Origin of the sequence: Bifidobacterium sp. B4111, from assembly GCF_026537235.1 — a bacterium.
In the GTDB taxonomy this organism is placed as follows: domain Bacteria; phylum Actinomycetota; class Actinomycetes; order Actinomycetales; family Bifidobacteriaceae; genus Bombiscardovia.
The window spans coordinates 115,344-228,786 of record NZ_JAFNMO010000001.1; the positions used below are offsets into that span (position 1 = coordinate 115,344).

At 60.0% G+C, this 113,443-nt stretch carries 110 protein-coding genes, 6 tRNA genes and 2 pseudogenes (2 of these 118 only partly in view); 90 read left to right on the forward strand and 28 right to left on the reverse strand.

The window, feature by feature from the left end; translation table 11 throughout:
• From J3T93_RS00485 to J3T93_RS00625, 29 genes are all read left to right on the forward strand, one after another.
• Positions 1-563, forward strand: partial view of an AbrB family transcriptional regulator gene (locus J3T93_RS00485; protein WP_220236268.1) — the 3' portion only. 70 nt of this gene lie to the left of the window's left edge; the window shows 563 of its 633 coding nt (coding positions 71-633); its start codon lies off the left edge, out of view; its stop codon occupies positions 561-563.
• 203 nt (positions 564-766) lie between these two features.
• On the forward strand, positions 767-1,216 hold the full coding sequence (rplM, locus tag J3T93_RS00490; RefSeq protein WP_024626794.1) for a 50S ribosomal protein L13: 450 nt from the start codon (positions 767-769) through the stop codon (positions 1,214-1,216).
• Between the two features lie 20 nt (positions 1,217-1,236).
• On the forward strand, positions 1,237-1,728 hold the full coding sequence (gene rpsI / locus J3T93_RS00495) for a 30S ribosomal protein S9 (protein ID WP_015022361.1): 492 nt from the start codon (positions 1,237-1,239) through the stop codon (positions 1,726-1,728).
• A gap of 328 nt (positions 1,729-2,056) precedes the next feature.
• Entirely contained in the window at positions 2,057-4,822 is a 2,766-nt protein-coding gene (gene adhE, locus J3T93_RS00500) for a bifunctional acetaldehyde-CoA/alcohol dehydrogenase (RefSeq protein WP_267430136.1), read from the forward strand.
• Positions 4,823-5,107: 285 nt separating this feature from the next.
• Positions 5,108-5,416, forward strand: a complete 309-nt coding sequence (gene rpsJ, locus J3T93_RS00505) for a 30S ribosomal protein S10 (RefSeq protein WP_006295278.1) — start codon at positions 5,108-5,110, stop codon at positions 5,414-5,416.
• Positions 5,417-5,432: 16 nt separating this feature from the next.
• A complete protein-coding gene (gene rplC, locus J3T93_RS00510; protein ID WP_267430137.1) occupies positions 5,433-6,086 on the forward strand; it encodes a 50S ribosomal protein L3 in 654 nt (217 codons plus the stop codon).
• Positions 6,087-6,090: 4 nt separating this feature from the next.
• A complete protein-coding gene (gene rplD, locus J3T93_RS00515) occupies positions 6,091-6,765 on the forward strand; it encodes a 50S ribosomal protein L4 (protein WP_267430138.1) in 675 nt (224 codons plus the stop codon).
• Between the two features lie 5 nt (positions 6,766-6,770).
• Complete coding sequence (gene rplW / locus J3T93_RS00520) at positions 6,771-7,073, forward strand: 50S ribosomal protein L23 (protein WP_015022357.1); 303 nt, start codon at positions 6,771-6,773, stop codon at positions 7,071-7,073.
• A 35-nt stretch (positions 7,074-7,108) separates the two neighbouring features.
• On the forward strand, positions 7,109-7,939 hold the full coding sequence (gene rplB, locus J3T93_RS00525; RefSeq protein ID WP_015022356.1) for a 50S ribosomal protein L2: 831 nt from the start codon (positions 7,109-7,111) through the stop codon (positions 7,937-7,939).
• A 15-nt stretch (positions 7,940-7,954) separates the two neighbouring features.
• Positions 7,955-8,233 (forward strand): 30S ribosomal protein S19, encoded by a 279-nt coding sequence (gene rpsS, locus J3T93_RS00530; RefSeq protein ID WP_015022355.1) that lies wholly within the window; start codon positions 7,955-7,957, stop codon positions 8,231-8,233.
• Between the two features lie 21 nt (positions 8,234-8,254).
• Positions 8,255-8,614 carry a 50S ribosomal protein L22 gene (gene rplV / locus J3T93_RS00535; protein ID WP_024626790.1) on the forward strand — a complete coding sequence of 120 codons (360 nt, stop codon included), beginning with the start codon at positions 8,255-8,257 and terminating at the stop codon, positions 8,612-8,614.
• A complete protein-coding gene (rpsC, locus tag J3T93_RS00540; protein ID WP_024626789.1) occupies positions 8,614-9,459 on the forward strand; it encodes a 30S ribosomal protein S3 in 846 nt (281 codons plus the stop codon). Before rplV ends, rpsC begins: the two co-directional genes overlap by 1 nt.
• 3 nt (positions 9,460-9,462) lie before the next feature.
• A complete protein-coding gene (gene rplP / locus J3T93_RS00545; RefSeq protein WP_015022352.1) occupies positions 9,463-9,882 on the forward strand; it encodes a 50S ribosomal protein L16 in 420 nt (139 codons plus the stop codon).
• A complete protein-coding gene (gene rpmC / locus J3T93_RS00550; RefSeq protein ID WP_015022351.1) occupies positions 9,882-10,145 on the forward strand; it encodes a 50S ribosomal protein L29 in 264 nt (87 codons plus the stop codon). The genes rplP and rpmC overlap by 1 nt, the downstream gene beginning before the upstream one ends.
• 2 nt (positions 10,146-10,147) lie before the next feature.
• Positions 10,148-10,414 carry a 30S ribosomal protein S17 gene (gene rpsQ, locus J3T93_RS00555; protein WP_015022350.1) on the forward strand — a complete coding sequence of 89 codons (267 nt, stop codon included), beginning with the start codon at positions 10,148-10,150 and terminating at the stop codon, positions 10,412-10,414.
• Between the two features lie 79 nt (positions 10,415-10,493).
• Positions 10,494-10,862 (forward strand): 50S ribosomal protein L14, encoded by a 369-nt coding sequence (rplN, locus tag J3T93_RS00560; RefSeq protein ID WP_015022349.1) that lies wholly within the window; start codon positions 10,494-10,496, stop codon positions 10,860-10,862.
• 1 nt (position 10,863) lies between these two features.
• On the forward strand, positions 10,864-11,199 hold the full coding sequence (gene rplX, locus J3T93_RS00565) for a 50S ribosomal protein L24 (protein WP_015022348.1): 336 nt from the start codon (positions 10,864-10,866) through the stop codon (positions 11,197-11,199).
• The gene (gene rplE / locus J3T93_RS00570) at positions 11,196-11,768 is read left to right on the forward strand and encodes a 50S ribosomal protein L5 (protein ID WP_024626788.1); all 573 of its coding nucleotides are present in this window, start codon (positions 11,196-11,198) and stop codon (positions 11,766-11,768) included. Before rplX ends, rplE begins: the two co-directional genes overlap by 4 nt.
• A gap of 1 nt (position 11,769) precedes the next feature.
• Complete coding sequence (locus J3T93_RS00575) at positions 11,770-11,955, forward strand: type Z 30S ribosomal protein S14 (RefSeq protein ID WP_015022346.1); 186 nt, start codon at positions 11,770-11,772, stop codon at positions 11,953-11,955.
• Positions 11,956-12,035: 80 nt separating this feature from the next.
• Complete coding sequence (gene rpsH, locus J3T93_RS00580; protein WP_024626787.1) at positions 12,036-12,434, forward strand: 30S ribosomal protein S8; 399 nt, start codon at positions 12,036-12,038, stop codon at positions 12,432-12,434.
• Between the two features lie 16 nt (positions 12,435-12,450).
• Entirely contained in the window at positions 12,451-12,990 is a 540-nt protein-coding gene (gene rplF, locus J3T93_RS00585) for a 50S ribosomal protein L6 (RefSeq protein WP_267430139.1), read from the forward strand.
• A 1-nt stretch (position 12,991) separates the two neighbouring features.
• Positions 12,992-13,363, forward strand: a complete 372-nt coding sequence (gene rplR / locus J3T93_RS00590; protein WP_267430140.1) for a 50S ribosomal protein L18 — start codon at positions 12,992-12,994, stop codon at positions 13,361-13,363.
• Positions 13,360-14,121: a 30S ribosomal protein S5 gene (gene rpsE / locus J3T93_RS00595; RefSeq protein ID WP_267430141.1), complete on the forward strand. Its 762-nt coding sequence runs from the start codon at positions 13,360-13,362 to the stop codon at positions 14,119-14,121. Before rplR ends, rpsE begins: the two co-directional genes overlap by 4 nt.
• Positions 14,121-14,306 (forward strand): 50S ribosomal protein L30, encoded by a 186-nt coding sequence (rpmD, locus tag J3T93_RS00600; protein WP_024626784.1) that lies wholly within the window; start codon positions 14,121-14,123, stop codon positions 14,304-14,306. Before rpsE ends, rpmD begins: the two co-directional genes overlap by 1 nt.
• Positions 14,307-14,308: 2 nt before the next feature.
• Positions 14,309-14,773 (forward strand): 50S ribosomal protein L15, encoded by a 465-nt coding sequence (rplO, locus tag J3T93_RS00605; protein WP_267430142.1) that lies wholly within the window; start codon positions 14,309-14,311, stop codon positions 14,771-14,773.
• 188 nt (positions 14,774-14,961) lie between these two features.
• On the forward strand, positions 14,962-16,290 hold the full coding sequence (gene secY, locus J3T93_RS00610) for a preprotein translocase subunit SecY (protein ID WP_024626782.1): 1,329 nt from the start codon (positions 14,962-14,964) through the stop codon (positions 16,288-16,290).
• Positions 16,291-16,532: 242 nt separating this feature from the next.
• Complete coding sequence (locus J3T93_RS00615) at positions 16,533-17,105, forward strand: adenylate kinase (protein WP_267430143.1); 573 nt, start codon at positions 16,533-16,535, stop codon at positions 17,103-17,105.
• A gap of 242 nt (positions 17,106-17,347) precedes the next feature.
• Entirely contained in the window at positions 17,348-19,231 is a 1,884-nt protein-coding gene (locus J3T93_RS00620) for an ABC transporter ATP-binding protein (RefSeq protein WP_267430144.1), read from the forward strand.
• Entirely contained in the window at positions 19,221-21,236 is a 2,016-nt protein-coding gene (locus J3T93_RS00625) for an ABC transporter ATP-binding protein (protein WP_267430588.1), read from the forward strand. Before J3T93_RS00620 ends, J3T93_RS00625 begins: the two co-directional genes overlap by 11 nt.
• Positions 21,237-21,468: 232 nt before the next feature.
• Here J3T93_RS00625 and gdhA read toward each other — a convergent pair whose 3' ends face one another.
• A complete protein-coding gene (gene gdhA / locus J3T93_RS00630) occupies positions 21,469-22,815 on the reverse strand; it encodes an NADP-specific glutamate dehydrogenase (protein ID WP_024626778.1) in 1,347 nt (448 codons plus the stop codon).
• Between the two features lie 383 nt (positions 22,816-23,198).
• Between gdhA and J3T93_RS00635 the strand changes: the two genes are divergently transcribed.
• From J3T93_RS00635 to yicI, 14 genes are all read left to right on the forward strand, one after another.
• Positions 23,199-23,660 (forward strand): Hsp20/alpha crystallin family protein, encoded by a 462-nt coding sequence (locus J3T93_RS00635; protein WP_029678055.1) that lies wholly within the window; start codon positions 23,199-23,201, stop codon positions 23,658-23,660.
• Between the two features lie 184 nt (positions 23,661-23,844).
• Positions 23,845-24,063, forward strand: a complete 219-nt coding sequence (infA, locus tag J3T93_RS00640; protein ID WP_015022331.1) for a translation initiation factor IF-1 — start codon at positions 23,845-23,847, stop codon at positions 24,061-24,063.
• Between the two features lie 25 nt (positions 24,064-24,088).
• A complete protein-coding gene (gene rpmJ / locus J3T93_RS00645) occupies positions 24,089-24,202 on the forward strand; it encodes a 50S ribosomal protein L36 (protein ID WP_015022330.1) in 114 nt (37 codons plus the stop codon).
• A 133-nt stretch (positions 24,203-24,335) separates the two neighbouring features.
• Positions 24,336-24,713: a 30S ribosomal protein S13 gene (gene rpsM / locus J3T93_RS00650; protein ID WP_015022329.1), complete on the forward strand. Its 378-nt coding sequence runs from the start codon at positions 24,336-24,338 to the stop codon at positions 24,711-24,713.
• Between the two features lie 80 nt (positions 24,714-24,793).
• Complete coding sequence (rpsK, locus tag J3T93_RS00655; protein WP_015022328.1) at positions 24,794-25,192, forward strand: 30S ribosomal protein S11; 399 nt, start codon at positions 24,794-24,796, stop codon at positions 25,190-25,192.
• 75 nt (positions 25,193-25,267) lie between these two features.
• A complete protein-coding gene (locus J3T93_RS00660; RefSeq protein WP_015022327.1) occupies positions 25,268-26,263 on the forward strand; it encodes a DNA-directed RNA polymerase subunit alpha in 996 nt (331 codons plus the stop codon).
• 125 nt (positions 26,264-26,388) lie between these two features.
• Complete coding sequence (gene rplQ / locus J3T93_RS00665) at positions 26,389-27,033, forward strand: 50S ribosomal protein L17 (protein ID WP_024626776.1); 645 nt, start codon at positions 26,389-26,391, stop codon at positions 27,031-27,033.
• A gap of 78 nt (positions 27,034-27,111) precedes the next feature.
• The gene (locus J3T93_RS00670; RefSeq protein WP_267430145.1) at positions 27,112-28,074 is read left to right on the forward strand and encodes a tRNA pseudouridine synthase A; all 963 of its coding nucleotides are present in this window, start codon (positions 27,112-27,114) and stop codon (positions 28,072-28,074) included.
• Positions 28,075-28,182: 108 nt separating this feature from the next.
• Positions 28,183-28,268 (forward strand) — tRNA-Ser (locus J3T93_RS00675).
• 135 nt (positions 28,269-28,403) lie between these two features.
• Complete coding sequence (locus tag J3T93_RS00680; protein WP_267399406.1) at positions 28,404-29,432, forward strand: LacI family DNA-binding transcriptional regulator; 1,029 nt, start codon at positions 28,404-28,406, stop codon at positions 29,430-29,432.
• A 200-nt stretch (positions 29,433-29,632) separates the two neighbouring features.
• On the forward strand, positions 29,633-30,925 hold the full coding sequence (locus J3T93_RS00685) for an ABC transporter substrate-binding protein (RefSeq protein WP_267430146.1): 1,293 nt from the start codon (positions 29,633-29,635) through the stop codon (positions 30,923-30,925).
• A gap of 112 nt (positions 30,926-31,037) precedes the next feature.
• Positions 31,038-32,006, forward strand: coding sequence for a carbohydrate ABC transporter permease (locus J3T93_RS00690; RefSeq protein ID WP_024626773.1), 969 nt, complete (start codon positions 31,038-31,040; stop codon positions 32,004-32,006).
• Between the two features lie 4 nt (positions 32,007-32,010).
• Positions 32,011-32,868, forward strand: a complete 858-nt coding sequence (locus J3T93_RS00695; protein WP_267399409.1) for a carbohydrate ABC transporter permease — start codon at positions 32,011-32,013, stop codon at positions 32,866-32,868.
• 1 nt (position 32,869) lies between these two features.
• A complete protein-coding gene (gene yicI, locus J3T93_RS00700; protein WP_267430147.1) occupies positions 32,870-35,290 on the forward strand; it encodes an alpha-xylosidase in 2,421 nt (806 codons plus the stop codon).
• 432 nt (positions 35,291-35,722) lie between these two features.
• On the opposite strand, the gene J3T93_RS00705 is transcribed toward yicI, so the two are convergent.
• Complete coding sequence (locus J3T93_RS00705; protein ID WP_267430148.1) at positions 35,723-36,607, reverse strand: hypothetical protein; 885 nt, start codon at positions 36,605-36,607, stop codon at positions 35,723-35,725.
• 71 nt (positions 36,608-36,678) lie between these two features.
• Between J3T93_RS00705 and nusA the strand changes: the two genes are divergently transcribed.
• The 5 genes from nusA (at position 36,679) to ribF (ending at position 43,615) form a co-directional block, all read left to right on the forward strand.
• Entirely contained in the window at positions 36,679-37,737 is a 1,059-nt protein-coding gene (gene nusA, locus J3T93_RS00710) for a transcription termination factor NusA (RefSeq protein ID WP_267430149.1), read from the forward strand.
• 183 nt (positions 37,738-37,920) lie between these two features.
• Positions 37,921-40,689 carry a translation initiation factor IF-2 gene (infB, locus tag J3T93_RS00715; RefSeq protein WP_267430150.1) on the forward strand — a complete coding sequence of 923 codons (2,769 nt, stop codon included), beginning with the start codon at positions 37,921-37,923 and terminating at the stop codon, positions 40,687-40,689.
• A 128-nt stretch (positions 40,690-40,817) separates the two neighbouring features.
• Complete coding sequence (gene rbfA / locus J3T93_RS00720) at positions 40,818-41,321, forward strand: 30S ribosome-binding factor RbfA (RefSeq protein WP_267430151.1); 504 nt, start codon at positions 40,818-40,820, stop codon at positions 41,319-41,321.
• Complete coding sequence (gene truB, locus J3T93_RS00725) at positions 41,305-42,363, forward strand: tRNA pseudouridine(55) synthase TruB (RefSeq protein WP_267430152.1); 1,059 nt, start codon at positions 41,305-41,307, stop codon at positions 42,361-42,363. The genes rbfA and truB overlap by 17 nt, the downstream gene beginning before the upstream one ends.
• Positions 42,364-42,481: 118 nt before the next feature.
• Positions 42,482-43,615, forward strand: coding sequence for a bifunctional riboflavin kinase/FMN adenylyltransferase (gene ribF / locus J3T93_RS00730; protein WP_267430153.1), 1,134 nt, complete (start codon positions 42,482-42,484; stop codon positions 43,613-43,615).
• A gap of 21 nt (positions 43,616-43,636) precedes the next feature.
• Here ribF and J3T93_RS00735 read toward each other — a convergent pair whose 3' ends face one another.
• From J3T93_RS00735 to radA, 4 genes are all read right to left on the reverse strand, one after another.
• Positions 43,637-44,404, reverse strand: a complete 768-nt coding sequence (locus J3T93_RS00735; protein ID WP_267430154.1) for an amino acid ABC transporter ATP-binding protein — start codon at positions 44,402-44,404, stop codon at positions 43,637-43,639.
• Entirely contained in the window at positions 44,401-45,258 is an 858-nt protein-coding gene (locus tag J3T93_RS00740) for an amino acid ABC transporter permease (protein ID WP_024626763.1), read from the reverse strand. Before J3T93_RS00740 ends, J3T93_RS00735 begins: the two co-directional genes overlap by 4 nt.
• A 25-nt stretch (positions 45,259-45,283) precedes the next feature.
• Positions 45,284-46,147: an ABC transporter substrate-binding protein gene (locus J3T93_RS00745; protein ID WP_267430155.1), complete on the reverse strand. Its 864-nt coding sequence runs from the start codon at positions 46,145-46,147 to the stop codon at positions 45,284-45,286.
• Positions 46,148-46,269: 122 nt separating this feature from the next.
• A complete protein-coding gene (radA, locus tag J3T93_RS00750) occupies positions 46,270-47,679 on the reverse strand; it encodes a DNA repair protein RadA (RefSeq protein ID WP_267430156.1) in 1,410 nt (469 codons plus the stop codon).
• Between the two features lie 90 nt (positions 47,680-47,769).
• On the opposite strand from radA, the gene J3T93_RS00755 reads away from it, so the two are divergent.
• Together J3T93_RS00755 and J3T93_RS00760 are read left to right on the forward strand one after the other, a co-directional pair.
• Complete coding sequence (locus J3T93_RS00755; RefSeq protein ID WP_267430157.1) at positions 47,770-48,423, forward strand: hypothetical protein; 654 nt, start codon at positions 47,770-47,772, stop codon at positions 48,421-48,423.
• Positions 48,424-48,490: 67 nt separating this feature from the next.
• Positions 48,491-48,580 carry a 30S ribosomal protein bS22 gene (locus tag J3T93_RS00760; protein ID WP_004268639.1) on the forward strand — a complete coding sequence of 30 codons (90 nt, stop codon included), beginning with the start codon at positions 48,491-48,493 and terminating at the stop codon, positions 48,578-48,580.
• Positions 48,581-48,713: 133 nt separating this feature from the next.
• Here the strand turns inward: J3T93_RS00760 and rpiA are convergent, their stop codons facing one another.
• From rpiA to J3T93_RS00780, 4 genes are all read right to left on the reverse strand, one after another.
• Entirely contained in the window at positions 48,714-49,412 is a 699-nt protein-coding gene (rpiA, locus tag J3T93_RS00765; RefSeq protein WP_267430158.1) for a ribose-5-phosphate isomerase RpiA, read from the reverse strand.
• A gap of 106 nt (positions 49,413-49,518) precedes the next feature.
• Complete coding sequence (locus J3T93_RS00770; RefSeq protein ID WP_267430159.1) at positions 49,519-50,538, reverse strand: ribonuclease H family protein; 1,020 nt, start codon at positions 50,536-50,538, stop codon at positions 49,519-49,521.
• Between the two features lie 82 nt (positions 50,539-50,620).
• Positions 50,621-52,294, reverse strand: coding sequence for a phosphoglucomutase (alpha-D-glucose-1,6-bisphosphate-dependent) (gene pgm, locus J3T93_RS00775; RefSeq protein ID WP_267430160.1), 1,674 nt, complete (start codon positions 52,292-52,294; stop codon positions 50,621-50,623).
• Positions 52,295-52,356: 62 nt separating this feature from the next.
• Positions 52,357-53,451 carry a diacylglycerol/lipid kinase family protein gene (locus tag J3T93_RS00780; RefSeq protein ID WP_267430161.1) on the reverse strand — a complete coding sequence of 365 codons (1,095 nt, stop codon included), beginning with the start codon at positions 53,449-53,451 and terminating at the stop codon, positions 52,357-52,359.
• 220 nt (positions 53,452-53,671) lie between these two features.
• Here J3T93_RS00780 and J3T93_RS00785 point away from each other — a divergent pair, with 220 nt between their 5' ends.
• From J3T93_RS00785 to J3T93_RS00815, 7 genes are all read left to right on the forward strand, one after another.
• Positions 53,672-54,349 carry a serine dehydratase beta chain gene (locus J3T93_RS00785; protein WP_267399420.1) on the forward strand — a complete coding sequence of 226 codons (678 nt, stop codon included), beginning with the start codon at positions 53,672-53,674 and terminating at the stop codon, positions 54,347-54,349.
• Between the two features lie 12 nt (positions 54,350-54,361).
• Entirely contained in the window at positions 54,362-55,237 is an 876-nt protein-coding gene (gene sdaAA, locus J3T93_RS00790) for an L-serine ammonia-lyase, iron-sulfur-dependent, subunit alpha (protein ID WP_267399422.1), read from the forward strand.
• A 162-nt stretch (positions 55,238-55,399) separates the two neighbouring features.
• Complete coding sequence (serS, locus tag J3T93_RS00795) at positions 55,400-56,686, forward strand: serine--tRNA ligase (protein WP_267399423.1); 1,287 nt, start codon at positions 55,400-55,402, stop codon at positions 56,684-56,686.
• A 92-nt stretch (positions 56,687-56,778) separates the two neighbouring features.
• Positions 56,779-56,863, forward strand: a tRNA-Ser gene (locus J3T93_RS00800).
• A 60-nt stretch (positions 56,864-56,923) separates the two neighbouring features.
• Positions 56,924-57,553 (forward strand): hypothetical protein, encoded by a 630-nt coding sequence (locus tag J3T93_RS00805; RefSeq protein ID WP_267430162.1) that lies wholly within the window; start codon positions 56,924-56,926, stop codon positions 57,551-57,553.
• A gap of 148 nt (positions 57,554-57,701) precedes the next feature.
• Entirely contained in the window at positions 57,702-58,145 is a 444-nt protein-coding gene (locus J3T93_RS00810; RefSeq protein WP_267430163.1) for a YbaK/EbsC family protein, read from the forward strand.
• A gap of 141 nt (positions 58,146-58,286) precedes the next feature.
• Positions 58,287-59,819, forward strand: coding sequence for a ClC family H(+)/Cl(-) exchange transporter (locus J3T93_RS00815; RefSeq protein ID WP_416378817.1), 1,533 nt, complete (start codon positions 58,287-58,289; stop codon positions 59,817-59,819).
• 12 nt (positions 59,820-59,831) lie between these two features.
• Here J3T93_RS00815 and J3T93_RS00820 read toward each other — a convergent pair whose 3' ends face one another.
• Positions 59,832-60,443, reverse strand: coding sequence for a Type 1 glutamine amidotransferase-like domain-containing protein (locus J3T93_RS00820; RefSeq protein WP_267430165.1), 612 nt, complete (start codon positions 60,441-60,443; stop codon positions 59,832-59,834).
• A 172-nt stretch (positions 60,444-60,615) separates the two neighbouring features.
• Between J3T93_RS00820 and J3T93_RS00825 the strand changes: the two genes are divergently transcribed.
• Positions 60,616-61,335 (forward strand): hypothetical protein, encoded by a 720-nt coding sequence (locus J3T93_RS00825; protein WP_267430166.1) that lies wholly within the window; start codon positions 60,616-60,618, stop codon positions 61,333-61,335.
• Positions 61,336-61,343: 8 nt separating this feature from the next.
• Here J3T93_RS00825 and J3T93_RS00830 read toward each other — a convergent pair whose 3' ends face one another.
• Together J3T93_RS00830 and J3T93_RS00835 are read right to left on the reverse strand one after the other, a co-directional pair.
• Entirely contained in the window at positions 61,344-62,045 is a 702-nt protein-coding gene (locus J3T93_RS00830; protein WP_267430167.1) for a LuxR C-terminal-related transcriptional regulator, read from the reverse strand.
• 98 nt (positions 62,046-62,143) lie between these two features.
• Positions 62,144-63,394, reverse strand: coding sequence for a PspC domain-containing protein (locus J3T93_RS00835; protein WP_416378818.1), 1,251 nt, complete (start codon positions 63,392-63,394; stop codon positions 62,144-62,146).
• 176 nt (positions 63,395-63,570) lie between these two features.
• Here J3T93_RS00835 and J3T93_RS00840 point away from each other — a divergent pair, with 176 nt between their 5' ends.
• Complete coding sequence (locus J3T93_RS00840) at positions 63,571-65,475, forward strand: PspC domain-containing protein (RefSeq protein WP_267430169.1); 1,905 nt, start codon at positions 63,571-63,573, stop codon at positions 65,473-65,475.
• Positions 65,468-65,902: a hypothetical protein gene (locus J3T93_RS00845; RefSeq protein WP_267430170.1), complete on the forward strand. Its 435-nt coding sequence runs from the start codon at positions 65,468-65,470 to the stop codon at positions 65,900-65,902. The genes J3T93_RS00840 and J3T93_RS00845 overlap by 8 nt, the downstream gene beginning before the upstream one ends.
• On the opposite strand, the gene J3T93_RS00850 is transcribed toward J3T93_RS00845, so the two are convergent.
• Genes J3T93_RS00850 through J3T93_RS00860 form a run of 3 tightly spaced genes read right to left on the reverse strand, consistent with a single transcriptional unit; the run spans position 65,852 to position 70,164 of the window.
• Positions 65,852-67,408, reverse strand: a complete 1,557-nt coding sequence (locus J3T93_RS00850; protein WP_267430171.1) for an alpha/beta hydrolase family protein — start codon at positions 67,406-67,408, stop codon at positions 65,852-65,854. The two genes, J3T93_RS00845 and J3T93_RS00850, sit on opposite strands and share 51 nt — an antisense overlap.
• A gap of 44 nt (positions 67,409-67,452) precedes the next feature.
• Positions 67,453-68,109: a DUF4125 family protein gene (locus J3T93_RS00855; protein ID WP_267430172.1), complete on the reverse strand. Its 657-nt coding sequence runs from the start codon at positions 68,107-68,109 to the stop codon at positions 67,453-67,455.
• A gap of 12 nt (positions 68,110-68,121) precedes the next feature.
• Complete coding sequence (locus J3T93_RS00860) at positions 68,122-70,164, reverse strand: DUF4037 domain-containing protein (protein WP_267430173.1); 2,043 nt, start codon at positions 70,162-70,164, stop codon at positions 68,122-68,124.
• Between the two features lie 292 nt (positions 70,165-70,456).
• Between J3T93_RS00860 and J3T93_RS00865 the strand changes: the two genes are divergently transcribed.
• Positions 70,457-71,362 carry a zinc-binding dehydrogenase gene (locus J3T93_RS00865; RefSeq protein ID WP_267430174.1) on the forward strand — a complete coding sequence of 302 codons (906 nt, stop codon included), beginning with the start codon at positions 70,457-70,459 and terminating at the stop codon, positions 71,360-71,362.
• Positions 71,363-71,415: 53 nt separating this feature from the next.
• Here the strand turns inward: J3T93_RS00865 and J3T93_RS00870 are convergent.
• Positions 71,416-71,489 (reverse strand) — tRNA-Pro (locus J3T93_RS00870).
• 190 nt (positions 71,490-71,679) lie between these two features.
• Here J3T93_RS00870 and lysS point away from each other — a divergent pair.
• The 4 genes from lysS (at position 71,680) to J3T93_RS00890 (ending at position 76,089) form a co-directional block, all read left to right on the forward strand.
• Positions 71,680-73,254 carry a lysine--tRNA ligase gene (gene lysS / locus J3T93_RS00875; RefSeq protein WP_416378819.1) on the forward strand — a complete coding sequence of 525 codons (1,575 nt, stop codon included), beginning with the start codon at positions 71,680-71,682 and terminating at the stop codon, positions 73,252-73,254.
• A gap of 34 nt (positions 73,255-73,288) precedes the next feature.
• Positions 73,289-74,269, forward strand: coding sequence for a 1,4-dihydroxy-2-naphthoate octaprenyltransferase (gene menA / locus J3T93_RS00880; protein WP_267430176.1), 981 nt, complete (start codon positions 73,289-73,291; stop codon positions 74,267-74,269).
• A gap of 65 nt (positions 74,270-74,334) precedes the next feature.
• Entirely contained in the window at positions 74,335-75,282 is a 948-nt protein-coding gene (menA, locus tag J3T93_RS00885) for a 1,4-dihydroxy-2-naphthoate octaprenyltransferase (RefSeq protein WP_267399438.1), read from the forward strand.
• 66 nt (positions 75,283-75,348) lie between these two features.
• The gene (locus J3T93_RS00890; protein ID WP_267399439.1) at positions 75,349-76,089 is read left to right on the forward strand and encodes a phosphoglyceromutase; all 741 of its coding nucleotides are present in this window, start codon (positions 75,349-75,351) and stop codon (positions 76,087-76,089) included.
• 173 nt (positions 76,090-76,262) lie between these two features.
• On the opposite strand, the gene J3T93_RS00895 is transcribed toward J3T93_RS00890, so the two are convergent.
• Positions 76,263-77,723, reverse strand: coding sequence for a hypothetical protein (locus J3T93_RS00895; RefSeq protein WP_267430177.1), 1,461 nt, complete (start codon positions 77,721-77,723; stop codon positions 76,263-76,265).
• Positions 77,724-78,134: 411 nt separating this feature from the next.
• On the opposite strand from J3T93_RS00895, the gene J3T93_RS00900 reads away from it, so the two are divergent.
• On the forward strand, positions 78,135-78,542 hold the full coding sequence (locus J3T93_RS00900) for a hypothetical protein (protein WP_267399443.1): 408 nt from the start codon (positions 78,135-78,137) through the stop codon (positions 78,540-78,542).
• A gap of 189 nt (positions 78,543-78,731) precedes the next feature.
• On the opposite strand, the gene J3T93_RS00905 is transcribed toward J3T93_RS00900, so the two are convergent.
• Complete coding sequence (locus tag J3T93_RS00905; RefSeq protein WP_267430178.1) at positions 78,732-79,745, reverse strand: LacI family DNA-binding transcriptional regulator; 1,014 nt, start codon at positions 79,743-79,745, stop codon at positions 78,732-78,734.
• Between the two features lie 334 nt (positions 79,746-80,079).
• Here J3T93_RS00905 and J3T93_RS00910 point away from each other — a divergent pair, with 334 nt between their 5' ends.
• The 3 genes from J3T93_RS00910 to J3T93_RS00920 are packed head-to-tail and all read left to right on the forward strand — an operon-like array spanning position 80,080 to position 83,173.
• A complete protein-coding gene (locus tag J3T93_RS00910) occupies positions 80,080-81,354 on the forward strand; it encodes an ABC transporter substrate-binding protein (protein ID WP_267430179.1) in 1,275 nt (424 codons plus the stop codon).
• Positions 81,351-82,265, forward strand: a complete 915-nt coding sequence (locus tag J3T93_RS00915) for a carbohydrate ABC transporter permease (protein ID WP_267430180.1) — start codon at positions 81,351-81,353, stop codon at positions 82,263-82,265. The genes J3T93_RS00910 and J3T93_RS00915 overlap by 4 nt, the downstream gene beginning before the upstream one ends.
• Before the next feature lie 53 nt (positions 82,266-82,318).
• Positions 82,319-83,173, forward strand: a complete 855-nt coding sequence (locus J3T93_RS00920) for a carbohydrate ABC transporter permease (RefSeq protein ID WP_416378820.1) — start codon at positions 82,319-82,321, stop codon at positions 83,171-83,173.
• Positions 83,174-83,270: 97 nt separating this feature from the next.
• Here the strand turns inward: J3T93_RS00920 and phoU are convergent, their stop codons facing one another.
• Positions 83,271-83,948 carry a phosphate signaling complex protein PhoU gene (gene phoU / locus J3T93_RS00925; RefSeq protein WP_267430182.1) on the reverse strand — a complete coding sequence of 226 codons (678 nt, stop codon included), beginning with the start codon at positions 83,946-83,948 and terminating at the stop codon, positions 83,271-83,273.
• A gap of 735 nt (positions 83,949-84,683) precedes the next feature.
• Here phoU and J3T93_RS00930 point away from each other — a divergent pair.
• Positions 84,684-85,295 (forward strand): annotated as a pseudogene (locus J3T93_RS00930) (sensor histidine kinase); the annotation flags it as partial.
• A gap of 37 nt (positions 85,296-85,332) precedes the next feature.
• Here J3T93_RS00930 and J3T93_RS00935 read toward each other — a convergent pair.
• Entirely contained in the window at positions 85,333-85,620 is a 288-nt protein-coding gene (locus J3T93_RS00935; RefSeq protein ID WP_267430183.1) for a DUF2530 domain-containing protein, read from the reverse strand.
• 139 nt (positions 85,621-85,759) lie between these two features.
• Here J3T93_RS00935 and manA point away from each other — a divergent pair, with 139 nt between their 5' ends.
• The 4 genes from manA (at position 85,760) to J3T93_RS00955 (ending at position 90,351) form a co-directional block, all read left to right on the forward strand.
• Positions 85,760-87,145, forward strand: a complete 1,386-nt coding sequence (manA, locus tag J3T93_RS00940) for a mannose-6-phosphate isomerase, class I (protein ID WP_267430184.1) — start codon at positions 85,760-85,762, stop codon at positions 87,143-87,145.
• 293 nt (positions 87,146-87,438) lie between these two features.
• Entirely contained in the window at positions 87,439-88,350 is a 912-nt protein-coding gene (locus J3T93_RS00945) for a CHAP domain-containing protein (RefSeq protein ID WP_267430185.1), read from the forward strand.
• Positions 88,351-88,419: 69 nt separating this feature from the next.
• Positions 88,420-89,133, forward strand: coding sequence for a C40 family peptidase (locus tag J3T93_RS00950; RefSeq protein WP_267430186.1), 714 nt, complete (start codon positions 88,420-88,422; stop codon positions 89,131-89,133).
• A 171-nt stretch (positions 89,134-89,304) separates the two neighbouring features.
• Positions 89,305-90,351 carry a universal stress protein gene (locus J3T93_RS00955; protein WP_267430187.1) on the forward strand — a complete coding sequence of 349 codons (1,047 nt, stop codon included), beginning with the start codon at positions 89,305-89,307 and terminating at the stop codon, positions 90,349-90,351.
• 92 nt (positions 90,352-90,443) lie between these two features.
• Here the strand turns inward: J3T93_RS00955 and J3T93_RS00960 are convergent, their stop codons facing one another.
• On the reverse strand, positions 90,444-90,857 hold the full coding sequence (locus J3T93_RS00960) for an OsmC family protein (protein WP_267430188.1): 414 nt from the start codon (positions 90,855-90,857) through the stop codon (positions 90,444-90,446).
• 143 nt (positions 90,858-91,000) lie between these two features.
• Between J3T93_RS00960 and J3T93_RS00965 the strand changes: the two genes are divergently transcribed.
• The 3 genes from J3T93_RS00965 to J3T93_RS00975 all read left to right on the forward strand — a co-directional run bounded on the left by J3T93_RS00965 (position 91,001) and on the right by J3T93_RS00975 (position 93,173).
• Positions 91,001-91,876, forward strand: coding sequence for a thymidylate synthase (locus J3T93_RS00965; protein WP_267430189.1), 876 nt, complete (start codon positions 91,001-91,003; stop codon positions 91,874-91,876).
• 89 nt (positions 91,877-91,965) lie between these two features.
• Complete coding sequence (locus J3T93_RS00970) at positions 91,966-92,634, forward strand: dihydrofolate reductase (protein ID WP_267430190.1); 669 nt, start codon at positions 91,966-91,968, stop codon at positions 92,632-92,634.
• Entirely contained in the window at positions 92,634-93,173 is a 540-nt protein-coding gene (locus J3T93_RS00975) for a low molecular weight protein-tyrosine-phosphatase (protein ID WP_267430191.1), read from the forward strand. Before J3T93_RS00970 ends, J3T93_RS00975 begins: the two co-directional genes overlap by 1 nt.
• A 79-nt stretch (positions 93,174-93,252) precedes the next feature.
• Here J3T93_RS00975 and J3T93_RS00980 read toward each other — a convergent pair.
• The 4 genes and pseudogenes from J3T93_RS00980 to galE form a co-directional block, all read right to left on the reverse strand.
• Positions 93,253-94,416: pseudogene (locus J3T93_RS00980) on the reverse strand (IS1249 family transposase).
• A gap of 187 nt (positions 94,417-94,603) precedes the next feature.
• Positions 94,604-94,679: transfer RNA gene (locus tag J3T93_RS00985), tRNA-Phe, on the reverse strand.
• A gap of 47 nt (positions 94,680-94,726) precedes the next feature.
• Positions 94,727-94,800, reverse strand: a tRNA-Asp gene (locus tag J3T93_RS00990).
• Positions 94,801-94,872: 72 nt separating this feature from the next.
• The gene (gene galE / locus J3T93_RS00995) at positions 94,873-95,883 is read right to left on the reverse strand and encodes a UDP-glucose 4-epimerase GalE (protein WP_267430192.1); all 1,011 of its coding nucleotides are present in this window, start codon (positions 95,881-95,883) and stop codon (positions 94,873-94,875) included.
• A gap of 149 nt (positions 95,884-96,032) precedes the next feature.
• Here galE and trmB point away from each other — a divergent pair, with 149 nt between their 5' ends.
• The 4 genes from trmB (at position 96,033) to J3T93_RS01015 (ending at position 101,020) form a co-directional block, all read left to right on the forward strand.
• Positions 96,033-96,845 (forward strand): tRNA (guanosine(46)-N7)-methyltransferase TrmB, encoded by an 813-nt coding sequence (gene trmB, locus J3T93_RS01000; RefSeq protein WP_267430193.1) that lies wholly within the window; start codon positions 96,033-96,035, stop codon positions 96,843-96,845.
• A 66-nt stretch (positions 96,846-96,911) separates the two neighbouring features.
• The gene (locus J3T93_RS01005; protein WP_267430194.1) at positions 96,912-98,933 is read left to right on the forward strand and encodes an elongation factor G; all 2,022 of its coding nucleotides are present in this window, start codon (positions 96,912-96,914) and stop codon (positions 98,931-98,933) included.
• 110 nt (positions 98,934-99,043) lie between these two features.
• Positions 99,044-99,430 carry a VOC family protein gene (locus J3T93_RS01010; protein ID WP_267430195.1) on the forward strand — a complete coding sequence of 129 codons (387 nt, stop codon included), beginning with the start codon at positions 99,044-99,046 and terminating at the stop codon, positions 99,428-99,430.
• 57 nt (positions 99,431-99,487) lie between these two features.
• The gene (locus tag J3T93_RS01015) at positions 99,488-101,020 is read left to right on the forward strand and encodes a xylulokinase (protein ID WP_267430196.1); all 1,533 of its coding nucleotides are present in this window, start codon (positions 99,488-99,490) and stop codon (positions 101,018-101,020) included.
• Between the two features lie 307 nt (positions 101,021-101,327).
• On the opposite strand, the gene J3T93_RS01020 is transcribed toward J3T93_RS01015, so the two are convergent.
• A tRNA-Glu gene (locus J3T93_RS01020) sits at positions 101,328-101,399 on the reverse strand.
• Positions 101,400-101,461: 62 nt separating this feature from the next.
• Positions 101,462-102,355 (reverse strand): glycosyltransferase, encoded by an 894-nt coding sequence (locus J3T93_RS01025; RefSeq protein WP_267430197.1) that lies wholly within the window; start codon positions 102,353-102,355, stop codon positions 101,462-101,464.
• Positions 102,356-102,445: 90 nt separating this feature from the next.
• Between J3T93_RS01025 and J3T93_RS01030 the strand changes: the two genes are divergently transcribed.
• From J3T93_RS01030 to J3T93_RS01070, 9 genes are all read left to right on the forward strand, one after another.
• Positions 102,446-103,885 (forward strand): AI-2E family transporter, encoded by a 1,440-nt coding sequence (locus tag J3T93_RS01030; RefSeq protein WP_267430198.1) that lies wholly within the window; start codon positions 102,446-102,448, stop codon positions 103,883-103,885.
• On the forward strand, positions 103,885-105,111 hold the full coding sequence (locus tag J3T93_RS01035) for a glycosyltransferase family 2 protein (protein ID WP_267430199.1): 1,227 nt from the start codon (positions 103,885-103,887) through the stop codon (positions 105,109-105,111). The genes J3T93_RS01030 and J3T93_RS01035 overlap by 1 nt, the downstream gene beginning before the upstream one ends.
• 53 nt (positions 105,112-105,164) lie before the next feature.
• A complete protein-coding gene (locus tag J3T93_RS01040; RefSeq protein WP_267430200.1) occupies positions 105,165-106,010 on the forward strand; it encodes an ABC transporter ATP-binding protein in 846 nt (281 codons plus the stop codon).
• Positions 106,007-107,638, forward strand: a complete 1,632-nt coding sequence (locus tag J3T93_RS01045) for a hypothetical protein (RefSeq protein WP_267430201.1) — start codon at positions 106,007-106,009, stop codon at positions 107,636-107,638. Before J3T93_RS01040 ends, J3T93_RS01045 begins: the two co-directional genes overlap by 4 nt.
• A gap of 110 nt (positions 107,639-107,748) precedes the next feature.
• The gene (locus J3T93_RS01050) at positions 107,749-109,173 is read left to right on the forward strand and encodes a D-alanyl-D-alanine carboxypeptidase/D-alanyl-D-alanine-endopeptidase (protein ID WP_267430202.1); all 1,425 of its coding nucleotides are present in this window, start codon (positions 107,749-107,751) and stop codon (positions 109,171-109,173) included.
• Between the two features lie 19 nt (positions 109,174-109,192).
• Positions 109,193-110,302, forward strand: a complete 1,110-nt coding sequence (gene tilS / locus J3T93_RS01055) for a tRNA lysidine(34) synthetase TilS (protein WP_267430203.1) — start codon at positions 109,193-109,195, stop codon at positions 110,300-110,302.
• Positions 110,289-110,891, forward strand: coding sequence for a hypoxanthine phosphoribosyltransferase (gene hpt, locus J3T93_RS01060; RefSeq protein ID WP_267430204.1), 603 nt, complete (start codon positions 110,289-110,291; stop codon positions 110,889-110,891). Before tilS ends, hpt begins: the two co-directional genes overlap by 14 nt.
• A complete protein-coding gene (ftsH, locus tag J3T93_RS01065) occupies positions 110,888-113,002 on the forward strand; it encodes an ATP-dependent zinc metalloprotease FtsH (protein ID WP_267430205.1) in 2,115 nt (704 codons plus the stop codon). Before hpt ends, ftsH begins: the two co-directional genes overlap by 4 nt.
• An 83-nt stretch (positions 113,003-113,085) precedes the next feature.
• A protein-coding gene (locus J3T93_RS01070; RefSeq protein WP_267430206.1) for a dihydroneopterin aldolase crosses the window boundary here: on the forward strand, positions 113,086-113,443 show its 5' portion. It continues 725 nt past the right edge of the window; only the first 358 of its 1,083 coding nucleotides appear in the window; the start codon lies at positions 113,086-113,088; the stop codon falls past the right edge of the window.

Sequence of the window (113,443 nt, forward strand, 5' to 3'; positions counted from 1 at the left end):
TTTTCTATGAACGGCTCAGGCACTCTACGGATACAGCTGAGCTGCACGAATTCGCCCGCAGCCCCCTGCCCGACAGGTCCGACCAGGCCGCCTTCTCCCGCTTTACGGCACTGCTGGAGGCTGTGGCCGGTAACGAGCACACGCCGGTGGAGGACAGGGTCTACCTGGCGCAGACCATGCCCTTCCCCAATATTTTGGTTAAGCTCTCCCAGGATTCCAACGCAGAGGTCCGTCGGGCGGTGGCCGCCAACAAGGACGACAAAAACTGGCTGGCCGGTCTGCTCACCAAGGACGAGGACGCCGGAGTCAGGGCTGCAGCGCTGACCAACCCCATGACATCCTGGAAGATGCGCCTGGAAGGTGCACAGGACGAGCGCACCGACGCTGACACCCTGGACTTTCTAGGAGCTCTCGGCACTCGCGATGAGCAGGATGCCCCACATGTGCTGGCCGCCATGGTGCGCCGAGCCGTGGCCCTGAATCCCAACACCGGGCAGGCCACCCTTGATGCCCTGCGCAAGGACCTGGACGGTCAGGTGGCACGGGCAGCGGCCTCCCGATGAGACTGGGGCCGACGCGAATTTTGACGAACGGCACTCAGGCGTTACAATAATGGATTGTTGTGTTTCCCTAAGGGGTCCTCAAAGCGCTTTTCCCACTCGCCGTCTAGGACTTTAAGGGAGCCCACGGAATACATGGCTTTCGGCCAGCATGGCAGCATGCGGTGCGGAGAGCCTGAAACACAATGCAAGGAAAAGGTTGAATCGTGAAGACTTTCACCCCGAAACCAGCCGATCTGACACATGACTGGTATATCGTCGACGCCTCCGGTGTGGTGCTGGGGCGTCTGGCAGCCCAGGTGGCCGATCTGCTGCGCGGCAAGAACAAGCCCACCTATGCGCCCTACGCCGACTCCGGCAACAACGTCATCGTCATCAATGCGTCCAAGATGGTGCTGACGGGCAACAAGAACGACAAGGTGCTCTACACTCACTCCGGCCGTCCTGGCGGCCTGCGTCGCGACTCCTATGGGCAGTTGATGGAGCACAACCCCGAGCGCATCATCACGACGGCGGTCAAGGGCATGCTGCCCAAGAACAAGCTGGCCAAGGTCCAGCTGACCAGGCTGCGGGTCTTCGCAGGCGAGGAACATCCTCACACCTCTCAGCAGCCCATTGAGTACAAGATCCATCAGGTCGCCCAGCAGGCCAAGTAGGACCAGAGGAGATAATCACCATGGCTGACAACAACAACAGCTCCGCGGTTCTTGAGGCCGAGGAGACCAGCGCTTCCTACACTTCCGAGACCAACGCCGGTGCAGGTACCGGCACCTCCGCCATCGAGCCGGGCTACGGCACCGGCCGCCGCAAGGAGGCAGTCGCCCGCGTTCGTCTGATTCCGGGCTCTGGCAAGTGGAGCATCAACGGACACACCCTGGAGGAGTACTTCCCCAGCAAGCTGCACCAGCGCGAGGTCAACTCACCCATTGTGCTGCTCAAGCTCGAGAACAAGTTCGATGTGGTTGTGCGCGTCGAGGGCGGCGGCGTGACCGGCCAGGCCGGCGCAGTCCGTCTGGGCGTCGCACGTGCCCTGAACGCCATCGATAGGGACGCCAACCGTCCTGCCCTGAAGAAGGCAGGGTTCCTGACCCGTGACGCCCGTGTGGTGGAGCGCAAGAAGGCCGGTCTGCACAAGGCCCGTCGCGCCCCGCAGTTCTCCAAGCGCTGACGTCCGCAGTTTCTTCCATCCCCGAGGGTTCCCCCGGACCTTGGGGATTTTTCATGCCTGGATTCACGCCTGGACGGCCCAGTCTGAAGTGAACGGCAAAGTGCACGTTCGGGTGCGGAAAATGATCAGAAAAACCACGAATTCCCACACGACACGCTTCAAGCGAACGTTCGCTCATCCTGGGGCTCAATGGTGCCCCCTCTGGTCTATATTGTGACTTTCGTCACGTTATGACGGATGCCTTTCGTGGACAGGCACGGTCTGAGACCGCCTCAGACTTTCTGCTGGCCCTCATCGGTATTCGCGGAACATGAGGAGGGCCAATATCTTGGCTGGAACGCAGAAACAGAAGCATGACCATCAACTGAAGGAGCCAGAAGCCGGCAGGGAAGGCGCCCGGGCCGACAGCACTGAGCTGGCCCGCAGGGAGGTGGATGCCCTGGTCGTCCGAGCGCAGTCGGCTTTGCACGCCTTTGAGGAGCTCGACCAGGAACAGGTGGATCGGATCGTGGCCAAGGCCTCGATCGCGGCCCTGAACCAGCACCTGCCCCTGGCACAGATGGCCGTCGAGGAGACCGGACGAGGCCTGGTGGAAGACAAGGCCACCAAGAACATCTTCGCCTGCGAGCATGTGACCAACTACCTGGCCAGGCAGCGCACTGTGGGCATCATCAGTGAGAACGATGTGGACGGCATCATCGAGGTGGCCGAGCCGGTGGGAGTCGTGGCTGGCGTGACCCCGGTGACCAACCCCACCTCGACAGCCATCTTCAAATCGCTGCTGGCCCTGAAGACCCGCTGTCCCATCGTCTTCGGATTCCACCCCTACGCCCAGCGCTGCTCGGTGGAGGCGGCAAGGATCGTCCGCGATGCCGCCATCGAGGCAGGCGCACCGCAGGATTGCATCCAGTGGATCGAACACCCCTCGGTCGAGGCCACCGGCGCGCTCATGCAGCACCCCGGAGTGGCCACCATTCTGGCCACCGGCGGTACCGGTATGGTCAAGGCTGCCTACTCCTCGGGCAAACCGGCCTTGGGCGTAGGTGCAGGCAATGCCCCAGCCTATGTGGATCGCAGGGTCAACGTCCCACGGGCCGTCAACGACCTGATCCTGTCCAAGCATTTCGATTACGGCATGATCTGCGCCACAGAGCAGGCCATCATCGCCCATCAGGATGTGCATGACCGGGTGATCGAGGAGATGAAGCGGCGCAAGGCCTACTTCGTCAACCCTGAGGAGAAGGCCAAGCTGGAGGAGTACATGTTCGGCGTGCGGGCTCATGCCGGTGCTGATGCTCCCGCTCCCAGGCTCAACTCCGAGGTTCCGGGCAAGTCCCCCCAGTTCATTGCCCGCCAGGCCGGCTTCGAGATCCCCGAGGATGCGACCATCCTGGCAGCCCAATGCGACCAGGTCGGCCCCATGGAACCCCTGACCCTGGAGAAGCTGGCTCCGGTGCAGGCCGTGCTCAAGGCCAGCAATAAGGAGGAGGGCTTCACCCTCTGCGAGCAGATGCTGCGCTACGGCGCCGGGCACACGGCGGCCATCCATACCGATGACGAGAGGCTGGTGCGCGAGTACGGCCAGCGCATGCACGCCTGTCGGATTGTCTGGAACCAGCCCAGCTCCCTGGGCGGCATCGGCGACATCTACAACGCCATCGCCCCGTCCCTGACCCTGGGCTGCGGGTCCTACGGCGGCAACTCGGTCTCGGGGAACGTCCAGGCGGTCAATCTGATTAACATCAAGCGGATTGCTCGGAGGAACAACAACATGCAGTGGTTCAAGGTGCCGGCCAAGACCTACTTCGAGCCCAACTCCGTCCGCTACCTGCGCGACATGTTCGGCATTCGACGGGCCGTCATCGTCTGCGACAGGGTCATGGAGCAGCTGGGAATCGTCGACAAGATCATCGATCAGCTGCGGGCCCGGCCTGAGCAGGTCACCTTCCGCATCATTGACTACGTAGAGCCGGAGCCCAGCGTCGAGACGGTGGAGCGCGGCGCGACTATGATGCGTGATGAGTTCGGCCCCGACACCATCATCGCCGTGGGCGGCGGCAGTCCCATGGACGCGGCCAAGATCATGTGGCTGCTCTATGAGCATCCGGAGATCTCCTTTGCCGATGTCCGCGAGAAGTTCTTTGACATCCGCAAGCGGGCCTTCAAGATTCCGCCCCTGGGTACCAAGGCCAAGCTGGTCTGCATTCCCACCTCCTCGGGCACGGGTTCGGAGGTCACCCCATTCGCGGTCATCACCGACCATAAGACCGGATACAAGTACCCCATCACCGATTACGCCCTGACCCCCAGCGTGGCCATCGTGGATCCGGTCCTGGCCCGTACCCAGCCCAAGAGGCTGGCCTGCGACTCGGGCTTCGATGCCCTGACCCACTGCATGGAGGCTTTTGTCTCGGTCTATGCCAATGACTACACCGACGCCATGGCCCTGCATGCGGCCAAACTGATCTGGGACAACCTGGAGCCTGCTGTGAGCACTGCCGGCGGTGAGGCCAAGGTATGCGCCCAGGAGAAGATGCACAATGCGGCGACCATGGCAGGCATGGCCTTCGGCTCGGCCTTCCTGGGCATGTGCCACGGCATGGCGCATACCATCGGAGCCCTCTGCCATGTGGCCCATGGGCGTGCCAATTCCATCCTTTTGCCCTATGTGATCCGCTACAACGGATGCATCCCGGACGAGCCGACCAGCTGGCCCAAATACAGCGAGTATGTGGCCCCGGAGCGCTACAGGCAGATGGCCCATGTGCTGGGCATCGAATCCGCTACTGCCGAGGAGGGCGTGGAGCTCTTGGCCCGTGCTGTGGAATCCTACAGGGACGAGCGCCTGGGCATGGATGCCTCCTTCCAGGCTGCCGGAGTGGATGAAGACCACTACTGGCAGTCCTTGGACCAGATCGGCATGCGGGCCTATGAGGACCAGTGCACGCCCGCCAACCCCCGCATTCCGTTGATTGAGGACATGAAGGACATCGCCGTGGCCGCCTATTATGGGGTCAGCCAGGAGGAGGGCCACCGGATGAGGGCGGCCCGCCAGGGCGAGGATGTGGTCCAGGAGGCCTCCCAGCGGGCCTGACAGGGCCGGAATTGAGTCGAGGGTTCCCCTGGAAGTGGTGCGACACGCCCGGATTCTTCTAGGGGAACCCTCGTGCTTTAATAAGAAAGTTGCCTGTTTTGGGCTCGCATTTTGTCAATCACAATAGCGGGTGCAGCGAGGAGTCCCATCCCCACGGGATTCTCCACGGCTGCGCATGGATCCGGCTGAGGCCTGTCGGGAGGAATGTCTCCTGTGGCTGCCGTTCCGTGCCCTCGAAACAGACTGGGTAATCAGTTCATAGATCGCTAGAAAGGGCGGACGGCAATGGCGGGACAGAAAATCCGCATCAGGCTAAAGTCCTATGACCACGAGGTCATCGACCAATCGGCGAAGAAGATCGTCGAGACGGTGACGAACGCGGGCGCAACTGTGGTTGGCCCCGTTCCGCTGCCGACTGAGAAGAACGTGTATGTCGTCATCCGTTCTCCTCATAAGTACAAGGACTCCCGCGAGCACTTCGAGATGCGCACCCACAAGCGCTTGATCGACATCGTGGATCCCACGCCCAAGGCTGTGGATTCGCTGATGCACATCGATCTGCCGGCGGACGTCAACATTGAGATCAAGCTGTAGGGGAGGAGGAAACCGCATGGCTGAAGAGCAGAGGAACCGCAAGGCTCTCCTGGGCCGCAAGCTGGGCATGTCCCAGGTCTGGGACGAGAACGGCTTCTTCGTCCCGGTGACCCTGGTGGACGTGTCCACCAACGTGGTGACCGCGGTCAAGAATGAGGAAAAGGACGGCTACCAGGCCATCCAGATCGGCTACGGACAGATCGACCCCACCAAGGTGACCAAGCCACTGGCTGGACACTTCGCCAAGGCCGGAGTGACCCCGCGTCGCCACCTGGTCGAGGTCCGCACCGCCGATGCCGACAGCTATCAGCCCGGCCAGGAGCTGGGCCTGGATCTGCTGCCCGAGGGCAGCGAGGTCGATGTGACCGGCACCACCAAGGGCAAGGGCTTTGCCGGCACCATCAAGCGTTGGGGCTTCAAGTCCTACCGCCGCACCCACGGCTCGCATAAGAACGAGCGCCGTCCCGGTTCAGTGGGCGCCTGCGCCACGCCCAGCCGCATCCTCAAGGGCAAGCGGATGGCCGGCCGTATGGGTCATGACACCTCGACCGTCCAGAACCTGACCATCGTCTCCGCAGATGCCGAGAAGGGCGTCATCGCCATCAAGGGTGCCCTGCCCGGGCCCCGCGGCGCCATCGTCCTGGTTCGTTCGGCAGTGAAGGGAGCCTGAAACCATGACTAAGTTGACTCTGAACATCACCGACGCCCAGGGCAAGAACACCGGGACCGTGGATGCACCCGAGCAGATCTTCGGCATCGCCGAGGAGGATGTCCGCTCGCATGTGCCGCTGATCCACCAGGTGGTCGTGGCCCAGCTGGCTGCGGCCCGCCAGGGCACACACTCGGTCAAGACCCGGTCCACCGTCTCCGGCGGCGGCCGCAAGCCTTGGAAGCAGAAGGGCACCGGTCGTGCTCGTCAGGGCTCCATCCGTGCTCCCCAGTGGACCGGTGGCGCCATTGTCCACGGCCCGCAGCCGCGTGACTACTCCCAGCGCACCCCTAAGAAGATGAAGGCCGCAGCCCTGCGCTACGTCCTGTCCGACCGGGTCAACGCCGGACGCGTGCACGTGGTCGACTTCGGCATTGGCGAGACCCCGTCCACCAAGGCCGCCAAGGCAGCACTGCTGCCCCTGGTCGACAACCGATTCACCACCGTCGTGCTGTCCCGCGAGAACATCAACGAGTGGCTCTCCGTCAGGAACCTGCCCACCGTCCATGTCCTCTTCGCCGATCAGCTCAACACCTACGATGTGGTCACGGCCGAGGATGTCGTCTTCAGCAAGGATGGCTTCGATGCCTTCCTAGCTGTCAAGGGCGGCGCCAAGTCCGAGACCGTCAAGGAGGCCTGATTTTCATGGCAGCTATTCACAAGCCAGCGCACGACATCATTCTGCGCCCGGTCGTCTCCGAGAAGAGCTACGCCAACTCGGACCGCGGCCAGTACACATTCGTGGTGGACCCTGATGCCAACAAGGTCGCCATCAAGCAGGCCATCGAGCAGATCTTCAATGTGAAGGTCACATCGGTCAACACCCTCAATCGGCAGGGCAAGCGGACCCGGACCCGTACGGGCTGGGGTCGTCGCGCCGCTGAGAAGCGCGCCATCGTCAAGGTGGCCGAGGGCCAGTCGATCGATGTCTTCGGTACCAACAACTGAAGGCTAGCCGAGAAAAGTTAAGGAAGAACTAGATTATGGCTATCCGTACATACAAGCCGACGACCGCGGGCCGTCGCAACGCCTCGGTTTCGGACTTCGCCGAAATCACGCGCTCCAAGCCCGAGAAGTCGCTGGTTCGCAAGCTGAGCAAGACCGGCGGACGTAACTCCTATGGTCGCGTCACCAGCCGCCACCGTGGCGGCGGGCACAAGCGCCAGTACCGTCTCATCGACTTCCGTCGTTGGGACAAGGACGGCGTGCCCGCCAAGGTGGCTGAGATCGAATATGATCCCAACCGCTCGGCCCGCATTGCCCTTCTGCACTTTGCAGACGGCGAGAAGCGCTACATCATCGCCCCGCAGGGCATCAAGCAGGGCGACGTCATCGAGACTGGCCCCCAGGCCGACATCAAGCCCGGCAACAACCTGCCTCTGCGCAACATCCCCACCGGCACCATCGTCCACGCCATTGAGCTGCGGCCCCTGGGCGGTGCCAAGATCGCCCGCTCGGCCGGTGCTGCCGTCCAGCTGGTGGCCAAGGACGGGGCCTACGCCCAGTTGCGTATGCCCTCCGGCGAGATTCGCAACGTCGACTCCCGCTGCCGTGCAACAGTGGGCGAAGTCGGCAACAACGACCACGCCAACGTCCAGCTCGGCAAGGCAGGACGTGCCCGCTGGATGGGACGCAGGCCTATCACCCGTGGTGAATCCATGAACCCGGTCGACCACCCGCATGGCGGACGCACCCGTGGCGGCAAGCCGCCAGTGTCTCCCTGGGGCAAGGGCGAGGTTCGCACCCGCAGGCCCAAGAAGGCCTCCAACAAGATGATCGTGCGTCGTCGTCCAAATGGTAAGAACCGCAAGTAAGGGAGTGTCGGAAAGATGACTCGTAGCATCAAGAAGGGCCCATTCGTCGACGCCCACTTGCAGAAGAAAGTCGACGAGCAGAACGAGAAGGGCACCAAGAACGTCATCAAGACCTGGTCCCGTCGTTCCATGATCACCCCGGACTTCATCGGGCACACTTTCGCTGTGCACGATGGCCGCAAGCATGTCCCGGTCTTCGTCACCGAGGCAATGGTCGGCCACAAGCTCGGCGAGTTCGCCCCCACCCGGACCTTCAGGGGTCACGTGAAGGACGACAAGAAAGCACGCCGCTGAGGCGAGGGAGAGTAGAGACACATGGAAGCTAAGGCAATTGCACGTCACGTTCGCGTGACGCCTCGCAAGGCTCGCCGCGTCGTCGACCTCATCCGAGGCAAGCAGGCGACCGAGGCCGTGACCATTCTGAAGTTTGCCCCCCAGGACGCGGCCGTTCCGGTCCGCAAGTGCCTGGAGAGCGCCATCGCCAACGCTCGTGTCAAGGCGGACAAGGCCAATCAGCCCTTCCGCGAGAACGAGCTGATGGTTCGTGAGACCTACGTGGACGAGGGAACCACTCTGAAGCGGTTCCGTGCCCGCGCCCAGGGTCGTGCGGCCCGCATCAACAAGCGGACCAGCCACATCACCGTCGTGGTGGCCGACAAGGAAGGAGCCCGATAATGGGGCAGAAGATCAACCCGTTTGGGTACCGACTCGGCATCACCGAGGAGCACCGCAGCAAGTGGTACTCCGACTCCAACAAGGCGGGGGAGCGTTACAGCGACTTCGTGCTTGAGGACGACAAGATCCGCAAGGAGATGAACAAGGACCTGGAGCGCGCAGGCGTCTCCAAGATCGTCATCGAGCGGACCCGTGACCGTGTGCGCGTCGACATCCACACCGCCCGGCCGGGCATTGTCATCGGCCGTCGCGGCGCCGAAGCGGAGCGTGTTCGCGCCAAGCTGGAGAAGATCACCGGCAAGCAGGTCCAGCTGAACATCTTCGAGGTCAAGAACGCCTCCATTGATGCCCAGCTGGTGGCTCAGGGCATCGCTGAGCAGCTGACCAACCGCGTCACCTTCCGCCGGGCCATGCGCAAGGCTCAGCAGGATGCCATGCGGGCAGGCGCCAAGGGCATCAGGATCAAGCTGTCCGGCCGCCTGGGTGGAGCCGAAATGAGCCGCTCGGAGTTCTACCGCGAGGGTCGTGTGCCCCTGCAGACTCTGCGCGCCCTGATCGACTATGGCTTCTTCGAGGCCAGGACCACCTACGGTCGCATCGGCGTCAAGGTCTGGATCTACAAGGGCGATATGACCGAGCGTCAGTTCGAGGAGCAGCAGGCTCAGCAGAACAACCGCCCCGGTCGGCGCGGCGATCGTCGTCCTCGTCGTGGCGTCCGTCCCTCCGAGGGGCGTACCCGCCGCGAGCAGGATGCAGCCAAGCAGAACAGCGGTGTGGCCACGCCGCCGGCGGCGACTCAGGAGCAGACCGCCTCGGCACCCGTCGCAACCGAAGCAAAGGAGTGAGCCGTGCTTATCCCAAAGAGGACTAAATACCGCAAGCAGCATCGTCCGGGTCGTTCGGGCATGTCCAAGGGCGGCAACGAGATCGCTTTCGGCGATTACGGCATCCAGGCCCTGGCTCCGGCTTACCTGACCAATCGGCAGATCGAGGCGGCCCGTATCGCCATGACTCGGTACATCAAGCGTGGTGGCCGAGTCTGGATCACGGTCTTCCCGGATCGCCCCCTGACCAAGCACGCTCTGGGATCCCGAATGGGTTCCGGCAAGGGTGCGCCCGAGTTCTGGGTGGCCAACGTCCGTCCCGGCCGGGTGCTCTTCGAGATTGGCGGCGTGAGCGAGGATGTGGCCCGCGAGGCCCTTCGCCGCGCTACTGACAAGCTTCCCATGAAGTGCCGGATTATTGCACGTGAAGGCGGTGACATCTGATGTCAGTCGGAACAGCCGAGTATTCCATCAAGAATCTGAATGAAAAGACCAATGCGGAGATCGAGGATTTCCTGAAGAAGTCCAAGGAAGAGCTGTTCAACCTGCGCTTCCAGTCGGCCACCGGTCAGCTGGAGAACACCTCCCGCCTCAAGGCCGTCAAGCACGACATCGCCAGGATGTACACCGTTCTGCGTGAGCGCGAGCTGGGCATCAGCCAGGAGCCCGCCGAAGCAAAGGCCGAGAGCAAAGCTGAGGAGAAGTAAGCATGGCTGACAAGCAGGAGCGCAACTTCCGCAAGGTTCGCAGCGGCTACGTCGTGTCCGACAAGATGGACAAGACCATCACCGTAGAGCTGGAGCAGCGTTCGACCCACCCCCTGTACGGCAAGGTCGTCCGCAGCAACCGCAAGGTCAAGGCCCATGATGAGAAGAACGAGGCCCATGTGGGCGACTTCGTGAGTATCATGGAGACCCGTCCTCTGAGCAAGACCAAGCGCTGGCGTCTCGACTCCATCGTCGAGCGCGCCAAGTAACAAGTTCGGCCAGGCTCCGCATTTCATCCCGCCCTGGTGCGGGGTGTCTGCGGAGAACCAGCGCGGCTAAGGAGAATCAATGATTCAGCAGGAATCGCGGCTTCAGGTCGCCGACAACACGGGTGCCAAGGAGATTCTGGCCATCCGCGTGCTCGGCGGGTCGAAGCGACGCTATGCCGGCATTGGCGACGTGATTGTCGCCACCGTCAAGGATGCCATTCCCGGCGGGTCGGTCAAGAAGGGCGAGGTCGTCAAGGCGGTCGTCGTCCGTACGGTCAAGGAGCATCGTCGTCATGACGGCTCCTACATCAAGTTCGACGAGAACGCGGCGGTCATTCTCGGTACCGGCCGTGAACCCCGCGGTACTCGTATCTTCGGACCGGTTGGTCGTGAACTGCGCGACAAGCGCTTCATGAAGATCGTGTCCCTGGCACCGGAGGTGATCTGAAGTGGTAGCCAAGATCAAGACAGGCGACCAGGTCAAGGTCATCCGCGGCAAGGATCGCGGCAAGGAGGGCAAGGTTCTGCGGATTCTGCCCAATGACCGTCTGATCGTCGAGGGTATTCAGATCGTCAAGAAGCATGTGCGGGCTACCCAGCAGGGTCAGGAGTCGGGCATCGTCCCGACCGAGGCGCCCATCCATCGCTCCAACGTGATGGTCATTGACCCGGAGACCAAGAAGCCGACTCGCATCGGCGTGAACATCAAGGAGGAGGCGCGTGACGGCAAGGTCAAGGTCGTGCGCACCCGCTTCGCCAAGAAGTCAGGCAAGGAGCTGTCATGAGCGATACCACCGTTGAAGCACCGGCAGTCCCTCGTTTGCTGCAGCAGTACCGCGAGAGCATCGTGCCCGAGCTGGAGAAGGAGTTCAAGTTCTCCAACCCCATGCAGGTGCCCAGGATCGAGAAGGTTGTAGTCTCCATGGGCGTGGGGGCCGCGGCACGCGACTCAAAGCTGATTGAGGGCGCGGTCAAGGACCTGACGGCCATCACCGGCCAGAAGCCCAAGATCACCAAGGCCAAGAAGTCCGTGGCGCAGTTCCACCTGCGTGAGGGACAGGCCATCGGCGCCTTCGCCACCCTGCGCGGCGTGCGCATGTGGGAGTTCCTGGATCGACTGCTGACCCTGGCTCTGCCCCGTATCCGCGACTTCCGCGGCATCAGCGACCGTCAGTTCGACGGCCAGGGCAACTACAACTTCGGTCTCACGGAACAGTCCATGTTCCACGAGATCGATCCTGATCAGATCGATCACCAGCGTGGTATGGATATCACCGTGGTGACCTCCACCAAGAACGATCAGGAGGCCCGGGCGCTGCTCAAGCAGCTGGGCTTCCCCTTCAAGGAGAACTGATATGGCAAAAACCGCTCTGAGAAACAAGGCGGCACGCAAGCCGAAGTTCAAGGTGCGTGGCTACACGCGCTGCCAGGTCTGCGGTCGTCCTCATTCCGTCTATCGCAAGTTCGGCCTGTGCCGCATCTGCCTTCGCGAGAAGGCCCATCGCGGCGAGCTGCCGGGTGTGACGAAGTCCAGTTGGTAAAGATCGACGCTGAAGGTCCGCGGTCAGGGCAGATTGCTGCCCGGCGGCGGAAACCACGGCGAGGAAGGGCATAAGCCCACATGACAATGACAGATCCCATCGCAGACATGCTGACACGTCTGCGTAATGCGAGTGCGGCCAAGCATGAAACAGTCGACATGCCGTACTCCAAATTCAAGGCGAACATCGCGCAGATTCTCAAGCGCGAAGGCTTCATCGCCGATTATCGCGCCAAGGAGGCGCGCGTCGGGCAGGATCTGGAGATCACGCTCAAGTACGGTCCCGATGGACGCCAGTCCATTCAGGGCATCAAGCGCGTCTCCAAGCCCGGTCTGCGCCGGTACGCCAAGTCGGATTCCCTGCCCATGCCCCTGGGCGGGCTGGGAATCGCCATCATCTCGACCAGCTCGGGACTGATGACCCAGAAGGAATGCCTCGACAGGGGCATCGGCGGCGAAATCGTCGCCTACGTATGGTGAGAAAGGAGAGCTGAACATGGCATCGCATATTGGTAAGCTCCCCATCGCCGTTCCGGCAGGTGTGGAGGTGGCCTTCAAGGGCCAGGAATTCTCCGCCAAGGGCCCCAAGGGTTCCGACGCATACACGCTGCCTGAGGGCATCACCGGCAAGGTCGAGGGCAACGAGATCATCATGACCCCCGCCGACGAGGACCGCACCACCAAGGCCAAGCACGGACTGAGCCGCTCCATCGTGGCGTCCATGGTTGAAGGCGTCTCCAAGGGCTACAGCAAGCACCTCCAGATCGTCGGCACCGGCTACCGTGTGGTCGCCAAGGGCAAGTCCCTGGAGTTCTCGCTGGGCTACTCGCACACCATCACTGTCGACCCCCCGGAGGGCATCACCTTCGAGACGCCGAACGCCAACGAAGTGGTCGTCTCCGGCATCGACAAGCAGGCTGTCGGCCAGGCCGCGGCCAACATCCGCGCCCTGCGTGCTCCCGAGCCTTACAAGGGCAAGGGCATCAAGTACGCCGATGAGCACATCCTGCGCAAGGCTGGAAAGGCTGGTAAGTGATATGTCGGTCTCGATACTAGGCAAAGGCAAGAAGATCGCCCGTCTGCGCCGCCATGCCCGTCTGCGCAAGCACGTCTCCGGCACGGCAGAGCGTCCCCGTCTGGTGGTTACTCGGACCAATCGCAATATGATCGCCCAGATCGTCGACGACACCAGGGGTGTCACCCTGGTCAGCGAGTCGACCATGGCTTCGGACTACGGCTCTTTCAAGGGCACCAAGACCGAGGCCGCCCGCAAGGTCGGCGAGCAGATCGCAGCCAAGGCCAAGAAGGCTGGCATCACCACCGTGGTCTTCGATCGTGGTGGCAACAAGTACCACGGAAGGGTCGCAGCGGTTGCGGAAGGCGCCCGTGAGGGAGGTTTGGCACTGTGAGCGACAACGAAACGACAAAGGAAACAACCCAGGTGACTGAAGATTCCACAAACGCTCAGTCCAGCCAGGGTGGCAGAAGGGATCGGAACGACCGGAACGATGATCGCCGAGGCGGTCGTCGGGGCGGTTCCCGTGACGGCCGTAGGGATGGCCGTCGTGGCCGTCGCGACCGCGACGAGCGTGACGACATGCTCGACAGGGTCGTGACCATCAACCGCGTCTCCAAGGTCCACAAGGGAGGTCGTACCTTCAGCTTCGCGGCCCTGGTGGTCGTGGGCGACGGCAAGGGCACCGTGGGCGTTGGCTACGGCAAGTCCCGCGAGGTTCCCGCAGCCATCTCCAAGGGTCAGCTGGATGCCAAGAAGCATATGTTCACCGTTCCCCGCATCCGCGGCACCGTCACCCACCCGGTGATCGGCCACGATGCGGCCGGTACTGTCCTCCTGCGGCCTGCAGCCCCAGGAACCGGCGTTATCGCCGGCGGTCCGGTTCGCGCCGTCCTGGAGTGCGCCGGCATCACCGACATCCTGAGCAAGTCCATGGGATCGGCTACGGCCGTCAACATGGTGCGGGCCACTGTAGCTGCCCTGAAGCAGCTGGAGGAGCCCGAGGAGATCGCGGCACGCCGCGGTCTGCCCCTGGAGGAGGTCGCCCCCGACTCCCTCCTGCGCGCACGTGCCGTCGGCATTGCCGACGAGCGCAAGGAACGCGAAGAGGCCAAGGCCAAGGCTGACGAGCAGTCGAAGGCAGGTGAGTGATGACCAAGCAGATCAAGATCACTCTGGTCAAGGGCGTGGCTCATGCCACCGACCGCCAGAAGGAGAACGTCAGGTCTCTGGGCCTTCACAAGATCGGCCAGACCGTCCTGCGTGAGGACACCCCCGTCTACCGGGGGATGGCCAACAAGGTCCGCCACCTGGTGAACGTAGAGGAGGCAGACTGATTATGGCCAGCGACAAGCAAGAGCCCACCATCATGCAGATGCACGATCTGCGTCCTGCTCCGGGCGCCAAGCGCGACCGCATCCGTGTGGGTCGCGGTGAGGGGTCCAAGGGTAAGACCTCCGGTCGTGGCACCAAGGGCACCAAGGCACGCTACCAGGTACGTCCGGGCTTTGAAGGCGGCCAGCTGCCCCTGTACATGCGGCTGCCCAAGCTGCGTGGATTCAGGAGCCCCTTCAAGAAGGAGTACCAGGTGGTCAACCTGGGTGCTCTGGAAGGACTCTTCCCCAAGGGCGGCGAGGTCACCGTCGAGGATCTGGTCAACAAGGGAGCGGTTCGCAAGGGCCGCCCTGTCAAGGTCCTGGGTGACGGCGACGTAAAGGCCGCTTTCACCCTCAAGGGCATCAAGGCCTCGGCCTCGGCCAGAAGCAAGATAGAAGCCGCAGGCGGGTCCGTCTCCGAGAACTGATACTCGCAGGGGACAGACCGCAAGGCAGATGTGATTCCGGCCCTCCCCGGCTCCAAGCGGGTGGGGGCCGGAATTCGTTTCCGACCCGGTTGCCATCATGATTTGACGGAACCATCGGTTAAGCTGGTCGGAGCAAGAAGGTGCGATGCACCGAGACCAACGCGCGGTCGCGTAGGGAGGGAACTTAGGTGAGGACGTTAATCCAGGCCTTCAAGACCAAGGAGCTGAGGAAGAAAATCTTCTTCGTTCTTGGCATCATCATCATCTATCGCATTGGGTCGTTCATACCTACCCCAGGCGTGGATTATCCTTCCGTGCAGAAGTGCATCACCACGGCCGGTAATGAGGACTTCATCGGTCTGGTCAACCTGTTCTCGGGCGGGGCTCTGCTGCAGCTGTCTATCTTCGCACTGGGCATCATGCCCTACATCACCGCATCCATCGTGGTGCAGCTGCTGCGCGTGGTCATTCCTCGCTTCGAGGCTCTGCACAAGGAGGGTCAGTCGGGCGAGGCCAAGCTGACCGAATATACCAGGTATCTGACCATCGGTCTGGCCGTGCTGCAGTCCACGACCATTCTGGTTACAGCCCGCAACGGTGCGCTCTTCAACGGAGCATGCCAGCAGCAGGTCATTCCAGACAGCTCCGTTTGGAATCTGGTGGTCATGGTCCTGATCATGACCGGCGGCACCGGTCTGATCATGTGGATGGCCGAGTTGATCACCGACAAGGGCATCGGTAATGGCATGTCCGTCCTGATCTTCATCTCCATCTGCTCCGGCTTCCTGCCCCAGCTCTGGAACATCGGCTGGGGGACCAACGGCAAGAACGGTGACTGGGTCAAATTCGGCATTGTGGTGACTGTTCTGGTGGTCATCCTGATTCTGGTCGACTACGTGGAGCTGGCACAGCGTCGCATCCCCGTCCAGTACACCAGAAGAATGATCGGCCGCAAGATGTACGGCGGATCCTCCACCTATCTGCCGCTCAAGATCAATATGTCAGGCGTGATTCCCCCTATTTTCGCCTCCTCTATTCTGGCTATTCCCACCCTTATCGCCCAGTTCGGCAAGTCCGATCAGAACTGGGTCAAGTGGATCAACGCCAACATGGCCAACACGACCTCGGTCTGGTACATCGTGCTCTACTCGGTCATGATCGTCTTCTTCTGCTTCTTCTACACCTCCATCACCTTCAACCCCGATGAGACGGCTGACAATATGAAGGAGTACGGCGGCTTCATCCCGGGTATCAGGGCCGGACGGGCCACCAGCCGGTACCTGTCATACGTGATGAACCGACTGAACACGGTTGGAGCCATCTACCTGCTCTTCGTGGCCCTGATTCCCACGGTGCTGATCATGCTGCTGAAGATCAACTCTAAGCTACCCTTCGGCGGGACCACCATACTGATTATCGCCGGCGTCGGCCTGGACACCCTGCGCCAGGCCAGGGCGCAGACCGAGCAGTTCCAGTACACCGGTTTCCTGCTGGAGGGCGACCACAAGGAGGGCTGACCCTTCGGCCAGACACCTGCAAGTGGTATCAATCCAAACAGCTTATGGTCCGACCCTGTCACTTGTTGACATGGAGCCGGACCATTTTGTGTCAGGCCCGCGCCAGGAAGACAGTTCGTATGAGTTTGAGTGTGCTGAATCTGCTCTTGGACCGGGCAGACGCTAGCATACGGTAAAGAGGGTTCTGCGCGGTTTGGTCCGCCTAGGACTGTAGACCAAGAACATCAAACAAAGGATAGGGAATGGCACAGCGACTGTTGATCATGGGACCTCAAGGTGTAGGCAAGGGCACGCAGGCGGCCTTGCTCAGTAAACATTATGGGATTCCGGCCATATCCACTGGTGACATTTTCCGCTACAACCTTAAGAACGGAACCGAGCTGGGTAAGCAGGCCAAGGCCTACACCGACAAGGGCGAACTGGTTCCAGACGAGCTGACCAATAAGATTGTCAAGGACCGCTTGGGCATGGATGATGCCGCCCAGGGCTGGATTCTTGACGGTTATCCGCGTTCGGCCTCCCAGGTCGAGGCGCTGGACGAGATGCTCAAAGAGCTGAACACTCCGCTGACGGCTGTGGTGGCTTTGGACGCCGACCATGACGTGCTCATGCAGCGCATCGCCAAGCGTGCCAAGGAGGAGGGCCGGGCGGACGATACCCCCGAGGCCATCGCCAAGCGGCTGGATATCTATGCCAAAGAGACCGCCCCGCTGCTGAACACCTATAAGACCCGTGGTCTTCTGGTCGCAGTGGACGGCCAGGGTGAGGTCGATCAGATATCCAAGCAGATCATCACTCAGCTTGACGAGCGTTAACTCATCACCTGTCAGGTGAGAGGCCTGTCACCCCTTGAATCAGAAATTGCCAGATAAAAACCAAGATTAAGAGTGGCTGGTTCGCAAGACCCTGATAAGGCTGGCTAAGGCAAAGAAGCTGCATGACCCAAGTGGCATGACAGCTTCTTTTTGTGGAGGGCGGAAATCCCTGCGCGTCCGCCCAACACTGGCGGACAGGGTGATAGCCTTGGTGCATTCAGACCCTCTGGCGAGGGTATTGCATGTCGGTGATTGGCCGGGAAAATACAGAAACCAGTACAGTAACAGAAGAGGTCTACTTGAAGGGCTCTACGGCATCCGTGGTCAGATCGGATAAGCAGGAACCAGCGCGTCCAAAGCACACCATCCGAACCATTCTGCGCTCCCTGCGCGAATACCGGAAGGCCAGTTTTCTGGCTCCGGCCTTCGTCTTTCTGGAGAGCGTCCTCGAGATAGTGATCCCGACCATCATGGCCTCCCTGATTGACCAAGGGGTCTCGGGGAGGTCCATGCCGGCCATCTTCAAGTTCGGGCTGATCCTGCTGGCCTGCTCGGCCGTCTCCCTGTTCTCCGGGTTCATGTCCGGACGGTATGCGGCCATCGCCTCTTCCGGCCTGGCCAAGAATGTCCGCAGCGATCTGTTCGCCAAAGTGCAATCCTTCAGCTTTACCAACATCGACCGCTTCTCAACGGGGTCCATCATCACCAGGCTGACCACCGATGTGACCAACCTGCAGAACGCCTATCAGATGGTGATCAGGGTCGGGGTCAGGGCGCCGATCATGGTCATCGTGGCCTGGCTCTTCTCTTATAGGATCTCCAGGCCCATATCCCTGGTCTTCCTGATCGCCATCCCCATCCTGGGCTTTGGCCTGATCGGTCTGTCCCTGCTGGTTCATCCCATCTTCGAGCGGGTCTTCCACACCTACGACCACCTCAACAATGTGGTGGATGAGAACCTTCAGGGCATCAGGGTGGTCAAGTCCTACAACCGGGAGGACTACGAGGAGCGCAAATTCAACGGTATCTCCCTGGCTATCTACCGTGCCTTCTGCAAGGCCGAGCGGATCATGAGCCTGAATCCGGCATTGTTGAACTTCTGTATTTATGCTTCTTTGCTGGTCATATCCTGGATGGGCGCCTCCCAGATTGTGGCATCCGGGAACAATGCGGCCCTAGGACTGACCACAGGCGATCTGACCGCCCTGGTCACCTATGCCATACAAATCATGATGGCCATGAACATGGTCTCCATGATCGTGGTCATGGTCGTCATCTCACAGGCCTCGGCCGAGCGCATCTGCCAGGTGCTGAATGAGGTCAGCACTGTGCATGATCCCGCCAAGCCGGTCATGAAGGTGGCCGACGGGTCCATCAGCTTCCAGGATGTGACCTTCCGCTACTCGGAGCGATCCGAACGCTCTGTTCTGAGCCATATCAATCTTGACGTTCCCTCGGGCTCCACCCTGGGCATCGTGGGTGGGACCGGCTCCTCCAAATCGAGCCTGGTCCAGCTCATACCCCGTCTCTATGACGTAACTGAGGGGTCCCTCCAGGTGGGCGGTGTGGACGTACGCCAATACGACCTGACCGTCCTGCGCGACCAGGTGGCCATGGTGCTCCAGAAGAATGTCCTTTTCACCGGGACCATCGCCGAGAACCTGCGCTGGGGTAATCCTCAAGCCACGGACGAAGAGCTGGTGCGCGCCTGCACTCTGGCCCAGGCCGACGGGTTCGTGCGGGAGTTTCCCGACGGCTATCAGACCTACCTGGATGAGGGCGGCACCAACCTCTCTGGCGGCCAGCGACAGCGTCTGTGCATAGCGCGTGCCCTGCTGAAGAAGCCCGACATCCTGATTCTGGATGACTCTACCAGCGCCGTGGACACCAAGACCGACCAGCTGATCCGTCACGCCTTCAGCCAGGAGATCCCCGACACTACCAAGATCATCATCTCCCAGCGTCTGGCCTCTGTGGAGGACGCTGACATGATCGTGGTCCTGGAGGAGGGCAGGATTCTCGACAAGGGCACCCACCAGGAGCTCCTGCGAACATGTCAGGAGTACCGATCCATCTACGAGTCACAGACTAGGAACCAGAGCGAGGAGGACAAGGATCATGAGTGACGGATCATTCAAGGACCGCAAGCCCCGCCTGGACAAAGCCGCGCCGGGAACGACCCGTCGCATCCTGCGCTACCTGCTGGCTTACCGCTGGCAGCTGGCGGTGATCGTGGTCTGCATCATCATCAGCGCCGGGGCCCAGGCGGCATCGGCCTTCTTCCTCCAACCGCTGATCGACCATTACATCCTGCCTCTGGTCGGAGCCGCCGACCCTGACTGGGGACCGCTCATGAGGACCCTGATTCTGATGGGCTGCCTCTATGCAGTGGGGACCTTCTGCTCCTGGTTCTGGAACTGGCTGATCGTCAAGGTGGAGCAGGGCACGTTGAAGACCATCCGCGACCAGATGTTCGCCCACCAGCAGGAGCTGCCCATCGGCTTCTTCGATACTCATGAGCACGGCGACACTATGAGCCGCTACACCAACGACACGGATACCCTCCGTCAGGCCATCTCCCAGTCCTTCCCGCAGATGGTCTCCTCGGTCCTGTCCGCCCTGGCAGCCCTGATCTCCATGCTTTGGCTCTCCATCCCCTTCACCGTTCTGACCCTGGTCTTCGCGGCGGTTCTGATTGTGGTGGTCCGGGTTCTGGTCACCCGAAGCGGTCGCTACTTCGTTCACCAGCAGCGCTATCTGGGCCAGGTGAACGCCTTCGTGGAAGAGGCCGTCAACGGGCAGAAGGTCATCAAGGTCTTCAACCATGAGGATGCCACCGCCAAGGTCTTCGAGCAGAGGAACCAGGAACTCTTTCAGGCTTCGGCCCAGGCCAACACCTACGGTAACGTCACCATGCCGGTCGTGGGCAACATGGGCTACCTGCTCTATGTGATCCTGGCCATCGTCGGAGGCCTGGCTGGCATCGCGGGTATGGGCAATGTGGGACTGACCGGGGCAGGGCCGCTGACCCTGGGAACCATCGTCTCCCTCCTGACTCTTTCCCGCTCCTTCATCAACCCCATCGGCCAGGTCTCCATGCAGTTCAACATGGTCATGATGGCCCTGGCCGGCGCCTCCAGGATCTTCGATCTGATGGACCAGCCTGTCGAGTCCGACCAGGGCACGGTCAGATTGGTCAGCGTCGAACTGGCCTCGGACGGGCGGACCATGACCCCTGTCGACCATGAGACAGGGCACTGGGCCTGGAAGCGTGAGGCCGATGACGACGGCAGGCGCTCGCTGGAGGCTGCCATGAAGCTTCCAGGCGATGCCCGGGATGTGGCCCTGAAGGCCAAGGATCAGGCCATCACCTCGCCTGATGGCCGATACACCCTCCTCCAGGGGGATGTGCGATTCACCGATGTCAGCTTCGGGTATGACCCGAGCAAGCCTGTCCTGCACGACATCACCTGGTTTGCCAAGCCCGGGCAGAAGGTGGCTTTGGTCGGCGCCACGGGGGCCGGCAAGACCACGATCACTAACCTCATCAACCGTTTCTACGACATCCAGCAGGGGCAGATCCTCTATGACGGGATCGATGTGAGAAACATCCGCAAGCCTGACCTCCGCCGCTCCCTGGGCATCGTCCTTCAGGATGTCAACCTCTTCACGGGCACCGTCCTGGACAACATCCGCTACGGGCGCCTGGATGCCACGGACGAGGAGTGCATCGAAGCTGCCAGGATGACCAACGCCGACAGCTTCATCCGCATGCTTCCCCAGAGCTACCAGACCGTTCTAGAAGGGGATGGAAGCGGGCTGTCCCAGGGTCAGCGCCAGCTGATCTCCATTGCCAGGGCGGCTGTGGCCGATCCGCCGGCCATGATCCTTGACGAAGCCACTTCCTCAATCGACACACGCACCGAGGAGGTGGTCCAGCAGGGCATGGACGCATTGATGCGCGGCCGAACGGTCTTCGTCATCGCCCACCGGCTCTCCACGGTCCGTAACTCCGATGTGATCATGGTTCTGGATCACGGACGGATCATTGAGCGCGGCAATCATGATGAGCTGATAGCCAGGCACGGCGAGTACTACCAGCTCTACACCGGAGCCTTGGAGCTAGAGTAGGGTTCTCCTGAATTGTCGAACCTTGGGAGTAGGCACCGATAGTTTGCGATTCGGCAATAAGCAAAACCAGTGGGGTGGGGGCGGCACATGACTGATGCTCCCGCCCCTACGCATAGCTGATGGCTTGCTAAGTTCAATCCCCATCTGAGCTACTGGTATCCCCATGAAAAGAAGGGCCTGACCTGCAAATTCAGCAGGTCAGGCCCTTTATGAATAGGAATCAGGTTCGATCTCAGAGGATGCCCTGGGCCACCATGGCATCGGCCACCTTGGTGAAGCCGGCCACGTTGGCGCCCAGCATCAGGTCGCCCTCATGCCCGTATTCCTTGGAGGCCTGGTAGGACTTCTGGAAGATTCCAGTCATGATGTCCTTGAGTCGCTGATCCACCTCGTCGAAGGTCCACTGTAGGCGCAGGGAGTTCTGGCTCATCTCCAGGCCGGAGACGGCCACGCCGCCGGCATTGGCGGCCTTGGCGGGCCCGTAGAGCACCTTGTTATCCTGGTAGACCTGGATGGCCTCGGGGGTGGAGGGCATGTTGGCGCCCTCGCAGACCACCGTGCATCCGTTGGCGACCAGGGTCTTTGCGGATTCCTCGTCGATTTCGTTCTGCGTGGCGCAGGGCAGGGCAATGTCGCAGGGCACGGTCCAGACGCCCTTGCAGCCCTCGTGGTACTCAGCGGAGTCCACGCGGTCCGCATACTCGCGAATTCGGCCGCGGTGGCCCAGTTTGATGTCCTTGACCACGTCGAGATCAATCCCATTGGGGTCATAAACGTAGCCGTTGGAGTCGGATGCCGTTACCACCTTGGCGCCCAGCTGTTGGGCCTTTTCGGTGGCGAAGATGGCCACGTTGCCCGAACCGGAGATGACGACGGTCTTGCCTTGGAAGGAATCCTTGCGCAGCGTCTGCAGGGCCTCCTGGGTGTAGTAGCACAGGCCATATCCCGTGGCCTCGGTCCTGGCCAGGGAGCCGCCGAAGGTCAGGTCCTTGCCGGTCAAAACACCCGAGTACTCGTCGCGTATTCTCTTGTACTGGCCGAACAGGTAGCCGATTTCGCGGGATCCTACGTTGATATCGCCGGCGGGCACGTCGGTGAACTGTCCGATGTGGCGCTGCAGCTCAGTCATGAAGGCCTGGCAGAAGCGCATGACCTCGGCATCCGAGCGGCCCTTGGGATCGAAGTCGGATCCGCCCTTGGCGCCGCCCATAGGCAGTCCAGTCAGCGAATTCTTCAGAATCTGCTCGAAGCCCAGGAACTTGATGACCGACTCGGTCACGGTCGGGTGGAAGCGCAGGCCGCCCTTGTAGGGGCCGATGGCCGAGTTGAATTGGATCCGGTAGCCGCGGTTGACCTGAACGTGGCCCTGATCGTCGGTCCAGGCCACACGGAACTTGACTGCACGTTCGGGCTCGACCAGGCGCTCCAGCACGCCATTGGCCTCATACTCGGGATGCCGCTCCACCACGGGTTCCAGGCTGGAGAAAACTTCGCGGACAGCCTGCAGGAATTCCGGCTGGTCGCCGTCGCGCTTCTCAACCTGCTGGTATACGCGCTTGATGTATTCGTTGGTGAGCATCTGAGCTCCTTTGACTAGGAATGGCCGGTCCGTCCGGTCCACATGCGATTGGGTCCGCCCTCAAGAGCCTGCGGGGGCTGGCGGAATCTTATCCTATGGTAAATGCCTCAAAGTTACGTCACAAGAATTCTGTCCCGTAATGTCTGACATGTGGTCATTGAAGGCCCGAAGAATGAGAGGACCAGGAAGAGCAAGCTGGGCTACTGTCAAAAGTTGAGTCTCCTAGACTCAACTTTTATTCTTTGGGTGAACATTGGGCATGAAACCCGGGGCCTGCGGTTTGGACAAAGTGAAGGGCAGGGAGCCCGGGAGGACAGGTCAGGATGTCCACCTGGGGTTCCGGTCCGCAGAAACTATGACTTAGAGAATCAGGAGATGTGATTATGGCTATGTTTCCCGCATTGATGAACAATTCGATCTTCGGCGACTTCTTCGATGATCCCTTCTTTAACAACTGGCGTGACGGGCGTCGGCAGGGCCAGGGCGCCAAGAACGCGCTGAACAGCCCCTTGATGAACACGGATGTGCGTGAGAAGGATGGACAGTACCAGCTCTCCATCGACATGCCCGGCTTCGACAAGAAGGACATCGGCCTGCGTCTGGAGGATGGCTACCTGATTGTCTCCGCCCAGAAGAACGGTGACCAGGGTGACAAGGATGACCAGGGACGGTGGATTCGGCGTGAGCGCTACACCGGATCCTGCTCCCGTAGCTTCTACGTTGGCGACAAAGTCCGCCAGGAGGACATTCATGCCCACTATGCCAACGGCACCCTGGAGGTGACTCTGCCCAAGACCAGCATCGAACCTGCTGACAACACGCAGAACATCGCCATCGAGGACTGAGGGACTCGATTCCGTAACGGACCGCCTGAATGACTGCTATACTGATTGAGCGGCAGCCGTCCAGACGGCCCTTTTGTCGTGTCAACACGCTATTGCCCAATTCTGGGTCTACTCATGCTATACTTACCATTTGGCGTGTCTTTCGATGCGCTGTGTAACCGGCCGAGGATCGGATAGAAGGCTTATGGCAAAAGATGGTGTGATCGAGGTGGAAGGGCGTGTGGTCGAGGCTCTCCCGAATGCGATGTTCCGCGTCGAGCTCGAGAACAAGCACCTAGTGCTGGCCACCATTTCCGGCAAGATGCGTAAGAACTACATTCGCATTCTGCCCCAGGATCGGGTGGTGCTCGAAATGAGTCCCTACGATCTGAACCGCGGACGGATTACGTACCGGTACAAGTAACAAGGTACACAAGCAAAGGAAAACCATGAAGGTCAGCCCTAGTGTGAAGAGAATCTGCGAGAACTGCCGCGTGATTCGTCGTCACGGCCGCGTCATGGTGATCTGCAAAAACCCACGCCATAAGCAGCGCCAGGGCTGAGCGGATTCCCAGCGGCAACGAACACCAAAGGCGCTGAGTCACAGCCGACAGGCTGAACCCCGGGTGCGCAGGCCCGGGCCGGGAGACCGGAAGACTCGGTGCACGACCTGCGTAGAACAAAAAAGGAATCGCAATGGCACGTCTTGCCGGAGTCGACATCCCCAACGAGAAGCGCATAGAGATAGCCCTCACCTACATTTTCGGTGTGGGGCGTACCCGCGCCAAGGAAACACTTGCCGCGACCGGAGTGAATCCGGACACCCGCGTCAAGGATCTCACGGATGAGCAGCTCATTACGCTGCGTGATTACCTCGAAGGCAACTATAAGATCGAGGGTGATCTGCGTCGTGAGATCGACGCCGATATTCGCCGTAAGATCCAGATCAATTGCTATCAGGGCCAGCGCCACCGCAGGGGTCTGCCCGTACGTGGTCAGCGGACCAAGACCAACGCCCGCACCCGCAAGGGACCCAAGCGCACCGTCGCCGGAAAGAAGAAGGCGACCAAGTAAGGCCGAATGCGAAGCGGGGATGAGGGTCCCCGATGAATCGCACTAGCAATCAGTTATTCGTGACAAGGAAACGAGGATCAATGGCAGCAGCAAAGCAGGCCGCGCGCAAGCCTCGTCGTCGGGATCGCAAGTCGGTTCCGGTCGGGCAGGCGCATATCAAGTCAACATTCAACAACACCATCATCTCCATCACCGATCCTTCCGGTGCTGTAGTGGCCTGGGCTTCAGGCGGCGACGTAGGCTTCAAGGGCTCCCGCAAGTCCACTCCTTATGCAGCGGGCATGGCCGCCGAATCCGCAGCCCGCAAGGCCATGGAGCATGGGGTCAAGAAGGTGGATGTCTTCGTCAAGGGCCCGGGTTCGGGCCGCGAGACCGCCATCCGCTCCCTGCAGTCCGCAGGCCTGGAGGTCGGTTCCATCTCTGATGTGACCCCACAGGCACACAATGGCGTTCGTCCTCCCAAGCGCCGTCGCGTCTGAGCACTAAAAAACCCATGAATCCACCCGCGAAGACCGGTGAGTGCACCACCGGTTGGAGCTGAAAGGATAGCAACAGTGCTTATTGCACAGCGTCCGACTCTTACAGAAGAAGTCGTCAATGCCCAGCGCTCTCGTTTCACCATCGAGCCGCTGGAGCCCGGATTCGGGTACACTCTGGGCAACTCCCTGCGTCGTACCCTGCTGAGCTCCATACCCGGTGCGGCTGTGACCTCGGTCCGCATCTCGGGTGCCCTGCACGAGTTCACCACGCTGCCTGGTGTGGAGGAGGACGTCACTGAGATCCTGCTCAACATCAAGGGCATCGTGCTGACCAGCGAGTACGACGAGCCTGTGGTCATGTATTTGCGCAAGAGCGGCAAGGGCGAAGCCACCGCCGGGGACATCACCCCGCCGGCCGGTGTCACCGTGGCCAATCCTGATCTGCATATCGCGACCCTGGCCGAGGATGGCGAGTTGGAGATCGAGTTTACGGTGGAGCGTGGGCGTGGATACGTCCAGGCCCAGCTCAACAAGCAGGACAACGATGAGATTGGCCGCATCCCGGTCGATTCCATCTACTCTCCAGTACTCAAGGTCAGCTACAAGGTCGAAGCCACCCGTGTCGAGCAGCGCACGGATTTTGACAAGTTGATCCTGGATGTGGAGACCAAGCCGGCCATATCGCCGCGTGACGCGGTGGCATCCGCCGGGTCGACCCTGGTTGAACTCTTCGGCCTCTGCCGCGAGCTCAACACCCAGGCTGAGGGCGTGGAGGTCGGACCCGAGCCTGTGGTGGAAGAAGCCGATCCGCAGATGTCCGTGCCGATTGAGGATCTGAACCTGACGCAGCGTTCCTACAACTGCCTCAAGCGCGAGGGAATCCACACCATCGGCGAGCTGGTCTCGCACACCGAGCAGGATCTGCTGGACATTCGTAACTTCGGCATGAAGTCCATCGACGAGGTCAAGGAGAAGCTTGAGGGCATGGGGCTGTCGCTGAAGGCCTCCCCGCTGGGCTTCGACACCAATAATCTCGAGGGGGGCACCTTCTTCTCGCCTGACGACGAGTGAGAGGCTGCAGCCTTCGTATGAGCGGGCGAGGGGAAGGGTTCCTTTGCCTGCTGACAGCAATTCCGGGAAGTCGGATGTTCGGGCGTATGCCCACCTGTCCTCCCGGGCCGTAAGGAGATAATCCAATGCCAAAACCTAGCAAGGGCCCACGTCTGGCCTCCAGCCCGGCACACGAGCGGCTGATGTTGGCCAACATGGCCACCAGCCTCTTTGCCAACGGCCGTATCACGACCACTCTGCCCAAGGCCAAGCGCCTGCGTCCCCTGGCTGAGCGGCTGATCACCTTCGCCAAGCGTGGGGATCTGCCTGCCCGCCGTCGTGTCATGCGTGTCATCCGCGACAAGTCTGTGGTTCACATTCTGTTCACGCAGATCGCCGAGCAGATGCAGCAGCGTGAGGGTGGCTATACCCGCATCACCAAGATCGCGCCCCGCCGTGGAGACAACTCCCCACAGGCCGTGATCGAGCTGGTCACTGAGCCCCTGTCGGCCAAGAAGGCCGTGGTCAAGGAGGCTGAGTCCGCAGCCAAGGTGGCCGCCAAGGACGACAATGCCGAGGTGGCAGCAGCCACCGATGCCGCTGTCGCCGAAGGCGCTGCCAAGGATGCCGTCGACCAGGCTGTCGAGGCCAATGAGTCCGATCAGGACGTGGCCCAGGCTGACCAGGCCGCCGAGGATCTGGAACAGACCGCCGACAAGGCGGATCAGGCCGAAGCCCAGGCTGAGGAAGATGCCGACGTGGCTGAGGATGCCGAGAAGTCTGCCGAGTAATCGGTTATTGCATTCGATGACGGGGTCGGGGAGCATGGCTCTCCGGCCCCGTTTGTCATTGCTGCCAGGGAGGTCTTGATGGAAGGTCAGGAGGGGAAGATGTCCCTTGTCAGGCTGCGCATGGATCTGGCCTATGACGGTGGCGGCTTCCATGGCTGGGCCCGGCAGCCGGAGCTTCGCACGGTCCAAGGTTGCATCGAGCAGGCCCTGTCTCTGATCACCGGAGCCCGCGGCTCACAAGGCGGAGTTCCTCATAACCACGACGTCTGGGAACCAAGACTGGTCGTGGCGGGCAGGACCGACACTGGGGTTCACGCATCCCACCAGGTTGCTCACCTGGACATTCCCGATCTTGTGCTCGAGTCCTGCAGGGGCCATATGGAGGTCGATGGTGTTGAGGCCCTGGAACGCCGCCTCCGGCACCTGCTGCCTGCTGACATTGTTCTGCTCGGTCTCAGATTGGCCCCAGTGGGTTTCGATGCCCGCTTTTCTGCCCTGGAACGCACCTATCTGTATCGGGTCAGCCAAGGGGGTCAGCCAGGGGATCCTCGCATGCGAGGCTTTGTGCTGAATCTGGAGGGAAGCCTGGATCTGCGGGCTATGAACGAGGCTGCAGCGGAGTGTATCGGGCTGCATGACTTTGGGTCTTTCGCCAGGCCAAACCCCGGCGGCACGACCATCCGCAAGGTCCTGGCCGCACACTGGGATCTGGTTCCGACTGCAAATCTGTTCGGTACTGCTCCGGACCAGAGCGCCATCGGATACCTTCCGACTTTCATGGAATCCGGGCTGACCGTCTTTCGGATCGTTGCTGATGCATTTGCCCATAATATGGTCCGGTCACTGGTTGCAGCCTGCATTCAGGTGGGTCTGGGACGCCGGTCCGTGCAATGGTTTGCCGACAAGGTAGCCCACCCCCTGCGCGAGGGTTCCACCGGTCCCATAGATGCCCGGGGCCTGACCCTGGAGCATGTGGCCTACCCGCCTGATGACCAGCTGGCTGAACGGGCGCAGGCCATCCGGGCCCGCCGCGCACTATGACCCTCCGGCTGTTCTTGGTAACCGTTGACTGCGCCACGCCGCTTGCCAGGTAGGGACTCTGTGGCATAATAGAAAAGTTGTTGTTCGGCAGTGTCGGGCAACGACCATGGTTGAGTGTCCGAGCGGTCTAAGGAGCACGCCTCGAAAGCGTGTGAGGGCAACTCCCTCCGCGAGTTCGAATCTCGCCTCAACCGCCCCCATTGGTCCCGGCCCGACGGTCGGGGCCTTTTTTCGTATACTGTCTGGTGAGGGTATGTGCATGAGCCTTGGTGTGCAAGACTAAACCTTTAAGATAAAGGGGCTCATGTTTTCCTGCTGAAGGAGGTCCTTTGGCCGGTATCAAGGATGTGGCTGCTCTGGCGGGAGTTTCCATAAGTACCGTTTCTTATGTATTCTCGGGCAAGCGGCCTGTAAGCGATACAACGAAGATCAGGGTTCTCAAGGCAGTCCAGCAATTGGATTACCACCCCGGTTCCGGAGCCGCCATACTCCGCAGGGACCGCAGGACCCACCTGATCGTGCTGAGCTCACCCATGCATCCCTATACCGACTATTCGAACTATGCCACCTTTTTCTTCGCCGTGGTTGCCAGGGCCAGACACTACCACTACAACGTGGTCCTTTTGATGGATGAAGACGATACTGATGAACTCCTGCGGATGTCATACAGTGGCATGATCGATGGCGTCCTCCTCTTGGATGTGACCATGGAGGATCCACGTGTGGCCCAGGCACATACCTCCTTGGTGCCCTATGTCTCCATTGGATATGCCAGAGATCCGTCCAATTTGATTTCCGTTGACGTGGATTTTCATGCCATGGGCCGACGAGCTGTCGATGAGTTCTATCGAATGGGTCATCGGCATATGCTCATGGTCGGATCCAACAGCCAGTCCTATGAGCAAGGTTCCAACTTCCTGGTTCGAACCAAAAAAGCTGCCATCGACAGAGCCCAGGTGCTGGGGATAAAGACGACTTTCCTGTATTCCACCGGCGACGATGCCAGGCATGTCAGTCAGTTGATTGATCAGGCTTTTCGGCTGGACCCTGAGATCACGGCGATCATGGCTCAGACCAGCATCAGTCACATGAACAACGTCATTGTTGCGCTGTCAAGACGTGGACTTTCGATTCCAAAGGATGTTTCCATGCTGGCATTAAGTACTTTCGGCAATGCCTCCGTTCTGGAACGTCCTCTCGATGAGATTCCCATGAGACCTCATGAAACATGCTCTCGCGGGGTGGATATGTTGATGGAGTGTTTGGAAGGCGTTGGGGAAAAACCGGGAACAGTGGAGCTGATCCGTTCCGACTACAAACGCAGGGGATCTGTTGGGCCGGTCCGGCTACATAGCTGAGAACCTTAAACTGATGTTCTGTGCACCGTCGCACAGGGGATAAAACCGGGTTTCATGTAGCGTCATAGGTTATCGAAAAACATCGAAATACTATGTCAATTATAGTCAAATCATTAAATTAAAAAATGGTTGTCCAATAAGGAGAATCATCAAGCGATGAAGCTAGGAAAAGAGGAGCGATGAAGTTTCCCCGGAGAATCATGGCAGCTGTTACGGCTGTGGCAAGTCTGGCGGGCATCATGGCCTTATCCGGATGCGGCGGCAGTGACAGCGCCCAAGAGGAGCATCCTGATTCCATCAAGATCTGGTATTACGAGGAGGATAACGGCGCCCAGGGCAAAGCCTGGAAGCAGGCCATTGCCGATTTCCAGAAGAAGACCGGCATCAAGGTCAACTTCGAGAAGAAGACCTTCGAGCAAATCAGACAAAACGCCAGCCAGATCCTCAACTCTGATGACGCCCCAGATGTGATGGAGTACAACAAAGGCAACGCCACTGCGGGCCTGCTTTCAAGCCAGGGCCTGCTGTCCAACCTCAACGACTACGTCAAGAAATACCAATGGCACAAGAAGATCACCGGATCCTTGGCGGTCCCGGGCCGGTATGACGAGAAGGGCGTCATGGGATCCGGCGACTGGTACGGCATGACCACCTATGGCGAGGAGGTGATGATGTACTACAACAAGGACATGTTCGACAAGTACGGCATCGCCATACCGAAGACCATGCCCGAATTGGAGCAGGCCATGCAAAAGTTCAAGGACAATGGCGTCACAGCCTTGTCCGAGGGCGTGGCTGAATACCCGCTCCAACATCTCTGGTGGCAGTTGGTCCTGCAAAAAGCCGACCAGCGCTTGATCGACGCCTATCAGCGCTACGACGGGAAGGTGGACTGGCAAGGCCCGGCCATGACCTATGCGACTGACACGATCAAGGACTGGGTCAACAAGGGTTACATCAGCAAGGACTCGACGGGTCTCAAAGCCGAGGATGCAGGACAGAACTTCATGAAGGGGACCTATCCCATGCTGTTCTCGGGCTCTTGGTGGTTCGGACGTTTCCAAAGCGATATTCCCAATGTCAATTGGGAGGTCGGCCTCTTCCCTGAAACCAAGAAGATCCCCGGCGGATCGGGCAACATCTGGGTGATTCCCGAGCGTTCCAAGAAAAAGGACGCTGCAGCGAAGTTTATCGACATAACGCTGAGCAAAGAGAATCAGAACCTGATGGGCAACTCCGGCGGATTGCCCATTGCAGCAGATCCTGCACAGATAAGCGATCCCAAGTGCAAGGAGCTGATCGCCGGTTTCAACCAGGTCATCAAGGATGATCGTCTGGGTTACTATCCGGACTGGCCTACCTCAACCTTCTATGACGAGCTCAACGCGGGTCTACAGGAGTTGGTCAACGGGACCAAGGACACCAAGGCCGTGCTGACGGAGCTTCAGGGCAAGTATGACAAAGGCGTCGAGACATCGGGGCTGAAAAAGTAGTCAAACCATAGGCCGGCGGGTGCGCTCTTGATACGGCCTCGCCGGCTTCCACCCCGCTGCCATCTGCAGCGGGCCCTGATAGACACATTTTCAGGCTGAGGAGAAACGAACAATGGGATCTCGAAGTGCAAATCCTGCACCGGTCGCTGCCAAGACCGATGAGGAACGCGGGATGTCCAGGATACCGGGCAATCCCTCAAATCGATTCTGGTGGTATCTGATACCGGGGTTGTTGGTTCTTTTATGGATCATCATCGTGCCGGCAATCTGGAACATTTATTTAAGCTTTACCAACTACCGTGGGATACGGCCTCCGCGGTGGATCGGGATTGACAACTGGTCGCGGCTGATCAGGGATGCTACATTCTGGGCTTCTTTCCGCAACTCCATCTGGATGATCGTGGCCATGGTCGTCATCCCCATTCTGATCGGCCTGATTCTGGCCTCGCTGGTCTTCGATGTGGTTCAAAAACGGTTCGGAGCCAAGACCGCTTCAACCATGCGCGCTGTTTACTACTTCCCTCAGCTCCTGCCTATCTCGGTGGCGGCTCTGGTCATGGGTTGGATCTTCCGACCCGAAAACGGCGCTCTCAATGCCATACTCAAAGGGCTGGGGCTGGGACGTTTTCAGCATAACTGGCTGGGATCGCCCGATACCGCCTTGATATTCCTGATGATCATCATGATTTGGATCCAGCTGGGTTATCCCCTGGTCATATTCATGTCCGGTCTGCAGCGTGTCGATCCTGAGCTCTATGAAGCGGCGAGTCTGGACGGGGCCAATTGGTGGCAGAGGTTCAAAGTCATTACCCTGCCGGCAATCAAGCCGGAAATCTTCGTTGTAGCCCTGACCTGCACCATCGCAGCCTTGAAGGTTTTCGCTCCGGTGTACATGCTGACCAAGGGAGGGCCGGGCGACAGCACTATCGTGCCCTCATACTATTCGTACACGCAGTTCTTCCAATCTCAACAGGTCGGCTATGGCGCCGCCATATCCACGGCTCTGACCATCGTGATCATCGTGATCTCTGTCGTTTTCACCAACGTCCAGCAGCGGGTCGAGCAAGAGGACGAGGAGTAACATCATGACAGCTGTAAGCAAGATTCCCAAGGCACGGAAGAATCGGACGACAGGAGATTGGATGATTCTGGCCTTGCTGATCGTCGGCGGACTGATCATGCTCTTTCCGTTTTTTGTTCTTCTGCTGAACGCCTTCAAAACCACGGCGGACTACAACGCCTCAGGTCCTCTTTCCTGGCCGCACGAATTCAGCGCTGTTGGACTGGTGAAATTCTGGACCAGAGTTCGATTCCCGCAGAAAGTCTGGAACAGCGTATGGATTTGTGCACTGGTGTCATTCCTGGCTGTCGGGCTGTCGGTGCTCAACTCCTTCGCTCTGGGCATCGGCCGCGTCAAGGGCAGGCGCTGGATCGTCCTGCTGATTATGCTGGCTAACATGATGCCGCAGGAAGCTCTGCTCTATCCGCTCTATATCATGTTCAAGGCCATGGGCCTATACAACTCACAATGGTCGATCGTCATCATATTCACGGTTATCCAGAGCGCGTTCGGCACCTATCTTCTGTCCAGCGTCTACGGAACCTTCCCCAAGGCCATCTTGGAAGCTGCCACAATCGACGGGGCCAGCCGGTGGAGGATTCTCAAAGACATTGTCTTCCCCATCTCCAAGCCCACGCTGAGTGTCATGCTGGTCTTCTTCTTCATCTGGACCTGGAATGAGTACATGATTCCCATGGCCTTCCTGATTGATAATTCCAAGCAGACGGTGCCCATTGCCATCGCGTCGCTGACCGGAGACAGGCTGATGGATGTGACCACCACGGCTGCGGCCTCGCTGATCAGCATCGTACCTACGCTGATCTTCTATCTGATCTTCCAAAGAACCCTTTCCAAGGGCATTACTACAGGAGCTGTGAAATAACATGAAGTTCACCAATGGTTATTGGCTGACCCGGCCCGGTGTCGAGGCTCTCTACGCACGTTCTCCCTATGAACTGTCGGTAGGACCTGATGGGAGGAGCATCGATGTCCTGGCTACGACCAGGGTCGTGACCGGCAGGGCCGACACTCTGAACCTGCCGACCTTCCGGATCCATGCCACCTCGCCGGCTGAAGGGATTATCCGGGTGCAGGCAACCCATTGGAAGGGGACCGGGACCTGTCCGGGCTTCCCTGTGCACGAGCAGGATCCTGATTCCGGATTCGTCAAGGCTACCGCTCAAGGCGCTGGCGACGGCGAGGTCGGAGAGGATGGGGCTTCGGTGACTCTGACCTCGGGCAACCTGAGCCTGACCATGACCAAGGGTCCTGTTTTCGACATGGCCTTTGCCTGCGAGGGCAAGGAACTCACCCATGCCAGGGGCAAGTCTTTGGCAAGGTTCGCTCTGGCTCCCGATGCCGCCGTTAGTACACAACCGGTGGGTGAGTTCGGCGTCGCGCCCACGGCCAGGGCCTATGATGAGTCTCCGGTCTTCACTGCCATGCAACTTGGGCTGACAGTCGGGGAGAGGGTCTACGGCTTCGGCGAAAGATTCGGCCCTTATCTAAAGAATGGGCAGAGCATAGACATCTGGAACGAAGATGGCGGCACAGCCAGCGAGCAAGGGTATAAGGACATTCCCTTCTATATGACCAGCAAGGGCTACGGTGTACTGGTCAACAACCGCGGGCATGTCTCCTTCGAAGTGGCCACAGAAAACACGGAGACCGTGCAGTTCAGTGTGCCTGGCGAAGTTCTGGACTTCTATCTGATCGCCGGTCCGAACCCTGAACGAATCCTGGAGCGATACACGGCCTTGGTGGGTCGTCCGGCCAAGGTCCCCGCCTGGTCATATGGGCTCTGGCTGACCACATCCTTCACCACGAAATATGACGAGGAGACCGTGACATCCATGATTGATGGCATGGCTCAACGGCATATTCCCCTGAGCGTCTTTCACTACGACTGCTATTGGATGAGGGAATTCCACTGGACAGACTTCCAATGGGATCGGCGCTTCTTCCCTGACATAGAGGGGACCCTGGGGCGCCTCCACCGGGAGAAGGGGCTGCACGTTTGCGCCTGGATCAATCCATATATCGGGCAGGAAAGTGTCCTCTTTGACCAGGCTGCAGACAAGGGCTACTTGGTTCGCAGGCCCAATGGAGACATATGGCAGACCGATCTTTGGCAGGCTGGCATGGGGTTGGTGGATTTCACCAACCCAGACGCATGCAAGTGGTTCAAGGAGAACGTCAAGCATCTTCTCAAGCAGGGCGTAGATGCCATCAAGACCGATTTCGGCGAGCGTATCCCTGCCGATGTGGTCTGGTTCGACGGTTCGGATCCCGCGAGCATGCATAACTGGTATACGCAACTGTACAATCAGACCGTCTTCAAGGCCATCGAAGAGGTTTACGGAAAAGGGCAGGCTTGCCTGTATGCCCGGTCGGCCACGGTGGGAGGCCAGCAGCAACCTGTCCACTGGGGCGGTGACTGCGAATCCACCTTCAACGGCATGGCGCAGACCCTGCGGGCTGGCCTGTCGTTGGTAAGTTCCGGTTTTGGTTTCTGGAGCCACGATATCGGCGGTTTCGAGGGAGCAAGACCCGACCCTGCCGTTTACAAACGCTGGATAGCGTTCGGTCTGCTCTCCTCTCACTCCAGGCTGCATGGCTCCACTGTCTACCGGGTCCCCTGGCTCTTCGATGAGGAGGATCAGCGCAGGGGAGTGGCCAATCCTCCGGAGCAGACCGCAGTGAGCGTGCTGCGAAAGTTCACCAGGTTGAAGATATCCATGATGCCCTACCTCTACCAGGTCGGACTTGGCGCACACGAGCGCGGGGTCCCGGTCATGCGTTCCATGTTCATGGAGTTCCCTGACGACAGGACGGCACTGGATTGCGACCGCCAGTATATGCTCGGGCCCTCGCTTTTGGTGGCGCCGGTCTTTTCCTACACGGGTGACGTGGAATACTACCTGCCCAAGGGGGTATGGACGGATTGGTTCACTGGCCGGCAGGTGGACTGCCGACAGTCTGGCCAGTGGATGCATGAAAAGCATGGCTTCGACACGGTTCCGCTCTGGGTGCGTGATGGCACTGTTTTGGTCACTCGCCCGGGACAGGACTCAACAGAATATGCCTATGGAACCGATTCTACGGTCTCAGTCTTCCTGGCTCACGACGGAAGAGCCAGTGCCACGGTAACCGAGGAAGAAGGAAGCAGCCTTGTCTTCCAGGCGGAACGCTCAGGAAACGCAGTAACCATCACTTCCTCAGACGGGCGAGAATTCACCGGTTGCCTAGGGATGGGCGAGGGCAAGGCTTCCCGGAACGGGCGTCTGGTTCTGTCAGCAGATTGAACAAGTAGGGCTGCATCCGTATAGAAGGCTGTCGGTTTGCCGGCCGGGCCGGATGTTCGCGTAATACCACAGGCAGCCTGACACGGCTCTGAGCTTCGAGCTGAGCAAATGAAAAAGACCGCCCAATGCAGAAGGCGATGCGATGGCCAGCACCGGGTCGCCTCCTGCATTGCACGGATTCATACCCCCCGCGTTCCTATGGAATGCTCCTGTGGAACACGTTCTATAGTATCACTGTCTTAACCTTTAACGCCACCCGCAAAGTTTCGTGAAATCTACGGTGAGTGATGGTTAATCTATTGTGCTTGGTGATTGATCTTCATGTTTGATCAGGTCTTGAGCACGCATTGGCAGGGCTTGTTCGTATATGCGGACGAGGAAACCTGAGGGTGCGATCAGAGCGGCCTGCGGGCGGCTGATCCGTCTTGGAAGTCAGCGCCTTGGTGTCTGCAGCAAGGCTGACGATGTGGCTGGGTAGCCGAGGTCCATGGCCATTGACAGGTGGGCTACGATTACGTCAACCAGGGCCGATGTGGCCTCCTGGCGGCTTGTCGCGTTCTGGCTGGCATTAGTCCGTATCGTGCCTGAGGAGCCGTTCAGTTTTCTCCCTACGGTCAGAAGAGTCCGGGCTGTATCCATCTCGATCAGGGCAGGGGTGGGGGCCTGTATTCCGTTGACGGGGTCGGTGCATTCATCGGGGTGGGCCAGCAGATCGGTGGTGGGATAGACGCCCTGCCGGGGATCGTGCTTGGCATTACCGACCAGAATTTGCGCCGCAGCGGTGTGTGCATCGGCTAGGGTCAGCATCCATGCGGCATCCGTCTTGCGGGCCGCGAGGACCGAGAGCTCGAAGCCGGAACGGTCTTCGCCGGTGATGGCCTGATCGGCCAATTCGGCGGGCAGCGCCTTGGCCAGCGGATCCAGCCGCTGCACAGCTTGGGCCAGTCTGAGCGTATTCTTTTGGCGGTCGGCCTGTTCGCCGTCCTGGGAGGCCGTCAAAGCCTGGGCTGCGTGTACCGTGGCTTCGTCCAGGCGCGCGGGACAATCGCGGGCCGCCTGAACCCAGGCCTGGGCTCGGCTGTCTGCCTGATCTTTTTGAAGCCGTTCCGACTGCCGGGCTTGCGTCCACGCCTGCTCGCAGGCTGTGGGGCGGAGATTGTCGGGGTCGTGCTGGCTGACATGAACCGCTGAGGGTGCGCATCCTGCGATGGTGACGGCCAGCAGCAGTACACCGATACCGGCTCTTATCCGTCGTGCCAGGATTGCTGGCCGACGACTCGCCCACCCGAGGTATTCAGGAACCGGCTGTGTCTGCATGAAAGGTTAGAATAGTAGGCATTGCAGACTAAAAGAAGCACAGTCTGAATAACTTCATAGGAGGTCTTGACATGGAACTGGACCTGGCTGAAATTCATCAGCTGGCACACGAACAAGGGATTGATGCCGAGACCTTGGATCAAGCACTGAGCGAGGCCCTTCTTCTGGCCTACCAGAAGTCGCCTCACGCAGCCAAGCACGCACGGGTGGAGCTGGACGACCGTGCAGGGACTTTTACCATTTGGGCACAGGACGAGATCGCTCGAGAGTCCACCCCAGAAGAGCCTGAACCGGGATATGATCTGGGCGAGGAATACGACGACACGCCGAAGGACTTCGATCGACTGGCGGCCTCGACGGCCCGCCAGGTCATCCGTCAGCTCTTCCGTCAGGCTGATGACGAGCGTGTTTTCGGAGCTTTCTCGGGCCAGAAGGGCCATCTGATCACCGGAGTCGTACAGCAGGATGCCAGCGATCCCGGCAATGCGCATGTGGCTGTGGACAATGTCGAAGCCATTTTGCCCCGCCGCGAGCAGGTGCCTGGAGAGCATTATCGGCACGGCCAGCGGATCCGCGTTTACGTGGTCAATGTCTCCCGTGGGCTCAAGGGGCCGGAAATCATCGTGTCGCGTTCCCACCCGGAGCTGGTTCGCCGTCTCTTTGAGCGTGAGGTGCCTGAGCTGGTCTCCGGCGCAGTCTCCATCATGGCCATTGCTCGCGAGGCCGGGGCCAGAACCAAGATTGCGGTCCGTGCCAACACCAAGGGGGTCAATCCCAAAGGTGCACTGATCGGTCCAGCTGGCGCTCGCGTCCGTGCCGTCATGGAGAATCTGGGACCCGAGAAGATCGACATTGTGGACTGGTCCAAGGATCCTGCTGAGTTCGTGGCGGCGGCCCTGTCCCCGGCCGTGGTCCGCCAGGTGCAGATCGTCAGCGAGTCCAACCGCACGGCCATTGCCTTTATCAAGGACGCCCAGCTCTCCCTGGCCATCGGCAAAGAGGGCCAGAACGCCCGTCTGGCCGCCAAGCTGACGGGCTGGAAGATCGGCATCGAGTCCGAGGAGGCCCACCAGCAAAAATTGCGGGAGCTGCAGGCGCAATCGGCTTCGGCTGCTGGTGAAGACGCCTGAGAGCAAACATCCGACGACGCGAGTATGCTGGATCCGGTATCCCGAGTCCGGTGGTTCATGCCGTCGGCCCCGGCACAGAGACGAGGTAACACGATCATGGTCGCACGATGAGACAGGATATGTTCGCCGTCATCAAAGAGTGATCGCGCCGGTCATATGCGCGGTCCGGTAAGGAGAAAGTAAGTGCCCAAAGCACGCGTGTATGAGCTGGCCAAGGAATTTGGCGTAGACAGCAAGACTGTTCTGGCGAAATTGAAGGACATGGGCGAGTTCGTCAAGTCCGCATCCTCCACTGTCGAGGCCCCCGTGGTTCGTCGACTCAAGAACGCTTTCCCTCAGAAGGGACAGGGCGACGCCGGCCAGGCCGCTGCACGAAATGCACGCCCCGGCAGCCCTAATCATGGAAGCGGCCAGGGTCAGCATGGCCGCTCGCAGTCCGGCAGCACTCAGAAATCTATGCCAGCGCCAAAGCCCGGACAGGGCCATCGGCCTTCGGCAGGTGGCGACGCCCCTCGGGGTCAGCAGCGTCCCGGTGGCCACTTCCCCAAGCCCGGTGCCCCCCAGGGCAACCGCAATGAGCATGAGCAGCGCAATCAGTCCCGTGGGCCCAAGCCTTCAGCCATGGGCAGGCCCGGCCCCCAGGGGTCGCGCAACAATGGCCGCCCCGGCGGATCCAACGCTGCAGCCGCGCGTCATGGCGCACGGCCGGGAGCATCCACGCCTCGTCCAGGCAACAATCCTTTCAGCCGCAAGCAGGGGATGAAGGCCCCCATGCCTTCAGACATCCCCAGGCCGCATCCCATGGCCAGGCCCACCGTCAACGATTCCCGCAGGGGCCGGGGCGGATTCCGCAACGGTCGCGGCGGCCGTTCCGGGCAGGGCGCCCGTCCAGGACAGTGGGGCCATAGCCGCCCCGGCCAGCAGACGCATCAGGGCGGCGGCCGTTTCGGCGGCGCTTCGTCGGCACCCTCAGGCGGCTTCCGTGGCGGTTCAGGCCGTGGCGGTCGCGGCCGCGGCGGCGCTGCTGGAGCCTTCGGTCGCCAGGGAGGCAAGTCCTCCAAGGCACGCAAGAATCGGATGGCCAAGAGGCATGAATTCCAGGAGATGAAGGCACCCGTCATCGGCGGCGTGCGCATCCCCGCAGGCAACGGGCGGACTGTCCAGCTGCGTCAGGGCGCCACCCTGGCCGACCTGGCCGACAAGATCAACGTCAATCCCGCCGCCCTAGTTACGGTGCTCTTCCACTTGGGCGAGATGGCGACGGCCACCCAGTCCCTGGATGAGGCCACCTTCCAAATCCTGGGCGACGAGATCGGATGGAAGATCCGCATCGTCTCAGCCGAGGAGGAGGACAAGGAGCTTCTTCAGCAGTTCGACATCAACCTGGACGAAGAACGTGAGGGCCAGGATGATGCCAACCTGCAGCCCAGGCCTCCGGTGGTTACGGTCATGGGCCACGTCGACCACGGCAAGACCCGGTTGCTGGACACCATCCGCAAGACCAACACGACCACCCAGGAGGCTGGCGGCATTACCCAGCGCATCGGGGCCTACCAGGCCACGGTCACCCTGGACGGGGAGGATCGCAAGATCACCTTCCTCGATACCCCTGGCCACGAGGCCTTTACGGCCATGCGTGCCCGTGGTGCCGAGCTGACCGATGTGGCTGTCTTGGTGGTGGCTGCGGATGACGGTGTCATGCCGCAGACCGTGGAGGCCATCAACCACGCGCAGGCAGCTCATGTACCCATCGTGGTGGCTGTCAACAAGATCGATGTCGAGGGAGCCAATCCCCAGAAGGTACGCGGTCAGCTGACCGAATTTGGCCTGGTATCCGAAGAGTACGGCGGCGACACCATGTTCGTCGACATCTCCGCCAAGCTGGGCACCAACGTGGACAAGCTCCTGGAGGCCGTCCTACTGACTGCCGATGCCGATCTTGACCTTCGGGCCAACCCCGACATGGATGCCCGCGGCGCTACTGTCGAGGCCCGCTTGGACAAGGGCCGCGGGGCTGTGGCCACTGTGCTGGTCCAGCAGGGGACCCTGCATGTGGGCGATGCCATCGTGGCTGGATCGGCCTATGGCCGTGTGCGCGCCATGCTGGATGAGAACGGTCGGCAGATGGATGCTGCAGGCCCATCCACACCCGTACAGGTGCTGGGGCTTACCTCGGTGCCCACCGCTGGCGACCTCTTCCTGGTTGCGCCCGACGATCGCACCGCTCGACAGATCGCCGAGAAGCGCGAGGCTTCGGCCCGTGCCGCTCAACTGGCCAAGCGCCGCAAGGTGGTCTCTCTGGAGAGCCTGAAGGAGCAGTTCGCCAAGTCCGAGGTGGACATGCTCAACATCGTCATCAAGGGCGACTCCTCCGGTTCGGTCGAGGCCTTGGAGGACTCCCTCATGAAGATCGAAGTCTCCGACGAGGTCGGGATTCAGGTCATCCACCGGGGCGTAGGCGCCATCACCCAGAACGACGTCAACCTGGCCACGGTCGACAAGGCCGTTATCATCGGCTTCAACGTCCGGCCAAACAGGCAGGTCCAAGATCTGGCCGACCGCGAGGGCGTGGAGATCAAGTACTACTCGGTCATCTACAACGCCATCGAGGACATCGAGGCTGCGCTCAAGGGCATGCTCAAGCCGGAGTACGAGGAGGTCACCACCTCCCACTCCGAGATCCGCGAGATTTTCCGCTCCTCCAAGTTCGGCAACATCGCGGGCGTCATGGTTCAGGACGGCACCGTCAGGCGGGGTACCAAGGCTCGCATCGCCCGCAACGGGGTGGTCACCATCAACGACCTGGAGATATCCTCCCTGCGCCGGTTCAAGGACGATGTCAACGAGGTGTCCGAAGGCTACGAGGCTGGCATCAACCTGGGCTCCTTCAACGACATCGAGGTGGGCGACATCATCGAGACCTACGAGATGCAGGAAGTGGAACGCAAGTAGAGCCTGTCGACCATCCGGCCACATGTCGGAAGGTCCATGGCGATCCGCCCCGGTCCGGGTACTCCCTGGCCGGGGCGGATGTCCATGAATACGACTTTGGTCATAGACGGTTCGAGAAAGGAATCACGATGGCTGGAAATCCCCGCGCTGTACGCATAGCAGCCCTGATACAACGGGTTGTGGCCTCCGCGCTGGAGTCCCAGATGCACGACAAGCGCCTGGCAGGGGTCACCGTCACTGAGGTCCGGGTCACCAACGATCTGCAGATAGCCAAGGTCTATTGGACTCAGCTGGGCCGGTCCGGACACGAGGCCGGGGAACGCAAGCGTGCCCAGCAGGCCCTGAGGCAGGCCTCCGGCAGGCTGCGCACCCTAGTCGGCGCTCGGGCCGGTCTCCGGCTGACGCCTGCCTTGCGCTTCATCTACGATGAGGTGCCTGCCGAGGCTACCGAGATCGAGGATGTGCTGACCGCGGCCCGTCACCGGGACGAGGCCATGGCCAAGGCGCGAGTCAATGCCAGATATGCCGGCGACCCCGACCCATATAGGCATGACGACGAAGAAGAGACCGATAAGTCAGGCTTCGTCCCTGACGAACCTGTGGCAGAGGATGCGGATGAATCCGACCGCTGAGTCGTCGGGCGTGGTGGATTCCGGCCATGATGAACCGACCTCGGGCATCATCCTTGCCGACAAGCCGAGTGGTGTGACCAGCCATGATGTGGTGGCTGCCGTCCGCTCTGGCCTCGGAATGCGTCGCGTGGGCCATGCCGGGACCTTGGATCCTATGGCCACTGGCCTGCTGGTCATAGGGTTCGGCCAGGCTACGCGGTTGCTGACGGTCATCGTCGGCCATGACAAAACCTACCGGGCCACCATGCGCCTGGGACTGGGCACCACCACGGACGATGCGGACGGGGATTCGCTGCCGGTGCGTCCTGGAGCAGCGCAGAAGGTGGACGAGCTGACAGCCCAGGGTCTGCAGGATTTGATTGATCATTGCTTCACCGGCTGGATCGACCAGGTGCCTGATGCCTTCTCCGCCATCAAGGTCGAGGGCAGACGGGCCTATGACCTGGCTCGCGCAGGCCAGGAGGTCAAGCTGGAACCCCGCCGCATTCGGATCGTATCCTTCCGTCTGCTTGACTTTCGCCGTGTGGATCTGCCCGACCAGGGCACCAGAGTGGTCGATGCGGATGTGGAGGTGACCTGCTCCAGTGGCACCTACATCCGAGCCCTGGCTCGCGATCTGGGCGAGCGACTGGATCTGGGCGGCCACCTGACTGCCTTAAGAAGGATTCGTGTGGGTCCATTCGATCTGGAGGATTCCGACCTGACATCCAGGGTACTGGGCGGTCACGTGGCCCCTCACACCTACCGGAACCGGCAAGGTCAGACGGTTGTCCGCAGTCGTATGGTTCTGGACCGTGACCGGCAGGCGATCTTGGATGGTTCGTTGGGTTTGGCACAGGCGGCACGTATGAGCATGCCCGTCCTGAGCCTGGATGCCGATCAGGCCGCCAGAGTGGCCAATGGTGGATTCTTGGATCTGCCTGTCGCTGGGCCCACGGCCGGCCTGGCCGGACCTGAGGGCAGGCAGCGCCTGGCTGCCATCCTAGCGCCCAGTTCACGAGGCGGGGCCAAGCCGGATGTGGTCTTCCACCCCGAGGCCTGAGTGTGCAGGCTCGGATTCAGTCCAAGGGCCTTGTCAGGGTGCGACTGTGGGAATACAGTGCTTAAGGAATTATCGGTGCCCGGGTTCGGGGCCGCCATGACTAAGTGATGGGATGCGGATGAAGGTCAGCCAGGTCAGCCCGGATGAGTCGGGCATTGTCAGGTGGCCGGGAACCTTGGGGGCCCGGTCCAGCGTGGTCACTATCGGTGTCTTTGATGGCATGCATCGGGGTCATCAGGCCCTCCTGCGCCGGGTGGCAGAGCTCGCTGCCAAGGACCAGGACCAGCCTATGGCCCTGGTCTTCGACCCCAGTCCCAAACTGGTCCACAGCTATGCTGACAGCCATGACATGGCTGAACCATCTCTGGACCTGATTCACCATGACCCTGATCAGATCATGCCGCTAGATGAGCGCTTGCGGCTGATGGCCCAGCTGGGGATGGGACAGGTTGTGGTGGTGCGATACACGCTGGCCTTTGCCGCCAAATCCTATCGGTTCTTCCTCAAGCAGCTTACCGAACAGCTGGCCATGCGGACCTTGGTCCTGGGCCGCGATGCGCAGATGGGCGCAGGGCGAATCGGCGATATCAAAGCCATCGGCGACCTGGCGGACACAGGACTGTTCAACCTGGAAGTCGTGGACGACCAGGGTCCAGGCGACTGCACCCTGCCTGACGCTGACGGTCTGGAGCGATGTCGGGCAAGAGCCTGGAGCAGCTCCCACCTTCGGCAGTTGATCCTTGACGGCGATGTGGATGCGGCCCTGGATATTCTGGGACGGCCGCACATGGTCCAAGGCACAGTGGTCCATGGGGAGCAGCGGGGTCGTCGCTTGGGCTTCCCGACTGCCAACCTTGCTCCCGACAGCCAGGGGATGATGCCCGCAGATGGAGTCTATGCAGGCTGGCTGGTCGACCTGGGTCTGCCTACGGATCCCATGGCGATCTCGGAGTGCCGGGAGGGTCGGCTGGCTCAGGGCTCGCCTTGGCGGATGCCCGCCGCCATCTCCATCGGCACCAAGGAGACCTTCCTGGCCCCAGGCGAGCAGATGCCGAGAATCCTGGAGGCCAATGCCGTCCGGCCGGATTGGGTGGACCTGTACGGTCACCGGGTACGAGTGGAGTTCCTCAGCCGTCTGCGCGGTCAGAGACGGTATGCGGGCGAGGAGCCGCTCAAACGACAGCTGGTCTTGGACGCCGATCGCACCCTGGAGCTGACCAAGGCTTCAGGAAAGGTGTTTTCCGCCAATTGAAAGCTGAAGGTACTCGGGAACTCACAGCCCTCGGAAGTGGCTGAAGAACTCCCTGGTGCGCGGATTCTCCGACTTGTCCATGACCTCTTGCGGCGTTCCATTCTCAGCGATGACACCGTCCAGCAGCAGAACCACTCGGTTGGCTGCGTGATGGGCGAAACTCATTTCGTGGGTGGCCATGAGAATGGTGGTGCCGCCGGCGGTCAGCTCCGAGACCATGGCCAGGACCTCGCCCACCAGCATGGGGTCCAAGGCTGAGGTGATCTCATCCAGCAGGAGCAGTTCCGGGTCGGTCATCAGGGCTCGGACGATGGCCACCCGCTGCTGCTGGCCGCCGGAGAGCTGGTCGGGGTATGCTCCGGCCTTCTTCCTCATGCCGATCCGGTCCAGCAGTTCCAGGGCCCGCTCCCTGGCCTGGTCCTTGGCCATGCCGTGGACCTTGACGGCTCCCAGAGTCACATTTTTCAGGACGTTCATGTGGGGGAAGAGGTTGAATTGCTGGAAGACCACGCCGATTCTGGCCCGGCAGGCATCCTGGTTGATTCTGGGATCGGTGATGTCGGTGCCGCCCAGCCAGATCCTGCCGTCGTTGACAGTCTCCAGCAGGTTGATGCACTTCATCAGGGTGGATTTGCCTGACCCCGAGGGGCCCAGCAGGGCTACGGTCTCATGAGGCATGATGGTCATGGAGATACCGCGCAGAACCTTGTTGCCCCCAGGGTAGGTCTTGCGCACATCCTCCAAACGGAGTACCGGCTGGTTCTGATCGGGGCCTGCCTGTTCGCTCATACCATGCCTCCGCTCTGTTCGCGCTTGCGCAGTCGGTTGGAATACCAGTCGTTGAGAAGAATGAAGGGAACCGAGGTGGCGATGAAGAGCACCGAGGCCACCACGTATGGAGTGAAGTTGTAGGAAGTGGCCACGATGATCTGGGCCGCCCTGACTGCGTCAACGGCTCCCAGAACCGAAATTAGCCCCACGTCCTTCTGCATGGAGATGAAGTCGTTCATCAGTGCCGGAGCCACCTTGCGCAGGGCCTGGGGGATGACGACCAGACGCATGGTCTGTCCCGAAGTCAGGCCCAGTGAGCGGGCCGACGCCCTCTGGGAGGGGCCGACGTCCTGGAAGCCGGCCCTGAGCACCTCGGCGATGTAGGCCGAATAGGAGAGGATGATCGCCACAGTGCCCAGCAGGGCTGCCGGAATCCGGTTGAAGATAGCCAGTCCGGGGATGCCGAAGCCGATCAGGTAGAGGACCACGATCATGGGGATGCCCCTCATGATCGTGGTGTAGACCTGGGCCAGCACCCGCAGGGGAAAGAGCAGCGGGTTCCGGCTGGTGCGGATCATGGCCAGCAGGGTGCCCAGTAGGGCCACGCCGATGACTGCGAAGAAGAGAACCTCAAGATTGAGCCAGAGCCCCTGGAGGACCTTGGGGAAGGCTTTCGCGAAGTAGGCACCGGAGAAAAACGACTGCTTGACTCGGGGCCAACCGGGTGAGGCGTGCAGCCCTAGGGCAATCAGCAGGGCCAGTACAAGTGTGCTGGCGATGCTGATTGCCACGGAGCGCAGATTCTGTCGACGGCCATAGCGTTCCCGTTCCCGTTGGATATCGCTGACTGCGTCCTGTGCCGAGGGAGCCATGAACGACAAGGTTTCCTTTCTTCTCTCAGCCCAGGGTGGGCAGGGAGGTGTAGACGTGCAGCCACTGCTTCTGCAGCTTGTCCAGGGTTCCATCCTTCTTCAGGGTGGTGACAGCCTTGGAAGCGGCCGGGGTCAGCTTGGAGCCCTTGGGCAGGACTATGCCCATGCCCTCCGGGTCCTGCGATCCTTTGATCTGCCCGAGGATCTTGGCATCCTTGACCTGCTTGGAATCGACCATGGTCACGGCTGAGGGGGTGTCTACGACCAGCGCGTCGATCTGGTTGGCATCCAAGGCCTGGGACGAGGCCACGTCGTCATTGAAGGTGTCGATGTCAGGCTTGACCAGCTTGTGGGCCATCTCGTAGGAGGTGGAGCCGACCATGGCCCCTATCTTGGCGTCCTTGATCTGGGCAAGGGAGGTGGCGGAAGCGTATGAGGAGTCCTTTCTGACCACCAGCGACTGGGTGGAGTTGTAGTAGCTGGGAGTGAAGTCCACAGCCTGTCGACGTTCCGGGGTGATGGAGAACTGCTGGATGTTCAGGTCGTAGTCCTTGCTTCCCGGGGCGATGGCGGCATCGAAGGTGGTCCTGGTCCAGGTGACGTGCGCCTTGTCGAATCCCATTTTCTCTGCTACTGCATAGGCAACGGCTGCCTCGTAGCCCTTGCCGGATTCAGGCTTGTTGTCTTGCACGTAGGGGGCGTAGGCCGGGTCTCCAGTGGCAATGGTCAGGGTGCCGGGTTTGATGGTCTGCTGGGTGATGTCCTGCTTGGCCGCTGACTGCTCGCTGCTGCTCGATGAGGAGCCGCAGGCCGCGCCGGCCATGAGCGTGACCGTCGTGAGTGCAGCCGCCGTCAGTCTGCGTACGGTTTTCCTGGTGAAGTTGGTCATGCTGATCTGCTCCTCGCGAGATGGTGGGTGTCGGTCTTCCAGCGACTCCATCCTAGTCCGGCAGGTTAACGAGTCGGCAGGTGAGCGCCATAGGGTGCGATAGGGCCCAGCGGCCATCGGGCTCAGACCAGTCCCAGTGCATCCAGAGCCTCGGCCAGATAGGTGACCTCGACCACTTTCAGTCCCTTGATGGGCTTTCGGGCTACTGAATGCCGGTCGGGCGGGACCAGTGCCTGGGTGAATCCCAGCCGAGCGGCCTCCTGCAGCCGGTGATTGAGTTGAGGCACTGGCCTGACCTGCCCGGTCAGCGATATCTCGCCCATGGCACAGGTCGTGCGCTGGATGGGTCGGGACTTGGCTGCACTGGCCAGGGCGGCCACGATGGCCAGATCACATCCGGGTTCCTTGGCCAGCCCGCCGGCGATGGTGGACACATACAGGTCCCGTGTCAGCAGGTTGACGCGACCGTGGCGGTAGAGCACCGCAGCTAGCATGGCCAGACGGTTGGCGTCGATCCCGTTGGTGTTGCGCCTGGGCGTGGGCAGGACAGACGAAGTAACCAAGGCCTGGATCTCGATGGGCAGGCTGCGGTGGCCGTCCAAGGTGAAGGTCACACAGGTGCCCTCAACCTCTTGCCCGGTCGTGGACAGGAAGAGCCCAGTGGGATCGCTGACCTCCTCAATGCCCTGCTCGCCCATGTCGAAGCAGCCAACCTCGTCGGTGGGGCCGAAACGGTTCTTGACGGCTCTCAATAGGCGTAACGCGGTCTGGGAATCGCCCTCGAACTGGCAGACCACATCGACTAGATGCTCCAGGGTCCGCGGCCCGGCGATGGAGCCGTCCTTGGTCACGTGGCCAACCAGGAGGATGGGGATGTCGTGCGATTTGGCCATGTCGATCAGGCTGATGGCCACCTCGCGTACCTGGGTGGAGCCCCCGGAGATGCCGTCAACCTGGCTGGAGACGATGGTCTGGGCGGAGTCCACAATGGCCAGTGTCGGCTTCTCGCGCTCGATCAGCCCAAGCACCGTGGCAAGGTCGGTCGTCGAAGCCAGCAATAGTGGGTCCTTGAGCGCTCCCACCCGACTGGCCCGCATCCGCACCTGGGCCTGGGACTCCTCGCCTGACAGATAGAGCACCTTGCCTTTTCCGCCTCCCCGGTCGGCCACGCGGCCGGCGGTCTCCAGCAGGAGGGTGGACTTGCCTATGCCCGGCTCGCCGGCCAAGAGGATGACTGACCCGGGCACGATGCCTCCGCCCAGGACCCGGTCGAATTCCTCGAATCCTGTGGGAATGCGCTTTACCAGGTCCGTGCCTACCCGGGTGATGGGCCGGGCCAGGCCGTTCTTCGGGGGCGCAGGTGCCGTATGGCTGCCGCCGGAGGTGGACAGACCCCCGCCCGCACCTACGAGACGGGCTTCATGGAATTCCTCGATCGTTCCCCACTGGCCGCATTCCGGGCAGCGTCCGAACCATTTGCCGCCGGTCCATCCGCACTCCGTGCACACATATTGCGTCGTCGTCTTGGCCATACCTGCACGCTATCGGGATTCAGGGACGATGAGCTGGGCTTTTACGGCATCTTCGCAGTGCCGACACCCTGCCCATGAGAGAATGGAGACATGGCTGACAATCCTTCTGAATCCGTGTCCTCTTCCTCTGACTCCTCAGCGCATGCCAGGCAGCGCCGTCGACGGATCGGTCTGGTCATCGCCCTTGCAGCGGTGGTCGTCCTAGTGCTTCTATCGGCCTTCGTCTGGCCTCACTGGGCGGTGCGCAGCCAAGAGTCCGTCGCCCAGGACTCGGCTTCCGCTTCCTCTCAACCCCCGCAAGCCAGCAGCCCCAAGGCCACGGCAGCGCCCCTTCCTGATTCGGCTTCCGAGTTGCTCAAGGCCATGCCTGATACGGTGGGCGAGTTCGCCCGCGTCAAAGCGGATTCTGACAGCGAATGGAGCACCCGTACGCCTATCGAGGAGTACAACCTGGTCTACTCCACCGGCAGGTCGGGCGGGGATGTGAGCCTCCACCTGGCTCAGTGGTCCAGGAGCGAAGATGCCAAGGCGCTCTATGACAGCCAGTCCACGGGCATGTCCGGCAAGGAGCTGGCCTCGGGCAATGTTCGCAGCGGCGGCACGGTCACCGGATCCTACCTGGAGAAGGCGGATGGCAGCGACGAGCACAAGGCATTGGTCATCTGGCAGAATGATACGGTGGTCTTCCGCGCTCAGGGCCAGCGGGCTGCACTGGAGGCTTTCTACAAGGCCTTTCCGCTCTAGTCGTCCCGTAAGCGGTGTAGAATAAGCAAGTTGGACACTTCCAGGTAACTAAGGATCGGAGGCTCGGATGGGTTCTGTCATCAAGAAGCGCCGCAAGCGGATGAGCAAGAAGAAGCACCGCAAACTGCTGCGCAAGACTCGTCACCAGCGCAAGTAGCTTTATGACTTTGGCCCTCAGGGCCGACGAAGCCCCCCGCATCGAATGGACGCAGGGGGCTTCATGCATATCATCGCCGGTCATCGTGGCCAGCCGGATACTTCCAGCCAGGATGCGGGATGATAGCTGATGCTCACTTGTTGGCGTTGGTCATGACCCGGGGCCCGTTGGGATCGCCCACGATGACCGTGTCGACCATGTTGAGGAAGAGGCCGTGTTCCACGACTCCCACGGTGTTGATCAGGTCCTGGGCCAGATCCTGTGGGTGATCAATCCGCTCCAGATGCAGATCAATGATGTGGTTGTGCTCGTCTGTCAGAACCGGCTGCCCTTGGCCGTCCATCCGCAGGACAGGGTTATAGCCGCGTTCCTTAAAGCGATCCAGGACGTGGCGCTCGCCGAAGGGGATGACCTCCACGGGCAGGGGGAAGCGGCCGATGGTGTCGACCACCTTGGACTCGTCCACGATCCAGACGATCCTTCGAGAGTTGACGGCCACGATTTTCTCCCAGAGCAGGGCTGCGCCGCCGCCCTTGATGCCGTTGAAGTCCCTGTCGACCTCGTCGGCCCCGTCGATGGTGACATCGATGTGATCCACCTGGTCGATGTCGACGATGCGGATTCCATAGCCTTCAGCCTGTTCCTTGGTCCGCCGGGAGGTGGTCACGCCGGTGAACTCCAAACCCTCTTCCTTGACGCGCCGTCCCAGTTCATCCACGAAGAACCGAACCGTGGATCCGGTGCCCAGCCCGGCGGTCATGCCGTTCTCGACCAGCTTGGCTGCTTCGATGCCGGCGGCCTTCTTCAGTCTGTCCTGCTCGGTCTTGTCCATACACGCTCCTTCATGCCCGCATGCGCTTAACAGCTGATGTCTGCGGGTCTTGTTGGTTCAGGTTCACTCCAGTTTAGACGATGGCCCCTGACGGTCCAGAAGCCGCTTAATCCTCCACTTCGATGGCATGCAGGCGGAAAGGCGCCTCCTGGATGGTCACGAAGCCGTCAGGGTCAATGTCCGCATCTATATCGATGCTGCCGACGATATGCAGGTCCTGTCCCGTGAACATGCTGCTGCCGGAAGGAGGCGGCGTGATGCGGATGCGACCGCTGGCTCTCAGCCCCCGGGCCCCGGAGTCCTTGGTCTCCTGGTCAACTGCATCGGCGTCCGAGGTGCCCTTGAAAGCCGGCCCGAGTTCGTCTTCCTGACTATCGGTTAAGTCGGGGTCGGGCATGCCATTGATGGCCTCGGGCTTCGCATCATCGTCTGCATCAGCTGTTGCTTCTACAGATTCGGCCTGCTCGGGATCCACAGCCTGGGACTCGACGGCGGTTTCGGCTAGATCTTTCTGCTCTTCCTGGTCCAGGCGAACCTTCTTGCGGCCCAGCTCGTCCAGAACTCGGGGTCCTGCGTCCAGCTCCTCCTTGACTGCGGGCGGTACCTGCGTGCCTTTGGCATAGGGGGAGGCCAGCAGCGAACGCCAGCCTTCGATAGGAAGACAGCCTTCCCGGTCGCCCTTGCCTGCAGCTGTGGCGTAGCCGCGGGCCAGGGTGTCCACTTTTTCGTTGAATGTGTTGCCGGCGTGTCCCTTGACCCAGACAAACCTGACCGATCCCGCCCGTGCCTGGATCGCCTGGTCGATGGCTTCAATAAGCGGGCGGTTCTTGACCGGCTTGCCCTGGGAGTTCTTCCACCCTTTCTTCCTCCACCCGGGCACCCAGGTGGAGGAGCAGTTGATGGCGTATTGGGAGTCGGTTTCGATGACCAGCGGGCGCTCGCCTGGGTGAGCGCGCAGGGCCTGCAGCACGGCGCACAGTTCGCCAATCTGATTGGTGCCGTTGCTGGCGCCGCCTGCATCTGCGTCGCCGCCCTGGTGATCGGCCCAAGCCCAACCCATGGGGCCATTGGGATTGCTCAGTGCACTGCCGTCGGTGGAGACGACCAGATTCTTGTCATTGGTCATAGTTTCAGTTTAAACAGGAAAATAGAGAACCCCCGCCCCAGCGATGACTGTCGCGGAGGAGGGCAGGGGTCTTGTCTGAAGCTCAGCCCAGAGCTTTGGTGACCACCTGGTCGGCATCGTCCAGAACCTGATCCAGGGTCTCAGGGGAAACGAAGGATTCGGCGTAGACCTTGTAGATGTTCTCGGTGCCGGAGGGGCGGGCGGCGAACCAGTTGTTCTCGGTGGTTACCTTGATGCCTCCGATTTTGGCCCCATTGCCCGGGGCCTCGGTCAGCTTGGCAGTGATGGGCTCGCCCGCCAGGGTGGAAGCCGTCACATTGTCGCCGTTCAACTGAGCGAACTTTTGCTTCTGCTCCAACGTGGCAGGGGTGTCCACTCGCTTGTACCAGCTTTGGCCGAAGCGTTCCACCTGCTCCTGGTGGAGCTGAGCCGGATTCTTTCCGGTCTTGGCTGTGATTTCGGCAGCCAGGAGGTCAGGGATCAGCCCGTCCTTGTCCGTTGTCCAGACACGGCCGTCCCGGCGCAGGAAGCTCATCCCGGAGCTCTCCTCGCCGCCGAAGGCCACCTCGCCCTTGAAGAGGGGGTTGACAAACCACTTGAAGCCTACAGGCACCTCGATCAGCCTGGCGCCGATGGAGGCAGCCACGCGGTCGATCAGGGAGGAGGAGACCAGGGTCTTGCCGATGCCGGCGCCTTGGGGCCATCCGGGTCGGTTGCCCGAGAAGAGGTATTCCGCGCAGACGGCAATGTAGTGGTTGGGGTTCATAACGCCGGTTCCTGGACAGACGATGCCATGCCGATCGGCATCCGGATCGGTGCCGCCCACCAGGTCGTAGGAGTCCCAGGCCCCGGCGTTGAGGCGATCAACCAGACCCTTCATGGCATAGGGTGAGCTGGGATCCATGCGGATTTTCCCATCGTGGTCAATGGTCATGAACCGCCAGGTCGGATCCACCTCTGGGTTGACGATGCCGATGTTCAGGCCGTACTTTTCATTGATCAGCGGCCAGTAGTTGACCGAGGCGCCGCCCAGCGGATCGATGCCCAGACGCACCCCGGAAGATCTGAGCAGATCAAAGTCGATGACATTGCCCAGGTCAGCCACGTAGTGTTCCCGGTAGTCGAAGCGCTCCACGAGGTCGGATTTAATGGCATCCTCAAAGGGAATCCGCTTGACCCGCTTGTAGTCGCCCAGAAGCTCATTGGCCCGTTGCGCTATGGCGTTGGTGGTTTCGGCCGGAGCCGGACCGCCTGTGGGCGGGTCATACTTGAATCCGCCGTCAGTGGGTGGGTTATGAGAGGGGGTGACCACGATGCCGTCAGCCAAATCCTTGCCGGAGAAGCGTTGGGTGCCGTCGGCCGCCCGGTTGTGCGTCAGGATGGCCTGGGAGACGGTGGGTGTGGGCGTGTAGTCATCATTGGCGTCAATGCGCACCCGTACCCCGTTTGCTGTCAGGACCTCGATGGCCGTCTTCCAGGCGGGCAGGGAGAGGGCGTGGGTGTCGCGGCCCAGGTAGAGCGGTCCGGTGGCCCCGTCCTTGGCTCGCTGTTCGGCTATGGCCTGGCTGATGGCCACGATGTGGGCCTCGTTGAAGGAGGTCGTCAGGGCGGAGCCACGATGCCCGGAAGTGCCGAATGACACGCGCTGGGAGGGGACGGAAGGGTCGGGGATGAGATCGTAGTATCTGCCAATCAGATCGTCGACGTTGATAAGATCTTCTGGGCTGGCAGGCCTGCCCGCATTCTGTGCTGTCATGGCTCCCATCATGCCACCCCGGCATGAGAAAGCGGACAGATGTGCAACAGGTTCTTTCGGTCTCAGTCGGACTGGGGCACGCGCACGTTCAGGGCCCGGTGCTCCACGCTGAGCGCAATATGGCGGGTCTCGCCCAGAATGTCGCCGTCCACTTGGGCAAGGGCGGGCTTCTCCAAGCGGATATCCGCCTTGGTTCCTTGCAGCTGGACGATGGTGGAGTTGGTGGATAGGGGGCTCTGGCTGGCTTTGCGGGTGATGGTCTGGTGCATCACATCTCCAAAGAGGTTGGCCCAGCCGATCAGGCCAGCTGAGGTGTCGATGATCTCGAAGTCCAGGATACCGTCCTCGTAGGAGGCGGCGGGCATGAGGGAGAATCCTGGAATCTCCCCGCAATTGCCGGCCATGAAAGTGCGGAAGGTCACTGAGGTGTTGGTCTGTGTGACCTGGTCAGGCCGGGTGATGGCGATGTCGGCCGTGTACTTGGGTGCGAACAGATGCTTGGCGCCGCTGATGAAATAAGCTAGCCAACTGACCGTCTTCTTCAGATTAGGATCGGTGTCGTCAATCATCAGAGCGTCGAAGCCGATGCCGGCGATGATCAGGAAGGCATGACCACGGCCCTGCTCTTTATTGTCTCCATCAAGCAAGGCCATGCGGCCCACGTCGACCTGGGTGGACCCGTGCGAGGTGGCCACGGCCAGGGCGGCGTCCAGATCGCCTACGGGAATGCCCATGTTCCTTGCGAAGAGATTCCCTGTCCCGATAGGGATGATGCCCATGACATGATCGCTGGATGCCATGGCGCTGGCTACGGTACGTACAGTCCCGTCCCCGCCCACGGCAACGACTACATTGACTCCACGCTCCAGTGCTATGCGGGCACAGGCTTTCCCATCTCGATCCAGTTGGGTTTCGATGAAGCTGAATTCGCGGATGCCCTTGTCCCGGCAGTATTGCTGGATGCGCTCGCGGGCGGCGACGGCCTGGGGTTTGGAGGGATTGATGACGAAAGCATAGCTGAGTTGGTCGTCGTCCCGGGCCAGTATCTGCATGGCGAACTTATGCCGTCTTTGGGCGCGGACGATCAGCACCACTGCGGTGACTACAATAGCCGCCACCGCCAGGATGCCGAAAATGACGACCGCTGGAATTGGCATGACTCCATTGTGCGCGCGGTGCCGACCCGATGTCCTCGGGTGTGTCCGACGTGAACGAACCCTCTACAGCAATCACGCTGACGGTATGAGCCGATTGAATTATGAAAAACGCAAAGTTATGATTGCACACGGTCCATGTGGTCCCCTCGGTCTGGAGTTGCAACGGCTTCGTGCGCTGGAAGTCCGGGAAAGCCAGGGGGTATGGGGAGAGGAGGCAGGCATGGATAAGTACAAGAGCGTTTTTGACATTATAGGCCCCATCATGATTGGACCTTCCAGCTCGCATACAGCAGGGGCAGTGGCAATTGGCCGGGTTGGACACATCCTTGCTGGGGGTGTTCCAAGCCGTGCCGATATTCATTATTATGATTCTTTCGCTCGCACGCACAGCGGTCACGGTACCGACTATGCCATTATCAGTGGTCTGCTGGGTTTTGCCCCGGATGACCCTCGGGTGCCTGATGCCATTGGCATCGCCCGCAGGCAGGGTATGGATATGACCTTCCACGAGGAGGACGAGCACAGTCCCATCGACCACCCGAACACCGCCGTTCTGGACTTGCGGGGCCCAGCCGGTCGGATAATCTACTCAGCTTGTTCCATCGGGGGTGGGACCATTGAAGTGCAGCGTATCAACTTGGACGGCTGCCTGATCACTACTCCTGGGCTTCTGCCCATCCTGCTAGTGGAACTGGATGAATCCGAAAAGGGCGCCGGTCGGCGATTGGAGCGCATACGTGATCTGCTTCGGGAAGAGGGCGTGACCAAGCAGACCAGGTATGAGCCCGAGGGTCCGGCCGGCATGGCGGTTTACGAGTTCGATTTGGACAATCCGCTGTCCGCGCAGCAGCAGAAGCAGATCGCGGGTCACTCGTCCAGGATGATTTATATCGACTAGGAGGCATGGCGCATGTTCACTTCGATTGCTGAACTCGTGAGTATGGCCGAAGAGCACGGCTCGTCGATATCTGAAGTGGCCATCGATGAGGAGGTGCGGCGTTCGCACCAGGCCCGTCAGCAGATCTGGGCAAGAATGGCCAGGAATCTGAAGGTCATGCAGGCTGCCGTGGCCAGAGGGTCCCAGGGTGATGGCGTGTTTTCCAAGACTGGGCTGAGCGGTGGCCAGGCGGCTCTGCTGGAGCATTACCGGAAAACACGAACCAGCCTGAGCGGCGATGCCATCCTGCAGGCTGTCGAGGCCGCCATGGCTACCAATGAGGTCAACGCGGCCATGGGCATCATCTGCGCGACGCCTACGGCCGGTTCCTCGGGCACTCTGCCCGGAGTGCTCACCGTGCTCAAGAATCAACTGGGGATGGATGACGATGGGCTGATCCGCTGCCTGTTCACTGCAGGAGCTTTCGGATTGGTCACGGCCAACAAGGCGATGATCTCTGGAGCTACAGGCGGCTGCCAGGCTGAGGTGGGCAGCGCATCCGGAATGGCTGCCGCTGCTGCGGTTGAGGGTGCAGGAGGCGACCCTGATGCCAGTGCCCAGGCCTTCGCCATAGCCATGAGCAATCTGCTGGGACTTGTCTGCGATCCTGTGGCCGGTCTGGTGGAAGTGCCTTGCGTAAACCGCAACGCCATCGGCACTGCCAATGCTTTGATCGCTGCTGATATCGCCTTATCGGGTGGTGTCAGCAGGATCCCGCCTGACGAGGTCATCGCAGCTATGAAGTCTATCGGCGAGAGCATGCCCTCATCATTGAAGGAGACCGGCATCGGCGGCTTGGCGGGCACCCCTACCGGCAAACGCTTCCGCAAGACTGTATTCGGCAAGTGATGCGTGGCAGACGCATATAAGGGAGGGATGGTTCCCGTCTGTATTTCCGTCATGGCTGCCTTGGTTGGCGGCGGCCGGACCGGCTGCAGCAGGGGCCATGTGGCTCGGAAAGAGTTGTGCGGGGTCGGTTTTCGTGTCCCCTGAAAGTCATACAATTCAGATATGTTAGATATCAGGTTCATTCAGGAGCATCCGGATGTTGTCCGTGAATCACAGCGTAAACGCGGCGAATCGGTGGAACTCGTCGACGAGGTGCTGAAGGCGGACAGCGAGCGCAGGGCTGCACTCCAGGATTACGAGAGATGCAGGGCTGAGCAGAAGTCGCTCGGCAAGCGCATGGGTTCGGCGTCTCCTGATGAGAAAGCCGACCTTCTGGCCGGGACCAAGAGCCTGTCCGAGAAGGTGAACACCTGCAAGGCAGCCTCCGACGAAGCCAACGCCAGGTACGCCGATTTGATGTGGAAGTTCAGCAACGTAGTGGAGCCTGAGGCGCCCGAGGGTGGCGAGGACGATTACGTGGTGGTCAAGAAGGTCGGCACCCCGCGCGACTTCGCCAAGGAGGGTTTCGAACCCAGGAACCACCTGGAACTGGGCGTAGGCGTGGCTGGCATCGACATGCGCAGGGGCGTCAAGATTTCCGGTTCCCGCTTCTACTTCTTGCGCGGTGATGTGGCCCGGCTGGAGATTGCCATGCTGACCATGGCCGTGGACCAGGCCATGGAGCATGGGTTCATTCCCACCATTACGCCCACCTTGGTCCGCCCTGAAGTCATGGCAGGCACCGGCTTCCTGAATGCCCATGCTGACGAGATCTACCGTCTGCGCGAGCCTGACGACCAGTATCTGGTAGGCACCTCTGAAGTCTCCTTGGCAGGCATGCATGAGGATGAGATCCTGGATCTGAGCAAGGGCCCGCTGCGCTACTGCGGCTGGTCCAGCTGCTACCGGCGCGAGGCTGGTTCCGCCGGCAAGGACACCATGGGCATCATCCGCGTCCACCAGTTCGACAAGGTGGAGATGTTCGTTTACTGCAAGCAGGAGGACTCCCGCGACCAGCACAAGCAGCTGCTGGCCATGGAGCAGGAGATGCTGGCCAAGGTGGACGTGCCCTACAGGATCATCGACACTGCCGCAGGAGACCTTGGATCCTCGGCAGCCCGCAAGTTCGATTGCGAGGCCTGGGTCCCCACCCAGGGTAGGTATCGTGAGCTGACATCAACCTCCAACTGCACCGAGTTCCAGGCCCGTCGCCTCAATGAGCGTGAGCGGCTGGAGGACGGTTCCACCCGTCCTGTCAGCACGCTCAATGGGACCCTGGCCACCACCCGCTGGCTGGTCGCCATCCTGGAGAACCACCAGAACGCCGACGGCTCCATCGTCGTGCCTGAGGCCATGCGCTCCTATGTGGGCGGCAAGGAGGTCATTGAGCCCAGGGCCTGGGAGGGGTGAGTCGTTGTGTCAGGATTCGCCGACATTCCGGCGGTGGTCTGATGGAGTCTGATGCCGTATGATAAATGGCGTGCCTAATCGGCACGCCTAATGGACAGGTGTCTGAGCGGTCGAAAGAGACGGTCTTGAAAACCGTTGTGGCGCAAGTCACCGCGGGTTCGAATCCCGCCCTGTCCGCCTGATAAGTGCCCTGAGAGTGATCTCGGGGCATTCTCGCATCCATGGCTGCGATTTGTCATGGCATCAGGGCAGAAGCATGGGCATGGTGACGGTCCGGACTGGACTTTGGCGTCTACAATGACAAAGGGGCCCGTGATCAGTCATGGGAACCGACCGTTGTGCGTCGTCTTTGCAAGGAAAGGCCAGGCTGTGCATCTATTCATTGCCATTGTTTCGCTGCTCGGAGATTGGTTGCTTTTCAGCTTCCCACTTTTTCAAGGACTGATGGAGCTGCAGGAATATCAGGAGCTTTTGGATGGCTTCGACCAGATCAGCAAGAATTGGAGCAAAATCTCGCCCTGGTGGTGGCTGGTCCCCAGTGTCAAGATCAAGCAGGAGCGCCAACGCGGGTATGAAATTCTTCGTCAGGCTACCAGAACCAGGTCCGAGCGCCGACGCGCCCTGAGCTTCCTTGATCAGGCGACCGCCTGGTATTACGTGTCAGTTGCAGGCTGGCTGAAGATGATCTCATCTGCTTATGAACTGCTTGAAACCGTTGACATAGAAAAGAACATTTGGTTACTGATCCTCCTGGTTGTTGCGCTGACCGCCGGCGGTCTGTTCAACGCCTATTACCGCATCAACCGAAAGCGCATCGGACGGAAGGAAAAGGAGCTGAAGCCTGATTCGGAGGTGATCAATGAATGACTCGGCGTCTGCGAAAACGGGAGGCCGCGGATCATGGTCAGCGCCCGAACCCGGCGCGGCTCATCTGAATGAAAAGCTTGTGCCAGCGGACGTGCGAACCCTTTTGGATGATTCAGGGGCGAGCTGGCGCCTTGCTCAGCATCCCCCTTTGGACACCATTGACCAGGGCCTGGCTCTGGGCATTGCCGACATACTGGGACTGTCTGCCGATAACCTGTCCAAGTTCCTGTTGCTGGAGGATGCCGGAGGGCTGCTGATGCTCGTGGTGGCCAGGGGCATAAGGCGTCCTGATCTGCGGCAGGTGCGGGAACTTGTCGGATGCCGGAGGCTGCACATGGCCTCGGCTGCCACCTTGCGCAAATGTCTGGATACAATGCCGGGCCGTGTCTCGCTGCTGGATCTTGTGGGTCATCAAGGCCAGGTGGACACCGTCGTCCTGGACGGTGATCTGACGGCGACTGATGAACAGACCGCGCTGCCGCTGGGCTCTGATGATGTGTCTATCTGCCTGCCTGGCTCCTGCCTGCCGGACCTTGCCCGCAAGCTGGCCTCTCGGGTGTTCATACTCCCCATGAATAATGTCGTCGACTGAAATCATCCTCGGGTCTCCGCCCCGGAGGAAGCTGGAAGCTGTCGCGCACGCGGGAAGGAAGTGAGCAGGCCGGTGAGGCGGAATCTGCCTTGGAGAAGGAAGTCGGCAGATAATGAGGATCAGGATTGTCGTCACCGACCGATGCGGGTGACCAGACCAGGTCGGGCAGGCCGGTGGCTTGTGGCATTCAGGGCGGCCTGTTGCGGACTGTTGGTGGGAGTGCTGGTGGTGCTCTACCGGCAGGGCATCGGCTATGGCACCAGGTTCGCTCGATGGGCCTACGCGCAGATGCGCGACCAGCCTCTGATGATTCTTCCATGGCTGCCGGCCGTCCTGGCGGTAGGTCTTGCCCTGGCCTGGATGGTCGGTCGGGTTCCCATGGCCTCCGGCTCCGGCATTCCGCAGGTGGAGGGGGTGGTCATCCGCGGCATGCGCATGCCCGCCCTGCCTGTGCTGGGCGTACGATTTCTGGGTGGTCTGGCCTGCGGCATGTTCGGCCTGTCCCTGGGCCGCGAGGGCCCATCGGTGCAGATCGGCGCGGCTGGTTCCCAGCTGGTTTCCCGAGGATTGCGCCGAGATCGTGTGGAGGAGACCTGCCTGGTGACCTCCGGCGCGGCTGCCGGTCTGTCTGCAGCATTCAATGCGCCGCTGTCGGGGATGGTCTTCGCTCTGGAGGAGATCCACCGGTCCTTCTCTCCCATGATCCTTCTGTCGGCGGCCATGGCCTGCCTGAGCGCCGATTTTATCGCCAAGAACCGTTTCGGCCTGCGTCCTGTCCTGGACTTCACTGCGTTGCCCCAGCTGACCATCGCCCAGTATCTGCTGATGATTCCCCTGGGGCTGATGGCCGGCCTGGTGGGGGTTGCCATGAACCGCCTGCTGTTGGTTGCGCAGAGCCTATACAGCCATCTGCCCTCAAAGCTGGGACCGGTGATCTCCCTCTTCCTTGCCCTTCCGGTCGGATTGCTGCTGCCTGCTGTTCTGGGTGGTGGCGAGGACTTGATCGGCAAGGCGGAAGGCGTTCGTGAGGTGGCCTGGTCGGTGGCCATCAACCTGCTGGTTCTGCTGCTGGTCAAGATGCTCTTTACAGCCACTTCCTTCGGCAGCGGCGCCCCTGGCGGCATCTTTATGCCCATCCTGGCAGTCGGTACGCTGGCTGGATCCCTATGCGGGATGGGCGCGGCAGCCTTGGGAATGCCTGTCCGGATCATTCCGGTCTGTGCGGTCTGCGCCATGGCAGGCACCCTGACGGCCTCGGTCAAGGCTCCAATAACCTCCATTCTGCTGACAGTGGAGATGTCCGGCTCTCTGGTCCATATGCTCCCCGTGGCTCTGTGCGCCTTCACAGCCCTGATGGTGTCTGATCTGCTGGGTGTCCAGCCTATTTACGAGGCTCTGTTGGAGCGTTACCGCCGAGGGCATGCTCCCGATGCCCAGGTCCCTGACAGGATCACCGTGGAGTTTCCCATAGAGCATGGCAGTCCGGCGGCTGGTCGTCTGCTGGGGCAGGTCCCCTGGCCGAACGGATGCGCCGTCGTCGGTCTGCGCAGGTGCGAGCATAGGCTGATTCCTGCAGGTGATCTGCGGTTGCTTGCTGGGGATGACGTCATCCTGCTCTGTCCGGGCGATCGACTGGATCAGGCCCGCCAGGTCATGGAAGGCCTCTGTCGCTGAGCGGTCTTCTTCCTAAAGAATGGTCAGGCATCGCCCGCGGATTGCCACGGCCTGGGTGTTGCTGATGGCCACCATAGGTTGATCGTCGCAGTAGCGATTCAGAATGCGACCGGTCACGTCGGCGAAAGGCTCGGAATCCAGGTGGGGGAGGAGGCGGAAGTCCACCAGCCCCAAGCCGGCCGTGGAGTCCAGATCCGGGGCGGCCGAGCGTGGATCCATGGCATCCAGATAGCCAATATCGGGACCGGCCACGACCGCGCCGGCCGATTCGCCGATGTAGGGCTTGCCCTGATCCACCTGTTGCCTGATCAGGTCAGCAGCTCCCGAGCGACGCAGCTCCTGCAGCAGGAAGAAGGTGTTGCCGCCCGACAGGTAGATGAGATCATCCTCCTCCAGGTTCCGGCGTATGGCCTCAGGATCGGCGGTCGAGACTTCCAGGTCGTCGATCCGGCAGCCCATATCGGTGAACGCCTTGCGAGCTTCCTGGACATAACCATCCGAACGCTGTGGAAGGTTGGCCGTTGGGATGAAGGCCACCGTATGGTTCTTGGGGGAGCTCTCGAGGAAGGTGGGCAACCTGTCAGCGGTAGCGGGGAACGAGGATGTGAGCAGCAGCCGACGCATGACGGCTCCTTTCGTAGCAGGCGGGACTTCCGCCTTGGACAGGTGGCAAAGCGTGAAATCCGATTATTGCTGAACCCAATATATCCATGCAATGGCCTCCGCTGAGTGATTGACAACATGTCGACTGGAATCTGCCCTAGGCCCTGTAGGTCCAGATGTCTACTCTGGGGACATGGCAAGGCAGCATCAGGAATTCCAGCAGGGATCTGGTCAAGGCGTATCGGGCGACCTGCCAGGTGAGGATACATCCAGCGATGACCGCTTCGATCCAGCGGCCCCAGGCGGGAGCATCCTCTTCGCATTGCCCGGGACCTTAGTGGATTGGGATCCGCGTCGGGCCCTGGTCGGGCAGTACCCTGACAGTGTGATCGATATGGTGCTGGACCCGAAGGACCCTTGGGGCTTCGCCTGTGTCAGCAGACAGATCAATCTGGGCGTGGACCCGCAGCAAGCACTGGCCGACTATGAAACCACTCACGGGCCTGCAGTCGCCTGGGTGGTTCGCGTCTGTCTGGAAAACTACGCCCTGGCAGTGAAGGGCCTGCTTCCCGGAGCGTCGGAGCTGCTGGAGGATCTGCGGCGAGCTGGCCTGGCCCTTTGGGGCCTGGCGGCATCCACTGGTCAGCTGATCGAGTCGGTATCCGAGCTGCTTTCACCGCTCTCTGCCTTGAAAGGTGTCCTGATCTCATCCCAGGAGCATCTGGACCTCTCCGATTCGCTCCTCTATCGTCTAGCCCTGGGCCGTTTCGCCATCAGCCCGGGGCATACGATCTTCGTTGATGCAGACCCTGTGCATGTTGCTGTGGCTGAACGGCTGGGCATGGAAGGGATTGTTGCCCGTGACATCAGCAGTCTGCGTCAGCTTCTTCGCCAGCACGGCGTGGCCTGTTGAGCGGACTTTCAGACGATACGGCGGTCTGCAGCCCAGCGGGTCAGTTCGGTTCGGTTGGATAGCTGGAGTTTGCGCAGGACGTTGGAGACGTGGGTCTCAACCGTCTTGATGGAGATGAAAAGCTCTGAAGCCACCTCGCGGTAGGTGTAGCCCCGGGCGATAAGACGCATGACCTCCTGCTCGCGCGCGGAGAGTCGGTCCAGTTCGTCGTCTTCTGCCAGGCCGGTATCTGCGGCCTCGTCCTCCTGGAAGGCGGAGAGCACGAATCCAGCCAGCTTGGGCGAGAAGACAGCGTATCCTTCGTGCACCTGGCGGATTGAAGAAACCAGATCCTTGGCGGAGATTGTCTTGGTCACGTAACCACGGGCTCCGGCGCGGATGACCGAGCCGACGTCCCTGGGTGAGTCGGATACGGAAAGTGCCAGAAAGACCGACTGCGGGGAGAGGGGGTGGGAGCGGCTTAAGATTTCGGCGCCTCCGCCGCCCTGGCCACCGGGCACATGCACATCCAGCAGAACCACATCGGGGCGGGTCTGCCTGACCATGAGGATGGAGGATTCCACGTCTGCCGCCTGACCCACGATGTGAAAATGCGGCTGCAGGGTGGTGATGACGCCGGTACGGAACATCTCATGGTCGTCGACGACGGCTACGCGAATGTTTGCGAACCCATCCTCGGCTTGATGGGGCTCTGCTGCAGTCGTGGTCATGGGGGTGGTTCAGCCCGCCTTTCCCGACGCGGGTCCTCAAGTACGGGTGGGATCGGACCGGCATGCGTCTGTGAATGAATGGTTCACCATGCATCCTATCATTGCTCGGCATCAGTCCCTTTTCCAGCTTGACCAAGCTTGCCCTCCTGGTGCTGGCTGGCTTCGGACAGCGGCATGTGCATTCTGACCTCGGTGCCCCAACCAGGACGGGAGACGATCTCGACCCTGCCGCCCCGCCGACGAATCCGGCCGATGATGGACTCTCGGATTCCCAGGCGATCAGCTGGAATCGCATCCATATCAAAGCCCGAACCGTGGTCGCGCACGTAGACTTCGACCTGATTCCTGCGCGCCTCGCAATACACGGAGATGGGTTCACCACCGTGGGTGACGGCATTGACCAGGGCCTGCCGGGCCGCGTTAAGCAGGGCATCGGTCTGGGCGCAGGGCATGGCATCGCCCACGGTGACCACCTCGATCGGCTTGCCGGATTCGTCCTCCACCTGCGCGGCTATCTGGCTCAGCCCTGTGCTGACTGACCGATCCGAGGGAGTGCGTTCCTGATAGAGCCAGTTGCGCAGATCGCGCTCCTGGGATCGAGCCAGGGTGAAGACGGTATGCGGGTCGTCGGCATGCAGCTGAATCAGGGCCAGGGTCTGCAGAACGCCATCGTGCAGGTGGGCTGCCATATCGGCCCGCTCCTCCTCGCGCTCCTTCATGGCGCGTTCGTCGCCCAGCTGACTGAGGATTGAGCCGATCCAGGGCACGACCACTGCGGTCACGCCCACAAGAAGCAGGCCGGCCAGGACTATCAGGGTCAGAGCCCAAGACAATTCCTGTGTGGATAGCAGGAAGATCACTGCTGCCGACAGGATCAGAGCCAGGCTGCCGATCAGGGCCGACAAGTGGTAGCCGGCTCCTTGGTTTTCCGGCCTCAGCCAGGCCAGGACCAGTCCGGCACAGAAAAGCAAGCAGGGGACGACCAAGGCGGGACGCATGCCGCTCTTGAGCAGAATGACCGCAGACAGGAGGAGGATGATGCCCAGGCCTGCCAACAATCTGGTTATCCGCCCGGGGGTGATGCTGCGATTCTCCTTTTGACCTGACTGTTCAGTCAGGATGCTGGGCGCCAGCGGGGCCGACCGCGGGTCATTCGACTGGATTGCCTGGGTGGGATCGCCCTGGGGCAGCGTCAGCCAAAGAAAGCAGTAAACCACGCAGGTGATCATTTTGGGAGCCAGGAGCACCATGAGCAGGCGGATCCAGAAGACGGGAATACCCAGGTGCAGGCTGATGCCCTTGCAGACTCCGCATAGAATCCTGCCCTTATGCGGCCTCATCAGGGGCATGCGTGCAGGGTGCAGAGGAGGTGGTTCCCTCAACGTTTGTTCTTCCTGCATGGGTGCGTTCATGCCTCCATTATTGTTTCCCGAGGGTACCGATGGGGCAATAAGCGGAAGGAATCAGGGTCCAATCAGGGTGTTCCCCCATAAGATTTGCGCTCGCTGGGTGCTGTAATGAAGATATGAGTAGCGAGATGAACGGCAATGGCCCCAATAATGGTTGGCAGTGGAAGTCCGACAGGTTCTTCCGCGCCTGTAGAGAGTCCTATCTGATCCGCGACCAAGGATGGATCGGCGGTGTCTGCGTAGCCTTGGCCCGTCGGCTGGGCTGGAGCGTGACCCTGGTCAGAGCGCTGATGATTCTGGCGGTCTTTCTCTTCGGAGCCGGTGCCGCCTTTTACGGTTTTGCCTGGTTCGTCTTGCCGGACCGGCGTGGGGTCATCATCGCCCAAGAGCTGATTCACGGGATTTGGCACGCTTCCATGGTGGGTATCATCATTTATTGGCTGCTGGCCATTCTGATTCCTGGAGTCGGACTTTTTTCCTTGGCTTTGGGCGCGCTGATCCTGTTTCTTCTTATCCGGTGGAGCCGCAATAAGGCCCTGCAGCATCAAAGAGATTACGGGAGTGGGCCGAATGCAGACAGACCGGTTTCGGGTGATCCTTGGATGATGGGACCGCAGTATTCGCAACGCCCGCGCGGTGCGGATCCGCGATGGCATTCGAGTCAGCCTGAGTATCCGAGCTTTTCGGGGTATGAGGGATACCAGGATTACACAGGGACACAAAGCAGTACACAGTCAGCGAGCAATCCGGGTTCGGAAGGATACAAGGACCAGCCAGAGCATTCCGATTCGTATGGAACTTGGGGACAACAAGGGGATGTGACCTCTTCTGGACCTTTTTTCGGAACAGAGGATTCGGCAAACACTGGCAGTGATTCGAATAATGCGCAGGGTGGGGAGAATCCCATTGCCGGTGCACCTTCCGGAGGCTGTATGGAGACAGACGGTTCTGCAGAACGCGCCGGGGACATGACTCAGCCGGACGGATTCGGCGCCTGGCCGGGCTATGGCGCAGCTGGATCATTCTCGGCTGGGCCAGGAATGGTCGGTAATGGTCCGTCAGTTCCGCCCAGGGTGCGGCGCCGCCCTGCCGGACCTGTGCTGGTCAGTCTGTTGTCGGGGCTGATCCTGGTCTCTGGAGCGGCAGTCTGGTTGATGGCCACGAATCCCTATCGCGGGGTGAATGCGGCCTTGACCTATGCCCTGATATGGGCTGGAGGCGTCACGCTGATCCTGGGAGTAGTCATCCTGATCCTGGGCTTGATGGGTCGCAGGGCGGGAGGGCTGACACCAATTGCTCTGGTGGCATGCCTGGTCGTCATCAGTCTGGGCATCGGTTCGGCCGTGGCAGGCATTGAGCAGAGACAGAACCGCAGGGTCATGGCCGACTATGCCGCTATTCGAGTCAACGGAGGCAATCATGGGCGCACGCTGGGAGCAAGTAGCAGCGACATGAGGCGTTACCACCGTGGCATCAAGCTGGTCGGCGACCCGCACGATCAGGGAAGCGCCGTCATCGACCTTACTGGCTACGAGCACGAACACGGCACCCACCGGGTCCAGGTGATGGCTGATGCGGCGAGTACGGTCTCAGGCTGCCCGACCGGCGCAGTCCGTCTGGCGGTGGTCTATGCTGATGTCCGTCTACTCATTCCTAAAGGATGCAGCCTGTTCTACCGGGAGCATTCCGACCTCTACAGGTTCTTTGGGTCAGGCGTGGGCGACTGGATAACCCAGACTGATCAGGGAAGCTGGATGTGGTGGGGCGATTCGTTGCCATCAGCTGAACGACGCGATTGGGAGGAAGACCTGCGAGCCACCCAGGAGGATCAGCAGCATATGCCTGACCAGCCTGAGATGATCGTCGACGCCAGTCTATTGACGGGTGGCCGGGTAACTGTACAAGCCCGCGGGAGCGTCACCCAGCCGGAGCGGGCGCAGGCCGACAACGGACCAATCAGCGAATATTGGGATTACGGCTACCACGCCTGGTGGCAGGAGGAGGATCAGGAAGATGACTGACAAGCAACAATTAGGAGAAAGCCAGCCGCTGGATCCTCAGGGTCGGAACACCGCGGCCATGCCGACCGCTTCCCAGTCGGGACAGGCGCATGACACGCAGACGCCCCCGCCGATATACCAAGTCCGGATGCAGCCGCCGGAACCGGTCCGTCCGAGCGGCCCCAGCGTTCCCACTATCATTTTGGGTGTCCTGGTCGGACTTCTGGCTCTGGCTATGCTGGCCTTGGGATTAGTCTTTCTGCGTTACGGTCCGTACCTGACCATGACCATACCCTGGCAGCGGATTCTGCCTTTCATTCTGATCGGACTGGGCGTGGTTCTGATTGGCGTGGCCATATTGTGCTGGTTGGCATCATCAAAGCGTACCCGCCAGGATTCAAACCGCCAGGACGTTCCAGAAGATCAAGCTGCCAAGGATGGCCAGTGACCCCAGCAGGGTCAGAGCCAGTGTCAGCCAGTGGCCAGCCCCGGCCACAGCTGGCTCTTTGTCGGATCGGCTGACGATAGAAGTCATGGTGCTCGCCAAGAGCATGGTGAGCACCAGGCAGAGGACCGACAAGAAGGGCCAGCAGGATGTCATTACTGAGGACAGATGGACCAGGCCGAGTGCCTGACGGACCGTAGTAAGGGCATAGGCCAGCAGGGCCGTCATCAGTCCTGCGGCGAGCAGGGCCAGTGACCAGAGCCGTCCCGTCAGGCCTTTGCTGAAACCGGGCCGTTCTCGGTCATTCTGCCGCGCTCGCAGATGTGAGCTCAAAGCTCCGATTAGAGCAGACACCAGGGCGGCAGCCAGCAGACAGGGGCCGCTGGCCATCAACATCAACAGGGCAGTCAATGAGGAAAGGAGCCCGGCGTCGGTGCGATCAGGTACCCGATTGAGCTGGCGGGGCTGGCTGCCGGCAATCATGGGAGTGGACCACTGGTCGGCCTGGGTGCCCTGTGCTACAGCATTGATCCAGTCTTCCAGATTATGGGTATATCGAGGTTCCAGGGGCAACCCGGCCTTGGCCAGCCTGCTGCCGGTGCGGATCTGATGGTTGGTGGGGTAGTAGCGCAGGGTTACGTTGTCGTTGCCGCTTGCATGGGTTCTGCGGATGATCTCGCGCGCCCCCTGCTCGACCGGCATGGAGACATCCATAGTGCCGAAGTTGATCATGACCGGCATATGCAGCTTATCCAGATAGGGCAGGGAGGGGAAGTCGGCGTATTCCAGGCCCAGAAGGGACAGGTCCATGCCCATGAGCCTAGGTATCATGTTGCGGATCCCTTTGGGTGCGCCAATCAGGTCCAAGTAGTTGGTGGCCGCCATGGCCATCTGCCGCCGCCCCGGGTAGACGGGAGGCGAGGTCAGGATGGAAAAGGCGATGCTGGGATCCTTGGCGGTCATGATGGTCGATATCCAAGTGCCCTCGGACTCGGCGTACAGGCCCACTTTGGCCGGATCTACGCCTGGCCAAGAGCGCAGACGGCTAAGGGAACGCCCGTAGTCTGCGGCCATGGCCTGATAATCACGGTGGAAAGCGGTATAGGTGTCCAAGCGCTTGTCGGGCACCAGGGTGGTGATGCCGGCTGAGGCCATGGCTGAAGCCAGGTCGCCATACACCTCGGAGGATTTGCCTGTTCCGGCACCATGAATGAACAGACAGGCTGGTCCGGTGCCCTTTCGGTCGCTTGGCTCTCTGACGATGGCTTGGACACGAACTTCTCCATCCAGAGTGATCCTGATCTTCCGTTCCCTGACTGGGTGGGTGCCCTCAGGGGTAGTGGTGCCCAAACTCGAGGCGACGGCAGTGGAGCGGGTCGAGACCTGCAGATGGTCGCGGTAGGGTTCCACCTGCCAGTCCGGCGTCATGGCTTGGCCCAAAAGAAGCATGACCAGCAGGATGACCACAAAGTAGGCGGCAGTTAAGCCCGCCCTTTTCAGCTTTTGCACCCGTCAACTCTACCCGACTGCTCGACTGGTTGCAGAGATGGACCTTATGATCGTGGTTCAGGTAGTCGGTCCTGGGCCTGTTCGGCCTCGTCCAGGGTCTCAAAGCCGTTCATCTGCACCGTGGCCAAAATGGTTTCCTCGGTGAGGTTGCCGCCCCGGGCCTCGATCTGGGCCACCATGGACTGGTAGAGGTCCAGTGTTCGGGCCGAGTAGGTGCCGAGTTCGCCACGCAGGTATGTTTCGAAGGAGGTGGTCTCCGGCGTGTCTTCGCTGGTGCGCAGGACCCGCATCTCCTGACCTAGGCGGGGGTAACGCTCGCTGAAGCTTTTGGCCCAGGCCACCTGCTTGTTGATGATGCGCTCCTGCTGCTCCTGGCGATCCAGGCCCAGCCTGGGCAGGTAGGGGGCGATGGTGTCGTGGTACTGGTCCGGGGCTGTGGATTCCATCATCCGACCGTACTTCTCGGTCAACAGGTTGCGCCCCTCTTTGTCGGCCTGGTCCAGGTCGTCCGCATAGCTGGACAGCAGGGGATGCGGCCAGGTCAGAAACTGGCTCAGGCGCATCTGGTGGAACATGGGCCAGTTGCCCTGACAGTTGGCCGGACCTCCCTCATTGTTGACCTGCTGGAACTGTTCCCATTCGTGGTGGACGATCCGCTCGCGCAGAGATCCCTCATCCTGGCATTGCTCGTCTTTTGCCATCCTCGGCTCCTTTCAGATGCTGTGCAGAATCGGATCCTCGCTAGAGATGTGGGCTTCGACATAGGGGCGCTGCCATTCCAGGAAGGTTTCCGGGCTGTTGGTCAAGCCTTCGGCTTGCAACTCTTCTACGATTCTTGCACAGATGGACTCCACAAGTTTGGTGACGCGTTCGGCGGCCGGTCGGGATCCCTTGCCGCCTTCGCCAAAGCCTTGCCCCCCGTAGCAGGCAGCCGAAGCCAGGCGCAGGATGTCTTCCAGTTGCTTGGTCAGATCGGACAGCCTGGTGGCCATTCGTCCGCTCAGTCGCCGCAGGGCCGCGAAGGTCCACTTGTAGTAGGGCAGATACCCGACTGTCAACGGATTGTTGATCAGGAAGATCAGGGAGGCACAGGCCTGCACGAATTCGTTGATTGACAGCATGGCTGCAGCCCCGTCGCCCCGTTGCAGACTCCGCGGCAGGTTGTACTGGCCTGCCTGGGCGATCATGCCCAGCCGACGGGAGATTAGGCAGAATCGCACATCGTCGGGCATCGCTTTGAACCCCTGCCGGGTGGCCAGCATCTGTCCCAGAGGATCTGCGAAAATCCTGCCGTTGGTGGCTGCCGCCAGCGTCGCCTCATCCAGGAGCAGCCACTCGTGGGAGTGATCCTCCGGGGGCGCCTGCCGGTAGCCGGTCAGGGATTCGAAGAAGGCGCCGATCTCGAAGACGCCTACGCGCCGGTTGCTTCCTTTTGCTCTGACGCTGTCGGTCCGCGCACCGAACCCCATGAACTCAGTGGGCAGGGTCTCATAGTCCTTCTGCAGCTGGTCGCCAATGGCCTGGTAATCCTCGCTGGTCAGCCACAGACAAAAGCCCGGGCCGAAATCATGGTCTCGGGAGACGGCATCGTCAAACCCATAGCAGTCCGAGCCATGGCCCATCAAGCCCACGGCAATCCTGCCTCGATATTGAGGGTAGCGTTCCTCCAGCATGGGGCGACCCACCTGCTCCCAGTAGGCCTTGGCCAGATCCAGCCCTTGAATATCCGGGCGGGAGTCATGCCGATCGTTGTCATCGTTCTGGTACCTGGTCTTCGGCTGGCTGGATGCTGCTTCGCCAGTCTGATCGGATAGATCTTTGTCCCCGGCCTCTTCGGCTGCATACTGGGCCTGGTCCAGATTGGCCTTTGTGACCTGGTAGTAGTCGCTGCCCTTGCCGTACCGGTCCTCAATGATGGCCAGGGCCTTGCGGTAGGTGTCTGCCGACTGGCTGAAACGACCGGTCATGTAGCAGACCTGGGCGAAGCCTGCCAGGGCCGAGGCATAGTGTGCGCTGTTCTCCAGGTGGCCGGTTCGATAGATGCCCAGGGCGGTGCGGGCCTGGTTCCAAGCCTCTTGCAGAGCCTGCGGATTGTCCTTGCTCTGCATGAGCAGGAGGGCAAGATTGGTGTGGGTGGAGGCCAGATCCAGATCCCGGGAAGGATCAATACTGGAATTCTCCAGGATGCCCATGGCCCGGCGCAGCTCCTGCTCGGCCTTGTCGGGCCGGTCGGTTTCGCTGTAGAGCATGGACAGGTTGTTGTGCAGGGCGGCCAGTCGTCTGTCAACAGGCTTCAAGGTCTTCTGCGCAGAAGCCAGGGCCTGCTGGTAGAGGTCCTCGGCCTGATCATACTGCTTGGCGGCGCGCAGGCCGGTGGCCGCGTTGATCAGGGTGGTGGTCCAGGCATCGGTGCCCTCGATCTGCATTTGGGTGGCCAATTCGATGGCTTGATGTATAACTTGCAAATTCTCCGAATGCCTGCCCTGCGAACGATCGAATCCCATAGTCTCGTTGAGCACGGTCAAAAGACCCGCATTGTCATTTGCGTTCTTTGCAACCGCCAAGGCTCTGTGAAGGTAGGGTTCGGCTTCTTCCCTGGCCCCTCCTCTTTTGAAGATCCCGTCCAACCCGTCCAGGAAGGACTTGCTGTCAAAGCTTCCATCCGGCCGCACATATGTTGCGGCGCCTCCTATGGAGAATCGAACCTCTTTCAGATCCTTTTCGTCAGCGTGGTCCTTGACCTCTTTGCCGTTCATTTGGCTCCCTCGCTTCTACACGGTTGTATCCAGCTGCGGCAGGTGCCGGATGCGATTTGTGCTTCTCGATGAATCCTTCTCAATCTTACGGCCTGCAGGCCTCTCTGGCGAGACAGACGTGCGTCGGATAGGTCACGTGCAGGATAGGGTGCAAAGAGCTCGTTTTGACTGCCCGATGAAAGAGGCATAGGTTGAAAAGCGTAGATCGCAATATTCAATCGCAATTTTCATAGGAAAGCAGGTAATGCACATGCAAGGATGGATGTTTACCGAGACAGGGAAGCCGCTGGAAATGGTGGAACTTCCAGACCCGGAGCCTGCAGATGACGAGGTGGTGATTGAGGTCAAAGCGGCTGGGCTGTGCCATACCGATGTCGGAATCCTGCACGATCCTGCCTGGATGCCGCTGATTTCTGCGCCGGTCATTCTGGGCCACGAGAACGCAGGGGTCATCAGATCCGTAGGGGCGGCGGTGTCCGGATTCAAAGTTGGTGATCGTGTCGGCGTATCTCCCCAGGATAGCGTCACAGGCAAGACTGTGGGGACGCAGCGTAACGGGGGGTATGCCGATCTGATGGCCGTTCCTGCGCGTCAGCTGGTCCCCCTTCCCGATGAGGTCTCCTTTGAACAAGGCGCTGCTGCGACCGATGCGGGAATGTCGTCCTACCATCCTTTGTTCGTGGTCGGCGGAGCAAAAAAAGGGATGACCGTGGGCATCATTGGAGCGGGTGGTCTGGGGCAGTTCGCCATAAACATGGCCCTCATAGCTGGGTGCCATGTGTGTGTGGCTGACACGAGTCCCAAGGCGCGCGAGTGGGCCAGGGACCTGGGGGTCGACGATGTGCACGAACAAGTTGCTGACCTTCACGCCGATAAGCCTGAGCTCATCGTTGATTTCGCCGGCTTCGGCGCGACCACAAATGATGCAATTGCGGCTGTCAGGGACGGCGGAACTGTTGTTTTGGTTGGTATGGGACGGCTCCAGACAACTATCGACACCCGGCCCCTGATACTCGGGAACATTGCTCTTCGGGGCAACTCTGGCGGCACTCCGGAGGACATCGCCAACGTTTACCGGTTCTTCCAAACCGGCAAGATGAAGCCGTCCTTGTTTGACACGACCTTCGACAGGATCCCCGAAGGTCTGGAGCAGCTGCGCAATGGCGGCGTGACAGGACGCCTCATAGCTCTCAGATAGTCAGCAAAGAATAAAGGCAGGCGTCTAAGAGCCTGCCTTTATTCTTTGCCATGTCGGGGTAGGGGGATTTGAACCCCCGGCCTCTTCGTCCCGAACGAAGCGCGCTACCAAGCTGCGCTATACCCCGCGACATGTGATGATTTTACACGGAGGGGTGATACAAGACCATTCGGCGTGGCGGTTAGGCGCATTCGAGCGGGTACTGTATCGGCTTTTGCGTACACTGGTAAACTATGAGCGAGAGTAGCGATAGCGCAGATAACCTTTATGAGCAGGAGTCTGGTGACAACGGATTGGGCACCATCCGACGTGCTCAGATGCTGTTGGACCAGGACAAAGCCATTGCGGACCGGGTTGATGCCGGGGTCAGCCCCGAGGAGGCCATCGACTCCAGCAATAAGGAGTTCGGCCCCCAGGCGCATCCCGAACAGGTGCGCATGCGCGTGGCCAAGAGGGCGCTCATGCTCAAGGAGGGCGTCGAACCCTACCCGGTCCATCTGGATGTAACCGACCGCATCGAGGATGTGCGCTGCAAGTATCAGGACAGCCTGGAGCCAGGCCAGGAGACCGAGGATGTGGTTGGCATCGCCGGCAGGGTACTCTTCCTGCGCAACGGCGGCGGCCTCTGCTTCGTTCAGCTGGCGGCGGGTGACGGCACCCGCATCCAAGGCATGATCTCCAAGCGTGAGATTGGCGCTGATTCTCTGAAGCGGTTCAAGCAGCTGGTCGACCTCGGCGATCACCTATACCTGCGAGGCCGAGTGGTCGCCTCCAAGACCGGCGAGCTCTCCGTCTTCGCCACCGAGTGGAACATCGCAGCCAAGGCACTACAGCCACTGCCTGCCCTTCACAAGGAACTGACCGAGGAGCAGCGTACCCGCAAGCCCTACCTGGCTATGATCGCCGATGAGGATGTGCGGGCCATGGTCCGCCGCCGTTCCAAGGCCGTCTCCTCCCTGAGGCGTACCTTTGAGGACCACGACTTCATGGAGGTCGAGACCCCCATGCTTCAGACTGTGCATGGCGGCGCTGCGGCCCGGCCATTCACCACTCATATGAACGCCTTCGACATCGACCTCTACCTGCGCATCGCCCCTGAACTCTTCCTCAAGCGCTGCTTGGTTGGTGGCATTGAGCGGGTCTTCGAGATCAACCGTGACTTCCGCAATGAGGGCGTGGATGCCACCCATGCCCCGGAGTTCACCATGTTGGAGGCCTATCAGGCCTACGGTACCTACGACACCATCGGAGAGCTGACCAAGGAACTGATCCAGAAGGCGGCCATGGATACGGCGGGATCGCTTAAGGTGACCCTGCAGGATGGCAGCCAGTACGACTTCGGCGGGGACTGGCGCCAGATCAGCATGTATGAGTCCCTTTCCGAGTCCCTGGGCGAGGAGATCACCCCGCAGACCAGCGTGGACCATCTGCGGACCATCGCTGACAGAGTGGGCCTGGAGGAGGAGCCGGCTGAAAACCACGGCAAGCTTGTCGAACACCTCTGGGAGCACTTCTGGCAGGACAAGCTGTACGAGCCGACCTTCGTGCGTGATTTTCCTGTCGAGACCTCGCCCCTGGTCAAGGCCCACCGCACCAAGCGGGGTGTCGTTGAGAAGTGGGACCTTTACGTTCGCGGGTTCGAGCTAGCAACGGGCTACTCCGAGCTGAACGATCCGGTGGTCCAGCGGCAGCGGTTCGTCGAGCAGGCCAAGATGGCCAGCCGCGGCGATGCCGAGGCCATGGACATTGACGAGGACTTCCTGGAGGCCCTGGGCGTAGGCATGCCTCCCGCTGGTGGCATGGGCATGGGCATCGATCGTCTGCTGATCGCCCTTACCGGCGCATCCATCCGCGAGACCATCACCTTCCCCCTGGTCAAGCCGCTGATCTGAGCCAGCCTGAGATGGTAGCGGGAGAGGGACAGTCATGAATATCAGGCTGTGGGTGGAAGGTATGCGTCCCAGAACGCTGCCTGCCTCGGTGGCGCCTGTCTGCGTGGGCGCTTCGGCTGCACTCTTGGAGCGGTCACGGCTTCTGGAACAGTGCACCAGCTCATGCTCGCCCACGCCTGTCGACCCCGCCCTGAAGGCGGCCACACCGGGACGGTTGACCTTGATCGTTATCTTGTTGGTCCTGCTCGCCCTGTCTATGCAGATTGCAGCCAACTTTGCCAATGATTATGCCGATGGTGTTCGCGGCACTGATTCCGGTCGTGGCGGCGAAGAGGTCGTCTCCGGCAGACCGAGGCGTTTGGTGGCCGCCGGCGTGCCGCCCAGGAAGGTGCTTTACGCCACCATGATCTCGGCGGCCTTCACCTGTCTGATGGGTCTGGCAGTCATGGCGCTGACCGGTCACTGGTGGATGATCCTGGTTGGGATCTGCTGCCTGGTCGCCGGCTGGTGTTACGTGGGCGGCCCGCATCCATACGGCTACCACGGGCTGGGTGAGGTCAGCGTCTTCATCTTCTTCGGTCTGGTGGCCACCCTGGGCACTGAGTACTTTCTCATAAATAGGGTTGATGTCGCCGGCATCCTGGGCGCCTGCGCCTGCGGACTCAATGCCGTGGGCCTGCTCATGCTCAACAATTACCGGGACCTGGATGACGACCGTCGTGCCGGCAAGCACACATACGCGGTTCTGGTGGGAGCGCGCGCAGCGGCTGTTTCCATTTACTTGGTCTACATCCTGAGCTTGGTTCTGGGCCTAATCCAGTTCGTTCCGGCTGTCATGCGACGTGGCCTGCCCGGCTTTCCTCTTGTGCTGGTCCTCCTGCCAGTGGCCGCTGTCTTCCTGCTGATCTGCCGAGCCTTTGCCCGTGGCCAGGTGCCCAAGGCCTTCGGCATGGCAGGCAAGGGTACCCTGGTCTCAGCCCTATGCTGGTCGGCGGGACTGCTCCTGCAGCTGTGAAATCTTGGCCCTCTCGTAGGAGAGTAGCCCGACTTTCGAGCGATTACGTGCATAATCAGGCAATCATGTTTATCACACTTCATGAATACAAGGACGCACTGCGGCCCTCGGCATTGCTCTGCTCACCCACGCCGGTTCTGATCGGTACGGCGGTGGCCCTGCGGCAGCTGTTCAACGAAGGGCTGGTGCCGGATGCGCGCTTCTGGCTGATCGTCCTCTTATGCTGTCTTACTGCTGTATTCATTCATAGCACCTGCAATCTGGCCAATGACTATTTCGACGGCATCAGAGGTACTGACGAGGGCCGGAGCAGCCTTTCGGCCGCAGGCGCTGACGGCTCGGTGCCCGATCTGCCCAGAAGAGGGGTGGCTGGTGGCGTGGAGCCTCGCAAGGTCCTGCTGTCTGCCTACCTCAACATCCTTATGGCCTGCCTGTCCGGTCTGATTCTCTGCTGGGTGACTGGCCACTGGTGGATGATCCTAGTCGGCATCTTCTGTCTGCTGGGAGCCTGGTTTTACACGGGAGGCAAACACCCCTACGGCTATAGGGCCATGGGCGAACTGAGCATCATGATCTTCTTCGGCCTGGTGGGCGTGCTGGCCACCCAATACCTGGAGACCGGCGGCATCGACCTTCACGGGTTCATCGGTGCCTTGGTTGGCGGTCTTGTCTGCATCCCCGTTCTGGAGATCAACAACTATCGGGACATTGACGCGGACCCTCTGGCCGGCAAGTACACGCTGTCTTCATTCATCGGAGCCAAAGGCACGCTGATTCTGATGGGGTCCTGCTATGCCCTGGCTGTGATCCTGGGTGTGTTCGAGTCATGGTCCCTGTCTGACGGCCCCCTTGCGGAGGCCTGGCCCCGCCTGCTCTGCCTGCTGCCTATCCTGATCCTGGCCATTGCCACCACAGTGGCCAGCTGCCGGAACCGCTTCAGCAGGGCGTTCGCGCTGTCGGGCTATACGGATCTGCTGACAGGGTTCTGCTGGCTGGGTGTCTGCCTGCTTTAAGTGACCGCTCTGCAAGGGGAGCTGTAGGTCTCCAAACAGTCCCTCTCAGGTCTTAGAATTCTTAGTATGACCTACAAACTAGTATTGCTCAGGCATGGCCAGAGCGCATGGAATAACACCAATCAATTCACCGGCTGGGTGGACGTCCCGCTGACCGAGCAGGGCGAGCAGGAGGCTCGTAAGGGCGGCAAGCTGCTCAAGGATAAGGGTGTTCTGCCCGACATCGTCTTCACCTCACTGCTGCGCCGCGCCATCAACACCGCCAACATCGCCTTGGATGAGGCAGACCGCCTTTGGATCCCCGTCAAGCGCGACTGGAGGCTGAACGAGCGTCACTACGGAGCATTGCAGGGCAAGAACAAGACCGAGATCCGCGAGAAGTACGGCGACGAGAAGTTCATGCTCTGGCGTCGCTCCTATGCCACCCCGCCGCCCGAGATCGACCCTGACGACGAATACTCGCAGGCCCATGACCCGCGGTATGCTGGAGCACCTGTGCCTCGCGCCGAGGCGCTGGCCAACGTGGTCAAGCGCGTCACCCCCTACTGGGAGAGTGACATTGTCCCGGAACTCAAGACCGGCAAGACCGTCCTGATCGCTGCCCACGGCAATTCCCTGAGGGCCATCGTCAAGATGCTCGACAACCTGACTGAGGACGAGATCGCCAAGGTCAACATCCCCACGGCCATCCCCCTGGTCTACGAGCTGGACGAGAACTTCAAGCCCATCAAGCCTCGCGGCGAGTACCTGGATCCGGAGGCCGCCGCCGCCGGTGCTGCTGCTGTGGCGGCCCAGGGCCAGAAGTGAGATCTTTTAGATAGATTTATCCGATGATGTGAGTCGGACTTTGAATGCAGAGCATCCAAAGTTATTCAGGTGGCGTCGTCTCCTTTTGTGGAGGGCGCCACCTTTTCGTATTCCTAATACTTTTTCAGACGGGAAAGGGCGGGAACAATGCTCTCGTTCCTGCGTGCGGGTGCCTATCTGGTCTTTATGGCCAAGGCGATACTTTGCCCAGGTTCGACTTGCTCCTCCACGCCGACTGCGGAGCCATCGTGAAGATGGATGACGCTGGCTTGGTATCGTCTGCTCTGGCCGTTGAGCGTGACATCTTCCAGCATGGTGTTCGGTTGCATGGCAATTTGCAAATAGGCATGCAGGGGTTCATCGGTTCTGTTCGTGAAACGAAGCGTGTCGTCTTCTTGCTCGAAATCGACCTGGCCGCCGCAGAAGGCCAGGTCCTTCCAGCTAAAGCGGCGCCAGGGCGTGTAAGGAGCGATTCTGATGCTGTGGGCGTTCTGGTCGCGTTCGACTCCCATGATGTCGTGCAGGAAGAAACTGACGAATTCACCCGCACACCAGCCGCACTTGCCCAGGCCACGTTTCACCTTGGTAGGTTCTTGCTCAGCATGCTCGAAGGGCCACCACCAGAAGGACCCCTCCAGATCGGTGGTTCTGCGCAGCTCAAGCAAGGCATCTCTGAGTTCTTCTCGAGTATTCGCCCTGCAGAGGCCATGGATCTGGCCGGGATAGGTAATTCCGTTGCTGTCGTCAAAGTCCCAGAAGTCGATGCCGCCCGTAATCGGGGCATAATACGGGTCTCTGATGCTGTGGGCCCATCTGGCGTGGTTGCGTATGCGCTCGTCGTCACGGCTGGTGAATCCATAAACTGAGGCAAGAGTCAAGTCGCTTTCCTCTCCGTCATGGACGCCGATGATGCTCCCGTCCCTATTGGCTCCTTCCACATACATGGGCCGGCCATCAATGCTGCAGACGCATTTCTGGTCAAGCGACTGGCGAAGTTCTTCGGCTATCTGTTTCAGCTGTCTTGTCTGATCGGCATCCAGAAGATCCGGGAAGTCCTCGGCCATGACCGTGGCTGCCTTCCAGGCCAGTATGTTGGACCCAGTATGGTAGTCGCCGCGTGACGGCCCGTCCGAAATGTAAAGAGTCTCATAAAGCTGTCCTTGTTCAGGTCGTTCGGCGATAAGATCAGCGGCCAGCCCACGAACGTATTGGGTGAATGTACTTTGGTCCACGGTGAATGTCTTGCGGCCATGACGATGAACCAACATGGAAGCCAGAACTGCAGCGAGGCAGGAATTGCCCAAGGAGTGTTCGAATCCGCTGGCCTCGGGGTGCATTCTGGACTCGCGTTCCCAAGCATGGTCGGGTATGCCATACTGCGCAAGGAATTCAATCATGGGATTGGCCAGGTCAGGGTCGCTGTCGACCAGACCCATGGCGCAGTAACCGAAGTCTCTGGTCCATACGTCGGGGAGTGGGTTGGCGTTGGATCCCCAGAATGAGCCAGCCGCCTTGCCGTCTGCCAGGAGGAGGAGGCTTTGTCGGGCTAGTTCCGCCGACCGGGTGATGAGCTCACCATACCATGGGTCTTCCAGAATCTGCACCTTGCCTAAGCTGCCCTTACGGGCTTTCAAGGTAACGTTCAGAGCTTTCCGGCATTCCTGGATAGAGTTAAATATCTGAAGGTTATCCTCTCGCTCCGAAAAATCGAAGACACTGGCCACGCTCCGACTTTCTCCTGGAGCAAGTCGGAGCGTGGCCTTGCATGTGTCGCGCGCGATAGGACTGTCTGATTCGCCCAGAAGATTGGATTTCAAGGGTAAAAGTTCTGTGCCTTCCTTGCCCCGCGTTGACGACAGATTAAATACGTTTACGTCTAAAGACGTCGTTCCCCTATTGATGAGCCGACAAAGCTGAATCAGGCACAAAGGTCTGCTGGCGCCTTTCTGGGGCACGAAGACGATAGTCTGGCTGTGCAAATCGCTTATTGATGCATCGAAGACTGGTACTAGGTCGTCTATGAAGCTAAGCGCCGGTGATAGACATTGACGGTTCAGGCATCTGATCTGCATTCCAATGTGCCCTTCGCAGAAGGCCAGCTTTTTGTACACATAGACACCGGGAATGGTCTTGCCTCGCATATCCTGGCGCCCTACTGCAACAACCGCGCGTCGCACCTGTCCAGTCCTGTCCAGGGCAGCCAGAAGGCGATTGTTGGAGATGTCGACGCTGAAAGGATAATCAGTGTATCTGCCCAGGTCGTACTCCATGACTGTATCGTCAGGCCATTCGAGGCCTGCGGCGGCAAAGAAGCTTGCACGGTTGCCAGCGGCGCCCTTTGCATTGAATCCCATCAAGGTTTTCTCTGTTTTGGTTTCTTGTTGATCCGAGGTTGGCAACGGCATCAACTGCTCCTTTCAGCAAGTTTGCGGGACGCGGGTATCGCTTCATAAGCATGCTCGAGGGCCCATCCATGGTCATGGAGTCCATATGGTTACATCCATGCTTCCAAGCACATGATAACGTATACATCAGCAAAGGCCAAAGACCTTATGAGCCTGCTGCCGCACATGTGCTTCGAATGGCTTGGAATGTGAGGACTGGGCCTATGAAAAGTCAGCTCTTGATATGGCGGCTGAGAGTCAGCGCTCCGGAGGGGCGGTTGTGCTGCGAACGGCCAGGAATGATGGCTGAATTTGTACGCACGTGTCAGGGTTCTCGCCCTCTAGCAATTTGAGAAGCGTGTGAGCGGATGTTTTTCCCATCTCATAGGGATCCTGATGGATAGTGGTCAACCCGATCTCATGGGCGTAAGTCGAATCGTCGAAACCTGCAATCGAAACATCTCGGGGGATTGCGTATCCCGAACGCTGCATGCAGAAAAGCAGAGGAAGGGCGTATTCGTCATTCATGCAGATTATGGCTGTTGGGCACTGGTCCAATCTGGACAGCTGGGATAAGGCGAAGTCCGCTCTGGTATCGTCCTTGGGAGCATACACGACTGTGGGGTTCACCCGATCTCCTAGCTCGGAGCATATAGAGCGGAATGCCTGCAGACGTGCCTGACCGTTCCATTTGAAATGTTCAGTCTCTGGATCCAGACAGACATAGGCGATTTTACGATGCCCAAGGTTGACCAGATGGTTGATGACCAGTTTCATGCAGCTGGTCTCATCTATGCCTATGGTTGCCGAAAATTCAGGAATTGGCTCAGTGTTGATCCCAATAAGCGGGATGCCTGTCGTGGCTAATTTGTCGGCCTCTGTGCATGGTATTTGGAAAGAGACCACAAGCACAGCATCAGCATTGCGTTTGATAGACATATCCGAAAAGAATGCATGGCGTTCCTGCTCATCCGAAACGGCGTATAGAGCGATATCATACCCTGCGTCATGAAGGACGGAATTGAGGCCAGCCAAAACATGCGAATCATACCAGGAGTCCAATTCTCCGCCAGTCAGGAAGGCGATTCGTGCCGACTTGCCTGATTTCAATGCTGAAGCAGATCGTGAAATGGTGTAGTCCAGGTCCTGTGCGACTTTGAGGACTTTTTCCCTTGTTTGTGGGAGAACCTTGTCGGGGAGGGTGAAAGTACGGGATACCGTTGCTATTGAAACCCCGGCACGATCTGCTACGTCTTGAATGGATGCGCTCACAGTGCCCTCCTGTTTTCGCTAGGGCTTTTGCCTGCAAGATCTTATCATAGCTGCTCAAATGATGGATACGTATACATTAACTATTCATTTTTTCAAGAGAGACTTGTTTTGTACCAGGTCTACAAAGCCAGGTTTAAACCTAATAGAAAGAAAACTAGCTGAATGGCTGGGCTATTAAAGAACTTGCAGGGGGATAACTTGCGTGCTAACGTTTACATCAACTGGCCGGAATGTCAATGATGATTTCTGTTTATCCCATTTCGACTGGTTTAACCACAGGTCGAGCCGTCTTATTGCAGCGTGACGGCTTGAACGGGGCAGAGGAGAAACGTCAATGAAGATGACGAGAAACACATTTGTGCGCATGCTTGCGACAGTTCTTACTGCCGTGGCTCTGGCACCTCTGTCGGCATGCGGTGGATCTGGAGGAGTCAGTGTGACGACGCTCAGCTTCTTTCAGACCAAACCAGAGGCGGTGGAAGACTACTCCAGGATTATTGCGGACTTCGAGAGACTGCATCCGGATATCAAAGTGGTACAGAATCAGGTCTCTTCAGCCGACACAGCCTTGAGAGCTCTTCTGGTCAAGGATCGCACGCCTGATGTCATAGCGTTGAATCCCAACGGAAGCATGGGAAAGATGGCCAAGGCAGGGGTATTTTATGATTTTAGCGACACGCCTATAAGGCACAGGATCCGCCCGGTCATGCAATCTGTGATCAATGGGTTGGGACGAGATGGCAGGCAGATAAATATTGTGCCTTATGCCGGTAACGTATGCGGCATCACTTATAACATCGATTTGTTCAAGCAGCATGGCATCAAGGTGCCCAAGACCTGGAAGGATCTTGAGCAGGCAGTTGCCATTCTGGAAGCCGACGGCGTTGCCCCTTTCATTGGCACATTGGGCGACCCCAATCGTGTTTCAACGCCTTTCGACGGTCTGGCTCCTTACTACGACAACGATGGGTTCTGGGACAAAATGCGTGCCGAAGGTAAAAAGGTAGGGCCGGATTCGCCCGTTTCCTTTCAGAAAAACTTTAAACCTTTGATGAAACGGCTCTATTGGATTTACCAACATTCGACCAAAGACGTGAGAACCATGACATACGAGGACGGAACTTCCGCCTTCGCTCGTGGTAAGGGAGCCATGCTCCTGGCAGGGAACTGGTCGATGGCGCCGGTCCTGCAGATCAATCCGAAGATGCACGTAGGCTTCTTCCCCTATCCCACGGACAAAGCCGATAAAGCCATTCTCGTCTCTGGCGGAGATGTGGCGATCACCATGGGTGCGCATCCCAAGCATGAGAAGGAATCCATGGCTTTTATCAACTATCTGTACTCGGACGAAGTTCAGCGTCGTTTCGTCAAGTCACAACAGCTTATTCCTTCGCTCTCATCTATTCCTGTGGACGAGAATCCGGCCATGAAGCCGGCCAAATACTGGATAGATTCTGGCAGGATCCAGGGATACGCGGATCACCAGATCCCCTCCAGCATCAGCTACAACCCGATATTGAACAAAGCCATGCTGGACGGCGACCTGGCCTCGGCCCTCACCACACTCGACAAAGAGTGGGGCAAGGTTGCGGCCAGAACCATCGAGTGATCGGAGACAAACGCATGACTATGACACAGACGACAGTGGCCACAGGCACTCACCGGAATCGTCGATTTGCTGAGACCACTTATTACTGGATGGTATGGCCTTTTATCATCCTTTTCGCCATCTTCCACACCATCCCCATGCTGGCCGGCATCTTCTTCAGCTTCACCAACTATGCCGGTTACGGAAAATGGCACATGGTAGGTTTCTCGAACTACGTCAATCTATTTGGGGATGACAGGGTTCTCCACTCATATTTGTTCACTATTTTCTTTTCACTGGTGGCTACGATCCTGACCAATGTCATTTCCTTGGCGATCGCGTTGGCTCTGAATGCCCGGATCAAGGCTAGGAATCTGTTCAGGGGCATCTTTTTCATTCCCTACGTGCTGTCCATGCTGATCATCGGATATGTCTTCCAATTCTTCTTCTCCAAGTCAGTGCCGAAGATTTTCTCAGCAGTTCCTCTGCTCAGGGATAACGTCCTGACCAATGAACACTGGGCCTGGGTGCCTATCGTTATCGTGACGGTATGGCAGGCTTGCGCTTTTGCGATTATCATCTACCTGGCTGGCCTGCAGACTATTCCTGTCGATATCTATGAGGCGGCTTCGCTTGATGGAGCTACAGGGTTTAAGGCCTTCAAGTCCATTACATTGCCGCTTATCATGGGCTACGTAACCATAAACGTGGTGCTCAATATCAAGAACTTCATGCAGGCATTCGATCAGATAGTGGCCTTGACCGATGGTGGGCCAGGTATGGCTACTGAATCGGTGACTCTGCAGATTTATCAGGGTGGATTCACAGGCGGCGAATTTGCCTACCAGTCCGCTGATGCAGCCATTCTCTTCCTGATCATCACGTTTCTTTCATTCATACAGCTTCGTTACCTTAATCCAAAGGAGGATTAAGCGCCATGACCTCCAGTCAAGTTATGAATGCCATTCCGGCAAAGTCTTCAGGCATGAATTCACATACACAAAACGGTCATGGAAGGCATTTTCATAGGGTCAATTGGTGGTTGACGGCCCTGGTGGCGGTATGTTCATTGACTGTTCTTGTACCGCTGTATTTTGCAGTGGCGGTCGCGCTTAAGAGCCCTGAACAGCTGGCTAAGGGGACAGGCTTTGAATGGCCCAATCCAGTGCATTGGGGCAATTTTGCGCAGGCCTGGGTCCGAACCAATTTCCCCAGGGCGCTTATGAACACGGCCATGATCACGGTGTGTTCAGTTGTGCTGACTCTGCTGACCAGTTCGGTCTTGGCCTATGCACTAGCCCGGAATATGCACAGGCCCTTTTTTAAGATCGCTTACTACTACTTCTTGGCAGCCATGTTCATCCCGTTCCCTATCGTGATGCTCCCGGTTGTCAAAGAAGCGGGATTGCTTGGTCTTGATAACCAAGCAGGGCTGATTGTGCTGTATACGCTGTACGGGTTCTCGATGAACATCTTTCTGTATACGACTTACCTGCATTCCATTCCCATGGAGTTGGAAGAGGCTGCTCGAGTTGATGGGGCATCGACTTGGAGGGTGTTCTGGCAGATTATTTTCCCGCTTCTCATGCCGATGAATGCAACCGTAGGAATTCTGACATGCGTATGGGCATGGAACGACTTCATCATGCCGTTGGTGGTACTTACGGACCCTGGTGCCAGGACCCTGCCATTAGCTCAGTATGTATTTCAGGGGCAATACAATACCAATTACACGGTAGCCTTCGCTTCCTACCTGATGGCTATGGCTCCCTTGCTGATCGTTTATATATTCTCTCAGCGTTGGGTCATCTCCGGAGTGGTGCGCGGCTCTGTAAAATAGGCGTCTCTGGGTTCAACACCACTCGAGCATAAAAGAGGAACGGCCCGCCACCAAATCGATTAACTGCCAAGCGGTAGGTCGTTCCTTTGTCGTTCATTCAGTCCAGATCAAGGTCGAGGTCCTTGGGGTCCTTGGAGGGGTCGAAACCCGAGACGATGTAGACCACGCGCCGGGCCGCCGAGACGCCATGATCTCCCAGACGCTCCATAAACCGTGCCACCAGGACCAGGTCGATCAGTTGCTGCCTGGTCCCCTTCCAGTCGTCTGAGAGGGCATAGCCGAATGTCTGCTGGTGGAGCTTGTCCATCTGGTCATCGCTGAGGATGATCTGCTCGGCTATGGTCGTGTCTCTGTCGGAGAGCATCTCGACCAGACGGTCAGCCATGACGTCCAGAAAGTCCTGCATCTGCTTGAACAGGGGGATGACCTCGTCGGGCAGGGTCGGTTCGGGGTAGGAGCGCCTTGCCGTCTCGGCGATATGCCTGGCCAGGTCTCCCATGCGCTCAAAGGTGGCTGACAGGCTCAGTGTGGAGACCACCACCCGCAGATCAGTGGCCACTGGGCTCTGCTTGGCCAGGAGCCTGATGCATTGATCGATGATGCTGGACTGGAGGTCGTCTATATCGGCATCCCCGTCGATAACTTGCTGGGCCGTCTCTATGTCGCTGTCCATCAGGGAACGCCCGGCTTTTTTGATGGCATCGCGGACCTTGGCGGCCATCCGATCGAGATCGTCGGCCACCAGCCCTAGCTCTTCGTTGAAAATCACGCGCATTGTTCTTCCCTTTCGGCCTCGGTCAACGATATAACTCCAGTCTATGTGAGCAAAGTGGCAAGGAAAAGCTAGTTTCGAAGAATGTCGGACCATTGGAGCGACAATCAATGTCGGATATGCGAGAATAAAGCCGGAACTGCCGATGAGACTTGGATGATGTTGCAGCGTCCGGGATCGGCACCGGACTGGAAGGAAGTCCTTATGAGACGGTTCATGGACCGCCTTCGCAGTCTTATGGGCAACTGGAGCAAGGATGATGAACAGGCCGATGGTGAGGCATTGGAGGGTTCGACACAAGCACTACTGGCGCTCATTCCCGCCGCCACGGTTGTGGTCAATGGCGATGACGACGTTGTTCGCTCCAGCCCGGATGCCTACAGGCTGGGAATCGTCAGCAACGATGAGATAGCGAATCCGAAGATCATCAAGGCCATTGCGCAGGTACGCCGCTCGGGCGGTCGACGTACCTTCAATCTGACCACGCGAACGCCTATTGAATTCACTCTGGATGCCGCAGCCGAGAGCCCCGAATCCGATGATTGGGATATTGAGGATGCTGAGGATCCTGGGGATGCGAGCCATGTTCAGGCTCAGGCGGTATCCAGAAGGAACTGGCTCAAGGTTACCGTGGGGCGTATCGACAAGTCCCTGGTCGTGGTGCTTATCGATGATGTGAGCGATTCGGTCAGGTTCGTTCGGACCAGGGATGCTTTCATGACCAATGTATCCGAGCAGATGCTCAAGCCGGTCCAAGCCCTAGAGGAGCTAGCGGCGCAGCTGAAAAACACTTCCTACCTGGAGGGGGATGATCCGGACCTGCTTCGCAGCCACTTGCACAGAGTTTCCAAGGATGCTTCCTTGGTCCAGCGTTACAGCGCCTATCTGGGGCATGTGCTCAAGGATCTACTTCTGCTGATTCGGGCTCAGGAGCGGATCCAACCCAGCAAGGGGAACGTGCTTGACGTAGCTGAGCAGATAGGTGCAGTGGTGCAGGATGAGCAGGATGGAGCTGATCAGTCACATGTGGTCCTGCGATGGCGATGTGACCAACCATTGACGATTCACGGCGACGGACAACAGATTAGAGTGGCTCTGGCCAAGCTGGTTGAGAACGCTATCTCCTATTCACCTTCAGGCTCTACTGTTTCCCTGGTGGCTCAGTCCTCGAATGACGAACACTACGCAAAAATCAGGGTGGTTGATCACGGCCGAGGCATATCTAAGGCAGACCAGGATAGGATCTTCGAGCGCTTCTACCGTGCCGACAATCAGAGTGAAGAGACTGCCGTAGGTATCGGTCTAGGACTGGCCATCGTCAAGCATGTAGCTCTGACCCACCATGGCTCGGTCATGGTCTGGAGTGCACCGGGAGAGGGGAGCACCTTTACGATGATGCTTCCTTTGGCTCAGGGTCCGGTGGCTGGGCCAGACGGCGATAATCCCAGCGATTGGAATGTTCCCAGATCATCAGCAGGATGCCCACGCCGACCCCGGACAGGCAGACAATAAAGGGTTTGGTAACCGTCATTCCGGTCAGAGCCAGGACACCCACCACAACCAGGGCCAGAATCCATGCCCCAGTTCCGAGCAAAAAGATGCGTCGCAGGTCCACCTGCACGGGCCGAGGCGATGGTCTGCGGGCGGCCGGGTCGAAAATGGGAGCCAGCTTCATACCACCACTGTACCGCTAGCAATGACATGCGGCGACCCCCACGCCTTGCCCAGGCTTCGGGCATTGTCTTATTATGACGAGGATTGGTGGGTTCGTATACACCGGCCCATGGAGGGATTTCCCGTGGAAAGGGGAGTGCGTGTATCCGATCCAAGCTGTGAAGAAGCACTACGCCTGGGGCTCACATGACCGACTGCAGCGCATGTTTCATCTGCATGAGTCAGACGAACGCCAGCAGGATACCTTGGCGGAGATGTGGTTCAGCGGGCACACCGAATCCCCCTCGCCCTTGACCCTGCCCGATGGCTCGCTAATGCCGCTGACCGAGGCCATTCGCCGCAATCCCATGGCCATGCTGGGGGAGCGCGACTCCCGCCTCTTCGGCCCCACACTGCCCTACCTGTTCAAGATCATCTCTGCCCGCATTCCTCTGTCCCTGCAGGTGCATCCCTTGGATTTTGAGGCTCGTGCCGGTTTCAACCGGGAGAACGCTCTGGGGGTGCCTGACGACGATCCCAGCCGCTCCTTTCATGACAGTCTGGCCAAGAACGAGATGGTGGTAGCCCTGGAGCCCTTCCAGGCCTGTGTAGGCTTTGCGACTATCTCCATGCAACTGACCCTCTTGCGCGCCGTGGATCACCCTCTGGCCGAGCTGATGACCCAGGCGCTGACCGCCCGTACCTTCCATCTGGGGGTTCCTCCGGCACGTTTTGCTGGGGCCGATGCAATGATGCCGGTCTCCTCCATGATTTGGCCGGACTCCCGCCGACGTATCTTCCGGGCCTTCCACGCTGCTGTGACTGCTGAGCCAGAGGAAGCCCGAGGATTGGGGGAAGCCTTGGAGGCTGCTGCTGGGCGGCTACGGTCCAGACGGGCGGGAGCTGTGCTGAACCATGCTCTGTGTGCTGCTCAGGCCTTTCCGAAGGACCCGGCTGTGCTCTGTCTGCTCATGCTCAATCCTGTGGACCTGGAGGAGGGTGATTCGGTCTATATCCCCGCCGGGACGCCTCACGCATACATCCATGGCACTGCGGCAGAGATCATGACCAACTCCGACAATGTGCTCAGGGCTGGCATGACCTCTAAGCATCGGGACATTCCCAACCTTCTGCACAGCCTGGACTGCCAGCCTTCAGCCCCCATCGACCCATCTAGCTCCATGATTGCCACCCTGATCATGCACAACATGGTGACCTACCGGCCCAAGATCAACGAGTACATGCTGGTCTACGGGCACGTGGAAGAAGGCGGAGCCACTTGGCCCCTGCTCAATAGACTTCAGCAGCGCTACGGGGATCTGATAGAGCGTCTGGGGCCTCGCCACCTGATGATTCCCCGCAGGGGACCCCGCATCATCGTCTGTACTGACGGGCAGATCCGTTGTGTAGCCGCTGACCAATCCTGTGTGCTGGACCAGGGACAGGCCCTCTTCATTCCCTCCGAAGATGGCCGTGTCGACATCACTATGCCTGAGGATTCCAACGATGCTGACGGGTCCTTCTTTCTGGCGTCGACCCCGGTCTGACCTCCTATGAGCCTGGTTCGCTCAGGGTGGACCAGGCAGAGTTCAGAACCGATAGACACGCCGTGGCGGACGGCACGCATGCGGGTTTGTTCATGTCCGCCGCATGACCGTACAATCTTAACGTATTTCATGGTTATCGAAGATGAGTGACAACTGAAGCCGTGCTTGAGTAGACTGGTGTGGACAATTCAGGTAATTTGGTCTGGGGTCCTCTTTGCGTTATGGTGTTGCCCTGTGATGGTTCGTGATACGGCACGAAAGTCGCGTCGGAACATAAACGGGAGTGATTCTAGATGAAGCATGCTGCGCACAGGGCTTCGGCCAGGCGAGGCGCAGGTGTCGGCAGTTCGCCGACCAGTCGATCGGTGAACGTAACCCAGGAGGCCGGCATTCAGGGCATTGATGATGCCTTGGCGGCTAAGCTCAACGAAGTAGCCCCTCGAACCCGTCGCTCCATTCGTCTGGCGGCTAAGGCCTCAGCCCGTCGCTCCCGTATCATGACTGGTTCGGCCCTGACAGTTTTGGTCGGTGCAGCTGCTTCCTCAATGGCCGTTAGCCAGGCTCGGAGTGACTGGTCCCTGTCTTTGGCAGACAGCGTCGCCATCAATTTGGTCACTCCCACATCCTCCGATGGCTCCTCCAGCGTAAATGGTGGTGCAAGGGTCTCTCGTTCCGACTACCGTCAGCCCCTGTCGACGGCCTCACAACGCAACGAGGGCAGTTGGGACCTGGGCGAGTCTGCGCTCGATACTGAGCAGATGTCCAAATCCTCGGCAAACAACCCGGTCGTGGCGGCGCTGATGGATGCCAACCGATCGGTCCTGCCGACAGGGTTTAATCCAAATCACGCCACTGGCGATGTGGGCAATGCCTATGAGTTCAGCCAATGCACTTGGTGGGCCTATGTCCGTCGTCATCAGCTGGGTCTGCCGGTAGGTTCTCACATGGGCAATGCCAAGGATTGGTCGGGTTCTGCCCGTGTCCTAGGCTACTGGGTGGACGACACGCCGCGCAACGTCGGCGATATCGTGGTCTTCCAGGCTAGCCAGGAGGGTTCCGATTCCACCTACGGCCATGTGGCTATTGTTGAGAAGATCAATTCCGATGGCTCAATTGTCACCTCCGAGTGCGGTGCCGTGATGAATGGGAAGACTTACTCTCGCACCCTGACCAACGTGCACGCTCTGCTCTATATCCATTACTGATCCTTGGTTGCGCGGATTATGCTCCCCAAAGTTAATCCCTGTTCCCAACACGTGATAGAATAATGTACGATGATAAATACACGCAAGTATGTGAGCATGATGGCAGCGGCTACTATCTGTGGCACGCTCTTCATCGGTATACCCGTCGCGGCTCAGGCGAGCGACGGCAGTGAAGCCGCAGTCACTTCGTCGCGTTCATTCACCCCCGGCAGCAAAGTGCGTGCCGACCTGCTTACCGAGTCGACTGCCACTATTGTCGAAAAGGATAGCCACTGGGGTGGCATTGAGTCATTAAACGTTCCCACCACCAAATCACAGGCTGAGAAGGATGCTGAAGCCAAAGCCCAGCAGGCCCAGGTGGCGGCCAGCCAGCGTCAGGCCACGCAAGTCAGTCGTTCAGCTGCTCGTGGCGGTGCTGCTGATCGGATCTCTGACGTTCCGGCCACCGGTACGGGTGCGAATGTGGTCAACTACGCTCTTCAATTCCAAGGGATTCCCTATGTGTACGGAGGAACCGATCCTGCCAGAGGCTTCGATTGCTCAGGATTCACCCAGTATGTGTTTGCCCACTTTGGCATTGGTCTGCCTCGCATAGCTGCCGATCAGGGTTCAATGGGCGTGCCGGTCACAGATCCGGCCCCTGGCGATCTGATGGTGGCTCCTGACGGTAGCCATGTCGGGATCTATGTCGGTGGTGGACGCATGATTCATGCCCCGGCTCCCGGCCAGAGCGTTATGGTTCAGGAGGTCTACCAGACTTTCAACTATCGACGTCTGGTCTGAGGTATAGTTTTAATGCAGTAATAACGCCCCCTTGTGGGGCGTTTTGCATATTCAGAGTCGAGGTTCCTCGCGTGTTGGCCTTTGCGAACTTATTGATCTGGTCTGCATGCGATATTCTGACAGAAGGAGCGATGTCGGTTTGTCATCGTCTAGTTTAAAGGAGGTCGTCGGATGAGCAACGACAAGGCTGTTCTGGTAGGCGTTGATGGCTCGGACGCCAGCTACAAAGCGGCGTGGTGGGCTGCCAACTACGCTAAGCATGCAGGGTTGACCCTGCAAATCGTCTGCGCCTATTCCCTTCCCTCGTATGCGGCTGTTTCTTTCGACGCGACATACACCACCATGGGAGACGACGTGGCGGCTCACAACGATGCACAGGAGATTCTCTCCAAGGCTAAGGCCATCGCTGACGAGCAGGGTGTCAGTGCAGCCACGCTAATCGTGACGGGGGATCCCTCATCGGTCTTCGTGGAGCTGAGCCGCAATTACCGGCTGATTGTCATAGGCAACCGGGGCAAGGGCGGCCTGGCTGAGCGTCTACTGGGAACCACCAGCTCCAGCCTGCCAGCCTATGCTTACTGTCCTATTGTGGTCGTCCCCTATACCGATGACGACGGCAATCTGATGCATTTGAGCAACGACATCAAGCGGGTTGCTGTGGGCTCCGACGAGTCCAAGTGGGGTCTTAAGGCCTTGCAGATCGCCGCCGCCTTCGCCGATAGCTGGAATGCTGAACTGGATGTCATGTCGGCAGTACCCAATATTTCCGGACTGACTGGCACAGGTTCGGCTGAGGAGCGCAGCGTAATGGATTCTTACCTGGATGACCTCAATACCCGAATCGCCCCGCTCATGAAGACTTATCCGGATTTGCGCATCAACAAGACTGTGGTGCCAGGGTCGGCTGTGGAGGCTCTGACCCAGGCTAGCAAAACCCATGACGTGGTCGTAGTCGGCTCACGTGGCCGCGGCGGCTTCACCGGACTTCTGTTGGGATCGACCAGCCAGGGGCTCTTGCAGCATGCCGTAAGCCCCGTCTACGTAGTACCGCGCAAGTACGTAGAGGCCGAGGAGTCCGGGCTCAAGGCTGCAGCTGACGCTGCCGAAACCACCGATGTTACTGAGATCACCGGCGTGGAGCGAGTCTCTGTGGATTCGGCCAAGCCCGAGCAGCTGGCTGACCTGGAGTCGACCATCGATCCCGAACACGAGGAATAGAGGCAAGTCAATCCGAAAAAAGCGATGACAAAGGGCGGGAATCTCCGAAGTTCCGTGAACCTGGGAGTCCCCGCCCCTTTGCCGCTATCAGGTCAGTGGCGGACCTTGACGGAGATCCTGACTGGGGTCTCCCGCTGATAAGTGTGCGCCACCGTGCAGGACTTGGCGATATGCCGGCGGACTCGCTCCTCCAGCTTGTCTGCATCATCCTGGGCCAGCCTGGCCGAAGTGGCATCGACGTCCACCTGCTCGTCGAAGCTCAGGTAGGCGTCATCGTCGGCGTCATAGGTGCCGTCCACCGCGATTTTCGCCCCCTTGTCCTTGCCCAGGGCGCTCTCCACAGCAAATTGGCTGGAAAGGGCTCCGCAGGCGGCCAGAGCGATCTTCATCAGATCGCCCGGGTTGAATTGGCCCTCGCCCTTGCCGAAGGTGATGTGGGCCCCATTGTCGCCATAGGCGTTCCAGGTGCCGTCCTTGTCGCGTTCGACCCAAAGTCTTTTGCCCATCTGTTCCTCCTTGTCCGGCACCCGGCCGGGTGCGTCATCCTGATCCGAGCCTGTGGCCGGACCTGCTCCTCCAATCTAACCCAGACTGTGTGTTTCGTCACTGGGGCACGCTCAGCTGACCGAGGACTTGATAGTATGGCCGCATGGCCTTGACTTCCGAAGAACTGCAGCATATTCGTACACGCATCCCCGAGCGTCCCGTCTCGGACATCCCCACCCCTTATGAGGACCTGATGCGCACTGTCCTGCGGGAGGGCACTCTGAAGTCCGACAGGACGGGCACCGGGACCATATCCTTGTTCGGGCGGCAGATGCGATTCGATCTGTCCCGTTCCTTCCCGCTGATCACCACCAAGAAGGTCTACTTCCGGGGCATCGCTTACGAGTTGCTTTGGTTCCTCAAGGGGTCGCAGAACGTGCGCTGGTTGCAGGAGAACCGCGTGCATATCTGGGACGAGTGGGCCGATCCGGAAACCGGCGATCTGGGCCCGGTCTATGGGGTCCAGTGGCGCAGCTGGCCTGCCCCGACGCTCGAGGACCCCCATCACACCATTGACCAGATCGCCAAGGTGCTGGATCTGATCCGGGCTCACCCGGACTCCCGCCGAATGATCGTCACTGCTTGGAATCCAGCCCAGGTTGACAGCATGGCCCTGCCTCCCTGCCATGCGCTCTTCCAGTTCTATGTGGCCAATGGTAGGCTGAGTTGCCAGCTCTACCAGCGCTCCTGCGACATGTTCCTAGGCGTGCCTTTCAACATCGCCTCCTACGCCCTGCTGACCCTAATGATGGCTCAGCAGGCAGGTCTTGAGCCTGGGGAGTTCGTCTGGACCGGCGGCGACTGCCACATCTACGACAACCATGTGGAGCAGGTTCTGGAGCAGCTGTCGCGCAAGCCCTATCCCTATCCGATCATGCGCATCCGCAAGGCCGATTCCATCTTCTCCTATCAGTACGAGGACTTCGAAGTGGTGGATTATCAATGCCACCCCGCCATCAAGGCCCCAGTGGCGGTCTGATGGCGCGTTGAGCCGAATACGAGCACCGTCGGATCAGAAGATTAGAATGTATTCGTATATCTACTCACTATGAGGAGTGAACGCAACAGATGGAGCATGACAATAGTCGAAGCGGCTATCACGAACCCGAGCCCGGTCAGGCCGGGCTTCTAGGCGATGAGGAATGGCGGCATCAGGAAGAAGAGATAGGCCACCGCTCATCGGTCAATATGATCTGGGCGCAGGCGCGGGCCACTGACGGCAGGCGCGGCGCCATCGGCTACCACAATGCGCTGCCTTGGCATCTGAGCGAGGACATGAGGCACTTCAAGGAGCTGACCGTATCCCATCCGGTCATCATGGGACGGCGGACCTGGACCTCCATGGGGGAGCGGCCCCTGCCCAAGAGGGACAACATCATTCTGTCCAGTGACCCAGGGTTCCATGCAGCAGGTGCCACCGTGGTATCTGCGGCCGACGATGCTCTGGAGCTGGCCAGGCAGGAAGCCATTCCCGACGATGGGATGGATCGCAGTGAAATCTGGATCATCGGCGGCGCGGGGGTCTTCAGCACCTTCTTTCCGATGGCAGATGCGGCCTACGTGACCGACCTGGATCTGCGGACTCCAGCTGACGTCTTTGTGCCTGATATGGAGGAGCTGGTCAGCAAGCGGTTCTGGCAGGTGCGTGATAAGACCCAGTGGATGACCCCTGCCAAACCAGACCAGGCGGCGGCCATCCGGAGGTTCCGGTACATCACCTATGGGAAGGTGCGTTAATGGGCCAGAATTCTGAAGGGAAGGCCTCGCAGGGTCCCTACAACGTCATGACTGTCTGCACCGGCAATATCTGCCGGTCACCTATGGCTGAGGTCATCCTGCGAAAGTTCTTCCAAAATCGCGGACTGGATGAGGACCAGGTCAGAGTGGAATCCAGCGGGGTCAGCGACGAGGAGTTCGGCAACCCTATAGATCGGCGTGCCCAGAAGGTTCTGCGCGAACGTGGTTATGAGGTGCCGACCGACCACTTCGCCCACCGGATCACCCGGGAGGAGGCCGAAGACGCGGACCTGCTGCTGCCCATGACGGCCGACCATATGCGCGCCCTGCTGCGTCTGCTGCCCTCAGGCAAGCGATCCGCTGTTCACCTGTACCGCAGCTTCGACCCGGAGCTGCCCAAGCCAGCGCCGGGCCGGGAGAGCCAAATCGACCTGGTGGATCCCTGGTACGGAGGCCCGCATGAGTTCGAGGTGGCCATCGATCAGATTGAGCACACGGCGCCCTACATCGTCGACTGGGTGGCCAGACAGTTGTCCTGAACGATAGATGCATGAAATAGGCCTATAGGAACTAAACGCGTTGTTTTAGGTTCTGTGTGTGGGTTTGGTTGTGTGTTGGTCAGAGTGTGGTGTTGGGGTATCTGACTGGTGTGTGGAACTCGTTCCAGTTGATGGCGGTGCCGTAGTGTTCGGGCTCGTCCTGTTCCTGTCTGGTTTCCCGTTTGGGTGCTGGTTGTGGCTGGTGGTGTTCGTCCCTGATCAGGCTGGCGGGGTCGGGGTTGTCGGTTTTCATGTAGCAGTGCCATTCGCAGGCGCGTCCCATGTGGCTCTCGGGTAGGCCGTGGTGTTGCAGGAGGGTGCGTTTGATGGGTGGGTTGACTCCTCCTTCCAGCCGGTTGGTGGTGCGTTCCACTGGCCCGCCGGCGGTGAGTTCGGGTTCCAGGAAGGCGAAGAGCTGCCTGTCTTGGAAGAGGTGTTCGAGCCTGCGGTAGCAGCGGCGGAGTTCCTGGTGGGTCCACCACCAGGATTGGTGGCTGGCTTTGGGGTTGGCTGGGTCGTCCTTGGCCATGGTGCGTTCGTCGATGAGGGTTTTCCATCTTTCGTGCCAGGCGTTCAAGGCCTCACCCCAACGCACCGCTTCCTCGATGGTATGGACCCGGGTGGGCTGGTCGGAGAGTCGCTTGAGTTCCTTGCCGGCCTGAAGTCGTGGTTTGAGTGTCGGGTCGGTTTTGGTGTTGCGTTGCACGTGCACCAGGCGGCGTTGGATGCGCGTGCCCGGCCAGCAGGCATGGCAGGCTTTCTGCACGCCGCGAAGGCCGTCGGTGATGAGCACGTCGGGCCCGGGGATGCGGGAGGACAGGGCCGTGTAGGCCGCCGTGTTCTCCTGATGGCACCACTGCCGGTCGATGACCTGGCCCGTCTGCCCGTCGATCGCTATCAGGAGGCACCAGCCGTGTGCCATATACGTGCCGTCGGCCATGAGCGTGTGATGGACCACCCCGTCCGGTGTGATTGCCGGCTTGATGTTCCATCACCAGCCGACCCGTTTACGCCAGGCCCTGGCGCCCATGGCCCCCATCTGTTCCCGGGTCCTGCCCGTCAGCAGCCGGTCCGGGAACTCCCTCAACTGCGCGGCGCGGGCCCGGTCCTGCCTGCGCGCGGTGGACGTGATCGAGCAGGACGGACACATCCAGCGCTGCGTGCCTGATCTGTTGCGCCCATGCCTGCGCATCCGCCCATGGCATATGGGGCAATGCCTGGCCCTCTTCGATCTGGTTCTCATTCCCCAATCGAACAGGAACGGGCACCCCTGCAAGACCCCTATTAACAACCCGACCTATTAACAACCACCCAACACGCTTACAGCCACAAGGCCAAACCCCCAACATAAACAACGCGTTTAGTTCCTATAGCCCATGAAATATCAATTAAGCCCCTAGATTCCTTAAGAATCTCAGGGGCTTAATGGCTGGTGGCTCCGAGCGGGATCGAACCGTTGACCTAGCGATTTTCAGTCGCTCGCTCTACCAACTGAGCTACAGAGCCATGAACAGTCGAAAAGACCCGGAAAAACCGGGTCAGACCGTTCCCAGCGACTCCGGCCGGACTTGAACCGGTGACCTCCGCCGTGACAGGGCGGCGCTCTAACCAACTGAGCTACGGAGCCGAGGCTGCTTGAACAGCCAAGAGGAAAGTTTACATGAGCGCCGGGGGAATGCAAGCCCCGGCGCGTCGCTGCCTAGTCCTGCTGCTGCCAGCCATCGGTGTCGATGTGGTGGGCAGGGTTGGCCTGCCAGGCCTTCCAGGCCGATTCGACAATCTCTTCGACGCCGTACTTGGCATGCCAGCCCATCTCGGTGTTGATCCGGGTGGGGTCGCCGATCAGGTGCGGCGGGTCGCCGGCACGGCGGGGCTTGATGGCCTCGGTGAAGGGCAGACCTGTCACTTTCTTGACTTCTTCCACGATTTGGCGAACGGATGTGCCCTGGCCGGTGCCCACGTTGAAGGCGTCATAGCGGCGCTGGTCGCGGTCCAGGTAGTCCAGGGCGGCGATGTGGGCGTCGGCCAGGTCGGAGACGTGGATGTAGTCGCGCACGCAGGTGCCGTCGGGGGTGGGGTAGTCGTCGCCGAAGATGGCGGGTGCCTTGCCCTGCCGCAGCCTGTCGAAGAGCATGGGAATCAGGTTGAGGACAGCCGGGTCCTCCAGACTGACCGGTCCGCAGCCGGCCACGTTGAAGTAGCGCAGGGCGCAGAAGCGGATGCCGTAAGGCTGCTCGCAGGCCCGGGCCATCCACTCGCCGACCAGCTTGGTCTGGCCGTAGGGGTTGATGGGGACCATGGGCTGCACATCCTCGGGGACCACGTCGACCGGAGGCTCGCCGTAGGTTGCTGCCGAGCTGGAGAAGACCAGCTTCTTGGCATCGGTCTTTGCCATGGCCGACAGGACGTTGATCATACCGTTCAGGTTCTGCCGGTAGTACCAGATGGGCTTCTCCACCGACTCGCCCACCTGCTTGCGGGCTGCGAAGTGGATGACCGAGTCGACCCTGTTCTCCTTGATGATCTCAGCCAGACGCTGGTCGGCCCCCGGTGCGGCCACGTCGGCGCCGTAGAGACGGGCATCGCCGATCCGGCTGGGCTTGCCATAACTCAGGTCATCGACCACGACGACCTCCTTGCCGGCCTCCTGCAGGGCGTGGACCACATGGGCGCCGATGTATCCGCAGCCGCCTGTAACCAAAACTGACATCTGTATGCCTTTCCTGTCGAAAACCGGACGAAAGGGCTTGTTCGGTTTTGCAATCTTTTGTTGTTTTTTGTTCTAGATTGAGTATATCACGGGCACATGTGACTCCTGTGCCCGCTTGTATCCGCTTTCTAGGATATATATGAGCTGTGATGAGTGCAGAAAGACAGAGCAAGGCCCCCATGAGGTCCATCGTCTCCTATGTGAGGCGGTCCGAGAAGCTGAACGACCGGCTGGCGAGGGCTTGGGCTCGGTATTCTTCCAAATACCTGCTCGATTTGGGCCAGGCTGAGGGTTCGTTGACGGTTGCGGAGAATCTGCGTTGTGATGCAGCAATGATCAGGTCGGTCTGGGGACGGGATGCGCCGCTGATCGTCGAGATCGGATCGGGCCAGGGGGAGAACGTCGTGGCCAGCGCCCGGGAGCACCCCGATCTGAACTATCTGGCCCTGGAGGTCTATCAGCCAGGGTTGGCTCATACCATGCTGATGGCCGGTAAATCCGACCTGGATAATCTGCGTCTTGCCCAGGTCAACGCACCGGACCTTCTGGCCCGGATGGATCCTGGGCTGATCAAGGAAGTCTGGACCTTCTTTCCCGACCCCTGGCCCAAAATGAAGCACCACAAGCGTCGTCTGGTCCAGCCGGCTCTGGCTGGAGATCTGGCGAAGTGCTTGGTGCCAGGCGGCATCTGGCGAATCGCAACCGACATCGAGGATTACGCCCTGCACGTGCATGAGGTGATGGATGGCAATCCAAAATTCAGAAACCTGGGCACTCTGCGAGTCAGTCTGCCCACCCAGCATGTCGGCAAGGGGACGGCTGATCAGGCCGAATCCCTGCCTCATGCCATGTTCATGGAGTCGGGGCGGTTCGACGGCAGAATCATAACCAACTTCGAGCGCAAGGGGATCCAGGCCGGCCGGGTCATTCACGACATGACTTATCAGGTTTCGGCAGGCTGACTATAGAGTCGCGCACAAATAGGATATGTGTCTGGTCCTTGGAGGTATGAAGCGAGGGAGGCCCCGATGGTCAAGAGGATAGTGGCGGGAATGCTGGCACATGTCGATGCCGGCAAGACCACGCTCTCGGAGGCCATGCTCTATCGGGGAGGGGGAATTCGCCGTCTGGGCAGGGTGGACCATGGCGATGCCTATCTGGACACCTACGAATTGGAGCGGCAGCGGGGCATCACCATCTTCTCCAAACCAGCCCGGCTGGCCTATCGCGATGTTGATCTGACCCTCATCGATACACCCGGCCATGTGGATTTCTCAGCCGAGATGGAGCGGGTTCTGTCAGTCTTGGATTATGCTCTTCTGGTCGTCGATGCAACTGCTGGGTTGGAAGGGTATGTCGATACGCTCTGGCGGCTTCTGGCACGCTATGGGGTACCCACCTTCATTTTCGTCAACAAGTTGGATGCCCCTGGATCTGATGCCACACGCATCCTTGAAAGCTGCAAGCAGCGCTGGTCCCCGGGCTGCTTCGATTTGAGCAGTGGACTCGAGCATGGCGATATGGAGGATGTGGCCCTGCTCGACGAGGATGTTATGGATGAGTACCTCAAGACCGAGGGCATATCGGATGAGAGCCTGGCACGGCTGGTCGCCGACCGCCGTCTCTTCCCCTGTTTCCTAGGGTCTGCCCTGCGCCTGGACGGGGTCGACGCCCTCCTGGAGGGGCTGGAACGGTACACCCTTTCCCCTGTGTACGGCAAAAAGTTCGGCGCAAGAGTGTTTAAGGTATCGCATGATGACAAGGGTGTCAGGTTGACCTGGCTGAAGGTGACTGGTGGCGATCTGCCGGTCAAATCTTCTTTGGCCACCGAACTCAGCCATGGAGATGAAGGCTGCAAACAATCGGGTCCTGTTGAGGAGACGTATGGGGCAGCCGCCGACCTGAGGAAGAACGGGCACGTTGAGACCCTGGAGACGGTTGATCAGCTTCGTGTCTATTCGGGAGCTTCCTATACGTTGACGGACTGCGCCCAGGCCGGAAGGATAGTGGCGGCGACAGGTCTTGACCTGACACGTCCGGGTCAGGGGCTTGGGTTCGAGCAGAAGGACCTGACTCCTGTGCTGGAGCCGGTGCTGTCCTATGCAGTGGAGGCTGAGGGGGCGGACCCGCACCACTTGCTGAGCGCCTTGCGCATTCTGGAGGATGAAGATCCCCTACTGCATGTGGCTTGGCAGGAACGGCTCCAGGAGATCCACCTGCGTATCATGGGCCAGGTTCAGTTGGAGGTGATTCAGGGGGAGCTGGATCGACGGTTCGGCATGCAGGTCTCCTTCAGGCAGGGCGGGATCCTATACAGGGAGACCATCGCGGCACCAATTGAAGGGGTTGGGCATTTTGAGCCCCTCCGACATTATGCCGAAGTGCACCTGCTCATGGAGCCCACGGAGCCGGGCAGCGGTCTCAGTTTTGCGTCGACCTGCAGCCTGGACCGCCTCGACGGGAACTGGCAGCGGCTCATCATGACCCATCTGGCCGAGAAGGAGCATCTGGGGGTTCTGACGGGATCCCCCATCACCGATATGCGCATCACCCTGCTGGACGGCCGCGGGCATATCAAGCACACCGAAGGCGGGGACTTCCGCCAGGCCACCTACCGGGCCGTCCGACAGGGGCTGATGAAAGCCAGCAATATCCTGCTGGAGCCCTGGTACCATTTCAGGCTCGCCCTTCCACAGGAGAATCTGGGCAGGGCCATGTCGGACATCTACCGGATGAAGGGCAGCTTCTCGGGTCCGCAGACAGACGGGGATATTGTCGAACTGGAGGGGGATGCTCCGGTATCACAGATGCGTGATTATGCCATCGAAGTCAGCACCTACACTCATGGACGTGGACATTTGGCCTGTTTCTTCAACGGGTATCGTACCTGCCGGGACCAGGATGCCGTTGTGGATTCCATCGGGTACGATCCCGAGTCCGACCTGGAGAACACCGCTGATTCGGTCTTCTGCGCCCACGGAGCAGGATACCCGGTCAAATGGAACAAGGTGGAGGACTTCATGCATTTGCCCGGCGGCCAGTACAGCTGAAACACGGCTTTGAGATTTGCGCTTGACCATCCCCGGCATCGAGCGGTAGGGGAAAGATCATTCTGGGCGATCTGCCATTGTTGGTTGATGATCCACATAGAATGACGGACATGATTGATCATCTGACGCTGAAGGTTCGGGGCATCCAGGCCTCCATCGATTTCTATAGCAAAGCCCTGGCTCCGTTGGGGTACGTGGCCAAGGCCCACCATGAGCCCACCATTGGATTCGGTGCAGAGGATGATGGGGCCCACTCGGACTTTTATCTGACGCCGCGCGGGGACAAGACTGGCTCGCCGGTGACCCACATAGCCTTCAGGGCCGCTGATGCTGCAACTGTGGATGCCTTCTACAGGGAGGCGCTCGCTGCCGGTGGCCGCGACAATGGTGCTCCAGGGCTGCGGGATTATCATGCCAAGTACTATTCGGCCTTCGTCTTGGATCCGGACGGGAACAATGTCGAAGCAGTGGTGGACTGGTCAGGGGTCCAGGGGTGACTGCGTCAGTCCACATACGAGATCATGTCGGCATCTGGGCGGCTGGGAAAGCCTAGGATGACCGGTATGACCTATACAGCCGCATTCGACGTGGGGACCACGCAGGTCAAGGCCGTTCTTGTGGATGACCAGGGTTCCGCCAGGGTGTGCGCGTCCAGCGGCCTTCTGCCGATTGACGCGGGTGACGGGCGTATCGAACAGAATCCTGAGGATTGGCTGCAGGTCTTTATCGAGGTGTCACGTGACCTTTTGGCCAGAGCCGGGCGGAGCATCGAGCACTTCAAGAGCGACCAGATAACCGGTATCATCATGAGCGGGCAGATGCAGGACCTGATTGCTCTGGATGCGCAGGGACAGCCCGTCGGGCCAGCAATCCTATACGCGGACGGCAGAGCCGAGGAAGAGTCTGCCGAGCTGGCTGAAGCTTATGGGGCTGAGTCCTTCCGCGCTCGAGTGGGGAACCCGTGCGATGGGTCCCTGCCTGTAGCCAAGCTGATATGGATGTCCAGACATCAGCCAGACCGGTATACGCAGGTTCGCCATGTGCTCATCGATGCCAAGGATTATCTGATTTGGTGGTTGACCGGTGTCTACTGCGGCGATGTGACGGCCTGTTCGACGGCAGGTGCCATGGATCTGCGCTCGCGGACGTGGAGAAGGGACATCCTGGATGCATCGGGCGTGGATGCCGCAATCTTCCCGGAGCTCTATTGGCCATGGGAGAGCGTTGGCGTCAGTAGGCCGGGCGCATCCGCTGCCACGGGGTTTGCTCCGGGAACCACAGTCTATGCGGGAATGGGGGATGCTGGGGCATCCACCTTGGCCGGCGGGGTATTCCATCCTGGTCAGTTCAATATCAACCTGGGCACGTCCGGGTGGATCGCCACAGTGACAGACCGGGCTGTAGCTGACCGCCCTGGAATGGTCAATCTGGCCTATCTGAACACTGACAGCATCATCAATACGGTGCCTTTCCTCAATGCCGGCAATGTGCATGCTTGGGCTACCGGGGTCTTTGCAGGGGGCAGCCCGACCGAGGCCGACGACGACCACTATCGGCGCATGGGGCACTTGCTGGAATCCAGTCCAGCAGGAGCGCGCGGTGTGATTTGCCTGCCCTATCTGGTGGGGGAGCGCTTCCCGATGATGAATCCTTCGATTCGTGGAGCTTATGTCGGCATTTCTTCCGAGACTGCGGCAAGCGACCTTGCCCGAGCGGCGCTGGAGGGCGTGTCCTATTCGATTCGCCAGGGGCTTGACCTGCTGGGCACGCCTATCGAACGTGTCACCCTGATTGGTGGCGGCACCCATGAGCCCCTGTGGTGCCGGATGCTGGCGGATATCCTTGACGCGCCCATTCGGGTGCTTGATAATGCCCACCTCATGCCAGCAGCGGCCTTGGCTGAGCTGGTCTCTGTCGGCAAACAGACAGGCTCGTCTTCCCGGCCCGATCTGCAGACCTTGGAAAAGATGGTGGAAGCGAACCTTGTTGGACGGGTCTATGCACCCGATGACGCAAACCGCCATGTGTATGATGACGGTTACAACCGGTTCCGACGGTTATATCCGGTTTTGGATTCCCTCCGGTAAGCGCCCATCAGTTGCAGTCATCGCTCATGACTGGCCAGGACGATTCGGGCTGGCCTAATGATGGCAACAGGTTTGGTTGCTTATGCATGCTCGTAGACTGCACCACGCAAAGCTGCAGAAACTCAAACAAGCAAGTCGTCGTTTTGATAGGGAATTTCTGTCGGAGCCGATTATTCATAAGCGTGTACTATGAGTACGCGCTATCTTAGCCTAATATGACCAGAAACAGCCCGATTCTGTTTTTGCGCTGAATCTTGTCCGAATCTGCTGAGCGGCGGTATCCGGCATTTTTCAACTCTTTGACTTGTACCCCCGGAGAGAGTCGAACTCTCGCTGTCAGATTGAAAGTCTGGTGTCCTAACCGTTAGACGACGGGGGCGAACGTGCCCATGATACCCGCACCCTATGGACACCAGGCAAGCCTGGTGTGCCGTCCGCTGGTCAGTGGTCCTCCTGGTCCAGCTCCTGGTCGCGCCGGTGGAAGAGCTCCATCTGTTCGCGGATCCAGACACGTTCCGCAGGGTTGATGTCGGCGGATTCCAGGTACTTCTGGTAGACGGGGTAGAAGGCTCGCAGGATCGGGTAGATGGCGTAGAGGGTGTGCTCGGGCTTCTGCTCCCGGGTGTGCTGAGGGTGGGCGTCGAAGGTGTTTTTGAAGCGCTGCATGTAGTGGCGGAAGGATGTGAAAGAGGTGTCCATCCGGCGGGCGCTGATGCCCACATTCATGTCCTTGCAATAGACCGTCTTGAACCCCTGGTCGATCAAGTGCAAAGAGATATCGACATCTTCGTGCATGATGTCCTCCTTGTCCCTGCAGACCTGGTTGCGTATGGCCCGCCAGGCCGTGGCGCGCAGGGCCATGTTGGAACCGTATAGCAGGTATTGCCCGTCGTCCGCCCGGTAGATGGCCCGGCGAATGGTGTTGTCGCCCTTGAGCCCGATCCGCTTGCCCGGCATGTCGTAATAAGCCACTGGCCCGGTGGCGCCCATGGCCTTTGGATCCCGGGTGAAGATGCCGGAGACCACTTCGACCCAGTTGGGACGAAGCATGCAGTCGGCATCGATCCGGCCCAACACGTCGCCGGTTGCCCGGTCAAGTCCGTAGTTGCGGGTGGGGATCAACCCCTGCTCGCTGTCCTGGCGGAGGAGCTTGACATGCTGGTCAGGGTGCTGATCGATGAATTGTTCGACGATGGAGGCCGTTGCGTCCGTGGAGCGGTTGTCGACTACCAGCACCTCCTTGGGCGCCTGGCTCTGCCTGGTGGCGTTCAGGAGGCAGTCCTCAATTCGTTCTTCTTCATTCCAGGCGGGTATGACTATGGAAACGGTCAACATACCCCTCAGGATACGTGTGCCCGGATACACCGTCGGCTCAACCTGTGCCCTACAGCCAGCCATGTCAGCCATCTTGGGATAATGGAACATATGGCCAACGAGCAAAAGCAGCGCTTCGATTTCGCGACGGTCTTCCCGCCCAAGGGGGATCCGCGCCGACCTCCGGAATGGTTCGGCCGCGCCCTCCTCTATGTAGTGATAGCTGTCTTTCTGGCCTGGTTCGCCTACGCATCCTGGTGGAAAATCGAATTCCTGGTGTTGGACGTGGTGATTGCCATCTTCGTCTCCCTGGCCATGGAGCCCCTGGTGCTCAGGCTGGTCAGGCATGGCTGGCGGCGGGGAGCAGCCTCGGCGGTCACCCTGATAGGCCTGATAATCATTGTGATTGTCCTCATGGGCATGTTCGGCAATCTGCTGGTCCAGCAGGTCATCGGCATGGCCAACGGCTTGCCGGCCCTCTATGAGCAGGTGGCGGAATTCATCGCCAGCCGCACCCCCTGGCACCTGCCGGCCATGCAGGATCTGGGCGGGGAGATCGTCAAGAACATTCAGACATCCTGGGTGACCGACTTCGCTGGGCAGGCCTTGACCACCACCGTGGGGCTGGCGGGGTCCTTCATCAATATCATGACCGTTCTGCTGGTCATCTACTACATTTCCGCAGCAGGCCCCAAGCTGCGCCGCAGCCTTTGCCAGTGGCTGGCTCCCAGGAGCCAGCGCCGTTTCCTCTTCGTTTGGACCATCGCCCAGGATCAGATCTCCAGCTTCCTGTTCAGCAGAACCATTCTGGCGCTCATCTCCGCAGCCTGCATGTCGGTCTTCCTGGTCATTCTCAAGGTGCCCTATTGGCTGCCGCTGGCCCTCTTCTGCGGGCTGGTATCCCAGTTCGTGCCCACCATCGGCACCTACATAGGCGGGGCCGTTCCCATAGTGGTGGCCTGGGGGAGCCGCGGACTGCTGGTGGCTGTTATTGTGCTGGTCTACATCATCATCTACCAGCAAATTGAAAACATGATCCTGGCTCCCAAGATCTCCCAGCGGACCATGGACCTCAATCCAGCCATCGCCTTCCTCTCTGTACTGGCCCTGGGCGCGGTCTTCGGCGCTTTGGGCGCCTTCCTTGCTCTGCCTCTGGCGGCCAGCTTCCAGGCCATATTCTCGGCTTCGGTCAAGCATTACGAGCTGATCGACTCCCCGCTCATGCAGGATCCCAAGCCGGTCGGCAAGTCCAAGGTGGTCGAGGGTGTCGAGGCCTTCAACGAGCACGTGGTTCAGCCGGTGGCCAGCCATGTGGGCAGCCGGTCGGCCAAGGGGACCAGTGCCAGGGTTCGAGTGGACGATCCTGTCATGACCATTGCCAGCCAGCTCTACCCGACATCCTCACCGACGGCCAAGGACCTGGACGAGTCAGCCACGGTGCCCATACCCAAGTCCGCCTCGGCCCCAGTAAGGCACAGGCCGCTCAGGGGTACCGAGACCGGGGACGATGCCCCCGAGGTGGAGGACAACCCCCGCAAGGAGTGGCGCTGATGGCTCTGCTCAAAGTATTGGACGTACTGATGGTGCTGCTGGGCGGGGTGGGCATCGTCTACCAGGCCATCTGCATCGTCATCTCCTTCGTCTCCAAGCCGGTGGTCTTTCCTGATGCTCCCTTCGACAAGCGGTTCGCCGTCCTTATTTCCGCTCGCAACGAGGAGCAGGTGGTTGGTCATCTGATCAACTCCATCAAGGAGCAGACCTATCCATTCTCCATGGTCGACATATGGCTGGTGGCTGACAACTGCACTGACAATACCGCTGGGCTGGCCAGATCCCTGGGCTGCCATGTGGTCGAGCGGCAGGACCCGGCCCGGGTGGGCAAGGGCTACGCTCTGACCTTCCTGCTGGAGCAGATACTCGATCGGGGTCTTGATTTCCGCTATGATGCCTATTTCGTCTTCGATGCGGACAACATCCTGGACCGCCATTACATAGAAGAGATGAACAAAGCCTTCCAGTCCGGTTTCCGCATACTGACCAGCTACCGCAACTCGGTCAACTTCTCGGACAACTGGGTCTCCTCCGGCTCAGCCCTATGGTTCATTCGTGAATCCCGGTTCCTCAACACCTCAAGGATGGTCATCGGCTCCAGCTGTCACGTGGGCGGTACCGGGTTCATGTTCTCCAGGGAGGTTATGGAACGCAACAACGGCTGGAAGTTCCACCTGCTGACCGAGGATCTGGAGTTCACCATGGATTCGGTTCTACACGGCGAGCGCATCGGTTATTGCGGCACAGCCATCCTCTATGACGAGCAGCCGGTCACCTTCAAGCAGAGCTGGCGGCAGCGGTTGCGTTGGAGCAAGGGCTTTCTTCAGGTCTTCCGTTACTACGGGCCCGCCCTGATTTCCCGGGCCTTCCGTGAACGCGACTTCTCGGCCGTGGACTTGACCATCCTGATCTGCCCGCTGACCGTCCTTGGTTTGGTCCGCTGCTTCTTCGGTCTGCTCTTCCCGGCTCTGGGCTTCGTGACCTGGACCAGTCAGGTGACCAGTCTGATCGATGGCATAGCGGCTGGGATTCTGGGCGTCCTGGCCATGATGGGCCTGGCTGCCCTGACCGTGCTGGCCGAGCGGGACAAGATCGGCGCATCCAACAAGGAGCTTTTTGCTTACTGCCTGAGCTTCCCCATCTTCATGCTCAGCTACGTGCCTATCTCCTTCCAGGCCATTTTTGCCAATCCGGGATGGAAGCCCATCGAGCATTCAGGGCATTAAGGACAGTAGTCCCTCAATCGACAGCGAAATGGGGATAGGCTAGACTTAAGGCCATGTCCGACGAAGCGCAAGCAACCAGCATGATCGCCCAGACGGCAGTGGTCCCTCCGCCAGATCCGCAGGCAGCGGTTTCTATCCGCGCCTTGGTCAAATGCTATCAGGGTCGGCCTGCTGTCAACGCCCTCTCTCTGGACATTCCCAAGGGGTCCTTTTACGGGATAGTCGGCCCCAATGGTGCAGGGAAGACCACAACGCTGAACATGATGACCGGACTTCTGGTGCCCGACTCCGGCAATGTCATGATCCTGGGCAGGGACGTATGGTCGGACGTGGACACGGCCAAGCGCATCATCGGCGTCATGCCCCAGAGCGATCAGATCTTCGACAGGCTGACGGGTCTGCAACTGCTGGTTTACTCGGGCATGCTTCGACGGATGCCGCGCGGTGAGGCGCTGGGCCGGTCCAGGGACCTGCTTGACGCCTTCGATCTGACTGATGCTGGCGGCAAGCGGGTCTGTGATTATTCGTCGGGCATGCTCAAGAAGATCTGCCTGGCAACAGCCATGATTCATTCCCCTAGGCTTCTGGTGCTGGATGAGCCCTTCGAATCAGTTGACCCGGTCTCTAGCGCCAATCTCAAAGACATCCTTGCCGAGTATATCGATACCGGAGGAACAGTGGTCATTTCCTCGCATGTCATGGCCCTGGTGGAGCGGATGTGCACCCATGTGGCCATCATCAACCATGGTCTGGTTCGGGCAGACGGCACGGTGGCCCAGGTCGCTGCCGGCGAGGATCTGGAGGATCGCTTCCTGGAGCTTGTCGGCGGCCGTCACCAGGCTAAAAGAATCGCCTGGCTGAACGGCTCCGGGTCCGAGGAGGGCCAGGAGACGGAATGAACGCGGCATTCACCATCATCGCCATGCGCTGGTCCATTACCTGGGGAACCATCAAGCACTCCTCCTGGCAGATGGTAGGCGCCATCATCAGCCTGCTCATGATCATAGGCATCTGCCTGGCCTCGTGGCAGGCTGCGCTGTCGTTGGGAGGCTGGATGCTCAGTGCCGGTCTGGACGACCAGCAGCGTATGGGAACCATATTGGTCCTGTTCCTGGTCGGGCTGACTCTGGGTGTAATCCTGATTCAACTGGCTTTTCTGGGCCAGGGGTCGATCCTGAGCCCTTCGCGATTCGTCCTTTACGGGATTCCTGACGTCCAGCTGCAGGTGGGGCTCTACCTGGCCGGGCTGACCGGGCCTGCGGGATTCACTGGTATTATCTGCTTCCTGGCTCTGACGGCCATCTATGTCCGCATGGGTGTCGGAGCCGCGATCGTGGCTTTGATCGCAGCCCTGCTGGCTGTCATGGTGGTGCTGGCCTTGTCCCGGGCCGTTTTGGACCTGGTCGGTACCCTGATGGTCTCCCGGCGCACCCGATCCGGGCTCTATCTGCTGGTCACCGTGGTAAGCATGCTTTTGTGCACGCTGCCCTCTCTGCTGGGCAGCGGGATTATGGATGGCACGGCAGTCGACATTGATTCCCTGAAGTCCGTGGCCGACATACTGGCCTGGACGCCACTGGGCGCCGCTGTCCGCCTGCCGGAGGATTTCCTCTCGGGATCATGGTGGGCTCTGGTCGGACGTCTGTGCATGGAGCTGGCCACCCTGACTCTCTGCTTCATGATCGGCATGCTGTGCCTGCGTCATGACCGTTTGCATGCTGGGGCGAGTGCTGAACGGTCGGCTGCCCCCAAGGGGCTGGGGATGCTGGGCCGGTCTCGGGACGTTGTGGATGCTATGGCTGCGCGATTGCTGATCTATCTTCGTCAGGACTCTCGCAAGCTTATTAGCTATCCGCTTCTGCTGGTCGTGGTGATTTTATACGCAATAATCTTCCGTCAGATGCCCATGATGCTATGGCTGGGACCGGTATTGGGTGCCCTGATTCTGGAGATTCCCGAGGGCAACGCCTTGGCCTACGAAGGGCTTGCCCTGCGCATGGAGATAGCGGCGGGAGTGAAGGGTCGTGAGGACCGGCTGTCCCGTGTCCGCAGCCATCTGAGCGTGGCCATGCCTTGCATACTCCTGCTCGGGCTGGTGACTTTGGCCTTCTCCGGCGCAATGAAGGGCGGACGAAATCTGGTCATCTCCCTGGATATGCTGGCTGTGACCGTGGGATTGCTCCTGTCTGGACTGGGAGTAGCCCAGGTCTTCTCGGCCTTGCTCATCTATCCGGTGCCCTCCATGGATCAGCCCTTCACCTCACCGCAGGGACGTGCTGTTGCCCAAGGCTTCCTGCCAATGCTGCAGTTGTTGGTTAGTCTGGTGATCATGCTGCCCACTTTCTCGGTGGCATCGTTGGCCTTGACCATGGGCGGGATGCTTCCCATCTGGCTGCCCCTGCCGGTCGCACTGGCGAACGGTCTGATTGTGCTTGCTGTGGGTGTCGCTTTAGGGTCCCGGATCTTCGATCGTCGACAGTCGGCCATTCTGCTGACTCTGGATCGCTATGCCGCTTTGCAGTCCTGAGACAGTGGAAGGGCCAGTACTAGGCTAGTTGGATGGTGCCTACCGATCCGAACTCGGTTGGCGAAGGCAAGTCCGGGAGTGAGCAATTGGGTGACAGACATCAGCTGCGCATGACACGTCGTCGGCGGATCAAGCGACGCTGGCGGGTGGCTTTGGCCACGCTGGTGGCTGTCATGCTGGTCGTCGGCTATGCATGCATGGACCTGACCGACCTGGTGCCCGGACCGCTGACCCTGGCTAAGACCAGCCATTCTTCGGTCCCCCCTGCAGTCATGGTAGGAGAGCCGCCGACTCTCGCCGCCGACAAGCCTGGGTCTACTGTGGATGCCAGCCAGGTCCAGCAGCTAGTCGATGCCTTCACCAGCGCACCTGGCTTGGGTAATGGGTACTCGTTGGTCATACGACAGGCTGACGGACGGGTGCTGGCCCAGAAAAACGCGGACCAGGCACGCCAGCCAGCCTCCACTATGAAGACCCTGACCGCAGCCGCAGCCGCCTCTGTTCTGGACATGTCCTCACACTTGGACACTGAGGCGGTTCTGGATTCCTCTACCCCCTCGCAGGCAATGCTGACCCTGCGCGGTCACGGCGATATGCTCCTGGGGGTAGGCAAAGACGACCCCCTGCATGTCAATGGCCGGGCCGGACTAGGGACTCTGGCCGAGGAGACGGCTCAGGCTCTGCACCGGCAGGGGATCGACCGAGTGTCCCTGGCTTACCAGGACACGCTTTTCGGCGACGATCAGGAGCCGGAGGGAATTGCAGAAAATAATCCTGACGGGATCTACTTCCAGGTGCCTGTCTCCATGGCTGTGGATGAGGCTCGGCAGGGACGGGCTGAGCCTGTTGCCTATCCGGATGCAGGGGTCTACTTGCCCAGGGTCGAAAACCCGGCGGGGGCCGCTGCAGTATCCTTCGCCAGCAGCCTGATGGAGGCCGGGATCCAGGTGGACAATGCCCAGGGGCCGGATCGGACTGACCACGCCCGGGGTAGGGTTCTGGCCCGTGTCCACTCAGCGCGGCTCAGTGAGGTTATGTCGCTTATGCTGCGCAACTCCGACAACAGTCTGGCCGAGCTTTTCGGCCGCCTGACCGCTCTGGCTCTGAACATGCCCAACAGCCCAGCCGGTGCTGTGAAAGCTGTTATCAGCACACTGAACAAGCTGGGCGTGGACACCGCAGGACTCAAGATGGCCGACTGCTCGGGGCTTACCCCCGGCTCCGTCCTGCGGGTGGGCACCTTGGCTGACGTCCAGCAACTGGCGCTTGCGGACAAGGGTTTGACCCCCCTGGTCAAGGGCCTGTCTGTAGTGGGTCTGACCGGCACAGCTGCCAGCCGAAAGGTGGATGACCAGGCTGATGGACTGATTCGGGCCAAGACCGGTACTCTGGATCAGGTCACTTCGCTCACGGGCAATGTGATTCGTCGCTCTGGTGGTGTTTTGGTCTTTGCTGTGGTCGTCAACGATCCCGAGGATGCGGCTGCTGCCCGACAGGCTGTGGACACTCTGGTCGGATCCCTGGATCGGATTTGAGCAGGAAGAAGCCTGAACCATGGTCTATTCAGCGGCAATGAAAAAGGCAGTGGGGCTCCTGCGTTCGAACCTGGACCGTGAGGGCCTGGGCCTGCAGGATAGGCGGTTCGCCCATCACGGGGTGCACAGGCCCGATCCGGATGCCCCGCTGATTCTGGTGGCCTGCTCGGGAGGCCGGGATTCCTTGGCCCTGGCCTATGTGGCCCACCTGGTGGCTGATATGACCGGGCTGCGGTGCGGCGCCCTGCTGATCGATCATGGTCTGGTGCCTGATTCGGATCGGATCGCCGAACGCGCGGCTGGAACCTGCCGGGAGCTGGGATTGGATCCGGTCCGCGTCACCAGAGTGGATGTGCCTGTTACTACGGCTGGTCTTGAGGCTGACGCCCGTGCAGCCCGCTACCGGGCCCTCTCTGGGCAGGCCCTCAAGTTTGGCGCCAGGGCCGTCCTTCTGGCGCACACCCGTGACGATCAGGCCGAAACGGTGCTGATTGGCCTGATTCGCTCCCAGGGGTTGGAGGCCATCACCGGCATGGCCCGGCGTGTAGAGCGTGGAGGAATGCGCTACCTGCGCCCATTCCTGGACCTGGATCGAAAGGACACTACGGCCATTTGCCGCCAGAAAGGGATTCACTGGTGGGACGACCCCACCAACGGTGATGATCAGCCGGACGGCTCCACGCTTCCCGAGACGCTGCCGCTGCGCTCGCGGATCCGCCATGACCTGCTGCCAGCCTTGAATCGCTTCGCTGGCCGGGACATGGTTCGCCGTCTGGCACTGGGCGCGGATATGGCCCGTCTTGATCAGGATTACCTGGACACCCAGGTGGATGGGCTGTGCCAGCGGCTAGTCGCCCGCCCTGACTTGGACCAGAGAGCCAAGGGGGTGCTGGCCTGCTTGGATGCCCACGGATTGGCCGACTGTCACCCGGCTCTGCGCACCCGCCTGCTGGCCCAGGTGCTGACCAAGCTGCGCATACGGTTCACGGCCGTGCAGGTCCGGGCCCTGGATGATCTGGTCTGCCGATGGCACGGCCAGCAGGGCCCTCGCTTTCCCAGCTCCCATACAGCAATCCGTAAGGGTCAAGTCATTCTCATATGCAATGATGGAGACCATGCGCATCGCTGATATTCAATCCCATATCGACCATGAACTGGTGTCCAAGGAACGGATAGAGGAGCTGGTCAACCGGACGGCCGAGCAGATCAGCCGGGATTACCAGGGTAAGAACCCGATCATGCTGGCCGTGCTCAAGGGGGCTTTCAATACGCTTGCCGCCCTCTCACAGGCCGTCACCATACCGGTGCAGATCGAGTTCATGAGCATTTCCAGCTATCCGGCAGGCAAGACCAGCGTTTCCAAGGGGGACCTGGACATCAGGATGGATCTGGATTGCGATGTGCGCGGACGGCATATTCTGATCGTTGAGGATATTATCGATTCCGGCTACACCTTGCACTGGCTGGTTGAGCATCTCAAGGAGCGAGGAGCTGCATCGGTGGAGATCTTCACCCTGCTGGACAAGACCTCGCGGCACGAGGTCGAGGTGGATGTCAAGTATCCAGGATTCGCCATACCCGACGAATTCGTTGTGGGCTTCGGACTGGATTACGAGGAGCAGTACCGTAATCTTGACTCGATAGCCGTACTCAGGTCCGAGGAATACATGGACCCGACCCAGGAACAGGATCATCAGGATCAGGGGGAGCAGTCATGAGCTACTCGCAGGGACCGCAGCAGGGTCCGCCCAATAGAGGCAGGGACAACGGGGACAAGGGCAACAACCCCTTCAACTTCAACTTGGGCAACAACGGATCCGGCCCCAACGGGGGCAACCGTTCCTTCTGGCGTTCCCCCTGGCTCTGGGGGATTCTGGCCGTGGTCATCATCCTGGCCATCTTCGGCTTCTTCAGCAGCCAGAACGGCGCCCAGACCATCGACACCCAGGATGGCCTAGAGCTGCTGAACGACCGCAGCAGCATGGTCAAGAAGGCCGAGATCACCGAGAAGATGCAGGTCGTCGAGCTCAAGCTCAACAGCGACTTCGTCAAGGATGTACCCGGCTTCCGCGGCAACCGCAGCTCCAAGAACTTCGGCAAGGACGTGCAGTTCTACTATGTGGAGGCCCAGGGGGAGCAGGTGGTCAAAGCCGTCGAGAAGGCCAAGCCCGCCGAGGGGTACAACTCAGTGGTGCCGCAGACCAGCATGATGAGCTACCTGATCTCTTCCATCCTGCCCATGCTGATCATTCTGGGGGTCTTCTGGTTCCTGCTCTCACGCATGTCCTCGGCGGCAGGCGGCGGCATGTTCGGCATGGGCGGCAAGAAGAACTCCGCCCGGCTCAACGACGGGCAGACCCCTAAGACCAAGTTCTCGGATGTGGCCGGCGAGGAGGCCGCTGTCCAGGAGGTGGAGGAGATCAAGGAGTTCCTCAAGGATCCCTCCAAGTACAAGGCCCTGGGTGCCCGCATACCCCGTGGCGTCCTGCTCTATGGTCCCCCTGGAACCGGCAAGACCCTGCTGGCCAGGGCCATCGCCGGCGAGGCCAGCGTACCCTTCTACTCCATGGCAGGCTCCGACTTCGTCGAGATGTTCGTCGGTCTGGGCGCCTCCCGAGTGCGTGACCTGTTCGACGAGGCCAAGAAGAATGCGCCGGCCATCATCTTCATCGATGAGATCGATGCAGTGGGCGGCAAGCGCGGCTCCGGCATGAGCGGCGGTCACGATGAGCGTGAGCAGACTCTGAATCAGCTGCTGGTCGAGATGGACGGCTTCGACAACGATACGAACCTGATCATCATTGCAGCCACCAACCGTCCAGACATCCTGGATCCGGCCTTGCTCAGGCCCGGCCGGTTCGATCGTCAGGTGGCCGTGGAGGCCCCAGACCTGGAAGGCCGCGAGGCCATCCTCAAGGTCCACGCCAAGGGCAAGCCCTTTGTGCCGGATGTGGACCTGCACACTGTGGCCGTGCGCACGCCCGGCTTCACCGGCGCCGACCTGGCCAACGTGCTCAATGAGGCGGCTCTGCTGACTGCGCGTTCCAACGCCCAGCTGATTGACAACCGGGCCATCGACGAGGCCATTGACCGTGTGCTGAGCGGACCTCGGCGGCGGACCAAGGGCATGGCCCTGGCCGAGATGCGCAACACCGCCTATCACGAGGGCGGCCACGCTATGGTTGCTGCGGCCCTGCACCACACCGATCCGGTCACCAAGGTGACCATTCTGCCGCGTGGACGGGCCTTGGGCTACACTGCGGTCATGCCTACCACAGACCGCTACTCGCAGTCCCGCAACGAACTGCTGGACCAGATGGCCTACGCTATGGGCGGTCGCGTGGCAGAGGAGGTGGTCTTCCACGACCCGACCACAGGCGCTTCCAACGACATCGAAAAGGCCACCAGCATCGCCCGGCAGATGGTCCTGCAGTATGGGTTCTCATCCAAGTTGGGAGCCATCAAGTGGGCTGACGAGAATGACCAGGATTCCGGGCTTGATGCCCTGAAGCCCCACAACTATTCGGAGAAAACCGCAGAGGCCATCGATCAGGAAGTTCACAATCTTATCGAGACGGCCCACCAAGAGGCCTGGCAGATCATCACCGAGAACCGTGACGTGCTGGACGAGCTCGTTCGACAGCTGCTGGTCAAAGAGACCCTGAACAAGGACGAACTGGCTGCGGTCTTCGCTGGCTTGCGCAAGGCTCCGGAGCGTCAGCTCTGGTTGTCTGCGCCGGATCGGCCGGACTCTGAGCAGCCACCCGTGGAGATTCCTGAGGAGCTCAGGCGCAGCGTGAATGGTTCGTCCGCAACGGACCAGCACTGAATTCTGGATCGGCTCGGTGTCCTGCATATGGTCCCGAGGGCGTGCGGCGGTAAATGTTCTAAGGCAAGGGAGGAGCATACATCATGGATTCCATCCGTTTGAGCTCCATCAAGGTCGCACCCCTGCATGGTCAGCAGAAGCCTGGGTTCGGCTACCAGGTCGATGCCGTCCTCTACCTGGATTTGAGTGAGGCAGGCAGGCTCAACGACGGCACTCAAACAGTGGACTATGTGCAGATTGTCCGTCGGATCGTCAACCTGATCCAAAACGAGTCGCCTGATGAGATTCTGGAATCCCTGACTGCCAAGGTGGCTGATGCCATCCTGCTCTCCCACCAGATACGCCGCACCCGGGTTACGGTCACCCGTCTGGGCGCCGACCAGGGAACAGGGGTCGATTTTCAGGTGGGCGTCACCTTGGAGCGTGCGGCCGACGATCAGG

What these genes read in the sequence shown, in the direction of transcription:
- rpsI (WP_015022361.1), top strand. Translation starts at nt 1,237, where the DNA reads ATGGCTGACAACAACAACAGCTCCGCGGTTCTTGAGGCCGAGGAGACC.
- rpsJ (WP_006295278.1), top strand. Translation starts at nt 5,108, where the DNA reads ATGGCGGGACAGAAAATCCGCATCAGGCTAAAGTCCTATGACCACGAG.
- rplC (WP_267430137.1), top strand. Translation starts at nt 5,433, where the DNA reads ATGGCTGAAGAGCAGAGGAACCGCAAGGCTCTCCTGGGCCGCAAGCTG.
- rplD (WP_267430138.1), top strand. Translation starts at nt 6,091, where the DNA reads ATGACTAAGTTGACTCTGAACATCACCGACGCCCAGGGCAAGAACACC.
- rplW (WP_015022357.1), top strand. Translation starts at nt 6,771, where the DNA reads ATGGCAGCTATTCACAAGCCAGCGCACGACATCATTCTGCGCCCGGTC.
- rplB (WP_015022356.1), top strand. Translation starts at nt 7,109, where the DNA reads ATGGCTATCCGTACATACAAGCCGACGACCGCGGGCCGTCGCAACGCC.
- rpsS (WP_015022355.1), top strand. Translation starts at nt 7,955, where the DNA reads ATGACTCGTAGCATCAAGAAGGGCCCATTCGTCGACGCCCACTTGCAG.
- rplV (WP_024626790.1), top strand. Translation starts at nt 8,255, where the DNA reads ATGGAAGCTAAGGCAATTGCACGTCACGTTCGCGTGACGCCTCGCAAG.
- rpsC (WP_024626789.1), top strand. Translation starts at nt 8,614, where the DNA reads ATGGGGCAGAAGATCAACCCGTTTGGGTACCGACTCGGCATCACCGAG.
- rpmC (WP_015022351.1), top strand. Translation starts at nt 9,882, where the DNA reads ATGTCAGTCGGAACAGCCGAGTATTCCATCAAGAATCTGAATGAAAAG.
- rpsQ (WP_015022350.1), top strand. Translation starts at nt 10,148, where the DNA reads ATGGCTGACAAGCAGGAGCGCAACTTCCGCAAGGTTCGCAGCGGCTAC.
- rplN (WP_015022349.1), top strand. Translation starts at nt 10,494, where the DNA reads ATGATTCAGCAGGAATCGCGGCTTCAGGTCGCCGACAACACGGGTGCC.
- rplE (WP_024626788.1), top strand. Translation starts at nt 11,196, where the DNA reads ATGAGCGATACCACCGTTGAAGCACCGGCAGTCCCTCGTTTGCTGCAG.
- J3T93_RS00575 (WP_015022346.1), top strand. Translation starts at nt 11,770, where the DNA reads ATGGCAAAAACCGCTCTGAGAAACAAGGCGGCACGCAAGCCGAAGTTC.
- rpsH (WP_024626787.1), top strand. Translation starts at nt 12,036, where the DNA reads ATGACAATGACAGATCCCATCGCAGACATGCTGACACGTCTGCGTAAT.
- rplF (WP_267430139.1), top strand. Translation starts at nt 12,451, where the DNA reads ATGGCATCGCATATTGGTAAGCTCCCCATCGCCGTTCCGGCAGGTGTG.
- rplR (WP_267430140.1), top strand. Translation starts at nt 12,992, where the DNA reads ATGTCGGTCTCGATACTAGGCAAAGGCAAGAAGATCGCCCGTCTGCGC.
- rpmD (WP_024626784.1), top strand. Translation starts at nt 14,121, where the DNA reads ATGACCAAGCAGATCAAGATCACTCTGGTCAAGGGCGTGGCTCATGCC.
- rplO (WP_267430142.1), top strand. Translation starts at nt 14,309, where the DNA reads ATGGCCAGCGACAAGCAAGAGCCCACCATCATGCAGATGCACGATCTG.
- J3T93_RS00615 (WP_267430143.1), top strand. Translation starts at nt 16,533, where the DNA reads ATGGCACAGCGACTGTTGATCATGGGACCTCAAGGTGTAGGCAAGGGC.
- J3T93_RS00620 (WP_267430144.1), top strand. Translation starts at nt 17,348, where the DNA reads ATGTCGGTGATTGGCCGGGAAAATACAGAAACCAGTACAGTAACAGAA.
- gdhA (WP_024626778.1), bottom strand. Translation starts at nt 22,815, where the DNA reads ATGCTCACCAACGAATACATCAAGCGCGTATACCAGCAGGTTGAGAAG.
- J3T93_RS00635 (WP_029678055.1), top strand. Translation starts at nt 23,199, where the DNA reads ATGGCTATGTTTCCCGCATTGATGAACAATTCGATCTTCGGCGACTTC.
- infA (WP_015022331.1), top strand. Translation starts at nt 23,845, where the DNA reads ATGGCAAAAGATGGTGTGATCGAGGTGGAAGGGCGTGTGGTCGAGGCT.
- rpmJ (WP_015022330.1), top strand. Translation starts at nt 24,089, where the DNA reads ATGAAGGTCAGCCCTAGTGTGAAGAGAATCTGCGAGAACTGCCGCGTG.
- rpsM (WP_015022329.1), top strand. Translation starts at nt 24,336, where the DNA reads ATGGCACGTCTTGCCGGAGTCGACATCCCCAACGAGAAGCGCATAGAG.
- rpsK (WP_015022328.1), top strand. Translation starts at nt 24,794, where the DNA reads ATGGCAGCAGCAAAGCAGGCCGCGCGCAAGCCTCGTCGTCGGGATCGC.
- rplQ (WP_024626776.1), top strand. Translation starts at nt 26,389, where the DNA reads ATGCCAAAACCTAGCAAGGGCCCACGTCTGGCCTCCAGCCCGGCACAC.
- J3T93_RS00670 (WP_267430145.1), top strand. Translation starts at nt 27,112, where the DNA reads ATGGAAGGTCAGGAGGGGAAGATGTCCCTTGTCAGGCTGCGCATGGAT.
- J3T93_RS00685 (WP_267430146.1), top strand. Translation starts at nt 29,633, where the DNA reads ATGGCAGCTGTTACGGCTGTGGCAAGTCTGGCGGGCATCATGGCCTTA.
- J3T93_RS00690 (WP_024626773.1), top strand. Translation starts at nt 31,038, where the DNA reads ATGGGATCTCGAAGTGCAAATCCTGCACCGGTCGCTGCCAAGACCGAT.
- J3T93_RS00695 (WP_267399409.1), top strand. Translation starts at nt 32,011, where the DNA reads ATGACAGCTGTAAGCAAGATTCCCAAGGCACGGAAGAATCGGACGACA.
- yicI (WP_267430147.1), top strand. Translation starts at nt 32,870, where the DNA reads ATGAAGTTCACCAATGGTTATTGGCTGACCCGGCCCGGTGTCGAGGCT.
- J3T93_RS00705 (WP_267430148.1), bottom strand. Translation starts at nt 36,607, where the DNA reads ATGCAGACACAGCCGGTTCCTGAATACCTCGGGTGGGCGAGTCGTCGG.
- nusA (WP_267430149.1), top strand. Translation starts at nt 36,679, where the DNA reads ATGGAACTGGACCTGGCTGAAATTCATCAGCTGGCACACGAACAAGGG.
- rbfA (WP_267430151.1), top strand. Translation starts at nt 40,818, where the DNA reads ATGGCTGGAAATCCCCGCGCTGTACGCATAGCAGCCCTGATACAACGG.
- truB (WP_267430152.1), top strand. Translation starts at nt 41,305, where the DNA reads ATGAATCCGACCGCTGAGTCGTCGGGCGTGGTGGATTCCGGCCATGAT.
- ribF (WP_267430153.1), top strand. Translation starts at nt 42,482, where the DNA reads ATGAAGGTCAGCCAGGTCAGCCCGGATGAGTCGGGCATTGTCAGGTGG.
- J3T93_RS00735 (WP_267430154.1), bottom strand. Translation starts at nt 44,404, where the DNA reads ATGAGCGAACAGGCAGGCCCCGATCAGAACCAGCCGGTACTCCGTTTG.
- J3T93_RS00740 (WP_024626763.1), bottom strand. Translation starts at nt 45,258, where the DNA reads ATGGCTCCCTCGGCACAGGACGCAGTCAGCGATATCCAACGGGAACGG.
- J3T93_RS00745 (WP_267430155.1), bottom strand. Translation starts at nt 46,147, where the DNA reads ATGACCAACTTCACCAGGAAAACCGTACGCAGACTGACGGCGGCTGCA.
- radA (WP_267430156.1), bottom strand. Translation starts at nt 47,679, where the DNA reads ATGGCCAAGACGACGACGCAATATGTGTGCACGGAGTGCGGATGGACC.
- J3T93_RS00755 (WP_267430157.1), top strand. Translation starts at nt 47,770, where the DNA reads ATGGCTGACAATCCTTCTGAATCCGTGTCCTCTTCCTCTGACTCCTCA.
- J3T93_RS00760 (WP_004268639.1), top strand. Translation starts at nt 48,491, where the DNA reads ATGGGTTCTGTCATCAAGAAGCGCCGCAAGCGGATGAGCAAGAAGAAG.
- rpiA (WP_267430158.1), bottom strand. Translation starts at nt 49,412, where the DNA reads ATGGACAAGACCGAGCAGGACAGACTGAAGAAGGCCGCCGGCATCGAA.
- J3T93_RS00770 (WP_267430159.1), bottom strand. Translation starts at nt 50,538, where the DNA reads ATGACCAATGACAAGAATCTGGTCGTCTCCACCGACGGCAGTGCACTG.
- pgm (WP_267430160.1), bottom strand. Translation starts at nt 52,294, where the DNA reads ATGACAGCACAGAATGCGGGCAGGCCTGCCAGCCCAGAAGATCTTATC.
- J3T93_RS00780 (WP_267430161.1), bottom strand. Translation starts at nt 53,451, where the DNA reads ATGCCAATTCCAGCGGTCGTCATTTTCGGCATCCTGGCGGTGGCGGCT.
- J3T93_RS00785 (WP_267399420.1), top strand. Translation starts at nt 53,672, where the DNA reads ATGGATAAGTACAAGAGCGTTTTTGACATTATAGGCCCCATCATGATT.
- sdaAA (WP_267399422.1), top strand. Translation starts at nt 54,362, where the DNA reads ATGTTCACTTCGATTGCTGAACTCGTGAGTATGGCCGAAGAGCACGGC.
- serS (WP_267399423.1), top strand. Translation starts at nt 55,400, where the DNA reads ATGTTAGATATCAGGTTCATTCAGGAGCATCCGGATGTTGTCCGTGAA.
- J3T93_RS00805 (WP_267430162.1), top strand. Translation starts at nt 56,924, where the DNA reads ATGGCATCAGGGCAGAAGCATGGGCATGGTGACGGTCCGGACTGGACT.
- J3T93_RS00815 (WP_416378817.1), top strand. Translation starts at nt 58,287, where the DNA reads ATGCGGGTGACCAGACCAGGTCGGGCAGGCCGGTGGCTTGTGGCATTC.
- J3T93_RS00820 (WP_267430165.1), bottom strand. Translation starts at nt 60,443, where the DNA reads ATGCGTCGGCTGCTGCTCACATCCTCGTTCCCCGCTACCGCTGACAGG.
- J3T93_RS00825 (WP_267430166.1), top strand. Translation starts at nt 60,616, where the DNA reads ATGGCAAGGCAGCATCAGGAATTCCAGCAGGGATCTGGTCAAGGCGTA.
- J3T93_RS00830 (WP_267430167.1), bottom strand. Translation starts at nt 62,045, where the DNA reads ATGACCACGACTGCAGCAGAGCCCCATCAAGCCGAGGATGGGTTCGCA.
- J3T93_RS00835 (WP_416378818.1), bottom strand. Translation starts at nt 63,394, where the DNA reads ATGCCCCTGATGAGGCCGCATAAGGGCAGGATTCTATGCGGAGTCTGC.
- J3T93_RS00840 (WP_267430169.1), top strand. Translation starts at nt 63,571, where the DNA reads ATGAGTAGCGAGATGAACGGCAATGGCCCCAATAATGGTTGGCAGTGG.
- J3T93_RS00845 (WP_267430170.1), top strand. Translation starts at nt 65,468, where the DNA reads ATGACTGACAAGCAACAATTAGGAGAAAGCCAGCCGCTGGATCCTCAG.
- J3T93_RS00855 (WP_267430172.1), bottom strand. Translation starts at nt 68,109, where the DNA reads ATGGCAAAAGACGAGCAATGCCAGGATGAGGGATCTCTGCGCGAGCGG.
- J3T93_RS00860 (WP_267430173.1), bottom strand. Translation starts at nt 70,164, where the DNA reads ATGAACGGCAAAGAGGTCAAGGACCACGCTGACGAAAAGGATCTGAAA.
- J3T93_RS00865 (WP_267430174.1), top strand. Translation starts at nt 70,457, where the DNA reads ATGGTGGAACTTCCAGACCCGGAGCCTGCAGATGACGAGGTGGTGATT.
- lysS (WP_416378819.1), top strand. Translation starts at nt 71,680, where the DNA reads ATGCTGTTGGACCAGGACAAAGCCATTGCGGACCGGGTTGATGCCGGG.
- menA (WP_267430176.1), top strand. Translation starts at nt 73,289, where the DNA reads ATGAATATCAGGCTGTGGGTGGAAGGTATGCGTCCCAGAACGCTGCCT.
- menA (WP_267399438.1), top strand. Translation starts at nt 74,335, where the DNA reads ATGTTTATCACACTTCATGAATACAAGGACGCACTGCGGCCCTCGGCA.
- J3T93_RS00890 (WP_267399439.1), top strand. Translation starts at nt 75,349, where the DNA reads ATGACCTACAAACTAGTATTGCTCAGGCATGGCCAGAGCGCATGGAAT.
- J3T93_RS00910 (WP_267430179.1), top strand. Translation starts at nt 80,080, where the DNA reads ATGAAGATGACGAGAAACACATTTGTGCGCATGCTTGCGACAGTTCTT.
- J3T93_RS00920 (WP_416378820.1), top strand. Translation starts at nt 82,319, where the DNA reads ATGAATTCACATACACAAAACGGTCATGGAAGGCATTTTCATAGGGTC.
- phoU (WP_267430182.1), bottom strand. Translation starts at nt 83,948, where the DNA reads ATGCGCGTGATTTTCAACGAAGAGCTAGGGCTGGTGGCCGACGATCTC.
- J3T93_RS00935 (WP_267430183.1), bottom strand. Translation starts at nt 85,620, where the DNA reads ATGAAGCTGGCTCCCATTTTCGACCCGGCCGCCCGCAGACCATCGCCT.
- J3T93_RS00945 (WP_267430185.1), top strand. Translation starts at nt 87,439, where the DNA reads ATGAAGCATGCTGCGCACAGGGCTTCGGCCAGGCGAGGCGCAGGTGTC.
- J3T93_RS00950 (WP_267430186.1), top strand. Translation starts at nt 88,420, where the DNA reads ATGATAAATACACGCAAGTATGTGAGCATGATGGCAGCGGCTACTATC.
- J3T93_RS00955 (WP_267430187.1), top strand. Translation starts at nt 89,305, where the DNA reads ATGAGCAACGACAAGGCTGTTCTGGTAGGCGTTGATGGCTCGGACGCC.
- J3T93_RS00960 (WP_267430188.1), bottom strand. Translation starts at nt 90,857, where the DNA reads ATGGGCAAAAGACTTTGGGTCGAACGCGACAAGGACGGCACCTGGAAC.
- J3T93_RS00965 (WP_267430189.1), top strand. Translation starts at nt 91,001, where the DNA reads ATGGCCTTGACTTCCGAAGAACTGCAGCATATTCGTACACGCATCCCC.
- J3T93_RS00970 (WP_267430190.1), top strand. Translation starts at nt 91,966, where the DNA reads ATGGAGCATGACAATAGTCGAAGCGGCTATCACGAACCCGAGCCCGGT.
- J3T93_RS00975 (WP_267430191.1), top strand. Translation starts at nt 92,634, where the DNA reads ATGGGCCAGAATTCTGAAGGGAAGGCCTCGCAGGGTCCCTACAACGTC.
- galE (WP_267430192.1), bottom strand. Translation starts at nt 95,883, where the DNA reads ATGTCAGTTTTGGTTACAGGCGGCTGCGGATACATCGGCGCCCATGTG.
- trmB (WP_267430193.1), top strand. Translation starts at nt 96,033, where the DNA reads ATGAGTGCAGAAAGACAGAGCAAGGCCCCCATGAGGTCCATCGTCTCC.
- J3T93_RS01005 (WP_267430194.1), top strand. Translation starts at nt 96,912, where the DNA reads ATGGTCAAGAGGATAGTGGCGGGAATGCTGGCACATGTCGATGCCGGC.
- J3T93_RS01010 (WP_267430195.1), top strand. Translation starts at nt 99,044, where the DNA reads ATGATTGATCATCTGACGCTGAAGGTTCGGGGCATCCAGGCCTCCATC.
- J3T93_RS01015 (WP_267430196.1), top strand. Translation starts at nt 99,488, where the DNA reads ATGACCGGTATGACCTATACAGCCGCATTCGACGTGGGGACCACGCAG.
- J3T93_RS01025 (WP_267430197.1), bottom strand. Translation starts at nt 102,355, where the DNA reads ATGTTGACCGTTTCCATAGTCATACCCGCCTGGAATGAAGAAGAACGA.
- J3T93_RS01030 (WP_267430198.1), top strand. Translation starts at nt 102,446, where the DNA reads ATGGCCAACGAGCAAAAGCAGCGCTTCGATTTCGCGACGGTCTTCCCG.
- J3T93_RS01035 (WP_267430199.1), top strand. Translation starts at nt 103,885, where the DNA reads ATGGCTCTGCTCAAAGTATTGGACGTACTGATGGTGCTGCTGGGCGGG.
- J3T93_RS01040 (WP_267430200.1), top strand. Translation starts at nt 105,165, where the DNA reads ATGTCCGACGAAGCGCAAGCAACCAGCATGATCGCCCAGACGGCAGTG.
- J3T93_RS01045 (WP_267430201.1), top strand. Translation starts at nt 106,007, where the DNA reads ATGAACGCGGCATTCACCATCATCGCCATGCGCTGGTCCATTACCTGG.
- J3T93_RS01050 (WP_267430202.1), top strand. Translation starts at nt 107,749, where the DNA reads ATGACACGTCGTCGGCGGATCAAGCGACGCTGGCGGGTGGCTTTGGCC.
- tilS (WP_267430203.1), top strand. Translation starts at nt 109,193, where the DNA reads ATGGTCTATTCAGCGGCAATGAAAAAGGCAGTGGGGCTCCTGCGTTCG.
- hpt (WP_267430204.1), top strand. Translation starts at nt 110,289, where the DNA reads ATGCGCATCGCTGATATTCAATCCCATATCGACCATGAACTGGTGTCC.
- ftsH (WP_267430205.1), top strand. Translation starts at nt 110,888, where the DNA reads ATGAGCTACTCGCAGGGACCGCAGCAGGGTCCGCCCAATAGAGGCAGG.